Origin of the sequence: Robbsia sp. KACC 23696, from assembly GCF_039852015.1 — a bacterium.
GTDB lineage: Bacteria > Pseudomonadota > Gammaproteobacteria > Burkholderiales > Burkholderiaceae > Robbsia.
This window is the reverse complement of the sequence record NZ_CP156626.1, coordinates 634,210-749,552: the sequence shown is the minus strand read 5'-3', so window position 1 is coordinate 749,552 and position 115,343 is coordinate 634,210. Positions and strand designations below refer to the sequence as shown.

Annotated in this window: 96 protein-coding genes (2 of these 96 only partly in view); 46 read left to right on the top strand and 50 right to left on the bottom strand. The window is 61.5% G+C overall.

The genetic code is table 11. The annotated features are described in order from the left end of the window. The 7 genes from tssG to ABEG21_RS03000 form a co-directional block, all read right to left on the bottom strand. Window positions 1-949, bottom strand: the 5' portion of a protein-coding gene (gene tssG, locus ABEG21_RS03030; protein WP_347555810.1) for a type VI secretion system baseplate subunit TssG. The gene continues 350 nt to the left of window position 1, outside the view; only the first 949 of its 1,299 coding nucleotides appear in the window; its start codon is at window positions 947-949; the stop codon falls past the left edge of the window. Then, window positions 913-2,754 (bottom strand): type VI secretion system baseplate subunit TssF, encoded by a 1,842-nt coding sequence (tssF, locus tag ABEG21_RS03025; RefSeq protein ID WP_347555809.1) that lies wholly within the window; start codon window positions 2,752-2,754, stop codon window positions 913-915. Before tssF ends, tssG begins: the two co-directional genes overlap by 37 nt. 41 nt (window positions 2,755-2,795) lie before the next feature. Next, window positions 2,796-3,290 (bottom strand): type VI secretion system baseplate subunit TssE, encoded by a 495-nt coding sequence (gene tssE, locus ABEG21_RS03020; protein WP_347555808.1) that lies wholly within the window; start codon window positions 3,288-3,290, stop codon window positions 2,796-2,798. 15 nt (window positions 3,291-3,305) lie between these two features. Further along, window positions 3,306-3,851 carry a type VI secretion system tube protein Hcp gene (locus ABEG21_RS03015; protein WP_347555807.1) on the bottom strand — a complete coding sequence of 182 codons (546 nt, stop codon included), beginning with the start codon at window positions 3,849-3,851 and terminating at the stop codon, window positions 3,306-3,308. A 44-nt stretch (window positions 3,852-3,895) separates the two neighbouring features. After that, window positions 3,896-5,392: a type VI secretion system contractile sheath large subunit gene (gene tssC / locus ABEG21_RS03010; RefSeq protein ID WP_347555806.1), complete on the bottom strand. Its 1,497-nt coding sequence runs from the start codon at window positions 5,390-5,392 to the stop codon at window positions 3,896-3,898. 52 nt (window positions 5,393-5,444) lie between these two features. After that, window positions 5,445-5,978: a type VI secretion system contractile sheath small subunit gene (gene tssB / locus ABEG21_RS03005; protein ID WP_347555804.1), complete on the bottom strand. Its 534-nt coding sequence runs from the start codon at window positions 5,976-5,978 to the stop codon at window positions 5,445-5,447. Between the two features lie 66 nt (window positions 5,979-6,044). After that, window positions 6,045-6,698 carry a tetratricopeptide repeat protein gene (locus ABEG21_RS03000; protein ID WP_347555803.1) on the bottom strand — a complete coding sequence of 218 codons (654 nt, stop codon included), beginning with the start codon at window positions 6,696-6,698 and terminating at the stop codon, window positions 6,045-6,047. 633 nt (window positions 6,699-7,331) lie between these two features. Here ABEG21_RS03000 and tssJ point away from each other — a divergent pair. The 8 genes from tssJ (at window position 7,332) to acpA (ending at window position 17,352) form a co-directional block, all read left to right on the top strand. Then, window positions 7,332-7,934, top strand: coding sequence for a type VI secretion system lipoprotein TssJ (gene tssJ / locus ABEG21_RS02995; RefSeq protein ID WP_347556594.1), 603 nt, complete (start codon window positions 7,332-7,334; stop codon window positions 7,932-7,934). Between the two features lie 177 nt (window positions 7,935-8,111). After that, window positions 8,112-9,458, top strand: a complete 1,347-nt coding sequence (gene tssK, locus ABEG21_RS02990) for a type VI secretion system baseplate subunit TssK (RefSeq protein WP_347555802.1) — start codon at window positions 8,112-8,114, stop codon at window positions 9,456-9,458. After that, a complete protein-coding gene (locus ABEG21_RS02985) occupies window positions 9,455-10,234 on the top strand; it encodes a DotU family type IV/VI secretion system protein (protein ID WP_347555801.1) in 780 nt (259 codons plus the stop codon). Before tssK ends, ABEG21_RS02985 begins: the two co-directional genes overlap by 4 nt. A 309-nt stretch (window positions 10,235-10,543) precedes the next feature. Continuing rightward, window positions 10,544-11,515: a ribokinase gene (rbsK, locus tag ABEG21_RS02980; protein ID WP_347555800.1), complete on the top strand. Its 972-nt coding sequence runs from the start codon at window positions 10,544-10,546 to the stop codon at window positions 11,513-11,515. Between the two features lie 249 nt (window positions 11,516-11,764). Then, on the top strand, window positions 11,765-13,054 hold the full coding sequence (locus tag ABEG21_RS02975) for an MFS transporter (protein WP_347556593.1): 1,290 nt from the start codon (window positions 11,765-11,767) through the stop codon (window positions 13,052-13,054). 82 nt (window positions 13,055-13,136) lie between these two features. Then, window positions 13,137-14,096, top strand: coding sequence for a dihydrodipicolinate synthase family protein (locus ABEG21_RS02970; protein ID WP_347555799.1), 960 nt, complete (start codon window positions 13,137-13,139; stop codon window positions 14,094-14,096). Window positions 14,097-14,126: 30 nt separating this feature from the next. Next, complete coding sequence (locus tag ABEG21_RS02965; RefSeq protein WP_347555798.1) at window positions 14,127-15,392, top strand: LacI family DNA-binding transcriptional regulator; 1,266 nt, start codon at window positions 14,127-14,129, stop codon at window positions 15,390-15,392. A gap of 160 nt (window positions 15,393-15,552) precedes the next feature. Next, a complete protein-coding gene (acpA, locus tag ABEG21_RS02960) occupies window positions 15,553-17,352 on the top strand; it encodes an acid phosphatase (RefSeq protein WP_347555797.1) in 1,800 nt (599 codons plus the stop codon). Window positions 17,353-17,432: 80 nt separating this feature from the next. On the opposite strand, the gene ABEG21_RS02955 is transcribed toward acpA, so the two are convergent. Then, window positions 17,433-17,933, bottom strand: a complete 501-nt coding sequence (locus ABEG21_RS02955) for a GNAT family N-acetyltransferase (RefSeq protein WP_347555796.1) — start codon at window positions 17,931-17,933, stop codon at window positions 17,433-17,435. A gap of 171 nt (window positions 17,934-18,104) precedes the next feature. On the opposite strand from ABEG21_RS02955, the gene ABEG21_RS02950 reads away from it, so the two are divergent. Continuing rightward, the gene (locus tag ABEG21_RS02950) at window positions 18,105-19,010 is read left to right on the top strand and encodes a LysR substrate-binding domain-containing protein (protein ID WP_347555795.1); all 906 of its coding nucleotides are present in this window, start codon (window positions 18,105-18,107) and stop codon (window positions 19,008-19,010) included. A gap of 175 nt (window positions 19,011-19,185) precedes the next feature. After that, window positions 19,186-20,862 carry an alpha,alpha-trehalase TreF gene (gene treF / locus ABEG21_RS02945; protein ID WP_347555794.1) on the top strand — a complete coding sequence of 559 codons (1,677 nt, stop codon included), beginning with the start codon at window positions 19,186-19,188 and terminating at the stop codon, window positions 20,860-20,862. Between the two features lie 124 nt (window positions 20,863-20,986). On the opposite strand, the gene zwf is transcribed toward treF, so the two are convergent. Beyond that, on the bottom strand, window positions 20,987-22,549 hold the full coding sequence (zwf, locus tag ABEG21_RS02940; protein WP_347555793.1) for a glucose-6-phosphate dehydrogenase: 1,563 nt from the start codon (window positions 22,547-22,549) through the stop codon (window positions 20,987-20,989). 213 nt (window positions 22,550-22,762) lie between these two features. Here zwf and ABEG21_RS02935 point away from each other — a divergent pair, with 213 nt between their 5' ends. Continuing rightward, window positions 22,763-23,455 (top strand): aspartate/glutamate racemase family protein, encoded by a 693-nt coding sequence (locus ABEG21_RS02935; protein ID WP_347555792.1) that lies wholly within the window; start codon window positions 22,763-22,765, stop codon window positions 23,453-23,455. A 101-nt stretch (window positions 23,456-23,556) separates the two neighbouring features. On the opposite strand, the gene ABEG21_RS02930 is transcribed toward ABEG21_RS02935, so the two are convergent. Then, window positions 23,557-24,558: an SDR family oxidoreductase gene (locus tag ABEG21_RS02930; protein WP_347555791.1), complete on the bottom strand. Its 1,002-nt coding sequence runs from the start codon at window positions 24,556-24,558 to the stop codon at window positions 23,557-23,559. Between the two features lie 111 nt (window positions 24,559-24,669). On the opposite strand from ABEG21_RS02930, the gene ABEG21_RS02925 reads away from it, so the two are divergent. The 3 genes from ABEG21_RS02925 to ABEG21_RS02915 all read left to right on the top strand — a co-directional run bounded on the left by ABEG21_RS02925 (window position 24,670) and on the right by ABEG21_RS02915 (window position 27,690). Continuing rightward, on the top strand, window positions 24,670-25,629 hold the full coding sequence (locus ABEG21_RS02925; protein ID WP_347555790.1) for a LysR family transcriptional regulator: 960 nt from the start codon (window positions 24,670-24,672) through the stop codon (window positions 25,627-25,629). A 235-nt stretch (window positions 25,630-25,864) separates the two neighbouring features. Then, entirely contained in the window at window positions 25,865-26,323 is a 459-nt protein-coding gene (locus ABEG21_RS02920; protein WP_347555789.1) for a hypothetical protein, read from the top strand. Between the two features lie 128 nt (window positions 26,324-26,451). After that, complete coding sequence (locus ABEG21_RS02915; protein WP_347555788.1) at window positions 26,452-27,690, top strand: MFS transporter; 1,239 nt, start codon at window positions 26,452-26,454, stop codon at window positions 27,688-27,690. Window positions 27,691-27,815: 125 nt separating this feature from the next. Here the strand turns inward: ABEG21_RS02915 and ABEG21_RS02910 are convergent, their stop codons facing one another. Then, window positions 27,816-28,919: an OmpA family protein gene (locus tag ABEG21_RS02910; RefSeq protein ID WP_347555787.1), complete on the bottom strand. Its 1,104-nt coding sequence runs from the start codon at window positions 28,917-28,919 to the stop codon at window positions 27,816-27,818. A gap of 277 nt (window positions 28,920-29,196) precedes the next feature. Here ABEG21_RS02910 and ABEG21_RS02905 point away from each other — a divergent pair, with 277 nt between their 5' ends. Beyond that, a complete protein-coding gene (locus ABEG21_RS02905) occupies window positions 29,197-30,435 on the top strand; it encodes an AGE family epimerase/isomerase (protein WP_347555786.1) in 1,239 nt (412 codons plus the stop codon). Here ABEG21_RS02905 and ABEG21_RS02900 read toward each other — a convergent pair. The 6 genes from ABEG21_RS02900 to manD all read right to left on the bottom strand — a co-directional run bounded on the left by ABEG21_RS02900 (window position 30,432) and on the right by manD (window position 38,392). Beyond that, window positions 30,432-31,568: a hypothetical protein gene (locus tag ABEG21_RS02900; RefSeq protein ID WP_347555785.1), complete on the bottom strand. Its 1,137-nt coding sequence runs from the start codon at window positions 31,566-31,568 to the stop codon at window positions 30,432-30,434. The genes ABEG21_RS02905 and ABEG21_RS02900 overlap by 4 nt on opposite strands. Window positions 31,569-31,641: 73 nt before the next feature. Further along, window positions 31,642-33,078 (bottom strand): serine hydrolase, encoded by a 1,437-nt coding sequence (locus ABEG21_RS02895; RefSeq protein WP_347555784.1) that lies wholly within the window; start codon window positions 33,076-33,078, stop codon window positions 31,642-31,644. A 582-nt stretch (window positions 33,079-33,660) separates the two neighbouring features. Continuing rightward, entirely contained in the window at window positions 33,661-34,386 is a 726-nt protein-coding gene (locus ABEG21_RS02890; RefSeq protein WP_347555783.1) for a GntR family transcriptional regulator, read from the bottom strand. A 151-nt stretch (window positions 34,387-34,537) separates the two neighbouring features. Next, window positions 34,538-35,836: an MFS transporter gene (locus ABEG21_RS02885; RefSeq protein ID WP_347555782.1), complete on the bottom strand. Its 1,299-nt coding sequence runs from the start codon at window positions 35,834-35,836 to the stop codon at window positions 34,538-34,540. Window positions 35,837-36,052: 216 nt separating this feature from the next. Next, a complete protein-coding gene (locus ABEG21_RS02880; protein ID WP_347556592.1) occupies window positions 36,053-37,093 on the bottom strand; it encodes an L-idonate 5-dehydrogenase in 1,041 nt (346 codons plus the stop codon). Between the two features lie 90 nt (window positions 37,094-37,183). Then, a complete protein-coding gene (manD, locus tag ABEG21_RS02875) occupies window positions 37,184-38,392 on the bottom strand; it encodes a D-mannonate dehydratase ManD (protein ID WP_347556591.1) in 1,209 nt (402 codons plus the stop codon). 146 nt (window positions 38,393-38,538) lie between these two features. Between manD and ABEG21_RS02870 the strand changes: the two genes are divergently transcribed. Beyond that, entirely contained in the window at window positions 38,539-40,149 is a 1,611-nt protein-coding gene (locus ABEG21_RS02870) for a mannitol dehydrogenase family protein (protein ID WP_347555781.1), read from the top strand. 46 nt (window positions 40,150-40,195) lie between these two features. Here the strand turns inward: ABEG21_RS02870 and ABEG21_RS02865 are convergent, their stop codons facing one another. Both ABEG21_RS02865 and ABEG21_RS02860 read right to left on the bottom strand, forming a co-directional pair. Continuing rightward, window positions 40,196-40,429, bottom strand: a complete 234-nt coding sequence (locus ABEG21_RS02865; protein WP_347555780.1) for a hypothetical protein — start codon at window positions 40,427-40,429, stop codon at window positions 40,196-40,198. Window positions 40,430-40,491: 62 nt separating this feature from the next. Further along, window positions 40,492-40,860, bottom strand: coding sequence for a hypothetical protein (locus ABEG21_RS02860; protein ID WP_347555779.1), 369 nt, complete (start codon window positions 40,858-40,860; stop codon window positions 40,492-40,494). Window positions 40,861-41,515: 655 nt separating this feature from the next. Between ABEG21_RS02860 and ABEG21_RS02855 the strand changes: the two genes are divergently transcribed. After that, entirely contained in the window at window positions 41,516-42,775 is a 1,260-nt protein-coding gene (locus ABEG21_RS02855; protein WP_347555778.1) for an EAL domain-containing protein, read from the top strand. Window positions 42,776-42,906: 131 nt separating this feature from the next. Further along, a complete protein-coding gene (locus ABEG21_RS02850) occupies window positions 42,907-43,557 on the top strand; it encodes a hypothetical protein (protein WP_347555777.1) in 651 nt (216 codons plus the stop codon). Window positions 43,558-43,588: 31 nt separating this feature from the next. On the opposite strand, the gene ABEG21_RS02845 is transcribed toward ABEG21_RS02850, so the two are convergent. Next, on the bottom strand, window positions 43,589-44,695 hold the full coding sequence (locus tag ABEG21_RS02845) for an oxidoreductase (protein WP_347555776.1): 1,107 nt from the start codon (window positions 44,693-44,695) through the stop codon (window positions 43,589-43,591). Window positions 44,696-44,742: 47 nt separating this feature from the next. Continuing rightward, on the bottom strand, window positions 44,743-45,921 hold the full coding sequence (locus ABEG21_RS02840; RefSeq protein WP_347555775.1) for a GGDEF domain-containing protein: 1,179 nt from the start codon (window positions 45,919-45,921) through the stop codon (window positions 44,743-44,745). A gap of 249 nt (window positions 45,922-46,170) precedes the next feature. On the opposite strand from ABEG21_RS02840, the gene ABEG21_RS02835 reads away from it, so the two are divergent. From ABEG21_RS02835 to ABEG21_RS02825, 3 genes are read left to right on the top strand one after another with little or no spacing between them, the layout of a single operon-like run. After that, the gene (locus ABEG21_RS02835; protein WP_347555774.1) at window positions 46,171-46,608 is read left to right on the top strand and encodes a TOBE domain-containing protein; all 438 of its coding nucleotides are present in this window, start codon (window positions 46,171-46,173) and stop codon (window positions 46,606-46,608) included. Beyond that, window positions 46,608-48,809: a hypothetical protein gene (locus ABEG21_RS02830; RefSeq protein WP_347555773.1), complete on the top strand. Its 2,202-nt coding sequence runs from the start codon at window positions 46,608-46,610 to the stop codon at window positions 48,807-48,809. The genes ABEG21_RS02835 and ABEG21_RS02830 overlap by 1 nt, the downstream gene beginning before the upstream one ends. Beyond that, window positions 48,796-50,313, top strand: coding sequence for an NAD(P)/FAD-dependent oxidoreductase (locus tag ABEG21_RS02825; protein ID WP_347555772.1), 1,518 nt, complete (start codon window positions 48,796-48,798; stop codon window positions 50,311-50,313). The genes ABEG21_RS02830 and ABEG21_RS02825 overlap by 14 nt, the downstream gene beginning before the upstream one ends. Window positions 50,314-50,394: 81 nt before the next feature. On the opposite strand, the gene ABEG21_RS02820 is transcribed toward ABEG21_RS02825, so the two are convergent. Beyond that, the gene (locus tag ABEG21_RS02820) at window positions 50,395-51,435 is read right to left on the bottom strand and encodes a porin (RefSeq protein WP_347556590.1); all 1,041 of its coding nucleotides are present in this window, start codon (window positions 51,433-51,435) and stop codon (window positions 50,395-50,397) included. A gap of 174 nt (window positions 51,436-51,609) precedes the next feature. Beyond that, entirely contained in the window at window positions 51,610-54,027 is a 2,418-nt protein-coding gene (locus tag ABEG21_RS02815) for a membrane-bound PQQ-dependent dehydrogenase, glucose/quinate/shikimate family (protein WP_347555771.1), read from the bottom strand. Between the two features lie 1,246 nt (window positions 54,028-55,273). Between ABEG21_RS02815 and ABEG21_RS02810 the strand changes: the two genes are divergently transcribed. After that, window positions 55,274-56,686, top strand: coding sequence for an undecaprenyl-phosphate glucose phosphotransferase (locus tag ABEG21_RS02810; RefSeq protein ID WP_347555770.1), 1,413 nt, complete (start codon window positions 55,274-55,276; stop codon window positions 56,684-56,686). Window positions 56,687-56,869: 183 nt separating this feature from the next. On the opposite strand, the gene ABEG21_RS02805 is transcribed toward ABEG21_RS02810, so the two are convergent. Then, window positions 56,870-57,607 (bottom strand): WecB/TagA/CpsF family glycosyltransferase, encoded by a 738-nt coding sequence (locus ABEG21_RS02805; RefSeq protein WP_347555769.1) that lies wholly within the window; start codon window positions 57,605-57,607, stop codon window positions 56,870-56,872. Window positions 57,608-58,261: 654 nt separating this feature from the next. Between ABEG21_RS02805 and ABEG21_RS02800 the strand changes: the two genes are divergently transcribed. Both ABEG21_RS02800 and ABEG21_RS02795 read left to right on the top strand, forming a co-directional pair. Further along, window positions 58,262-59,986, top strand: a complete 1,725-nt coding sequence (locus tag ABEG21_RS02800; RefSeq protein ID WP_347555768.1) for a GMC family oxidoreductase — start codon at window positions 58,262-58,264, stop codon at window positions 59,984-59,986. Further along, window positions 59,986-60,936, top strand: a complete 951-nt coding sequence (locus tag ABEG21_RS02795; RefSeq protein WP_347555767.1) for an SDR family oxidoreductase — start codon at window positions 59,986-59,988, stop codon at window positions 60,934-60,936. Before ABEG21_RS02800 ends, ABEG21_RS02795 begins: the two co-directional genes overlap by 1 nt. Window positions 60,937-60,970: 34 nt before the next feature. On the opposite strand, the gene ABEG21_RS02790 is transcribed toward ABEG21_RS02795, so the two are convergent. The 4 genes from ABEG21_RS02790 to ABEG21_RS02775 all read right to left on the bottom strand — a co-directional run bounded on the left by ABEG21_RS02790 (window position 60,971) and on the right by ABEG21_RS02775 (window position 66,227). Further along, window positions 60,971-62,365: an oligosaccharide flippase family protein gene (locus tag ABEG21_RS02790; protein ID WP_347555766.1), complete on the bottom strand. Its 1,395-nt coding sequence runs from the start codon at window positions 62,363-62,365 to the stop codon at window positions 60,971-60,973. Window positions 62,366-62,388: 23 nt separating this feature from the next. Further along, window positions 62,389-64,065, bottom strand: coding sequence for a glycoside hydrolase family 44 protein (locus ABEG21_RS02785; protein WP_347555765.1), 1,677 nt, complete (start codon window positions 64,063-64,065; stop codon window positions 62,389-62,391). Beyond that, entirely contained in the window at window positions 64,043-65,362 is a 1,320-nt protein-coding gene (locus ABEG21_RS02780) for a hypothetical protein (RefSeq protein ID WP_347555763.1), read from the bottom strand. The genes ABEG21_RS02785 and ABEG21_RS02780 overlap by 23 nt, the downstream gene beginning before the upstream one ends. A 133-nt stretch (window positions 65,363-65,495) precedes the next feature. Beyond that, entirely contained in the window at window positions 65,496-66,227 is a 732-nt protein-coding gene (locus ABEG21_RS02775; RefSeq protein ID WP_347555762.1) for a polysaccharide biosynthesis/export family protein, read from the bottom strand. A gap of 184 nt (window positions 66,228-66,411) precedes the next feature. Between ABEG21_RS02775 and ABEG21_RS02770 the strand changes: the two genes are divergently transcribed. The 3 genes from ABEG21_RS02770 to ABEG21_RS02760 all read left to right on the top strand — a co-directional run bounded on the left by ABEG21_RS02770 (window position 66,412) and on the right by ABEG21_RS02760 (window position 70,921). Then, window positions 66,412-68,565, top strand: a complete 2,154-nt coding sequence (locus ABEG21_RS02770) for a hypothetical protein (protein ID WP_347555761.1) — start codon at window positions 66,412-66,414, stop codon at window positions 68,563-68,565. A gap of 23 nt (window positions 68,566-68,588) precedes the next feature. Further along, window positions 68,589-69,560 (top strand): DUF6492 family protein, encoded by a 972-nt coding sequence (locus tag ABEG21_RS02765; protein ID WP_347555760.1) that lies wholly within the window; start codon window positions 68,589-68,591, stop codon window positions 69,558-69,560. A 224-nt stretch (window positions 69,561-69,784) separates the two neighbouring features. After that, a complete protein-coding gene (locus ABEG21_RS02760; RefSeq protein ID WP_347555759.1) occupies window positions 69,785-70,921 on the top strand; it encodes an acyltransferase in 1,137 nt (378 codons plus the stop codon). A 26-nt stretch (window positions 70,922-70,947) separates the two neighbouring features. On the opposite strand, the gene ABEG21_RS02755 is transcribed toward ABEG21_RS02760, so the two are convergent. The 6 genes from ABEG21_RS02755 to ABEG21_RS02730 all read right to left on the bottom strand — a co-directional run bounded on the left by ABEG21_RS02755 (window position 70,948) and on the right by ABEG21_RS02730 (window position 76,172). Then, on the bottom strand, window positions 70,948-71,208 hold the full coding sequence (locus tag ABEG21_RS02755) for a DUF1427 family protein (RefSeq protein WP_347555758.1): 261 nt from the start codon (window positions 71,206-71,208) through the stop codon (window positions 70,948-70,950). 72 nt (window positions 71,209-71,280) lie between these two features. Next, on the bottom strand, window positions 71,281-72,576 hold the full coding sequence (locus tag ABEG21_RS02750) for an alginate export family protein (RefSeq protein WP_347556589.1): 1,296 nt from the start codon (window positions 72,574-72,576) through the stop codon (window positions 71,281-71,283). 202 nt (window positions 72,577-72,778) lie between these two features. Beyond that, window positions 72,779-73,729, bottom strand: coding sequence for a glyoxalase (locus ABEG21_RS02745; RefSeq protein WP_347555757.1), 951 nt, complete (start codon window positions 73,727-73,729; stop codon window positions 72,779-72,781). 176 nt (window positions 73,730-73,905) lie between these two features. After that, window positions 73,906-74,592, bottom strand: a complete 687-nt coding sequence (locus tag ABEG21_RS02740) for a hydrolase (protein ID WP_347555756.1) — start codon at window positions 74,590-74,592, stop codon at window positions 73,906-73,908. A 311-nt stretch (window positions 74,593-74,903) separates the two neighbouring features. Continuing rightward, window positions 74,904-75,485, bottom strand: coding sequence for a lipocalin family protein (locus tag ABEG21_RS02735; protein WP_347555755.1), 582 nt, complete (start codon window positions 75,483-75,485; stop codon window positions 74,904-74,906). 228 nt (window positions 75,486-75,713) lie between these two features. Next, window positions 75,714-76,172: a carboxymuconolactone decarboxylase family protein gene (locus ABEG21_RS02730; protein ID WP_347555754.1), complete on the bottom strand. Its 459-nt coding sequence runs from the start codon at window positions 76,170-76,172 to the stop codon at window positions 75,714-75,716. A gap of 147 nt (window positions 76,173-76,319) precedes the next feature. Between ABEG21_RS02730 and ABEG21_RS02725 the strand changes: the two genes are divergently transcribed. Beyond that, window positions 76,320-77,807, top strand: coding sequence for a PLP-dependent aminotransferase family protein (locus tag ABEG21_RS02725; RefSeq protein ID WP_347555753.1), 1,488 nt, complete (start codon window positions 76,320-76,322; stop codon window positions 77,805-77,807). Between the two features lie 84 nt (window positions 77,808-77,891). On the opposite strand, the gene ABEG21_RS02720 is transcribed toward ABEG21_RS02725, so the two are convergent. Together ABEG21_RS02720 and ABEG21_RS02715 are read right to left on the bottom strand one after the other, a co-directional pair. Continuing rightward, on the bottom strand, window positions 77,892-78,665 hold the full coding sequence (locus tag ABEG21_RS02720) for a dienelactone hydrolase family protein (RefSeq protein ID WP_347555752.1): 774 nt from the start codon (window positions 78,663-78,665) through the stop codon (window positions 77,892-77,894). Between the two features lie 265 nt (window positions 78,666-78,930). Then, entirely contained in the window at window positions 78,931-80,205 is a 1,275-nt protein-coding gene (locus ABEG21_RS02715) for an NAD(P)/FAD-dependent oxidoreductase (RefSeq protein ID WP_347555751.1), read from the bottom strand. Window positions 80,206-80,438: 233 nt separating this feature from the next. Between ABEG21_RS02715 and ABEG21_RS02710 the strand changes: the two genes are divergently transcribed. The 4 genes from ABEG21_RS02710 (at window position 80,439) to ABEG21_RS02695 (ending at window position 83,278) form a co-directional block, all read left to right on the top strand. Next, complete coding sequence (locus ABEG21_RS02710; RefSeq protein ID WP_347555750.1) at window positions 80,439-80,888, top strand: TOBE domain-containing protein; 450 nt, start codon at window positions 80,439-80,441, stop codon at window positions 80,886-80,888. A gap of 31 nt (window positions 80,889-80,919) precedes the next feature. After that, a complete protein-coding gene (locus tag ABEG21_RS02705) occupies window positions 80,920-81,396 on the top strand; it encodes a type II 3-dehydroquinate dehydratase (RefSeq protein WP_347555749.1) in 477 nt (158 codons plus the stop codon). 121 nt (window positions 81,397-81,517) lie between these two features. Further along, window positions 81,518-82,192 carry a DUF1028 domain-containing protein gene (locus tag ABEG21_RS02700; protein ID WP_347555748.1) on the top strand — a complete coding sequence of 225 codons (675 nt, stop codon included), beginning with the start codon at window positions 81,518-81,520 and terminating at the stop codon, window positions 82,190-82,192. Between the two features lie 105 nt (window positions 82,193-82,297). Continuing rightward, window positions 82,298-83,278, top strand: coding sequence for a LysR substrate-binding domain-containing protein (locus ABEG21_RS02695; RefSeq protein WP_347555747.1), 981 nt, complete (start codon window positions 82,298-82,300; stop codon window positions 83,276-83,278). 54 nt (window positions 83,279-83,332) lie between these two features. On the opposite strand, the gene ABEG21_RS02690 is transcribed toward ABEG21_RS02695, so the two are convergent. Next, window positions 83,333-84,238, bottom strand: a complete 906-nt coding sequence (locus tag ABEG21_RS02690) for a LysR family transcriptional regulator (protein ID WP_347556588.1) — start codon at window positions 84,236-84,238, stop codon at window positions 83,333-83,335. Between the two features lie 122 nt (window positions 84,239-84,360). Between ABEG21_RS02690 and ABEG21_RS02685 the strand changes: the two genes are divergently transcribed. From ABEG21_RS02685 to ABEG21_RS02675, 3 genes are read left to right on the top strand one after another with little or no spacing between them, the layout of a single operon-like run. Next, window positions 84,361-85,002, top strand: coding sequence for a glutathione S-transferase (locus ABEG21_RS02685; RefSeq protein ID WP_347555745.1), 642 nt, complete (start codon window positions 84,361-84,363; stop codon window positions 85,000-85,002). A gap of 39 nt (window positions 85,003-85,041) precedes the next feature. Then, window positions 85,042-86,028: a pyridoxamine 5'-phosphate oxidase family protein gene (locus ABEG21_RS02680; RefSeq protein ID WP_347555743.1), complete on the top strand. Its 987-nt coding sequence runs from the start codon at window positions 85,042-85,044 to the stop codon at window positions 86,026-86,028. Between the two features lie 55 nt (window positions 86,029-86,083). Then, complete coding sequence (locus ABEG21_RS02675; protein ID WP_347555742.1) at window positions 86,084-87,949, top strand: ATP-binding protein; 1,866 nt, start codon at window positions 86,084-86,086, stop codon at window positions 87,947-87,949. A gap of 5 nt (window positions 87,950-87,954) precedes the next feature. Here ABEG21_RS02675 and ABEG21_RS02670 read toward each other — a convergent pair whose 3' ends face one another. Together ABEG21_RS02670 and ABEG21_RS02665 are read right to left on the bottom strand one after the other, a co-directional pair. Beyond that, on the bottom strand, window positions 87,955-88,722 hold the full coding sequence (locus ABEG21_RS02670; RefSeq protein ID WP_347555741.1) for a response regulator: 768 nt from the start codon (window positions 88,720-88,722) through the stop codon (window positions 87,955-87,957). 163 nt (window positions 88,723-88,885) lie between these two features. Further along, window positions 88,886-90,139: an Nramp family divalent metal transporter gene (locus ABEG21_RS02665; RefSeq protein WP_347555740.1), complete on the bottom strand. Its 1,254-nt coding sequence runs from the start codon at window positions 90,137-90,139 to the stop codon at window positions 88,886-88,888. A 289-nt stretch (window positions 90,140-90,428) separates the two neighbouring features. Here ABEG21_RS02665 and ABEG21_RS02660 point away from each other — a divergent pair, with 289 nt between their 5' ends. The 3 genes from ABEG21_RS02660 to ABEG21_RS02650 all read left to right on the top strand — a co-directional run bounded on the left by ABEG21_RS02660 (window position 90,429) and on the right by ABEG21_RS02650 (window position 92,889). Next, window positions 90,429-91,178 carry an AraC family transcriptional regulator gene (locus ABEG21_RS02660; RefSeq protein WP_347555739.1) on the top strand — a complete coding sequence of 250 codons (750 nt, stop codon included), beginning with the start codon at window positions 90,429-90,431 and terminating at the stop codon, window positions 91,176-91,178. Beyond that, the gene (locus ABEG21_RS02655; RefSeq protein ID WP_347555738.1) at window positions 91,175-91,540 is read left to right on the top strand and encodes a response regulator; all 366 of its coding nucleotides are present in this window, start codon (window positions 91,175-91,177) and stop codon (window positions 91,538-91,540) included. Before ABEG21_RS02660 ends, ABEG21_RS02655 begins: the two co-directional genes overlap by 4 nt. A 92-nt stretch (window positions 91,541-91,632) precedes the next feature. Beyond that, complete coding sequence (locus ABEG21_RS02650) at window positions 91,633-92,889, top strand: cupin domain-containing protein (RefSeq protein WP_347555737.1); 1,257 nt, start codon at window positions 91,633-91,635, stop codon at window positions 92,887-92,889. 64 nt (window positions 92,890-92,953) lie between these two features. Here the strand turns inward: ABEG21_RS02650 and ABEG21_RS02645 are convergent, their stop codons facing one another. The 3 genes from ABEG21_RS02645 to ABEG21_RS02635 all read right to left on the bottom strand — a co-directional run bounded on the left by ABEG21_RS02645 (window position 92,954) and on the right by ABEG21_RS02635 (window position 95,174). Then, on the bottom strand, window positions 92,954-93,685 hold the full coding sequence (locus ABEG21_RS02645) for an SDR family oxidoreductase (protein WP_347555736.1): 732 nt from the start codon (window positions 93,683-93,685) through the stop codon (window positions 92,954-92,956). A gap of 337 nt (window positions 93,686-94,022) precedes the next feature. Further along, a complete protein-coding gene (locus ABEG21_RS02640) occupies window positions 94,023-94,661 on the bottom strand; it encodes an NAD(P)H-dependent oxidoreductase (protein ID WP_347555735.1) in 639 nt (212 codons plus the stop codon). 126 nt (window positions 94,662-94,787) lie between these two features. Beyond that, complete coding sequence (locus tag ABEG21_RS02635; protein ID WP_347555734.1) at window positions 94,788-95,174, bottom strand: helix-turn-helix domain-containing protein; 387 nt, start codon at window positions 95,172-95,174, stop codon at window positions 94,788-94,790. A 101-nt stretch (window positions 95,175-95,275) separates the two neighbouring features. On the opposite strand from ABEG21_RS02635, the gene ABEG21_RS02630 reads away from it, so the two are divergent. Further along, complete coding sequence (locus ABEG21_RS02630) at window positions 95,276-96,238, top strand: NmrA/HSCARG family protein (RefSeq protein WP_347555733.1); 963 nt, start codon at window positions 95,276-95,278, stop codon at window positions 96,236-96,238. A 247-nt stretch (window positions 96,239-96,485) separates the two neighbouring features. Further along, entirely contained in the window at window positions 96,486-97,502 is a 1,017-nt protein-coding gene (locus ABEG21_RS02625) for a 2-hydroxyacid dehydrogenase (protein WP_347555732.1), read from the top strand. A gap of 88 nt (window positions 97,503-97,590) precedes the next feature. On the opposite strand, the gene ABEG21_RS02620 is transcribed toward ABEG21_RS02625, so the two are convergent. Further along, the gene (locus ABEG21_RS02620) at window positions 97,591-98,355 is read right to left on the bottom strand and encodes a YkgJ family cysteine cluster protein (RefSeq protein WP_347555731.1); all 765 of its coding nucleotides are present in this window, start codon (window positions 98,353-98,355) and stop codon (window positions 97,591-97,593) included. Between the two features lie 137 nt (window positions 98,356-98,492). Here ABEG21_RS02620 and ABEG21_RS02615 point away from each other — a divergent pair, with 137 nt between their 5' ends. The 3 genes from ABEG21_RS02615 to ABEG21_RS02605 all read left to right on the top strand — a co-directional run bounded on the left by ABEG21_RS02615 (window position 98,493) and on the right by ABEG21_RS02605 (window position 101,819). Then, entirely contained in the window at window positions 98,493-98,813 is a 321-nt protein-coding gene (locus tag ABEG21_RS02615; protein WP_347555730.1) for a pyrimidine/purine nucleoside phosphorylase, read from the top strand. Between the two features lie 202 nt (window positions 98,814-99,015). Then, complete coding sequence (locus ABEG21_RS02610) at window positions 99,016-100,476, top strand: amidase family protein (protein ID WP_347555729.1); 1,461 nt, start codon at window positions 99,016-99,018, stop codon at window positions 100,474-100,476. A gap of 23 nt (window positions 100,477-100,499) precedes the next feature. Continuing rightward, window positions 100,500-101,819, top strand: coding sequence for a cytosine permease (locus ABEG21_RS02605; RefSeq protein WP_347555728.1), 1,320 nt, complete (start codon window positions 100,500-100,502; stop codon window positions 101,817-101,819). Between the two features lie 29 nt (window positions 101,820-101,848). On the opposite strand, the gene ABEG21_RS02600 is transcribed toward ABEG21_RS02605, so the two are convergent. Both ABEG21_RS02600 and ABEG21_RS02595 read right to left on the bottom strand, forming a co-directional pair. Continuing rightward, a complete protein-coding gene (locus tag ABEG21_RS02600; RefSeq protein WP_347555727.1) occupies window positions 101,849-102,472 on the bottom strand; it encodes an ABC transporter ATP-binding protein in 624 nt (207 codons plus the stop codon). Window positions 102,473-102,679: 207 nt separating this feature from the next. Further along, window positions 102,680-103,633, bottom strand: a complete 954-nt coding sequence (locus ABEG21_RS02595; RefSeq protein WP_347555726.1) for a TauD/TfdA family dioxygenase — start codon at window positions 103,631-103,633, stop codon at window positions 102,680-102,682. Between the two features lie 234 nt (window positions 103,634-103,867). Between ABEG21_RS02595 and ABEG21_RS02590 the strand changes: the two genes are divergently transcribed. Then, window positions 103,868-104,491 (top strand): glutathione S-transferase, encoded by a 624-nt coding sequence (locus ABEG21_RS02590; RefSeq protein WP_347555725.1) that lies wholly within the window; start codon window positions 103,868-103,870, stop codon window positions 104,489-104,491. Window positions 104,492-104,549: 58 nt separating this feature from the next. On the opposite strand, the gene ABEG21_RS02585 is transcribed toward ABEG21_RS02590, so the two are convergent. Then, the gene (locus ABEG21_RS02585; protein ID WP_347555724.1) at window positions 104,550-105,725 is read right to left on the bottom strand and encodes a porin; all 1,176 of its coding nucleotides are present in this window, start codon (window positions 105,723-105,725) and stop codon (window positions 104,550-104,552) included. A gap of 400 nt (window positions 105,726-106,125) precedes the next feature. Between ABEG21_RS02585 and ABEG21_RS02580 the strand changes: the two genes are divergently transcribed. Both ABEG21_RS02580 and ABEG21_RS02575 read left to right on the top strand, forming a co-directional pair. Further along, window positions 106,126-107,655: a methyl-accepting chemotaxis protein gene (locus tag ABEG21_RS02580; RefSeq protein WP_347555723.1), complete on the top strand. Its 1,530-nt coding sequence runs from the start codon at window positions 106,126-106,128 to the stop codon at window positions 107,653-107,655. 187 nt (window positions 107,656-107,842) lie between these two features. After that, window positions 107,843-108,973: a beta-propeller fold lactonase family protein gene (locus ABEG21_RS02575; protein WP_347555722.1), complete on the top strand. Its 1,131-nt coding sequence runs from the start codon at window positions 107,843-107,845 to the stop codon at window positions 108,971-108,973. Between the two features lie 100 nt (window positions 108,974-109,073). Here ABEG21_RS02575 and ABEG21_RS02570 read toward each other — a convergent pair whose 3' ends face one another. The 4 genes from ABEG21_RS02570 to kdpB form a co-directional block, all read right to left on the bottom strand. After that, window positions 109,074-109,781: a response regulator gene (locus ABEG21_RS02570; protein WP_347555721.1), complete on the bottom strand. Its 708-nt coding sequence runs from the start codon at window positions 109,779-109,781 to the stop codon at window positions 109,074-109,076. Further along, window positions 109,774-112,596, bottom strand: a complete 2,823-nt coding sequence (locus ABEG21_RS02565) for a sensor histidine kinase KdpD (RefSeq protein ID WP_347555720.1) — start codon at window positions 112,594-112,596, stop codon at window positions 109,774-109,776. Before ABEG21_RS02565 ends, ABEG21_RS02570 begins: the two co-directional genes overlap by 8 nt. 37 nt (window positions 112,597-112,633) lie before the next feature. Then, on the bottom strand, window positions 112,634-113,215 hold the full coding sequence (gene kdpC, locus ABEG21_RS02560) for a potassium-transporting ATPase subunit KdpC (RefSeq protein WP_347555719.1): 582 nt from the start codon (window positions 113,213-113,215) through the stop codon (window positions 112,634-112,636). 75 nt (window positions 113,216-113,290) lie between these two features. Then, on the bottom strand, window positions 113,291-115,343 hold the 3' portion of the coding sequence (gene kdpB, locus ABEG21_RS02555; protein ID WP_347556587.1) for a potassium-transporting ATPase subunit KdpB. It continues 29 nt past the right edge of the window; only the last 2,053 of its 2,082 coding nucleotides appear in the window; its start codon lies beyond the right edge, outside the window — the gene reads right to left on this strand; its stop codon occupies window positions 113,291-113,293.

Here is a 115,343-nt window from a genome sequence, read left to right as displayed (position 1 = left end):
TCCATTGTTCGGACGGCACCGTGTACCACTTGCCGACGAACTGCACGACGGTCACGGCGACACCGAAGTAATCGCTGAGGACGCGCTGCAGATAGGCGGCCGACATCGGGCGTTGCCGCATCGCCGCCGCATAGCCGGCAATCGCTTCGTCGAAATGCGCGTTGCTGGCATCTTCGTGCGCCACCCCGTCGCGCAACGCCTGCTGCGTGCGCGGGGCAACGCCGCCCAGGGCCAGCAGATAAGGCAGATAGCGTTCGTCGCGGTCTATTTCATAATGCAGCGCAAGGCGGTATTTCTTCCAGGCGCCATAGAACAGCGCGGTGGCGCGGTTCGAAAAGATGTTCAGGTATTCGCGCGCGGCACGATCGCGGCCCAGCGTCTCGCGCTCGGCAATCTGCTCGGTATAGTGCAGCGGCAAAGCGCCCTGCACACCCAGCAAGCCGAAAAACGCCGGCGTCAGCGAGACGTGGTCGAGCCGACCGGATGCAATCGCCGCACGTTGCGCCTCGGGATCCTGCAGCAAGGTGCCGTCGATGTCGTAGGCCTGAAGCTGTTCGATCTCGCTCGGCGGAAACTGCAGCGAGAGCGTCGTGCGAAACGACATCTGCGCGGTCAGCGCACGCCGGCGCATCTCCCTGCTTTCGTGGTCTTTCCGGTCATCGCGCGCGTCTGCCGCGCCGCTTCCCGCTACGCTCCGTGCCGGTCCAGCGGCGCGCGCGAGCGCGCTGGCCTGCGACGGCCGAGGACGTACGGTGCCGGCGTCCGGATGGTCGCGCAAGGACGGGCTGTCCACTTCCCCCGCGGGACGACCGTCGATCAGTCCCTGTTCGGCGCGGTGCAGAAACCATCGTTCGAGCAGACGCACCGCCTGGAAGAAACCAAAGCGGTGCGGCGCTTCGAGCAACTGCCCGATTACACCAGGATTGATTCGCCGCTTCGGGGCTGACATCGCGCAATCTCCTCGCCGGTCCGTTTCGATTTCACCACCAGCAAGGTGAAACTGTTCAAATGCACATAGGTCGCGAAGAACGCATCCATGACGCCGACGAAGGTATGCAGGCTCGTGCCGACGAAGAAGTCCTCGTCGATGGTCACCGTGATCTCGATACCTCGCACGAAGGTGGCGAACGGCTTGCCCGGCATCCAGTGCACGACCGCCTGCTGCGTGACATCGGCAATACCATCGATATGCCGCGCCGACACCGCCGAGCGAGGCAAGTCATACAGGCGTAACATCTCGCGCAACGGTCCCGGGCCGCTCTGCGTCAGCGACACCTGATTCATCGCCAGATGCGAAATCAAACGCCAGTGCGCGGCACGCCCTCGCTCAAAGCTGCGGCTCGGCGTGGCCCGACGCAGCATCGCGATGCGCTGAACGATCGACGTGCCTTCAAGGAAGAGATCCCCCTCGCTTAGCCCGAACGCCAGCATCGACGGCAGATCGCGATTGGTGCACGTGAGTTCCAGGCTCAGCGTATCGGTCTGCGGCACGGCAGGGTCGAAATCGATATCGACGATCGAGATCTCTGTTTCATAACCGGGGTTCTTGTCAGCCACCCATTCGTCGCGACGAGAGAACCAGTAATGCCCCGACTGGTCGCTCGACTCGCCATGCCGCAGCGAATAGAACGGCCGGTATTCGGTCAGCGACTCGCCGCCCGGCGTCTGGCGCACCAGATGCACGGTATCGATCGAATACACCTCGGTCACGGAGGCGCGGCGCGAGTCGCCGATCACCGGATAGCTCAGCGCCGTGTGATTGACGCGAATCGGCTCGCCCCGCTGTTTGAACAGATTGACCACCGGTGTGCAGAACAATTGCAGATGATCGCGAGTCACCGACTCCAGCAATCGTGCCGCATGCGAGTCGCCACGCAGGTCCTTCAACGCCAGATGCAGCGTCAGTTGTTGCGCCCGTCCGCCGCCCTGCGTCAAGGCGCGCATATCGATGTCGATATAGTCGAACTTTTCGGGAAAGGCGAAGTACTCGGTCAACAGCCGATACGCCGGGTGCGAACGGGGCGGCGTCTCGATCAGCGATTCTTCCTCGCGATGCCCGACCTGCGTCAACGGGATGCGCGACAGTTTTTTCCAGCGGTAGTTGCCGTCGGCCTCGACATAGGCGGCCGTGACGTTCAACAACATCGCATCGGCCAAGGCCGACACCATCGATTGCTCGCCCTGCATATGCGCGCGCAAGGTCGGCAGCGGCATGTCGCCGAGGCGGAACGGCACCGATGTGGAACGCAGCGTGATCGAGATCAAGCCGGTCGCATTGGCCGGCAACATCACCGCTGCCGGCGCACTGGCAACTGGCGAATAGCGCACGTTGCTGATCGTCACCGGCGCCAGCGTCACGTCATAGGCGGTGCGGAAGGTGCAAGGCGCGCCACGTACCGGCCGGGTCGACAGGGACGTACCGCGCGGCACGATCAGCGGCGCCGTCAACTGCGTCAACGCCTCTCCGGCATCCATCTGTGCCATCGAGCACGACGGAAACGGCCGCAGGTAATGCGGGTGCATCACCTCCAGCAAGGCCTCGGTAAATTCGGGATAGTCGTCGTCGAGCTTCTTGTTGATCCGCGCGCCCAATAGCGCGAACGACTGAATCATCCGCTCGACGTGCGGGTCTTCGCTATGCTCGCCCGACATGGCGAGCCGCGCCGCGATCTTTGGATAACGTTGCGCGAAGTCCCGTGAATAGCGTCGTAGATACGAGAGTTCCCGCTCGTAGTACGGAAGCAGATCTTCCATGTGGCCCCTTATCTGCGTCCCTGGTCTTGACTGACCGTCGCTTACCGCTGCCGGCTATCGGCGCCGCGCGCGCGACTCACCGAGTAACGCAGCGTGGACGGGTGCAACATGGCATCGAAGCTGACCGGCTCTTCGGCCGGATGTACCACCAGCAATGCCTGAATCCCAAAATACAGGGCGGTGCTCGTCTGTTCTTTGAGTTCCAGCGACACCTTCACCTGCTGCAAGCGCGGTTCGTGCCAGGCAATCGCCTGCTGGATCGACCGACAGATGAACGTGCGATCGTAATAACTCGCCAGGCTCAAGCCGGAGAAATCCTGCAGGCCATAGGTCAGCACCGACTGCTTGCATTCCGGAAGCGTTTCGAGATCGGCCTCGGACAACGGCGTGCGCGTGTTCAGCAACGCTTCCACATCGCGCGCGACAGTGGCCTTCAATTCCTCGACCGAAAGCGTTCGTAAGGCCGATGACGCCGTGGTCCGGCGCGCATCGTCATCGAACAGCTTGTCGAGCAGACTGGGCTCGAAACGCTTCATGCCTCGTCAGCCCGGTTACGCTGCGTAGGTCTTGTCGTTCTTCGTCAGGCTCCACGCGCCTTGCGCGTTACCGCCCTGGCTGCCGCCGATCTTCTGCTGCGTGTACTTCCATTGCGCGGCAGCATACTTCAGCGTGAACGTCTCGCTCGGCAACGTCGTGTCGGCGGTGGACGCGCTGGACGTCGTCGACGACGACTGGGCGCTCGTCACCGACGAAGCGATGCTCGAGATGATGACGTACTTCAGCTTGACTTCGAGGTACTTGACGCGTGCGCCGTCGCCGTCGGCACGCATGAAGTCGATCGTCACTTCGTCGAACGTCGTACCGCCCGATGCGTTCTGATACATCAGCGGGCTGACGACGTCGATGTCCTTCGTGAAGACCATGTCGCCATGCTCGCAACGCTCGGACGTGTGACCGCCCGCCGTCGACGCAACGGCCGAACGCGGTTGCGTGATCGATTGGCTCCACGAGCTGATTTCGATCCAGTTCGCGTGGTCCTTGTCTTGCGACTCGCCCTTCAGCGCCGGGCTGCCGAATTTCAGATAAATGTCCTTCATCTTGTCCGTCCTTAAATAATGGTGAGCGTGATGGGGCGCCGTCGTTAGCCGTTCGACGGCTTCGGCAGGTCAGCGACCAGCCGCAACGAGATCGACAACTCGTCGAGCTGGAAGTGCGGGCGCAGGAACGCGACCGACCGGTAAGATCCCGGCTTGCCCGGGATTTCCGAAACCTGGATCGACGCCTCACGCAGCGGGAATTGCGCTTTCTGCTCTTGCGATGCGTTGTCGTCGAGCAGCACGTATTGCGAGATCCAGCGGTTCAAGAACTGTTCCACGTTTTGCGCGGACGCAAAGCTGCCGATCTTGTCCCGCATCATCGCCTTCAGGTAATGCGCGATGCGTGACACGGAGAAGATGTACTGCAGCTGCGCGGAAAGTACCGCGTTCGCGTTCGCGCTGTCGGTGTTGTATTTCTTTGCCTTCTGCACCGACTGCGCCGCGAAGAAGGCGGCGTAATCGGTGTTCTTGCAATGCACGAGCGGAATGAAGCCCAGATCGCTGAGCTCCTTCTCACGGCGGTCGGTGATCGCGATTTCGGTCGGGCACTTCAGTGCCACTTCGCCGTCATCGGTCTTGAACGTATGCGTCGGCAGGTCCTCGACCAGGCCGCCCCCTTCCACCCCACGAATCGCCGCGCACCAGCCAAAGTCGTCGAATGCCGACGTCAGGCGCGCGCCGAAGGCCCAGGCCGCGTTGCACCACAGATAACGGCTGTGGTCGGTGCCGTCCACTTCTTCAACGAAGTTGAAGGTCTCGGCAACCTCACCGTCCTTGGGATTGAACGGCAGGCGGCCGAGGAAGCGCGGCAGCGTCAGGCCGACGTAGCGCGAGTCTTCCGAATCGCGGAACGACTTCCACTTCGTGTATTCGACGGTGTCGAACACCTTGCCGAGATCGCGCGGCTTGCCGAGGTCCGAGAAGGTTTCGAGACCCAGCAGCTCCGGCGACGCCGAGCCGATGAAGGGCGCATGCGCCGCGGCGGCAACGTGCGACATCTGGTCGATGAAGAACATATCCTCGGGCTGACGCGAAATCTCGAAATCGCCGATCAATGCGCCGAACGGCGCACCGCCGAACGTGCCGAACTCTTCTTCGTAGACCTTCTTGAACAAGGCGCTCTGGTCGAATTCGATCGCGGACTTGAAGTCGCGGACCAGCTCGCGCTTGGTCGCGGACAGCGCCTTGATCTTGATCGTCGAACCGGTATTGCTCTCGTGCACCAGGTAATGCAAGCCGCGCCAGGTACTTTCCAACTTCTGGAACTCGGCCGAATGCATCACCGAGCTCAGTTGCGCGGAGATCAGGCTGTCGAGCTCGGCCACACGGGCGTCGATCGTCGCCGACAGGTTGTCCGAGACGACGACCGTGCCGTCCAGCACCTGGTTCACCAGTTCGCCGATCAGGTCCTTCGCACGCGCATGTTCGGTATCCGATTTCGCGACCTTGCTCTGCGCGACGATCTGGTCGAGCAAGGAGCTTTCGGCCGTTTCGGTCTGGGTGTCGGCGGCCTGCAGGGCCGCTGCGGAAGGTTGATTCATCGGGTCGCTCTGTTGATCGCTTAGGTTTCGATGGGGTGCGGCGGCGCGGACGTCAGGACGTCTCGTCCTTGGGCTTGCCATGGCCATCCGCCGACGGCTGGCGGCCCAGCGACTGCAACTGCTCCGTGTTGTGCAGCACATCGCTCAACAGGTCTTCCAGCTTGTCGTTGCCGGCCATCTTGTTGCGCAGATCGGCCAGCTTCGAACGCGCCTCGATCAGCTTGCGCAACGGATCGATCTGCTGGACGACGGCGTCGGGCGAGAAATCGTCGATCGACTTGAACGTCAGGTCCACGCCGAACTTGCCGCCGGCATCGCTGAGGCGGTTTTCCACCTGGAACGCCGCACGCGGTTCGATCGCCTTCATGACGTCGTCGAAGTTGTCGCGATCGATATTGACGAACTTGCGATCGCGCAGCTTCGGCTGCTCGACCTCGGACTGTCCGGCCAGATCGGCCACGACACCCATCACGAACGGCAGTTCCTTCACCTCGATCGCGTCGCCGCGCTCGACTTCATACGTCAGTTGCACGCGCGGAGGACGGACTTTCTGCAACCGCTTCTGCACGCTTTCTTTCTTTGCCATCGTCTGTTCTCCTTGTTCTGCGTAGTCTGCCGAACCCGGTGCCCCTCGGCACCGGCGCCGACGCCTTTACTTCAGCGCGCCGAACGGATTCCCGGAACCGCCGCCGGCAGCAGCGCCGCCAGTGCTCCCACCCGCTGCGGCACCGGCCGGTGCCGGCGTCGCGCCGTCGGCCGGCGCAGCCTTATGCACCGGAGCGCGACGGCGGACGATCCGCTTCGGCTTCGGCTTGTCGTCCTTCACTTCATCCGGGAACAGCGTCGCTTCACCCAAGGTGTCCCGCAATTGCTGCGCGAGAATCCGCGCATCGGTCGTCGCATCGCCTACCAGCGCGCTGTCCTTGCGCAGCTCTTCCAGCGACTGCGTCGCGACGCGCAGGCCGCTGACGGCCAGGACGCTGCGCGCCTGGCGGTCGCTGTCATCGCGCTGCAGCGCTTCTTGCGCGGCGACGATTGCCTGACCGTAGTGCGCCTGCGAGAACTGAATCTGCGCGATCCGCGACCACGGCTCTTCACGCGTCGGGTCGTCCTTTGCAAGATCCTGGTATAGCGGGATCGCCTTGTCCGTATCACCGGCCTTCCAGACCGCATCCGCGTCGCTCAGCTTTTTGTTATAGGCATCCGCGCTCAACGGCGTCGGCTTCTGCGTGGAGGCGCAGCCGGCCATCAGGGCACAGACGGTCAAGGCGAATGCGGCTTTTTGGAGGGTGCGTTGGATGGTCATGTTCCGATGAAAGAGAGGTTTGTCTCGTACGACTACTGGGTTGACTTCGTGTCGCCCGCTGGAATACTACCGCCACTCAGCCATCGAAAAGCTTCAGACCAACCAGAGCCGTCTAGCCTCGATTTCTGTCGACAGTTTTAAAGCGCGCTTTGTAAAATAACGGCTGTTATAGTACAGGCCATTCTGATCACTGACAACGGGGGATCGAGAACGGAACCGCCCTCCAAGGACAGGAGAAGACTCGCGCAAGCCTTGAATTTTCGTGTATTTTTAGCTTGAGCGTGGGGGTACATCGGTGATTCTCGGAAAGCTGAAGCCTTCTTTACCGAACGATGAATGTTTGATGTCGGAAAGCCTGAAAGACGTCACAAAGCTTTCACAAATATTCCAATGAAAGGTTTTAGAAAGAAAAAGCGGGGCAGTGCCCACGAATAACTATTCCTGGCTGCCATCAGCAATAATGTCGGGCGCTATGCCACGATACTGAACCGTAGTTGCAATACCATTGAACGTCGGATCACGATACGACGGACGTGTCTTAGGGACGCGATGAAGGCGCAACGAGAAGCGAAACGAATGATGGCGATAGACAAGACGGCGCGCGCGGATACGACACGCCGGTGGGGAAAGGGGATGTCGAGCGCGATAGTGAGCGTGGCGGGCGCCCTGCTGCTTGGCGGCTGTGCGGCCGGTGTCGGCCTGATCGGTACGGCAGGATCCGCGGCATTGCAGGCCGTCGGCATCGGCAAACCCCCGGTTCCGGACTCGCAAAAGCCGCCGCGCCAAATCGCGTTGACATTGGATGCCGGGACGAATCTGAATGCCGGCACGACAAAGCGCGGCCTCGCGCTGATCGTTCGAATCTATGCCTTGAAAGATCCGACCAGCTTCCAGCAGGCGCCTTTCGACACTTTTCTCGATCCGAACAAGGAAAAACAGGTTCTTGGACAGGATCTGATGCAGGTTCGCGAAGTGACCTTGATTCCGGGACAGCGTTACACGTCTACTGAAAAGGTCCCTTACGAAGCGGGTGCGCTTGGGATTGTCGCGCTTTTCCGCCAGCCGGCCAGCCAGCGTTGGCGTTTGGTATTCGATCCGAAGCAGTCCGAGAAATCCGGCGTGCTGGTGGGCATGCATGCCTGCGCGATGACGGTTACCGCTGGTACGCCGATCGTGGCCGCGGACAGTGCGGCGCAACAGTCACTCAATATGCTTTCCATGGTGAATTGCCAATAGCGATGGATTATTCGTCGATAAAGGAAAGTCCAAAGACGGTAAAACGGCAACAACGACCGACCCGAGAATACACCAGGGCGAGGATACGTAAAAATGGCCGCTCCTTTCACCTTGCCGCACTGACGCGGCAAGCCGGGTGCAGCAAATGTGAAACGACGCGGCGAGGCGGGGAAACCAATGAGTTATTCGGACAAGGTTTTATGGGGTGAAGGATTGTTCCTGCGCCCACAGCATTTCCAAAAGCAGGACGCGTATCACGAGGCGCGGTTGTTCGAGGCAACCCAGGCACTGCAGCCCTATAACTGGGGCGTGCGGACCTTGCGCATCGACATGGATGCCTTGGGCAGCAACGTCCTCCGATTGTCGCAACTGTCGTTGATCTTCCCCGACGGCGAACTCTATGCGGCGCCGCAAGCCGATGCGCTGCCGCCCTCGGTCGCGCTGGACACGATGGCCGAAGGTAGCGACGAAGTGGTCTTCTATCTGGCCATTCATCCGACGCGTGACGCAGGACGCAACAGCGCCGACGTGGACGAGCAAGGATTTACCGCGCGCTTTGTCTCGGAAACGCAGATGGCCGCCGATCTCTACACCGATGCGGTGGAAGCCGACATCACGGTCTTGAAAAAGGCGGTGCGACTGATCGCACAACATGAACCGCGTGACCAATTCCTGTCGGTGCCGCTGGTGCGCGTACGGCGCACGGCAACATCGGGCTGGGAACTGGATGAGAGTTTCGTGCCGCCGAGCCTCGCAATCGAAGCGTCGCCACTGCTGCTGAACCGCTTGCGCCGATTGATCGATGCGTTGCAGGCGAAAGTGAATGCCTTGTACGGTTTTCATCGCGAGCCGAGCAAGAACATCATCGAATTCCGTTCCGGCGATATCGCGTCGTTCTGGCTGCTGCATACGGCGAATGCGGCCTTTGCCACGCTGGCGCATCTGCACCAGCATCCGTCCCTGCATCCGGAGCGCCTGTTCCAGGAGTTGCTGCGCGTGACGGGGCAGTTGATGACGTTCTCGAAAAACTACACGCTCGCCGATCTGCCGCCGTACAAACACGACGAGCCGGGTCCGGGCTTCGCGCGATTGGATACGATGTTGCGCGAGCTGCTGGATACCGTGATTTCCGAGCGCTATTTCATCATTCCGCTGGAACAGGTTCGGCCGTCGTTCCACCTCGGTCGCATCGACTCCGGCAAGATCGACGAAAAGACGACGTTCTTCCTGGCGGTCTCGGCCGACATGCCGAACGTCGAACTGGTCGAAGCGGTGCCGGCGCGCTTCAAGCTGGGCGCGCCCGACGATGTCGACAAGCTGGTGCAGTCGGCCATGCCGGGTCTGCGCCTGAGCTATACGCCGCAAGTGCCACCGGCCATCCCGGTACGCCCCGGCGTTTGCTATTTCTCGCTGGATACGCGCGGCATGCTGTTCGAGCGCATGTTGCAGGCGCAGTCGCTGACGATCTACGCGCCGGCCGGCATCAACAATCTCCGTCTCGAATTAATCGCCGTCACATCATGAGCCAAGCCCCTTCGCTGTTCGGTGACCACGCACCGCCCCCGTCGCAATCGACCCCGGCGGCGCCGTCCTATGAGGTCAAGTCCTTGCTGGACTTGTTGTACGACGGTTTTTTCATGCTGTTTCTGCTGAAGCGCGGCCGCGAGCCGGAGAACGTCGCCGCCTTCCTCGATCGGATCCAGCAATTTCTGAACGACTTCGAGCGCGGCGCAAAAAAGATGAATGTCGCGGCCGAGGATATCTTTACGTCGAAGTTCGCGTTCTGCGCGGCCATCGACGAATCCGTGCTCGCCTCGACGTTCTCGATCCGCGACGAGTGGGAGCGGCGCCCGCTGCAGTTGCTGCTGTTCGGCGAGCAGTTGGCAGGCGAGAATTTCTTCCGCTATCTGGAGGAATGCCGGGCCCAGGGCGCCGCACGATTGCAGAGCCTGGAAGTCTTCCATATGTGTCTGCTGCTCGGCTTTCAAGGCAAGTACTTGCTCGAAGGCCCGGAAAAACTGGCCTATCTGACGGCGCGTCTCGGCGACGAGATCGCCAATATGAAAGGCAAGCGCGCCGCCTTCGCGCCGCACTGGGCCCTTCCCGACCAGATCGAGCACACGCTGAAGCGCGAGGCACCGTTGTGGAGCTTTGCCGCCGTCTTCCTGCTGATCGGCATCGTCGCCCTGCTCGGCCTGCAGACCTATCTGCGGAATTCGACATTGCAAGCGCTGGCGCCGTATTCGGACCTGGTCAAGGTGGGCCCGCAACAGGCCAGCCTCACTATCACGCTGCCCTAGCGTTTCACCGGCCGGACCGACACAATCCCGGCGTCGCGCTCGCGGCGCCGCCGGGCGGCACGGCAGGCCAGGCCAGGCCACACAAGGCGCATGATATAAGCCGATAGCGACCGATAAGAGCGAACATGGCCGTCGACGCACCTCGATTCCTGGGGTTTACCCCGTTTCCCCATCAAACACTTGCATTTGCAATCGCTTTCAGATGAAAATGTAAGCGCTAACACTTTCATTGGCGCCATCGCGAGTCCGCAAGTGTAAGCGCTAACATCACGGCATTGCCGCCGTGCCAGCAGATGAAGGAGATTGCGCTTGAGCCCCGTCACCCCCTCCGCTCGGAAGAGCCCGTCGATCGTCGTGGTCGGCAGCGCCAATATGGATCTCGTCGTTCGGGCGCCGCGATTGCCGGTTCCTGGAGAAACCTTGGCCGGCACCGGCTTCGAGACGATTCCCGGCGGTAAAGGCGCCAATCAAGCGGTGGCGGCGGCGCGGCTGGGCGCGACGGTGACGATGGTGGGCTGCGTCGGCGACGATGCATTCGGGACCACGCTGCGCGATGGCCTCAAGGCGGACGGGATCGAGACCGGCACCTTGCGCACCGTCCCCGGCAGCAGCGGCATCGCCGTCATCAGCGTCGCCCAGGATGGCGCCAACAGCATCGTCATCGTCGGCGGCGCGAACGACGCGCTGACGCGCGACGATGTCGACGCCGCGTCTGCCGCGATCGGCGCCGCCGATATGGTGATCTGCCAGTTGGAAACGCCGCTCGCGACCGTCGAATACGCGATCGCCACCGCGGTCCGCCAGAATACCGCCGTACTGCTGAATCCCGCGCCGGCACGGCCCTTGCCGGACGCGCTACTGGCCCAGGTCGATTATCTGGTGGTCAACGAGACGGAAGCCGAACTGATGTCGGGCATTCCGGTGCGCGATGCCGAGGACGCCGAGCGCGCCGCCGCGGCACTGCTGGCGCAAGGCGCCGCCTACGTCATCGTCACGCTCGGCGCAAACGGCGTGTTCTGGCAAGCCTCGTCGACGAAGGCAGCCGATTCGAACGGTGGCCCGTCAAAGGGTCATGTCCCCGCACACAAGGTCACGGCCGTGGATACGACCGCTGCCGGCGATACCTTCGCGGGTGGCTTCGCCGCCGCCCGCGCTGCCGGTCAAGCGATGGCCGACGCGATTGCATTCGGTCAACGCGCCGCCGCGCTCAGCGTAACGCGGCACGGTGCGCAAACGTCGATTCCGACACGCGCGGAAGTACTCGCGGACGCCGCCACCTGATCGGTTGCGGCAGTCGCGCCTATCCGGCACGACGCCTTATTTTTGAGTTGCGCCCGGTCCGGGCGCTACGGCCCGACGCAACGGCGCCTGACAGCAGGTCGCGATCGATCCCGATTTCCGCCTCTGTGATGGCGACGGCAAGCGGGCCAGACGACCGATTACCGATACGGAGACTGTTCCATGCATTCAAAATCGAGCGGGGCCGCGCTGGCCCAAGGCGCGCCTGCCGCAGCAGACACGCCGCAGCCGATGCCATCGAGTGGCGCGTTGCCGGTTCCGGCACGCATCCGCCGCACGCAGGTGATCGCACTGACCTTGCTGATGATCAGCGGCATCATCAACTACCTCGATCGCGGCGTGTTGTCGGTGGCGAACTCGCTGATCCGCGACGACATGCATTTGTCGCTGGCGCAAATGGGCTTTCTGCTGTCGGCGTTCTCGTGGACCTATGCCATCTTCCAATTGCCGGTAGGCTGGCTCGTCGATCGGATCGGCGCGCGTAAGCTGCTGGGCTTCGGCCTGATCGTCTGGTCGCTCGCTCAGGCCGCCGGCGGTATCGTCGGTACCTTCGGCTGGTTTATCGTCGCGCGGATCGTGCTCGGCATCGGCGAGGCGCCGCAATTCCCGTCGGCCGCCCGCGTGGTCAGCGACTGGTTCCCGCTGCGCTCGCGCGGCAAGCCGACCGGCATCTTCAACTCGGCATCGCCGCTCGGCTCCGCGCTGGCGCCGCTGCTGCTGTCGATCCTGCTGACCTCGTTTCACTGGCGCTGGGCCTTCATCATCACCGGCGCGGCCGGGCTGGTAGCGGCGCTGGTCTGGCTCGCGGTCTATCGCAACCCGAACAAGGCGCGGATGACGGCGGAAGAGGTTGCCTATCTGGAGCAGGGTCTTGATGCCCATGCCCCCGCCTCACGCCCGACGATGACGCTGAACGACTGGCTGGGACTGTTCCGCCACGCCACCACCTGGGGCATGTTGATCGGCTATTTCGGCTCCGTCTATCTGAACTGGGTCTACCTGACCTGGCTGCCCGGTTATCTGACGGCAGAGCGGCATATGAGCCTGGCTCGGACCGGTGTCGCGGCATCGGTGCCGTTCTTTTGCGGCTTTTTGGGATCGCTCGCCGCCGGCTGGTTCTCGGATCTGGTGACGAGCAAGACCGCACAGCCGGTGATCGCGCGTCGGAATGCCGTCGTGTTCGCCATGCTCGGCATGGTGTGCTTCACGATCCCGGCCGCCCTGGTGCAAAGCAATACGATCGCGCTGGCCTGCATCTCCGTGGTGATCTTCCTCGCCAACGCCGCCTCGGCCAGTTCATGGGCACTGGCCACCGCCGCCGCACCGCCGAGCCGCATCGCGTCGCTGGGATCGCTGCAGAATTTCGGCGGTTTCCTGGGCGGTGCCTTGGCACCGATCCTGACGGGCATCATCGCCGAGAAATGGTCCTTCGTGCCGGCCTTGCTGACGGCCGCGGCGATCGCCTTCGTCGGTGCGATGAGTTATCTGATTCTGGTGCGCAAGCCGATCGTCGAAGGCTGATCCGCCGCGCGCTTCTTTTTCACGCGCGTCTTCATGCGCGTCTACACGCTTATGTTGCAAGCTTAAAAACAAGGTGCTATCGATGTCCTCCCTCTCCGCTTCCGCCGCGCAAGCCACCGTTGTAAAGGGCATCGTGCCCGTGATGCTGACGCCGTTCCACGATGATGGCACGATCGACTATCCGGGCCTCGACCGCCTTATCGAGTGGTATCTCGCCAATGGCTCCGACGCCTTGTTCGCCGTTTGCCAATCCAGCGAGATGTTGAAGCTCACGCTGGAGGAGCGCGGCGCACTGGGCAAGCACGTCGTCGACAAGGTCGCCGGCCGCGTGCCGGTGGTGGTGTCGGGCCATATCAGCAATGATTTGGACAAGCAGGTGGAGGAATTGCTCGTCGCCGCGAAGACCGGCGCCGACGGCATCGTGCTGGTGACGAACCGTCTCGACCCGGAACAGCAAGGCAGCGACGCGTTCCGATCGAACCTGCAATATCTGCTGGATCGTCTGCCGGCCGATATGCCGCTCGGCCTGTACGAGTGCCCAGCGCCGTATCGTCGCCTGCTGAGCGACGACGAACTGCGCTTCTGCATCGACACCGGCCGCTTCATCATGCTGAAAGACGTGAGCTGCGATCTGGAAGTCGTCAAGCGCCGCGTGAAACTGGCGGAAGGCTCGAAACTGCAGATCCTGAACGCCAACGCGGCCATCGCACGCGATGCGATGCTTGCCGGCTCGGGCGGCTTCAACGGCGTCTTCACGAACTTTCATCCGGATCTGTACAACTGGCTGCGCAATCACGCCGACGAAGATCCTGCACTGGCCGACGAACTGGCGACTTTCCTGGTTCTGTGCGCCGTGTCGGAATCCCTCGGTTATCCGGCGCTCGCGAAGATGTACCATCAGCGTATCGGCACCTTCGCGTCGATCCGCTGCCGCGTGATCGACTATGATGTGCGCGAACGTTTCTGGGCGTTGGATGCGGTTCTCGACAAGATCGTCGATGGCACCGAACACTTCCGCGCCCGGATCGCCAAGCGGGCCTGATCCGCACCCGTTCCCCGCTTCATCCGATCGATGCCCGAATCCGACGTCCCGACGCCCCCCCGCTCCAAGCCCAGCCGCACGGGCGGCACGGCGCGCGCGCGCCGGGGCAACGGTCGCAGCGTGCTGGAAGACGTCGCGCGCCAGGCCGGCGTCTCCACGGCGACCGTCTCACGTGTCTACAACGATCCGGGGAAGGTGTCCGCCGCGGTCAGGACGCGCGTCGAGGAAGCGGCGCGGGCATTGAATTGGATTCCGCACGCCGCCGGACGCGCGCTGGCCTCCACGCGCACGCATATCGCCGGCATCATCATCCCGACGCTGGATGATCAGGTCTTCGCCTCGCAGGTCAGCGGCATGCAGGCCACGTTCGCCGAACATGGCATCACCTTGTTCCTCGGTTGCTCGAACTACGCGCCTGCGCAGGCATTGACGCAAGTGCAGGCGATGCTCGCGCGCGGGGTCGAAGCGCTGGCGCTGGTCGGCGAAGCGCACCCGCCGGAGGTATTCGACGCGTTGCAGCGTTATCGCGTCCCCTACGTGGTCACCTACGCCTATCGGGACGACAGCCCGCACGTGTGCGTTGGCTTCGACAATGCCGCCGCCTATGAACAGATCGTCGAACGGCTGGTGGCATTGGGCCACCGCAGCTTCGGCGCCGTGTTCCAGCCGGCAGCGGACAACGATCGCGTGCAGGCGCGCCAAGCCGGCCTGCATCGCGCGTTGCAACGGCATGGCCTTTTTATCCGCCCGGAGCATCAACGCGAAGGCCCGGCGACACTGGCCTTCGGCCGGGAAAGCCTGCGGGCGATCATGGATCTCGATCGACCGAGGGTGACAGCATCGGAACGCAGCATCGACCCAGCGCAGCCGCCGAAAGCGCTGCGTGCGCCGGAAATCTGCCCGCCAACCGCCATCGTCTGCGGCAACGACATGCTGGCGCTGGGGGTCCTCCGCGAAGCCGCGGCACGCGGCATCGCCGTCCCCACGGCCCTGTCGGTCACCGGCTTCGACGACCTCGCACTGGCCGCCGAGGCGCATCCCCCCTTGACCACGATGCGGGTGGATACGCATCGCATCGGACGGCAGGCAGCCGAGCGCTTGCTGACGATGATGCAGACGGCCGCGACGACAGGCGCCCACGCTGCGACCGGCACCCACGCGAGCAATGCCGTCTCTGTCACCACCGCTGCTGCCGTCACCGCCGCATCGGACCGGCGCGACCTGCAGACAGCGGGAAATCGCTTCGCGCCCGAGTGGCTGGAGCGGGGCTCCACGGCCGCGCCACCACTGCGCTGAAACCGTCCGTCTCCCGCGAGAATAGCGGCGCACCCGGTTGTGACCGGTTTATGACGTCATCAAACTGTCATCTAACGCCCCGATCATAGGCGCAGTGTGGCCCATCGCGCGTCGCAAGCACGCCGCATTCATCGCTCCCCCTCCACGAAGGAATCGTCTCATGTCGAAGTCCGTACCGCCGTCGTCGCCCAAAGAAGATCCGACCGCGTCCTCCGCTTCCGCCGAACCGTCCGCCGCATCGACGCCCGGCAGCGCGGCGGGTACGCCGAAAGAGGGGCGTCGCCGCTTCCTGGGCGGCCTGACCGCCATGGGCCTCGGCGGCGTGCTGGCGAGCGGGGAATCCGCTGCGGCACCGCGCGACGGCACGCATCATGCGGCCCCTTTGCCCGCCCATGCCGTCGACAAGCTGCTACGCGAGCGCGTCAAGCATGTGGTGGTGATCTATGCGGAAAACCGCAGCTTCAATAATCTGTTTGCCGATTTCCCCGGTCTCCAATCGCCGCTGTCGTCGGTCCCGCCCTCGGCATTCCAGCAACTCGACCGCGATGGCGTCACGGTCCTGCCATCGCTGCCGAGCGTGCCCGACGGCTGGGTGCCGAAGGATCAAGACGCGGACGGCGTGACGTACAAGGCCGGCGAGCAATATCAAACGAATCTGCCGAATGCGCCCTTCCCGCTGCGCGGCCCCGGTGGCGAGTCCTTGCCCTTGTCGATCATCACGCATGATCTATGGCATGTGTTCTATCAGAACCAGATGCAGATCAACGGCGGCAAGAACAATATGTTCGTCGCCTGGGCCGATTCGGGTGGCTTCCCGATGGGCTATTACACGAATACCAGCTATAGCCTGCAATTGTGGAATCTGGCGACCGAGTTCGTGCTCTGCGACAACTTCTTCCAAGGCGCCTTCGGCGGCTCCTTCCTGAATCACCAATATCTGATTGCCGCCGCGGCACCGCGCTATCCGAATGCGGCCTCCAGTATCGGCAAGTCCGTGATCGCGACCACTGTCAGCGGCGATCCACACGACCCCAATCTGAAGCCGCTGGCCGATTCACCGGCGAGCGCCATGCAGGGCATCCCGAAATTCGGTCCGAGCGCGTTGACGCCCGAAGAAACGCTGCCCGATGGCACGCGCCTGAGCTATGGCGTGAACACGATGTTGCCGCCGTATATTCCGACGCCGCCGAAGGTCAAACTGGATGCCAATGGCGTGGCGGATATGACGAATCCGGAAAACGCGATGGTCTGTCCGCCGCAGCGGCACGAACATATCGGCGACAAGCTCGACAAGAAAGGCGTGTCGTGGGCCTGGTATTCGGGCGCCTTCCAGCAAGCGATCGATGCGCAGGGCAAGAACATCACCAATGGCACGCCGCCGATCCCTAATTTCCAGTGGCACCATCAACCGCTGAATTATTTCGAGAATCTCGGGCCGACGACCGCGTCGCGGCGCGAGCATCTGCGCGATGGCGGGCTGGGCGACGAGACGTCGACGAACCATTTCCTCGCCGATGCGCAAGCGGGTAAATTGCCGGCCGTCACGTTCTATAAGCCGCAAGGCAATCTCAATCTGCATGCCGGTTACGCGGATGTGTCCTCCGGCGACCGCCATATCGCGCACATCGTCAACGTGCTGCGCAACAGCCCGCAATGGAACGACATGGTGATCCTGATCACCGTCGACGAAAATGGCGGCTGGTGGGATCACGTCGCGCCGCCGAAGGGCGACCGCTGGGGTCCGGGCACGCGGATTCCCGCGCTGCTGGTGTCGCCCATGGCCAAGCGCGGCTTTGTCGATCACACGCAGTACGATACCGGCTCCTTCCTCCGGCTGATCACGCGCACGTTCGGACTCGAGGTGTTGGACGGCCTGAAACAGCGCGACGATGCCTTACGCGCCAACGGCTTCCCCGTCATGGGCGATATGACGAATGCGTTGGATCTGGCAAAACGCTAAGTCGATCGGTAGGCCTCCTGTGTGCCCAGGGTTCACGGGGGGGAGTGCGCCGTTGCTGTGACATGGTCGGTGGATGCGCCTCAGGCCAGCGCCAGCCGATAGAAGCGGCTATCCACGGCCATCCTCGGAAAGCGATCCGGCAACGCGTCCGCGGATATCGGCGAGAAGCCCTGTTTTTCGTAGAAGCGGTGCGCGGCGAGAAACTTGTCGGTGGTGCCCAGCCATATCTCGCGCACCCCCGCTGCACGCGCATCCGTCAGCAGGCGCGCCAGTAGCGCATGCGCGACGCCATGCTCCCGTCCGCGATAGGACGCGGCCACGAACATCTTCCGCAAGGCCGCTTGTCCTGCGCCGATATCTTTCAAGCCAATCGTTCCCACGACCTGCCCCGCTACCTCCGCCACCCAGAAGTTGCCGCAGCCCTGCTGATAGAAATCCGGTATCGCACGCAGGTCGGGCTGGTCGTCGGCGGTGATCGCCACGCCGAACTCTTCGCGCTGGATCGGCAGGATGACATCGACGACCGCTTCTTCGTCGGCGACCGTAAAGGGACGGATGTGCAGCGTGGGCGAAGTCGACATGCGGGTACGGAGCTCCTGAGAAAAAATCGACGCCAATGGGGGCGGTCGTGGCGCGCACACCACCCGCGGCTATACGCTATTTTATGGCTCCTATAACCTCTCGTCATCCTCCGGTTTCACGCACCGCCCGATCACCCTCCCCGCGCCACGCCGCCATAGCCCCGCCCCTCGATGCAGATCAATTTGCGACAAGTCGAAGTATTCCGCGCCATCATGGTGACCGGCTCGGTCAGCGGCGCGGCAAAACTGCTCTGCGTCTCTCAGCCGGGCGTCAGCCGCATGATCGCCCACACGGAAAGGCGCCTGGGATTGAAGCTGTTCGAGCGCATCAAAGGGAGGCTGTATCCCACGCCGGAAGCACGGCGTCTGTTCGCCGAAGTGAAGACGGTGTATCAGGGCATCCAGCGCATCAACGAGGTCGCGAACGATCTGATCGAGAAAACCACCGGCGCCATTCAATTGGTCGTAAGTCCGAGCCTGGGCGAAACCTTGATCCCCATTGCCTTGGCGCGCTTTCGCCGTCGCTACCCGCAAGTCCGCGTGAACCTGGTTACGGAAACCGCCGCGGCACTGGTTCAGTCGCTGCTGACACAGCAGGCCGAGGTGGGCGTCGCCATGTTCTCGCTCGATCATCCCAATATCCTGCAGCGGCCGATCTTCGAGGATCGGCTGGTCGTGGTCCTGCCCGAATCTCATCCGCTCGCGCGCCTGGAACAGATCGAGGTGCAGGCGCTCGATCAAGACAGCCTGATCGGCTATGCGCCCGATACGCCGATGGGCGCGCTGACGCAGCAGTTGTTCGACAGCGCGAACCTCGATGTACGGCCCGCGATCGAAGTCCGGCTGACGCATATCGCCTGCTCTCTGGTGCAGGCGGGATTGGGCATCGCCATCGCCGATGAGATCGCCGTCTTCGGCCAGGTCTGGCCCGGTGTCGTGACGCGACCGTTGACGCCGCGCGTGCCGATGGCCGTCAACCTGATGTATTCGCGTTACGAACCGTTATCTCAAATTGCAAAGGATTTCGTCGACGCGTTGACCTCGATCGACGATCCCGCGCTGACAGCGATCACTTGATCGCTTGAATGACGGGGCTGGGACGCAACGACGTTTCATGCAACTGTCGGCCAACCTTCACTTCGCTTACCAAGGAAATCATCCTTGCGACAAGGACTTACGCTGCGCCCTCCGCGAACGCGATGCATCTCTGCTAGAGTGAATCGAGGTGCTTCACATGGAAGGAGGCAGCACGATGACGCAACATTCAGCAAAGGCGCTCGCCCAAGGCGGCAAAGCGCCTGGTGTCGAACATGTCGCAGCGTCGGACGTCCTGACACCGGCAGACCGGTATCAGGAGATGTTCGTCGCCATCCAGGAGTCCCGCGTTTTCCCCGACAGCAAGACCTTCGTCGATTGCCAGCCATTGCGCGATCCGGAGGCGATCATCGCGCGCTATCGTGCCGATCATGCGCTACCCGGATTCGATCTGCGCGCCTTCGTCGCCGATCATTTCACGACGGAGCAGGTGCACAATAGTCACTACGTCTCGGACCCTTCGCAATCGATCATCGCGCATATCGACTCGTTGTGGGACGTGCTGAGCCGCACGCCTGACTCCCACCCGGCCAATGGATCGCTGTTGCCGGTGCCTTTCGATTATGTGGTGCCAGGCGGCCGCTTCGGCGAGATGTATTACTGGGACTCATACTTCACGATGCTGGGCCTGGCGGAAAGCGGCCGCCTGAATTTGTTGCGCAATATGGCCGATAATTTCGCATTCCTGATCGATACGTACGGCCATATTCCGAACGGGAATCGCAGCTACTATATCAGCCGTTCGCAGCCACCGGTCTTCGCGCTGATGGTGGACCTGTTCGAGCAGCACGGTTTGAAACGCGCCGTTCATTTCCTGCCCCAATTGCTGCGCGAATATGCATTCTGGATGGAGGGTGCCGAGGATACGAAGCGCGGCGACGCCTATCGTCATGTCGTCCGGATGGAAGACGGCGCCCTGTTGAATCGTTATTGGGATGAACGCGACACGCCGCGCGACGAGGGCTTTCTGGAGGACGTCGAAGCCGGCCGCCTGGCCGGCGTGATTCAGCCGGGCATTCAGGGCGCCGATGGCAGCGTGAAACCCGACGCCTACAAGTCCGAGCTGTTCCGGGATTTCCGCGCCGGCGCCGCTTCGGGCTGGGATTACAGCTCGCGTTGGCTGGCCGATCCGACCGATCTCTCCACGATTCGCACGACCGCCATCCTGCCGGTCGATTTGAACAGCTTCCTCTACAAGCTCGAAACGCAGATCTCGCGTTTGAGCGGCGCGAGCGGCGACATGGCAGGCCAGACGCGTTTTCGCGATTTGGCCGAAGCGCGCCGCATCGCCATCGATCGCTATCTGTGGAGCGAGAAGGACGGCGCCTACGTCGATTACGACTGGCGACTCGGTCGACGTCGCGAGGAAGTCACCGCCGCAGCCGCCACGCCGCTCTACGTCGGACTCGCGACGCAGGAGCAGGCCCATCAGGTCGCGCAGGCGATAAGCGGCCGCCTGCTCGCGCCGGGCGGTTTGGTGACCACCGAAATCGACAGCCCGCAGCAATGGGATAAGGCGAACGGCTGGGCGCCGTTGCAATGGATCGCGGTGAAAGGACTGCGTCGCTACAACCAGCGCGGCCTCGCGCAGGACATTGCCCACCGCTGGCTCGACACCGTGGGTGCCATCTATCAGCGCGAAAGCAAGCTGGTGGAAAAATACGCATTGCACGTCAACAACGCGCCGGATGCGGCAGATGCGGTGGCGGGCGGAGGCGGCGGCGAATATCCGTTGCAGGATGGCTTCGGATGGACCAATGGGGTAACGCGCAAGCTGCTGGAAGAACATCCCGCCCATCGTACGCATCATGTCCGCGCTGGAGTGAAGACATAGGGAACTGCAGCGTCTTCCTGCAGCGAGCCACATAGCAAAGGGGCCAGCGCATTTCTGCCTGGCCCCTTTTTTCCATCCGGCGCGCTCGCATCGACATCGTTCCGAAAGCGCGTCGGATCGGCCCTTACTTGACCGGGCGCTTCAACGACGCCCAGCTATGCCCTTCGCGCGCCAGCAAGGCGTCGGACGCCTCGGGACCCTCCGAGCCGGCGGCATACAGTTGCGGTCCGCCCGCATCGGCCGCCCACGCCTTCAACGCGGGATCGACGACCCGCCATGCCGCCTCGATATTATCGGCACGTTGGAACAAGGTGGCATCCCCGCACAGACAGTCGTACAGCAAGGTCTCGTAGCCGACATTCGGCGTCTGGCTGAAGGCATCCTCGTAGCGGAACTTCATCTCGACGCCCGACAAATCCATCTTCTGGCCAGGAACCTTCGCGCTGATATTTAAGGTCAATCCCTGAACCGGTTGGATATTCAGCACGAGATCGTTCGGCGTCAGCGCGTCCACCGGTTCGTCCTTGAACATCGCGTACGGCGCGGGCTTGAAGCGCACCACCACTTCGGTGCGTCGACCCAACATCGATTTACCGGTGCGCATGTAGAAGGGCACGCCGGACCAGCGCCAATTGTCGATTTCCAACTTGAGCGCGACATAGGTTTCGGTATTGCTGTCGGGCGCCACGCCCGGGCTTTCTCGATAAGCGGTGACGGGGCGTCCGTCGACGCTGCCCGAGCTGTACTGTCCCCGCACCGCGTTCTCGGGGGTTACCGGCCGAATCGCTTCGAACAACTGTTCCTTCGCCGTGCGCACCGTTTCCGCGGAAAAGGAATTCGGTGGTTCCATCGCCACCATGGCCAGCAATTGGAACAGATGGTTCGGCACCATGTCGCGCAAGGCGCCGGTGGGCTCGTAGAACGCGCCTCGCCCCTCCACGCCGACCGTTTCCGCCGCGGTGATCTGAATATGATCGATGTATTGCCCGCGCCAGAGCGGCTCGAACATGCCATTGGCAAAGCGCAGTGCGAGAATGTTCTGCACTGTCTCCTTGCCGAGGAAGTGGTCGATGCGATATACCTGATGCTCATCGAGCACGCTCAGGATCTTCGTGTTCAATTCACGCGCGCTGGCCAGATCCGATCCGAAAGGCTTTTCGATGACGACACGGCGGAAGTTGCCGTCCTTCTCCTGCGTCAGGCCGACCTTGCCAAGGTTTTCAACCACCGTTGCAAAGAATCGCGACGCTACGGCAAGGTAGAACACCGCGTTGCCGGTGATCTGCTCCTGCAATTTCTGCAATGCCTGCAGATCGGTGAAATCGGCCTGCAAGTAATGCAGCCGACCCGACAGGTCATCCCATATTTGCGCATCGATCTGCGGCGTATAGAACTCCGCGTTCGGATCCTGCGTGAAGGTTTGCATCGTTTGACCAAGCTCGTCACGCCAAGAGGCGTCGCTGCCCGGAACACGATCCACACCAATGATCTGAAACCCCTTGTCCAGCGCCTTGCTGCCGATCAAGTTATACAACGCGGGCGTCAAGAGCCGCTTCGTCAGATCGCCATGGGCGCCGAAGATGACCAATGTGCAAGGCGGTGCTGGTTCCAATGCCGGCGGAGCGGGTGGGGCGGAAGGACTGCCATCGCGCTGCGGCGACGTTACTTTACCGATCGGATCCATCATGGGCTCTCCTCCTTGGAAAACATGATTGCCAGGACGGTGCTGCAATTCAGAGACACTTTTTCAGCATACTGCAGGCGATCGGTGTTGGCGGACTGTAGGGAAGCCGGTAGCATCGCTGCGATCGGGCGCACGGCAGGCCCATGGCACGCGTACACGGCCTCTCCGGGCAACACGAGTCCGTCGCACGCTTTTTCATTTTTTTTATTACACGCTATGTCATCGGCACCGCTCGGCATCCTGATGCTCGACACGCAGTTCCCCCGCCCCGTCGGCGACGTCGGCAATCCGCACAGCTATCGCTATCCCGTGGTATTGCGACGCGTACCGCAAGCTACCCCGACGCGGGTCGTACATGAACGCGCCGCCGGCCTCGTCGATGATTTTTGCGACGCCGCGCGGGCGCTTCAGGATGCGGGCTGTCGTGCCATCATCACCAGCTGCGGCTTCCTCGCCCTGCACCAGCAGCGGATGGCCGACGCCGTCGACATCCCAATGGGCACGTCCGCCTTGTTGCTGATCCCCTTGCTGCGAACGCTATTAGGGTCACGGGCGACCGTCGGTGTGCTCACGGCGTCGTCGGCGTCTCTGAGCGACGATCATCTTCGGGCGGTAGACGCGGATCCCGCCACGCCGGTCCAGGGTATGCCACCGGACAGCGCATTTGCCCGGGTCATCATCGGCAATCAAGCCGTCGGCGATATGGCGCAAGTCGGTCAGGATGTGGTCGACGGCGCGCTGGCGCTGGTGCGAAACGCACCGCATATCGGCGCGATCCTGTTGGAGTGTACGAATATGGGGCCCTACCGCGAGCGCATCGCCGCGTTGTGCGGGCGTCCGGTTTTCGACTTGATCGATTTGGCGAATTTGCTGATGCAGTCCACGCCGAGCTTGTCGGCGCAGCGCTGAATCGGCGTACGCCGACCGTGCAGCGGCGTCGGCGCGACGCAATCGCCAATGCGACGGCAAAGCGGGCGTGCCTTCCATTTCGAGACGTGCCGCCCTCCGGCTCAGCTATCGACTTCCGTCGATAGCGCGATGTCGCGTTGCGCGTCGAGCGCAGCGATGCGCTCGACGAGGGCCGCGCGGACGCGATCGTACGAGGCGGCGCCCACGAGCAGGCGGCGGGGTGCGGGCGTGCCGGTTGCCGATCCGGCCGCAACAGCACCCTGCCCGGCCGCGGCCGCCTTATCGGATGCCGTCCCGCGCGGTCGGCGATGTCGATCCACGAGCGCCACCATTTCACGCGCGACCTTCGTCGGGTCGCCGGTCAGCGGAAAGGCGCGATCCTGGAAAGCACGACGCACGTCGCCGGCTGGGGTGTCGTCATACACCGCCATCGGCGGCGGGCTATCGAGGCCGGTACCGAAACGCGTGCGTGTCGGGCCCGGCTCGATCAGCGTGATCTCGATGCCGAACGGCAGCACTTCCTGCGCCGTGGCTTCGACAAAGCCCTCGATGCCCCATTTGGTCGCGTGATACAGGCTGAAATTGGGATAGGCGATCTGACCGCCTTCGGACGATACCTGCAGAATATGGCCGCCGCCCTGCGCGCGCAGATGCGGCAATACCGCGCGAATCAGCTGGATCGAGCCGACGAGATTGGTGTCGATCTGCCGCCGTATCTGCGTATCGCTGACTTCTTCCGCCGCCCCGAAAAGGCCATAGGCGGCATTGCTGACCACCACGTCGATGGCGCCGTGCGCCTGGAACGCTGCGTCCACGACGCGTCGAACGGCCTCCGTGTCCGTAAGGTCCAGTATCAATACGTGCAAATGCGCCGGATAGTCACGCTGCAAATCGGTGAGCGCGTCCGCCCGTCGTACCGTCGCCAGTACCGTGTCGCCCCGGGCCACTGCGGCGTGGGCAAGGGACAGGCCGATGCCGCTCGAACAGCCGGTGATCAACCACGTTGCCGGCGTGGCGGGGGAAGGCTTCGCCGCGGGATAGTGAGATGATGCGGGCGCGTCTGCGCCAGCTTGGGAAAGCGCGGAATGCGATGTCGATGTCATGTCGATGTCCTCGGTCTTGAACGAAAAGTCTCGAAGAGACACTTTTAAGATACGCGCTCGAGACTGCTGTTACTATCGATACAATCCGATATGTGGCAGTGAAAATTCCCCATGAATCGCACGCCGGCTTTGCAAGAGTTGACCGCCTTCGCCGCCATTGCGACGCACGGGAGTTTCCGCAAGGCGGCCGACGAGCTGGGCGTATCACCGTCGACGCTCAGCCATCTGATGCGCACGATGGAAGCATCGCTGGGAGCACGGCTGCTGCACCGGACCACTCGCAGCGTGGCGCCGACGGAAGTCGGCACGCGGCTGCTCCTGCGATTGCAGCCCTTGCTGTGCGATCTCGACACCGCCCTGCGTGACGTTGCGCCAAGCGGGCCGCCCAGCGGCACGGTGCGAATCAATGCGAGCAATGTCGCGGCGCGCGTGATGCTTCAGTCCTTTTTGCCCGACTTTCTGGCGCGCCATCCCACCATTCAGGTGGACCTTGTCACCGAAGGGCGGCTCGTCGATATCGTCGCCGACGGTTTCGACGCGGGCGTGCGATTGGCGGAAGCCGTTCCGGCCGATATGATCGCCGTCCCGCTTGGCCCGCAGGCACGCTTTATCGTCGTGGCCACACCGGCCTATCTCGATGCGCATCCCGAGGGCCGTCCAGAGATGCCTCAGGATCTGATGCGGCATCGGTGCATCCGTTTTCGGATGCCAAGCGGAAAACGGTATCGCTGGGAGTTCGCCCGGCATGGCACGACGCATGCGCTCGACGTGCCAGGTGCATTGACGCTCGACGACCCTGAATTGATGGTGCAGGCAGCCTGCGCCGGCGTGGGGATTGCCTATGTCTCCTTCCAAAGCGCGGCGGATGCCGTTGCGCGCGGCGAGCTGGTCACGTTGCTGGATGCGTGGTGCCCCTGGATTCCGGGACTCTGCCTGTATTACCCCGGACATCGCCACATTCCCCCCGCGCTGCGCGCGCTGATCGATTGCGTCAAACAATCGTCACGTCCCGCGCACGACGATCGACATTCGCGCGATCCCGAAAGTCGCACTGATCAAAATCGCAGCTGATCGCAGCCGATTAATCAATGCGACGGATCGGTTCGCATTTCGGGTTAACCCTTAAATCGGTCTACGTCGGAAACGAGACAGATTGACCGCATCGCCGCCGTCGCAGAAAGTCCCGACGATGACAAGCGGCATCGTCGTCCATCGATTGTGATTACACGCCACACATTCGACAATTTCCTGTTGCGAATCAATTCTCATGGCGGTAGTCTACTTTTTTAGGCGTGTGGGAAGCGAGATGAACCTGCAATTAGCAAGTGCGTGGCTGCAATACACAAAAGTCCATTTTTCCGATATTCACGAATTCGCGGCACGTTGCCGAATTGGTGCGCGTGAAGCGGGCCGCGAATCCGCGGCATTGTTACTGCTGGCTGCAAAAGCAGAAACGTTCACCGATCGCTACGCGGGCATTCCGGCATCGGACGCGGTCGTGGACGCCTTTGCCGCGTCGCTGCTGCACGACGCCGGCGCGATGCGCGACGCCAGTCTGTCGAGCGACCAAGCCTTGATCGACGCGATGTCGATGGTGGCTGCCGGCGACGGCGACCGGCTCGACGACCTCATGTTGGGTCACTCGGACCGTCATGCCGCACCGTTGACCTGTGCTGAAACGCTCGCCGTGCGCGAGGCGATGTCGGCGCACCACGGACGCAGCCATTTCCTCGACGTCGATCAAATCGATCACGTATCGATGTAATGTCACGCGGGTGCAACGCCCCTGACCGTCACGCGCGGACTGCGAGCCGCTCGTGAACGGCCACGCTCGACAGCGTTTTCTGAGACGGGTATCGTTCGGCTCGTCGCATCCTCCTGTCGAACTTCCCCATGAATGCTTTATCCGACACGCCCGCCGATGGCGCGGTGACCCCCTACGCTCGCCGTGCATTGATCGGCGCGGCCGCCGGGTACGCGATGGACGGCTTCGATCTGCTGATTCTGGGCTTCATGCTGCCGGCCATCGGTGCGGCCTTGCATCTGACGCCCGGCGAAACGGGCGCGATCGTCACGTGGACCCTGATCGGCTCCGTCGTCGGGGGCGTGGTATTCGGCGCGCTCAGCGACCGTTTCGGCCGCGCCCGCGTGCTCACCTGGACCATCTTCCTCTTCGCGATCTTCACCGGCTTGTGTGCCTTTGCGCAGAGCTATCGCGCACTGCTCGTCTATCGCACGATCGCCGGTCTCGGCCTGGGCGGTGAATTCGGCATCGGCATGGCGCTGGTCGCCGAATGCTGGCCCGCCGCCAAACGGGCACGGGCTTCCGCCTATGTCGGCCTGGGTTGGCAGGTCGGCGTGCTCGCCGCCGCGATGTTGACGCCGATCCTGCTGCCGATGATCGGCTGGCGCGGCATGTTCGTCGTCGGCGTGCTACCCGCACTGGCGGCGTGGTTCATGCGCAAGACCTTGCATGAACCCGAGGTCTTTATCGAGGCCAAACGCGAGCGCGAAGCCAAGCCGGGCTGGGGTGCCAAGCTCGCCTTGCTGTTCGCCGACGCCCGCACCACCAAGCTGAGCCTGGGCTGTCTGGTGCTCTGCTCGGTGCAGAACTTCGGTTATTACGGGATATCGATCTGGCTGCCGAGCTATCTGTCGAAGACGCTCGGGCTGTCGCTGATGAAGTCCGGTCTGTGGACGTCGGCCACCGTCCTCGGCATGATGGTCGGCATTTATATCTTCGGACAGCTGGCGGATCGTATCGGCCGACGTCCCAGCTTCCTGCTGTTTCAAGCCGGCGCGGCGATCATGGTCTGCGTGTACGCCACATTAAGCGCACCGATGGCGATCCTGTGTGCCGGTATCGTGATGGGCGCCTTCGTCAACGGCATGCTCGGCGGTTACGGTACCCTGATGTCGGAGGGTTATCCCACCGCGGCGCGTGCCACCGCGCAGAATGTGCTGTGGAATGCGGGCCGTGCCGTCGGCGGCTTCGGACCCTTGGTGATCGGCTCGATTGCCAGCGCCTACTCGTTCCAGACCGCCATTGCGATGCTGGCGGCTATCTATGTGCTCGATATGGTCGCGACGTGGTTCCTGGTCCCGGAAATGAAGGGCCAGACCCTGCATTGAAAAAGCCGGCGCAATGCCGGCTCCAGGACCGCGATTCGCCCGTGCCGCGTCGCGCGCGGATGTCACGCGACACCCCACCCCCGTGTGGCACAGGATCAAGGCGCGCTCAGCGCGCTTGGCCGCTCTCAGCGGAAGATGACATCGACGCGACGGTCGCTGTCGTCGGCCAGCGCGACATCCTTCGCCACGCCGACTTCGCTGCGAACCGTCAGTTGCGAGGCGACGACACCGCGTCCCAGCAGATGCTTTCGAACCGCTTCGGCCCGTTTGCGGGCAAGCGTGCGGTTATATCCGACCGCGCCGTGACTGTCCGCGCGCCCGGAAAGAATCGCATGGCGGGCGGGATCGCGTAGCAGTTCCGCCACGACGGGCTCCAGGGCCTTCGCATGCGCCGGCGCCATCGTACTGGCGTTGAATGCGAAAGGAATCGCTACCGTTGCCAGCACAGGCTGACCTGCCGCGGCGCTTGCTGGCGCATTGCCGCTCACGATGCGGCCGTCGCGGACCGTCGTCTCGACGTCGGCCGCGCGATGCTTCGCGAGCGCCTCTCTGGCGATGGCGTCGGCCGGCACGGTCGCATCGGCTTGCGTGACCTCGCGCTTCGCCGCGTCGAGCTGCGTGACGTCGCCCTTGGCCAGATCGTGCACTGCCGCGTCGGTCTTCGCGGCCGCGAGCTTCACCGCATCGGATTTCACCGCCGCCGTGTCCGCCTCGCGCTTCGCAACATGCGATGCTGCTACGCCGGCCTTCGCCGGTCCGGGCTTTGCAGCACCAGTCCCACCCTCTGTCTTGCCGTCAGACTTCCGCGCCACGCCGCGTGCATCCTCATCGCGCAGCCGCACGCCGAGACGCCCCAACAGCGCGCTACCGCCTTCCGCCAGCGACGCCACGCCCTTCGCCGTCTGATCGAGGATCGCGGTACCGCGATCCCCAATCGCATTCAGACCGACGGGATCCGACTCCGCGACCGCAGCGCCAACCGCGGCGGTCTCCGCCTTGACGTCGGCCGCGGCCGACGAGGCCGCACCCTTGGCATCCGACACGGCGGCCGCTGCCGCCCCCTTCGCGTCCGAGGCCGCCGCGTTGGCGGCGTCGCGCGCATCGGAAGCCTTTTCGGCAACGCGCGCGCTATCGGTCGAAACGCTATCGCCGCAGGCTGACAGCGCAAGCGCGACGCCGAACATCAGCGTCGCGACCGACAGGTGACATAGATTCCTGGCCTTCGTCATTTCGCATTCCTTATTCATCGAAATTGAAGCGGCAAAATCGGCCCGCCCCGGACTGGCGCAACCAGCGTTGCCTCCCTTGGCCCAGGCATCGAGAACGGATACCCTAGGGCGGGCAACATTGTTTCGGCAATCGTGGGGTAAGCGCGCTCCGCCACCGACAGAGGGCATGGTGCACCCGGAATCGGCTCGCGGTCGCGCCGCCCGACGCGCAATTTCGGGTCATGCAATAATGTTTCGGAGAAGCGGCGAACAACCGCCTGATCAGGAGACGACCCGCATGCCGGATTTTCGCGCCCCGCCCTTCCTCCGTGCCCATATCCGGGACACGCTCGCGTTTTACGCACCGCACGGCTTCGATTCGACCGGGGGCTTTTATCACGCCTATCGGGACGACGGCACCGTTTTCGACCCGCTGATCCGACACCTCGTCAGCAGTTGCCGCTTCGTTTTCAACTACGCCACGGCGTACCGCGCCTTCGGCGACCGGGCGGATCAGACCCGCACCGCGCATGCACTGCGCTTCGTTCGCGACGTGCATCGCGACCCGGTCCGCGGCGGCTATGATTGGACGCTGAAATGGCGCCACGGCGCGGGCGGTGCGCCATCGATGAAGATCGACGTCGACGCGACGCGCCATGCCTACGGTCATGCGTTTGTTTTACTCGCTTATGCGCACGCCACCCTCGCCGGCCTCGAAGAGGCACGTCCGCTGATCGGCGAAACGTTCGCGCTGATCGAGCGACATTTCTGGGATGCAGCGGGGCAGCTCTACGCGGACGAAGCAGGCGGCGATTGGACGCTACGCGCATACCGGGGGCAGAATGCCAATATGCACATGACGGAAGCGCTATTGGCTGCCTACGATGCGACAAAAGAGATCCCCTATCTGCAACGCGCCATCACCGTCGCGGAAAACATTACGGTGCGGCAGGCGGCGCTGACCCACGACTTGATCTGGGAACATTTCGATACGCAGTGGCAAGTAGATTGGGATTACAACAAGGACGATCCGAGCAACCTGTTCCGGCCCTGGGGATTTCAATTAGGCCACCAGATCGAATGGGCGAAGCTGCTCTTGCAACTGGAGCGACGCGTGAATGCCGTTCCTCAATTGGCGGCGCAAGCATCATGGATGTTGCCGCGCGCACGCGCGCTGTACGACGCCGGCATGGGCCCCGGCTGGGACGCGCAATATGGCGGCGTTCTTTTCGGCATGGCGCCGGACGGCACCATTTGCGATAGCGACAAATACTTCTGGGTCCAGGCGGAAGCCATCGCCGCCGCCGCCCGTCTCGCACGGCGCACCGGAGAATCGCGTTACTGGGATGACTACGACCGGCTATGGACCTATTGCTGGGCGCATTTCATCGATCATACCCATGGCGCCTGGTATCGGATCTTGCGTCGGGACAACAGCAAGATCGACGCGCTGAAGAGTCCGCCCGGCAAGACCGATTACCATACGATGGGTGCCTGCCACGATGTCCTGACTGCCTTGGACGAAGTGAAGCGCTAGCCGGCCGGGACCGTCACCACGGGCGGAGCAGTATTCTGATCGGCCTGCGCCAACGCGACGATTTCCTGCACGATGCCGAGCGCGTATTTCGAGTCGAAATCGTCGGCATCGACCCAATAGGCGTGCCCGCGATACTGGATGGCGACAAAGGCTTCCTTCGGCGCTTTCGGCCCGCTATGCACGATCACGGTCGGACGGCTCTCGCCGCCGACCAGGCCGATCGTCGGCTTGGTCGCGCCACTGACGATGTCCTGGTCGGGTACGTTCACCTGCGCGCCGAGATCGCCGAGGATACCGAGCACGGATCGCGTCACCATCGGGATCTGGTCGGTGTTCGAGGCCGATTGTCCATACACCACCGGATAGGTGTGCGTCTTTTCCGACAGGTGCAATAAGCGACGCACCAGTTGCAAGTCCGCGCGCGTCTGCGCCGACTCGCCGCCCGCCGTCGCGCTCAGGATCAGGGACACGACCGCCGGCGTATTCGCGGCGCTCTGATTCGCTTCCGGCGTCGCGTGCGGTGCTTTCTTGCCATCGGCATCGGTCGCCTGCGCCGTATAGCCGACCGTCAATTCGCCGGCCTGCTGCAAGCGGCGTAGCGCCTGGATTAATTGAAAGAAGCCGGAGGAGCCATCGCTGTTCGGGCCACCCAGCAACGACGCATTCTGCAAGCCGGCTATCGACTGCACGGTCAGGCGCAGCAGCAGATCGATCGGCACCCCGCTCTCGGCGAGCGGCAGCAGCAGCGTTGCGGGGAGCGGATGGATATAGGCCGTCGCGAGCGCCTCGCCGGTCGTCGGCGTGAAGGTGAAAGTCGGATGGTTCGAATAGGAAGCGGTAGCCGTGCCGATCAACGGCGAGTAGCTTTGCACGCCCGGCCCCGCATTCACGGTCGCACCGCTGCCGGCATCGAATTGATAGGCAGCAATGATCTGCGTGACGCTGAGGAAACCGGGCGGATCGGCATAGCGGAGGCCCACGACCTCGGACAGAATTTCGCGTTTCTTCGCGTCGCCCAGCGCGCGCGCGTAATCCACTTGGTCCGCCCGAAGCCGCTTGGCGCCGAACGACGCGCAACCGCTGCTTACGGCGCAGATACAGAATAAGGCGGTCAGGAGAACAGTTTTTCGCATCGGCGGCACATCGACAAGGTCAGCTTTTATGCTACCCCAGGGCGCAAGGACCTGCAGACGCCGCTCGCCATACTCATGGCCGTAAGCCGGAAGGATCTATGACCGATACGATCCGTGCAGCTGCGGCGACTCGCGCCTCGATCGGCACATTCTTGTTGAACAGCATGACCACGCCTATGCGACGTTGCGGGATAAAAACCAGGTAAGTGCCGAAGCCGTTGGTCGAACCGGTCTTGTTGATCCAGACGATTGGGGATGCCGCGGCGTCGGATGCGTCGGGCACATTGGCACCCTTGCCTTTCCGCGTCAGCAGCGTCGCCGGCAGCGTCTTCAGTGCAGCGCCATTTCCGTTGCCGGCCTGCAGCGCGGCCAGCGAGACCGGATAAACGTACTGCTCCCACATCAGGTCCTGCGTGATCGTGCCCGCCTGCAGCCAGGGGCGCTGCGTGGCCGCGAAGGCGGCGAGCCACGCGGCCCGGCGCGAAGGCGCCGTGACAGACACGGGCACGGGCACCTTCGTCTCCGCCTCCGCCGGCGCCGTACCGCGCGTCTGCGTATCGGGGAGGCGCCCTGCCTCGATCTGTAGATCGAGATAGCGCACCAAGTCGGCGGCACTCGATTTCACGCCATAGGCCTCGTCCGCCAGCAAGTCGGGATGCAGCCGTATCGGTCGATCGTCGCGTGTATAGCCTTGGGCATAATCGAGCATCCGATTTCGCGAAACGGTCAGAAACGTGTCGCGCATGCCCAGAGCCGGCAGCATGTCGGCTTGCATGATATCGGCATACGGCCGTCCGACGCGTTGCGCCGCCGCCCACCCCAGCACCCCGATGCCGACATTCGAGTAACGTCGCTGCAAGCCTGCGGCGGCGTTTGCGGGCCCCCTCTCCTGCGGTGGCGTCCAGTGCTGCAGATAGGCGAGCAAATGCGCCTCGTCGCCGACACCGTCCGGCAAATTCATCGGCAGGCCGGCGCTGTGCGTGCCCAACTGCCACATCCGAATCTCGTCGAATGCACTACCCCGCAGCGTCGGTACCACGTTACTGACAGTGTCCTGCCACCGAAACAAACCGCGCGCTCGCGCCTCCGCTGCGACCGCCGCCGCAAAGGTCTTGCTGGCGGAACCGATCTCGAACAAGGTGCGCCGGCTCACCGGCCGCTTCGACTCGCGCGATGCCTGGCCGTAGTTGAAAAAGTGATGCCGCCCGTCGATCGTTACGCCGACGGCGATACCCGCCACGCCGTACTGCGCGCGGATCGACGCCATGACGGCGTCGACAGTCGGCGCGAGGTCCGATATCGGGGCCGCCGGCGGGGCTAGCGCATCGGCAGCGGTCGGCGCGATCGTCGGGGGCCGGGTCGGGGTCGGCGGCGTCCGCGCCAGCGCCGCTGACGCCCATCCCGCGACACTTGCCACATAGCCGACGATGACCACCGACAGCAGAGAATGGCGTATCGACGCCTGCGTTCGTTTTCCTGCCATCGTCGCCATGCCCGTCGTCTCCGTCATTAATGATCGTTGCAACAGCAACCGCGGCAACATCATGTCGTTGCCGCATCGTCCCTGTCATCTGGCGACGATTATCATCAATCGATCGGAAAGCGTCCAAGCAATCTTATCGGCAGGCGGTGATACGCGGCAGAGTCTCATCGCGCAGCGGGCCGATGCGTCAGGGAGCGTCAGGGCTGGTGGTGAAGGTGGCGATGTAAAGGGCTGGCGTGGGACTGACGCCGCCGCCGATGTTCGCGCGGCAGATGCAATCCGGCACGCTGATTGGACCATTCGAGACCGAAATCGATGCCGGAAGCAAACGACTCACCCACGCCGAAACGCGCGGAGAGCGCGACGAAACGGCAGCGGTGCAGTTTTTTTAGGACGGGATCATTGCGCAGTCGACGACGGGCGCGTGACCCTCCTGACAAGATTTCTAGCGGGCGACGACGCATCGCGGTGGTTCTCCAGGCAGTAATGACACTGCCTGCGCCATCGCAAAACACATGCCAGAGCATCCGGATTTTCCCGAGGCGCCGAGAAAGTCCGCTCCTGGCGCAGGCTCGTTCTGTGCCTATCCGATGCAAACGGCCTTTCGTGTCAGTGCGTCTCGAACCAGTCGGGATGCCGTTGCGCGACCGGGCCCAGCGTCGAGAGGATTTCACGCAAATGACTGCTCATCGCCGCATCCGCTGCGGCGGCGTCATGCCGCTTCAACGCCGCCAGGATCGCCGAGTGCTGCTTGATCAGCGAGTCCAGTGGCGAATCGTCGGGCAAAGTGAGATAGCGCACGCGATCCATCTGCGCCTTCAAATCCTGAATCGCATCCCACGCCGAAGGGCAGTCGATCGACTCCGCCAGCAATTGATGAAAGCGCTCGTCGAGCGCGAGAAACGCGGCCGTATCGCTTGCCTTCGCCGCAACCCGCTGCGCCTTGATATTGACCGCGAGTTCGGCCAGATGCGCATCGCTGATGCTGACGGCGGCCTGCGCCACCACGGCACGCTCGATGGCTTCGCGAATGAAGCGCCCGTCGCGCACCTGCTTCACCGAGATTTTTCGGACAAATGTACCGCGCTGCGGCAACACTTGCAGCACCCCGGCTTCCGCAAGTTTGATGAAAGCCTCGCGAACCGGTTGCCGGGAGACCTGAAACATCTGCGAAACGTCTTTCTCGGACAGCGGCGTTCCCGGCGTCATCGTGCCGGTGAAGATCGCATGCCGCAGCGCACGATAGATCTGCCGATTGATCGGTTCATGCGATTCCGGCGACAGATGCGCCGTCAGATCGGGCAGCGCGGCCGAGATCGGCAACGACGCGTTCACGACGCGTTCCGAGTCGGCATCCGCGGCGCGCTTGCCGACCCGCGACGCATCGCGCGAGGACGCGCGGGACGGGGACTGGCGAGGGCTCCCAGCGGGAGACGAAGGCGGCGTGGGAGTGGACGGCACGGCATCGGGACGGTCATTTCTGGCGTCACGATAGTACCACGCCCTTTTTGGCCACCTTGTGGCTGGCGTCCGGGCGGATGAACAGCCATGAACACACCGCTCCGATCAAGGCAATCACACCCGCGAGCACGAAGGCGCTGACATAGCTGCCATTCATCCACTGGACGATAAAGCCGGTCAGCGCCGGCCCGATGACGCCCGCGAGATTCGCCAGCAAGTGGATGAAGCCCCCTACCCCGCCGACGTTCTCGCGCCGGACCACATCGTGAATGACGCCCCAATACACAGCGCCGGTCACGTAGAGGAAGAAAATCGAGACGGACATCAAGGCAACCGCCCCGGTGGTGCTGTCGACCCGACCGGCAAAGCCGACGCACAGCGCCGACATGCCGAGGCAAATCGCCAGGACCCAACGGCGCGACTGCAAGGGATCGCCGGTGACGCGCAGGATCATATCCGTCAGAAAGCCGCCCGCCGCCAAACCGATGCTGCCGAGCAGCCAGGGAATCACCGTCACCAGGCTCATCTGTTTCAACGGCAGATGGTGCACCTCGGTTAGATAAGTCGGGAACCAGGACAGAAAGAAAAACAGCACGTAGTTATAGGAAAAGAAAGCGATTGCAGTGGCGAGCACGATTGGCTGCTTCAGGTAGAAGCCGAGGCCGGCATGCCGCCCCGCGTCGCCACCGAGTACCGTGTCGGCCTGCGCACGACCTTCCTCGATCAAGGCCAGTTCTTCGGCGGTGATTCGCTTGTTGTCACGCGGCAGTTCGGTCGTGGTGGCGACCCAGAAAACCAGCCAGATCAGACCCAGCACCATCGTGCCGACAAACGCCCAGCGCCATCCCCATTGCAGCACGAACAGACCAATGACGGGGCCGGCGATCGCGCCGCCCAACGGCGTGCCCGAACTGATCACGCCGACGGCACTGGTGGCTTCGCGATGCGGAAACCAGTTGTTGACCATCTTGTTATTCGACGAGCTGAACGGTCCTTCACCCATCCCGAAAAGCACGCGCAGCACCAGTAGCGAACCCAGTCCCGTCGCCAGTGCAGTGGCACCGCAGAACAACGACCAGACGCCCATTGCGGCGCCGAAGACACGCTTCGCGCCGATGCGATCGGACAGCACGCCGCCGACAAAGTTGAACAAGGCATAACCGACAAAGAAGCTGCTGAACACGATGCCCATCTCGGCATGCGTGAAATGCAGATCCTTTTGGATCAGCGGCGCGGTGATCGACAGCGCCGACCGATCCAGATAATTGATCACCCCGGCAATGAACAACATACCGACCACATACCAGCGTTGACTGCGAAACATGTCGCCTCCTATCCGATCATCTTGCTTACCGGTCCGGCATCGATCACGGGCATGGACAGGATCGTTCGCACGATGACGCCGTTCCTGACCCTACGCCCTTCACGCTGCCGCCCTGGTTGCCGTGATTCTGTTGTGGTGTATCGTGCCGTCACGCCGATCCCGCGCTGCCGCCCGATGGGCAAAAAGGACGGCATCGTGACGGCGTCCGCAGGCACGTCAGTCGAACGCCAGGTGTACCTTCATCGACTGGCCGCGATCCAACGCCACTTCGAAGGCCTGGTTGACGTCGGCCATCTCGAAACGATGCGTCATCAGCGGCCGCGGATCGATCTTGCCGGTGGCGAGTTCCTCGACCGCCACCGCATACTCCTCGTTCGTGAACCGGAAGGAGCCCTGATAGCGTAGTTCCTTTGCCATGATCAGGTTCGCTGCCACCGGCGACTGCCCGGCCGGCAGATTCCCTACCTGCACGACCACGCCGCCGGCGCGCGCCGCACGCAGCGCCGTATCCAGCCCGGCGGACGAACCGGAGGCCTCGATCACGACATCGAACGTGCCGCGCTGTTGCGCCCAGGTATCGATGCGCGCGGTGTCGTTCGCCAGCGCCGTTTCATCGGCTCCCACCTCGGATGCCATCTTCAATGCTTTTTCCGCGAGATCGATCGCCACCACGCGATGCGCGCCCGCGCGCTTTGCCACGCTCAGCAGCAGGCATCCGATCGGACCGCATCCGACCAGCAGCACGCTCGCGCCGAGCATCGTTCCGGCCTGGCGCACCGCATGCAGCGCGACCGACAGCGGCTCCGCCATCGACGCCGTCGCGAAGTCGAAGGTATCGGGTACCGGGAAGCACTGTGTCGCATTGGCCAGCAAGTACTGGCGGAACATGCCCTGCGTATGCGGGAAGGTCGAGGCACTGCCCATGAAACGCATACTGAGGCAATGATTCGGCATGCCCTTGACGCAGAAGCGGCACTGTCCGCAATTGACGCCAGGGTTCACGGCAACACGCTGCCCCACTTTCAGCGACGTCACGCCGACGCCCAGGGCGCTGATTTCCCCCGCGACTTCGTGCCCGAGCACGAACGGTTCCTTTACGGCGAAATCGCCGCTCTTACCCTTGAAATAGTACGAGAGATCGGAGCCGCAGATCCCTCCGGCGCGCACCCGCACGGCCACCTGCCCCGCGCCGGGCTCCGGTTTATCCCATTGATCGATGCGCACATCCTTGGGCGCATGCATCACCGCTGCAAACATGGTCATTCTCCGCGTCGTCGCTTGTTGATCGTTTGCCGCGCCGCCCTGCCGCCGAGGGCCATCGGGCGCGTCATTGCAAAGGGTCTTCGATTACCAATTCCAAAGCGTGCCGTCGTCGAGGCGCGCAACCGGCAGATAGGCCGGATCGTAGGGATAGCGCGCCGCCAGCTTCTCGTCGATCTCCACGCCGTGGCCCGGCGCCTCGCCCGGATGCATGAGGCCGCCGTCTTTGGTCCAGGCATGCGGGAAGACTTCCAACGCCTCCTCCGGATAGCCCATGTATTCCTGCACACCGAAATTCGGGATAGCCAGGTCGAAGTGCAAAGCCGCGCCCATGCAGACGGGCGACAGGTCCGATGCACCGTGACAGCCGGTGCGCACTTGATAAAGCGATGCGAGGTCGGCGATGCGCTTCAGATGCGTGATGCCGCCGGCGTGGGTCAACGTCGCGCGGATGTAATCGATCAGTTGCTCTTCGATCAACTGCTTACAGTCCCAGATCGAATTGAAGATTTCACCGACGGCGATCGGCGTCACCGTGTGCTGCCGGATCAAGCGGAACGCTGCCTGATTTTCCGCTGGCGTCGGATCCTCGATCCAGAACAGACGATAAGGCTCGACCGCTTTGCCGAGCCGTGCGGCCTCGATCGGCGTCAGACGATGATGCGCATCGTGCAGCAGGTGATGATCGAAACCAAAGCGTTCGCGTACCGCTTCGAACAGCTTCGGCGCGAAATCGAGATACTTTTCCGTCGACCAATATTGCTCGTCGACACGGCCCTTCGTCGCCGGCTCATAGGTGCCCCCGCCCTTCGAAACACCATAGACGGAACGCATGTTCGGCACGCCGCTTTGAATGCGGATCGCCTGATATCCGGCCTCGGCATAGCGCGCGAATTCGTCGAGTGCCTCGGGGATATCGCGCCCGGTCGCGTGACCATAGACCATCACGCCGGTACGGGAGGCGCCCCCCAACAGCTTGTACAGGGGCATACCGGTCGACTTGCCGAGGATGTCCCATAACGCCATATCCACCGCGCCGATCGCCGACATCGTGACCGGCCCGCGGCGCCAATACGCGCCTTTGTACAGCAGTTGCCAGGTGTCCTCGATGCGACTCGCATCGCGTCCGATCAACATCGGACAGACGTGATCGCGCAGATAGGAGGCGACGGCAAGCTCGCGCCCGTTCAACGTCGCGTCGCCGAGCCCATGTACCCCGTCCTCGGTGCGGATTTTCAAGGTGACGAAGTTCCGTCCCGGACAGGTGATGATCACTTCGGCGCTGACGATCTTCATGCCGCTCATTGCAAGTCTCCCGTATTGCCCGATCGCTCGGCCGCTCGCGCTCCCTTCCAGGGACCGCCAGGCAGACCGCGATGTAAGCGCATTCAAAACCAATAAAGGAATGCTACCATACAAGTATTAAAGACAAGGATCAGCGTATGCCCGCATCTTCTGTAGCCGGTCAGCCCCTGCCCCCATCGGGCGACGCCGCGACATCGCGCCCGGACGAATGCGCGGCCGCGGTGCCCCCCACGGCCCATCCGGCGCCGAACTTGAACCACGCGACGCTGGCGGCGTTACCAGCCGCGCATTTGCGCGGGCCGGGTGCGCAATGGCGGGAACCGGAAATCGGCATCGTACATTTGGGATTGGGCAACTTTCATCGCGCTCACCAGGCGCTTTACACCGAGGACGCAATGCTTGCGGCGGGCGGCGACTGGGGAATCTGCGGCGTCTCCTTGACCGGCAATGTGGAAAAGCGCGACGCCTTCCGCGCGCAAGACGGCCTCTACAGCCTCGTCCAGCGGGGCCCCGACGGCGTCGAGGTACAGGTGATACGGTCGCTACGCGAGGTGCTGACCTGTCCGGACGACGCCGCGCGCTTGATGACGCGGCTCTGCGCGCCGGCATGCCGCATCGTGTCGCTGACGGTGACCGAGAAGGGGTATTGCCGCGACGCCGACGGTGAAGTCGATACGCATCACCCTGACATCGCCGCCGACCTCGCGCACTTCCCGACGGTACGCACGGTGCCCGGCTGGCTGGTCGGGGCGCTGGCCCGTCGCCGCGCCGCGGGCATGGCGCCATTCACGGTAATGTCATGCGATAACCTATCGCACAACGGCGCCGCCTTGAAACGTGTGGTCGTCGGTTTTGCCGCGGCCTTGGACAAAGCGTTAGCCGACTGGATTGCACGCGAAGTCGCTTTCCCATCGACGATGGTCGATCGCATCGTGCCGGCCAGCACCGCCGACGACCTGACGGAAGCCGCGCATGCGCTCGGCTGCCGCGATGCCTTGGCCGTGCCGTGCGAGCCATTCCGGCAGTGGGTCATCGAGGATCGTTTTAGCGCCGGACGACCGGCATGGGAGCACGTCGGTGCCACGCTGGTGGACGATGTCGCGCCCTATGAGCTTGCAAAGTTGCGCATGTTGAACGCGGCACACTCGACGCTCGCTTATTGGTCGCTGCTGCTGGATATCGAGACGATCGACCGCGCGGTGGCGACGGCGCCCCTGCAGCGCTACGTTCATGCGCTATTGACCGACGAAATCATGCCGGTACTTGGCGCAAACGCCGGTATCGCGACATCCGATATCGACTTGGCGACCTATCGGGATGCATTGCTGACGCGCTTCGCCAATCCGGCCTTGAAACATCGCAGCGCACAGATCGCGATGGATGGCAGTCTGAAGCTTCCCTTGCGATGGGTGCCGTCATTGATGGAGGCGCGCGCACTCGGTATCGCGGCGCCGCGCCTGACGTCGAGCATTGCCGCGTGGATCGTGTTTCTGTCGGGGCGATCGGTCTCCGATCGACGCTTTCCGATCCAGGACCCGATGGCACCGGCCTTGCGGGACGCGATCGGGGCAGACGATGCGAGCGACGGCGACGATGCGGCGCGCGTGTCGGCGCTACTGTCCATACCGGCCATCTTCCCGCCGGAACTCGCCGCCGACGTCGCCTTTCATCGCAGCTTGACCGATGCGGTCAAGGCGATCCGCGCCGATCCGGCCGCGGCGTTACAAGCCGCGGTCAGCCCGACCTAAGCAGGCCGGTCACGCCGCGCAACGCGCCATGTCGCCGACCATCGCATCAGTTCGGCTGCCAATGCCCCGGGATCCATGCCCACTCGTTCCGTTGGCGTTCCCAACGATAATGTCCACGGACCCAGTGATAGGCGGGCGCTGGTGCCATAGGCACCACCTCGACGCGTGGCGCCGGCTGAGGCGGGCGCGGCGGTGCCACGATACACGCCGCCAACGACGACGAAAGAACGGCGGCGGCCGCCACGGTGAGAAGCGAGCGATAGTTTGTTTTGATCTGCATGACGCGCGTGCTCCGTTGGTGAAATCAGTCGATACCGCCGACGATCTGCCGGCGTGCGCGCTTTACCAGTGACCTGGGGTCCAACGCCATTGCGGGCCAGCCTCCGTCCAATGACCCGGCGTCCATCGGCCGTCTCCGCGTACCGGCTGCCAGTGACCGCGACGCCAGTGATAGGCACCACGCCGCCACTCCCAGTGTCCTTGGTCCCAGACATAGCCGCGACGTGGCGGTGGTGGCGGCTCCATGCGCGGCGCGGGCGGAGGCCCAGGCGCGATGATCACCGTCTGCGCCGCCGCCGACGTCGACCAGACTGTCGCACCCAAACCGCCGCCAAGCGCGAGCGCCACCGGCAGAACGATATGCGCAACGCGTCGACTAAACGCGATCCCAGCGGCGATACTGCCTTGGTCACTCAACCACATCTGCTTCATGGTGCCATCTCCTTTTTCGTGTTGGCCATTGCTTAACGCAAGGCAGACCCTGCAAGTTGACGCAGCGTCGGTAACGATGTTTTATAAAGTGCAAGCAAATCGCACAGCGCCGTGCCGCGGGATTCGTGAGAGTATGGTCATACACGGTGCCGCGTCGCGGGTCGCGTTTGCAGCAACGCAAAACGTCGCGATTCGCAAAGGGAATAATTTACGGCTTTGTCGTATCCGGCCATTTTTCCCGAGAAAGAAATACCGTCTTTTTAGGAAAATTCGCATGAAATCCGAATCCGTCTCGTTTATTTAAAATTTTTTGGCATTCAGGCCTAAAGATCGCGAAACCAGGCGCCGTATACGGACATATGCATCAACACATGAGCCCAAAAAACGCGTTGGAAAGAGGATTTTTCAGGTGCGCATGTGTGGTTGAAAAATAACGAGACAAGACGCTGCTGGAAAGGCGCGGACGTTTCAACCTTATTGGCTTGGCTTACCTTTCAGGAGATCGGGGGAATCTGATTCACGATAGGCCGACGGATGCCGCGTCATGCTGCCTCAGATCGAACGCGCCCCCTGGCGGCGATTCCGTGTCTGGCAGAGCGCGCGACGCGCCGGCTACCCTCGGTTATCGTGAAAGTACGCCTCTATCCGCTTCACCATGCCCGACGACACCGTAACCGCAACGCATGACGCACTCCACTCGGCGTTGCTGGGCCGTCAGCCCATCATCGATCGCACTGGCGCCATCGCAGGATTCGAATTGCTGTTCCGCGGCGGCGAAGGCAATTACGCGGTCATCACCGACGATCATGCCGCAACGCAACGCGTTATCCTCAATGTCGTCAGTGAATTCGGCGTCAATGAAGTACTGGGCAAACACCGTGGCTATATCAATGTCGGCCGGGAATCCATTTCCGCGGACGCATTGCAGATGCTCGACCCACAGCGCTTCACATTGGAAATACTCGAAACGGTGTGTTTCGATGCCGAAATCGCGCAACGCGCACGGTCCCTGCGGCACGCAGGATTCCATATCGCGCTCGACGACATTACCGACGTATCACAACTGCCCACCGATGGGCTGCACCAGATCGATGTCCTAAAAATCGATATGATGCAGACGCAGCCCTGCGCACTGCCGGCCTTGATCGAAGCCGCGAAGCGCGCGCACTGTCTCGTGCTCGCCGAAAAAGTGGAAACGCGCGAGTCGTACGAGCAGCTGCTGGCAATGGGCGTGGACTTGTTCCAGGGCTATTTTTTCGCGCGACCACAAGTGCTGAAGCAGCAACGCGCCTCCGTTTCCACGCTCGCCCTGTTGCAGTTGCTGAACAAACTGGCCGGCGAGCCGAGTGCCGCCGAACTCGAAGAAGCCGTCAAGCGTAGTCCGCTGCTGTTGAAGCAGTTGATGACGCTGGCGAGTTCGGCGGGTGCCCGCGGACATACGCCGGGCACGGTCCGTCAGGCGATCATGCGCGTAGGGACGCGTCGCTTGGCCCGATGGGCGCAGTTGCTGTTGTACGGGGAAGGCAGTTCCGTTTCGCCGCAGGACAACCCGCTGGTGCAAACCGTCAGCGCGCGCGCGCGATTCATGGAACTGGCCGCGCAGGAACTGGATCCCTTCGATGATGTGTTTTCCGATAACGCCTATCAGGTCGGGCTGTTTTCCCTGATGCACATCGTCACCGGACAAACGAGTACGCAACTGATGGCGCAATTGTCATTGGCACGGCCGGTTCAGGAAGCGATCCTGCACCGCAAGGGCCAGCTCGGCGATCTGCTGCAACTGGCGGAAGCACTGGAGGGATTCCCTGGCATCGATACCGAGGGCAATCCCGTGCGCGCCTTGCTGCCGGATACCACGGTCATGTCGCTTTACCGCAGCGCGATCGCCTATTCGAACGAAAGCCTGCAGGATTGAGATCGGATCCGCTTCGCGGTCCGCTTTGCAGTCCGCTTCGCGGTCGGGTCAGCGCCTGAAACGGCGCGCTGCGGCAAGGTGCGCCGCGGCGTATCATGCTCCGTGACCCTCAGCCTGCCAACGGAGTCCCTATGCCACCGATTCGATCCGCATCTCGCAAAACCAACCTGGCGCTTTCCCGCGCCCTTCCCTTACTGGGCGCCGCCCTCTTGGCGACGGCGATCGGCGTTCATGCGCAGACGCCCGCCAAGACGCAACGTCTGCGCGGCGAAATCACAGCCGTGTCGGCGACCAGCATCACCGTACACCGCAATAGCGGCGAAAGCGTCACTGTCGATGTGCCGCAGGACGTGAAAATCGGCGCGGTGAAGAAAATGTCCCTCGCCGACATCAAGCCCGGCTCCTTTATCGGTACAGCGGCAATGACTGGCGTCGACGGCAAGATGACCGCCACCGAAGTCCATGTCTTCGAGCCATCGGCACGCGGTACCGGTGAAGGACATCGTCCCTACGACCTCGGCCCGCAAAGCACGATGACCAATGCGAACGTGGACTCGGTCGTGAAATCGAAGAACGGCAATACGCTGGAGCTGTCTTATAAAGGCGGCACCAATACGATCACCGTGCCCGCGAACGTCCCGGTCGTCGGCTTCATCGATGCCGCGCGATCGGATCTGCAAGCGGGCCGAAAAGTCGTCGTGACGGCAACGTCCACTGGCAGCGATCACTACAGCGCGCAACGTATTCTGGTCGAGAAGAATGGCGTGCCGCCGCCGATGTGACGCTGCGGCAAAGACGCGGGGAGGCCAGCGGTCAGCGGCACGGATCGGAATACGGCATCTCGACACGCTTGGCGGCGCTTTCCCGTCCTAAGTCCAGCACCGCCATTACCCGCAGCGCATCGTCCAGGGCGACCGCGCTCTCCGGCGGCCGCTTCCCGGCGGTCTCCGCGTTAGCGGCCTGGCGATGCAGCAGCAAGGCGTCCCGAACCGATGCGTAAAACGCCGGATAGTTGCCGGGAGGCGTGGGATAAACGGACTCCCTGCCATCGGCATGCAACCGCACGGTGCCATCGCGCGAATCGATACCCCAATCCGAGGTCTTGGCATCGGGCAACTGGCCCGCTTTCAGCGCGTCCTCCTGCCCGTCGATACCGTATTTGATATAACTGCCGGCGCTGCCTTGTACCAGAAAGCGCGGCGGCGCGAGCCCGGCGCTGGCGTTGGTGCTCAGCAAGACGCGCTTATCCGCATAGCGCAAGGTCGCGCGGAAATAATCGTCGGTCTGACCGCCATCTCGAAATGACGCGCTATCGAGATAGATGCCGAGCGGCGCCCCGAACAGCTGCAATGCCTGGTCCACCATATGCGGGCCCAGATCGTTCCACACGCCCCCCCCGGTATTGGCCTGCTCGCGCCAGCGGTCGCGCACGATCGGTCGGTAGTAATGCATCGTCGATTGAAACTCGACGATGCGGCCGAGCGTGCCCGCGCCCAGCAAGGCGCGCACCGCGAGAAAGTCGGCATCCCAGCGACGATTGTGAAAGACGGTCAACAGTCGCCCCGCTTCACGCGCGGTCTGAGCCAGATGCTGTGCCTCGTCCAGCGTCAGCGTAAAAGGCTTGTCGACCACGACGTGCTTGCCCGCGCGCAGCGCCGCCAGCGCCAGCGGGTAATGCGTCGCATTGGGTGTCGGCAGGACGACGAGATCGATGTCGCCGCTGGCGATCAGTCGATGATGATCATCGACGATACGAACATCGGCGGACGTGCTGGCGGGAAAGTCCGCGCGTACTTTCGCGGCATCGCTGCTGGAGATGGCCGTCAGCGCCAGACCCGGAGTCGTGCGGATCAACGGCAGATGAAATATCTTGCTAGCGGCGCCATAGCTGACAACGCCTACGCGGATTGCTGCGGTCATTTCGTCTCCCTCAAGTGCGTTCGGTCCGACGCCTTCGTGGGGCGTCCCTATACCGATGATAGCGCCGATGCGGAAGACGTTTCGGCAACCACGCGATTGCGGCCGGCGTGCTTGGCCTGATACAAGGCTTTGTCGGCACGCGCGAGGACGTCCGCGAACGCTTCATCGACGCCGGCCAGCGCGATCCCGAAACTCACGGTGACCTGGTCATTGCCGACGATGCTGCCGATCGCGCCCGGCACCCCTTGGCGGAGTCGCTCGATACGCTGCATCGCGTCCGCCCGTGCGAGGCCCGGCATCAGGATCACGAATTCCTCGCCGCCCATGCGGCCGGCCAGATCGACGGTCCGAAGCTGTCGGCGCAAATGCTGCGCGAAGCGACGCAACACTTTGTCGCCTACCGCATGCCCGAAGCGATCGTTGATGTTCTTGAAATGATCGAGATCGGCCACGACGACCGCGACCGATTGCGGTTGCGCCCGCTGTGACTCCCTCGTCAACATCGTTTGCGCCTCGTCGTCGATGGCACGGCGGTTGTACAAGCCGGTCAGCGGATCCGTCCGCGCCTGATTGCGCAGCGTGCGCGTCAGATCCGCGGCGACGATCAGCATCGTCAGCACACCGGTTCCGATCATGCCTGCCGGCGTGCCGATCGACAGAATCACCACGAACATCCGCTCCGATATGTCGCCGCCGGGGCGCGCGAGCCAGGCGGCCAGGCCGACCGTCAGGACATACAGCGCATAGAGGTAGAACGCCCAGCGTGCCACGACGCCGGCGCCACGGGCGCGCCGCAGCGAATGGACAATGGCCAGCAGCATCGAGAAGTCGGCGAGCGACGTGACGATGCGTGACCCCATGCGCCATGCCGGACCGCCGCTGGTCCACAAGACCATCAATGCGGCGGCCGCGATCAGCCACACGATCCAGATGATACGGGTGCCGCGCACGGCGCGTTGACGGAAACCGATCGCCAGGAAGGCAAAGCTGGCAACCGAGACGTGGCACGCCAGCATGGCGAGAAACGCCGCATCCTGCGGCACCATGATGCCCGTCACGCGCATGCCGTGCCCGACCGATGCCAGCAAGAAAGACATGGCCCAGGAGGCGGCATGCCGCTGCATATCGAACTGCCACCACGCCACAAGCAGGCCGAGACCGAACAACACGCTGATGAAGACGATACTCGCTGACGAGACGACGGTGGAAAGCAGTGCGCTGCCCATGAATGAAACCGATGAAAAATAGAGCGAATGTGGGTTGCCGGTCGTCTCAGAGGTGGGGGTCAGCCAAGCGCGCGAGCCGAAGCATTCTATCATTGCACGTGGACGATTCATGTGTGCGACCTGGCGTCCGGACGGCGCGAAAGCCTGGCTTGGTGGGGCGGAAACAACGATTGCACGGGCCGCGTCTGTTATGCTTTTTTTACGACATCGAACCCAAGAGATGCCGGCAGGTCCGGCACATCATTCCCAATGAAAACCAGCGCAAGAAATTGTTTCGCCGGCGTGATCAGCCAAATCGTCACGGGCGCCGTCAATGACGAAGTATCGATTCGCATCGGGCCACAGGACGGCGGCGCGTCGTGGACCGTCGTCGCGGTCATTACGCGCGGCAGCACCGCCGCGCTGGGCCTGGCGGACGGTGTCGCTGCCTACGCACTGATCAAGGCATCCAGTGTCATCGTCATGGTGGACGTCGATCCCGCCAAGATCTCCACGCGCAATGTGTTCACCGGCGTCATCAGCCACCTGACGCCGGGCGCGGTCAATACCGAGGTCGTGATCACCGCGCATGGCGTGGACGTCGCCGCCATCGTGACAAACGACAGCGCGACGCGCCTGGGATTGCGGGTGGGCGGCACCGCCAGCGCCGCCGTGAAGGCGTCCAGCGTCATCGTCGCCGTGGACTGATGTTGCGCCGCCCGCGCACGCAGCAGGTCGCGATCGACGCATCCGCGCAACCACGCACGACGGCCAAGCGCGTTTTCAGTACGCGTCCGACGTGGCGCCCTTGGCGCTTCAAAATCGATGGCGCCGCACTCGACGCGGTAAAAACGCGCCGCTGGCTGGCTTTCGGAGTCGGGCTGCTGTTCATTGCCCTGTTTATGCTGGAGCGTCCTTATCAGGGCATTCGTCACGACGCCATTCTGTACACCGTGCAGGCGCTGCATGACCTGACTCCCGGCAACTACCGGCACGATCTCTTTTTCGCGTTCGGCTCGCAGGATCAATGGACGCTGTACGGCAAGCTGTACGCCCGGCTGATCGCGGCGATCGGTATCCGGGACGCCAATCTGCTCGGCCTCGCCGTCTCGCAAATCCTCTGGTGGAGCGGCGCATGGCGACTGATACATCGCCTGCTGCCCGCGCCATGGCACTGGATCGCCGTCCTGTTCGTGATCGGCATGCCGGCCGATTACGCCGATAAATTGGCGTTTTTCTATGCCGAACCGTATCTGACCGCCCGCGTTCCGGCGGAGGGCATATGCCTGTGGGCGCTCTCCTTCGCCATGGAGCGCCGGCTCGTTCTGGCGTTCGCGCTGTCCCTCGCATCGATGACGCTCCATCCATTGAATGGCGCGGTCGGTTTTGCCGCGGTGCTGCTGGTGGCGGCCACGCGTTTTCCGTGGTGGCGCCTGTTCACCGGATTGCTGCTCGTATTCGCACTGCTCCAATACGGCACGCCGGCCGGTTTCGCCGTCCATCCGCTCGATGCGGCCTGGCGCGGTGCGCTCGAAGCGGAAATCGACTATCTCTTCCCTTCGCTATGGACGTTGTTTGCGTGGAGCAAGGCGTGCTGGGTCATCGCCCTCCCTTTGCTGCTCCATGCCGACGCACGGACAACGACGCTCTCCCGCACGCCGGACCGCCTCTGGGGCCGCCTGGCGTTGATCGGCCTGTCCGGCATGGTCTGTGCGACGCTCGCCGACATCGGCGGCCATGACGCACTCTGGCTGCAACTACAGACATGGCGCGTACTTTGGCTCCTCTCCGTGCTGCAATGGCCGGCCCTGATCGTCCTGCTGCGGCGGGAATGGGAGAAGCGACCCGCGCTGCTATGGTGGCTGGCGCTCTGCTGGCTGACGCTCGAAGTCGGTGGCGGCATCGTCGCGCTGGGCATTGCCGTGCTGTTGAACGCGGCGACGCTGATGCCTCGCGCCGGTCTGGCGCACGTCGCCCGCTTCGGCGGCGACAGCCCCAGCGAGCGTTATAAGGCCGGATTGGTGGCGCTGAGTGTCCCCGCCGTGGCGACGTGGGCCATATGTCAGATCGGGTATGGGCTTGGCTATGTGCGCTCGCACGGCGTCTCCTCGGCGACGGACGCGATCTGGCTCGACGTACTGCTCCACTCCCGCTTCATGGCGGCCCTCGTCGCACTGTTATGCGGCTTATTGCTGCTGGGTGGGCGCAAGGCCGCTACGGCATTCGCCCTGATCCTGGCAGGCCTGCTAAGCTACGGCGCGATCAATTTCGATCAGCGATCAAAGCCGATGACGATCATGGAGTCCCGCCTGGATGATCCGTCACGCGCGCCCTTCGCCGCGCAGGTCGCGCCGGGCCGGATGGTTTATTGGGATGGCCCTTGGGACGAACTGGTGTATCCCTGGCTGTTGATGCGCACCGCCAGCTATTTCTCTCCGGGGCAGACAAGCGGCATCGTCTTTCATCGCGAGACGACGTTCGAGGCTTTACGGCGTGCCGAGCGCATCGGTGATCCGGGCACCGACGCCGCATCAACGGATGTGACGCAAATCGATCGCACCGCTTCCCCGAGCGATGCGGACATCAAGGCAAGCGAGGATCTTTTGCTGGCACGACGTGAAAACCATTTCGCACCGTTGAGCGCCAACGGTGTCCGCCGCGCCTGCGCGCGAACGGCGCATGACGCCACACCGATCGACTTTGTCGTATCGCCCGAACACTATGCGGCACTGATGCCTGAAGCGCGGTGGGATGCCTCCGCGGCGCAGCAGTTCTGGCTTTACGACTGCGGCAAGGTCGACACGCTTTCGTCGTCGTCGAGCACACCGCTGCGGCTGTCGACGCGCCATCGCACGGATCTCGTCACGGAGCCGGGACATCGCCATGGGGGACGCCATGCAATCGGTTGACGTATTGATCATCGGCGCGGGCCCGGCAGGTCTGACGGCCGGCTATCTGCTGACAAAACAATCGACACTGTCGGTCGCCATGATCGAGAAGGATCCGCACTACGTGGGCGGCATCAGCCGCACCGAAGTGTTCGACGGGCATTATTTCGATATCGGCGGTCACCGCTTTTTTTCCAAATCGGCGGAGGTTGTCGCCTTGTGGCGCGAACTGCTGCCCGACGATTTCATCGAACGGCCCCGCAGTTCCCGGATCTTCTATCAGGGCAAATACTTTCGCTATCCCCTGGATGGGATGGAGGCATTGAAGAACCTGGGACTCGTCGAAAGTCTGCGCTGCGTGCTGTCCTATCTCACAGCGCGCCTGTTCCCGCATAAGCACCCCACGACGTTTCATCAATGGGTGGCGAATCAATTCGGCGAGCGGCTGTTCTCGATCTTTTTCAAGACATATACCGAAAAAGTCTGGGGCATGTCGTGCGACGACATTTCCGCCGATTGGGCGGCACAGCGGATCAAGGGCCTGAGCCTGTCGACCGCCATCGTCAGAGCGATACGGCAATCGCTCGGCATGCGCCCGGCTGCGGCAGGTGCGGGCGGCGCGGTGAAAACGCTGATCGAGTCCTTCCACTATCCGCGCCAGGGGCCGGGCATGCTGTGGGAAGCGGCGGCGGCCAAGTATCGGAAGCAAGGCGGGCACTTATCGATAGGGGCGTCGCTCAGCGGGCTGACGTACGACGCGGCAGCAGGACGATGGATCGCCGACAGTACCGCGCTCGACGGCACGGTAATGCGCTTCAGCGCGCGTCATATCGTCTGCACGGCACCGCTGCGCGAAACCATGACGATGATCCAGCCGACGCCTGCCTCGGCGGCTGCCGCGCGGTCGCTGCAGTACCGCGACTTCATCACCGTCGCCTTGATGATCGATCGCCCCGCCAGCTTCGCCGACAACTGGATCTATATCCACGACCCATCAGTCAAAGTAGGTCGCATCCAGAACTTCGCCTCCTGGTCACCGGATATGGTGCCCGATGCCGATCGCGCCGGCTGCCTGGGGCTGGAGTATTTCTGCTTCGATGGCGATGCCTTGTGGGAAAGCAGCGACGCCGCATTGACGGCGCTGGCGATCTCCGAGCTTGAAAAGATCGGCCTCGTCCCGCGCGATCAGGTGAAGGGCTCGCGCGTGGTACGCCAAGCAAAGGCCTATCCCGTGTACGACGATCAATATCGCGCTATCGTCGAATCGATCAAGGACGATATCGCCGCGCACTATCCGAACCTGCATCTGGTGGGGCGCAACGGCATGCACAAGTACAACAATCAGGATCACGCCATGATGACGGCGATGTTGGCCGTGCAGAACATCATCGCGGAGAAGCCGCTCTACGATGTCTGGGCCGTGAACGAGGATGCCGAATATCACGAAGGCGGTGACGCACAGGGAAGCGGCGCCTCCGGGATCCGGGACGTGCCGTCGCGTGTCTCGGGCGCGCAGCGTACGTAAAAACCCGATCGGTCTGCGATCCCGCCTCTCGACCAGACCTGCCCCTTCCGCGGAGACTCGCCGACCGCGCGTGCCGATCGATCAGAAGCGATCGATGATGCCGATCTGCACGCCGCGCACCGGCGCGCCGGCATACGCAGGGGTCAGGCCGGTCACATTGACGCCGCGCAATGTCAGCGTTGCCTTGCCGTGATTGCGAAGCCACCCGGCGCTCGCATAGACCGTCAGCTGTTTCGACAAATCGTACTCGCTGGCCAAGCTGAATTGATCGGCGTTATTGCCGTTGCCCGATTGATCGCGCATATAGGCATAGCCGAGCGATGCACGCCATTGATGCGTGAACGCATAACGGCCCGAGATCGACACGCCCGCATGGTGATAACGCGGCGTTCCCCCGTCACCGTTGAAGAACGACAGGAAACCGGTCGACTTACCCATCACGTAGGAAACGCCGCCCAAATTCGATCTCAGCGCGCCGGTGCCGGTGGTCTGCTGGTGCGCGTACAGCACCTTCAAGGGCCCGAGCTTGTACGCCAGTGTCTCGTAATTGCCGCCCAATCCGTTGCCCGCGCCGGCATCCCGCAATGCGAGCATGACGGTGCCGGTCAAACCGTACAGATTCGGCGAGATATAGGTAAATGCGTTATTCGAATACGGCGTGATCTTCGACAGGTTATTCAAACCCGATGCGATCGTTCCGGCACCGAAGGCATCCAGTTGTCCCTTGAACGGAATATAGATCGGCGAGTACTGACGACCCACGCGAACCTGCCCCCACTTGCCGCTCGCACCAATCCACGCCTGACGGTTGAACATCGACCCTGCAGTAGCGAAAGACCCATCGGCCGAGCTGAAACCATTTTCCAATGTGAAGAGGATCTGCGTCCCGCCCCCGATATCCTCGGAACCCCGGATGCCGAAACGAGAGCCTCGATAAGCGCCCGAATCCATACGTGGCGTCCACGACGACCCTGGATTCGTCACTTCAATACTGGTGTCGATCACGCCGTACAGTGATACCGAGCTTTGTGCATAGACGGGCGCTACGCCAGCGCACAGGGTCGCCGCAAGCGCGATGCACCGCGCGCGGGGCCGACCGCGTGGCGGCTGATCCGCTTGCATCGCGCGGCGATTATTCTGGGAAACTGCAAACATGAAGAAAGACCGGATGAAAAAATAAACCCATGCGGCCCGGGGACCGGAGCGCATGGGAAGGTGGCGGCAAGACGTGATCGGCTTACCGAGGCGATATTACGAGATTCGACCTCGCTCGATCACCGCGCTTTGACGCCCGCTTCATTTGGGTAAAGCATACGCGATAATGTAGTCACCACGCTTCGGCGATTGCCGCGCGCCACCGGCATTGATCAGCACATATTGCTTGCCGGTCTTCGGCGACACATAGGTGATCGGCCCCGACTGGCTTCCCACCGGAAGTCGCGACTTCCACACTTCCTTGCCCGTCGCGCCGTCGAACGCACGCAGATAGAAATCCTGCGTCCCGGCGAAGAACACCAGACCCGACTGCGTTGCGAGCGACGGTCCCAGCGTCGGCATGCCGATCGGGATGCCCAGACCCAACGGAATCCCCAACGGGCCGGTATCCTTCACCGTACCCACCGGCACCTGCCACACGATCTTGCGCGTCTTCAAGTCGATCGCGCTCATCGTGCCGAACGGCGGCGCCTGGCAAGGAATACCCAACGGCGACAGGAAACGCTGGCGCATCGCGCCGTATGGCGTCAAGGCCATCGGTACCGCACCCATCTCGATCCCGTTGGCGTTCTTCGGCATCTTGTCGCGCGGGATCTGGTAATTGGCCAGCCCCAGGCGCATGTCGTTGACGAACATATAGCTGTTCGTCTTGTCGATCGACACGGAACCCCAGTTCATGCCGCCCAGCGAACCCGGCATCTGCAATGCATGGTCCAGACCCGGCGGCGTGTACACGCCTTCGTGACGCATTCCCTTGAACTGGATGCGGCACAGCAACTGATCGAACGGCGTCGCGCCCCACATATCCGATTCTTTCAGCGTCTGGTTGCCGATCGACGGCATGCCGACGGAGAACGGCTGTGTCGGCGAATAACGCTCGCCCGGCAGCTTGCCTTGCGGCACCGGCAGTTCCCTGACCTCCGACAACGGCGCGCCCGTTGCGCGGTTCAGCACAAAAATCTCGCCCTGCTTCGTGACCTGCACCAACGCCGGATCGGTACCGCCCTTGGCGTTCGGCACGTCATACAACAAGGGCTGTGCGGGCAAATCGAAATCCCACAAATCGTGGTGCGTGGTTTGGAAGTGCCAGCGAACTTCGCCGGTCTTCGCGTCTACCGCCACGATCGACGAGCTGTACTTCTCTTCTTCCGGCGTCCGGTGCGCGCCCCAGAAATCCGGCGTCGCGTTTCCGGTCGGCAGATAGACCAGATTCAACTTCGGATCGTAGGACATGGCGGCCCAGACGTTCGGCGAACCGCGCGTATACGTCTGGCCTTCCGGCGGCAGCTTTTTGATATTCGGATTGCCCGAATCCCAGGCCCACACGAGGGCACCGGTGTGCACGTCGAATGCACGGACCACACCCGACGGTTCGTCGACCGACCAATTGTCCGCAACGCGCCCGCCCACCACCACGACATCGCCCGCCACCAAGGGCGTGGACGTTTGCTGATACCAACCGAATTCGATCTTGCCCATGCCTGCCGACAGATCGACGATACCGTCCTTGCCGAAGTCCGCGCAGGGTTGACCATTGTCCGCGTCCAACGCGATCAAGCGCGCATCCACCGTCGGCAGGTAAAGACGACGTCGGCACGCGGCGCTTTGCGCGGGGACGGCAGCGGTGTCCGCCGTCGACGACGTCGCCGTCACGCCACCGGTCTTTGCCGGGACGGCTGCGTCTTCGTAATAGCCCAGGCCGCGGCAACGCTGCCAGCTGGGTGCCTTGCCTTGTGCGTCATAGCGCCACTTTTCCTTGCCGCTATCCACATCCAGGGCGATGACCTTCGAATACGGCGTACAGACGTAGATCGAATCGCCGATTTGCAAAGGCGTGTTCTGATCTTCGGCACCGGCGCCGTTACTCACGGGGATATCGCCGGTATGCGCCGTCCAGGCAACCTGCAGATCCTTGACGTTGCCCTTGGTGATCTGGTCCAGTGCCGCAAAGCGGTCACCGGCGCGCGATCCGCCCCAATACTTCCAATCCTGCTGTTCCTGGCCCTTCGCCACGGCCTGCACCGGCGGCGCAGCCTCGGTTTGTGCAATCGTCGGCGTGGGGACGAAGGCGTAACCGCCGGCGACGACGATGCCAAGCAACAGAATCGCAGCGACCGCCTTCGAGGCGACGCCCGGCTCCTCGACACCCGCCGCGCGTGCGATACGCGGATAGATCAACGCCAGCAGAAAGCTCAAAACGGCAAACGCGAACAGGCGCGAAACCAGCGGCCAGAACGACAGACCCGCATCCCATACGGCCCAGACAACCGTCAATGCCATCACCGCGGCGAACACGGTGACGCCCGACAGGCGCTTACGCGAAATCAACCAGACCGACAGGAGCAGGCCAATCCCGGCCAGCAGGAAATACCAGCTTCCGCCCAGATAAGCGAGATGCGCGCCCTCTATCCCAAAAAACAGACCGAACAGCCCGATCAACGCGCCGACACCCCACCAGGGCCAGCCAAGTCCGCGCTTCGGACGCACGTCTTCCGTCATTTCACTTTCCTCTTTTTAAAACAATCACGGCACCGCGCCGGCGAATGCTACCGCCGATCGGCCCGCCCTCGTTAAATAGCACTACGAATCAGTAAGTTGTTACGGTGCCCCACCCGTTGAGACGGTCACACGGCGCGATGAAAAGCATCCGCATGCAAATCTTGCCTCGGCAGTGACGCCGTCCCGCGATCGGCACTATTTACCCAATTTCGTGCGCCCGCGCGTAGTCGCGCGGATCGTATGGACGGCATGAAGCCGACACAGGCGATGTCGCGTTTCTATAGGGGGCCTTCAGTGTGGGGTAAAGCAGATTGGCCGACGTGGGATCGACTCTACATCGACGTCGTTGGCAAGGCGCGAGCGCTTAGGGCGGCAGGCACCCTTTCAGCGACCTTGCATAGCCTTAATGTACCATATAGTACAAACTGAAAGCTAGCTTTCGTTATGAAAATAAACGTTTGTCAATCGGTGTATTGCCGCATCAGTCCTGACTGTCGATCCCGTCGTTGGCACACCTCGCCTGCAACGCGCGCGTGACTGGCGCAAGCATCGGCATCTTTGCCCCTTCGCCGGCCATCGCACCGCCCCCCAATAAAGAAACGTCGCGACGTGAATGGGCAGCCAGAAGACGGCGTCGACTTCTATCGATACAGTCGTCGAACGCGTGCGTTGTTTCATTACCTCAAAGACAGTTGTTAAAAGACACAGGCGAAAAAGGTGAAACCGTTTTCCCCTCCTTTTTTCGGAAAAAATGACGAATACGAAAGGGTTCCATACCCTTTCGCTTTCGATTGCAATCAAAGAAAAGGTCAATAATTCCCGATTGACGCGCGACGATATTTAATTTGGGAACAAACGCGACCGATCCAAATCGGTAGTGGTAACATACGTTTGTATTAATTTGGGATGGCTGCTTGCGCCCCGGAATCACGTCCGAATCTAGACCACTCGGAACGCCGGAGCGTGCGGGCTTGCCATCAGGCCGTTGGGGAACGGCCTTCTGCCGCACACGCTGCACGTTGCGCTCAATCTTTACAACAGCGCGCGATGTGTAATGCATTCATTTTCGTGGCTTGTCGACCGCGGAGTGTGTTCTGCCGACAACTCGTCCACCACTGCCTTCGTCCTTGTGACTAGCGCGGCGGATTCCCTTATTGCATTCAGCGGAGCCCGGGCCGCGTGCTTGATTACCGGGTTTTATGATTGCCGTAGAGTTTGTTGTCCTAACTTACCAGCGGAACCACTCATGCACCCTCAGTCGATCCACCATCACCGGCTATTTATGGCCTTGGTCGGCTTTGTCAGCGCCGCGATCAATACGGGTGTGTTTGTCGCACTCATGTCATTCGGCGGACAAGCCGGCGATACGCCGTACGCGCGCGCCTTGACTGGCGCCCTGGCAGTTGCCTCATTCGTCATATTCGCGCGCTTCTATCTGGTTGCCAGTGCGCGCAACCTGCGATGGATGCTGGGCCGCGGTGCCATGCATTGGTGCCGATTGGCGATCGTACTGATGGTGCTGCTCTTCGTCACGCATCGCAACGGCGGCGATATGCGCGTGCTGCTGGCGCAATGGGCCGTGCTTGCCCTGCCGTTGCAGCTGCTCGGCCTGGCGATCTTGCGTGCCGCCGCCCACAGCATCAACAATGCGCCGGGCAATCAGCGTCAGGCAGTGTTTTTTGGTTTGGGCAGTGAAGCGCGAACATTGAGTTTGCGCTTGCATCGTTCGCCCATCCTTGGCATCAAGGTGGCGGGCTACTATAACGATGCGCCGGTCGAAGCGGCCGCCAACGAAGTGCTGCCCCCCTACCTCGGTCGCTATGAAGATGCGGTTGGCCGGATTCAAGCCAACGACTTCGAAATCGTTTTTGTCGGCATGGGGCAAGTCCGCGGCGATGACTTTACCAATGACATTCTGAACCGCCTGTACGATTCGACGGCCTCGATTTATCTGGTGCCCGAGTTGCGCGTGATCGAAGACCGCGCCATCAATGGCACCGACCTCGCCGGTATTCCGCTGTTCGCCGTGCACGATGTCCCTATCCTCGGTCTATCGCGGGTGGCGAAGCGCATCGTCGATGTCGCCGGTGCCGCGGTAATGCTCTTGCTGCTGTCGCCGGTTATGCTGGCTTGTGCGATCGCCGTACGTGTCAATTCTCCAGGCCCGATCCTGTTCCGCCAGATCCGCTACGGCGAACGCGGTGAAACGATTTACGTACACAAGTTCCGTTCGATGTACGTCACGATGCCCGTCGACGAAGAAAAGTCGGACATCGGATTACGTCAGGCCTATGTTGGTGATCGTCGCATTACACCGGTCGGGGGCTTCCTGCGCCGTACATCGCTCGATGAGTTACCGCAGTTTTTCGACGTGCTGGCAGGCGGGATGAGTCTGGTGGGACCGCGTCCGCACGCTGCGGAACATAACGAAGTGTATCGACGCATGATTCCGGGATACATGCTGCGTCACAGCGTAAAGCCGGGTATTACGGGATGGGCGCAGATCAATGGGCTGCGCGGTTTGACCGACACGCCGGACAAGATGTTGCGTCGCGTTGAATTCGATCACTACTACATCAAGAATTGGTCGTTGTGGCTGGATATTCAAATTCTGATCAAGACGATTCCGTCGATCATCATGGGCCGCAACGCAATCTAATAACACGCTGAAAGAAGAACCCCGGGGTAGCGCACCCGGTTTCAAAGCCCGACTTCGGTCGAGCTTTTTTATTGCTCGACGCGCCTTCGACATCGCAATGCCGCGCAAACAAAAAACGGCATGAAGACACTGCATCTGTCGTCATGCCGTTTTTGATTCCGAGCGATGCCTTGGCGCGGCTTCTTATACTGTCCGCGTCGGCCGATTCGATCGCGAATCGCGCCAGTAACGCCAGCAAATCGAGAGGAAGCGCGTATCCTCGAGAAGGTATCGGCGCCAGAGTCGACCTGGATCCTGCATCAATCGCCAACTCCATTCCAGACCGCTACGTTGCATCCATCGCGGCGCGCGCTTTTTCAGGCCCGCCGCAAATTCCATTGCAGCGCCGGCGCACAGAACGAGGCCGCCAGGAAAAGTCTCGGCATAATGAAATGCCCATCGCTCCTGCTTCGGCATTCCAAGACAAACGAACACGATGTCCGGCGCGACTTCGCGCACGCGATTCGCGGCCGCTTCGCCTTCAGCGCCTGTGGGATCGAACGACATCGACGGCGTAATGACCTCGAAATCGAGACCGGGATAATGCGCGGCAATCCCTTCGATCAGCGACGCTTCCTGACCCGGTAATCCGCCGATCACGATCACGCGCAAACCTGTTTCCCGCGCACGCTCGCACAATGCCGGCGCTAGATCGGCACCGGTCACGCGCTCAGGCAAAGGCGTACCGAAGGCCCGACTGGCCCACACCACCGGCATACCATCTGCAAAGATGTAATCGGCGGTGCCGTAAAGACGCTTGAAAGAAGGCTGTGAATCGAGTCGCACCAAATGATCGACATTCGGCGTCACCGCGATATGTGCTCGCCCATCCCGCCGCGACGCGGCGTCGGCAAGAATATCGAGCGCTTTTGTAAAAGCCACCGCGGTGATATCCAATCCGAAAAGCGGAACGGTAGGTTCGATCACCGGTTCGGCTTTAGGCCCCGGCGCTGTTGACAAGCAAGGAACGCTGCTCATTTTTACTTGTAGCCCCGACGCCTCGGCAGGACGCTGGTCATGCACTCGAACTCATTAAGCAAGTTGAAGTACTGCCTCGTCGCGCGTCGAACGTGTTGTTATTTTGGTCTCTTGGCAACGCACCAAGACGCTCAAGACTTCAGACATAATTTTACCAGTACGATCGTTTGATCATAGTGTTTTTTTAAACATCGCGTGATGCGTAAACGTTAAAAGTGCGCAGCACCATGTCACAATCGTATCCGCGCGTGGGAGCCACGCAACGCGCATTCAGATCGGCTGGCATCGCGGCGCCACAAGCGGAGACTCCTCATTGCAAGCAGCATTTAATCGGCTTGAATCGTTAGCGCGGCGTCCTATTTCGACGCGTGGCATTCAGTTCATTCAGCAAGATCACAACGCGTTCGCGTATCCCGCATGTGGCGGCGCGGCAACGTCGCTGCCGAATATCGCATCGGCCGCAGGCGCCATTCGCGCGACGTACGCTTCTCCAGTGCCATTCATGGCGCGGGCCCGCCCTGCGTTTTTCTTCGACGGCCTTCCCGCCGCATACCTACGATGATTCTCGACGCGCATCAGATTCCCAGCGGCACGCTGCTTCACGCGGACCTCTGCATCGTTGGCGCCGGCGCAGCCGGCATTGCGCTCGCGCTTGCACTGGAAGACAGTGGACTCGACGTCATTCTGCTCGAGAGCGGAGGGGACACGGCCGAGCCCGCGAACCAACAACTCTACGAAGGCACCGTGGCAGATGCAAAACTGCATCCGCCTGCGGACAGCTATCGCGTTCGAAACTTTGGTGGCGCAACCGCGATCTGGGGCGGCCGATGCATGCCGCTAGATCCGGTGGATTTTGAGACGCGCGACTATATCGCGCATAGCGGCTGGCCCATCGGTCTTGCCGATCTGCAGCCGTACTATCCGGAAGCAAACGCTATTTGCGAAGCGGGTGACTTCGCCTACACCGCGGAAGCGGCTTTCCGCAAACCGCTGCAACCGATGATCGGGGGCTTCGCGAGCGAGGTCTTTCAATCGAATACGCTGGAACGCTTCAGCTGCCCGACGCATTTTGGCGCACGATATCGCACGCGCCTTGCAAAAGGTCGCGTGCGTGTCATCCAACACGCCAACCTCTATCAACTGCCGATGCAGGACGGCGAAGATCGTCGCGTATCGATTGCTGAAATCCGTACTCGCTCAGGGTCGGCTTTCTCGGTGTCTGCGAGCACTTATATTCTCGCGGCGGGCGGACTCGAAATTCCGCGCTTGTTGTTGAGCAGTCCAGGACCGAGCGGGCGCGGCCTCGGCAATACGCATGATGTCGTCGGCCGCTATTACATGAGCCATCTGGCCGGAACCATCGGCACGCTCGATCTCTCCTCGGCCTCGTCGGTATGGCACGATTACGATATCTCGGAAGAAGGGATCTACTGCCGACGGCGTCTGGCATTACGTGAAGAGGCGCAACATGCCTTGCATGCCGGCAACTTCGTTGCACGCCTCCATCACCCGCGCATTCCGGACGCCGGGCACGGCAACGGCATTCTTTCCGCCTTGTATCTGGCGCGGCCCATCGTTCCATACGAATATGCGAAGCGCCTCTACGGTGACGCACCAGAAGGAAAAAACGGCGCGACACTGTCTCATCTCAAAAATGTGATTACCGGCGCACCGGGCACGGCGCGTTTCCTCAAGAACTGGCTATTGCGCAGGACGCTAGCGACGCGCAAATTCCCCTCCGTTATCGTGCGGCCGGACAATCTGCGCTTCAGCCTTGATTTCCACGCCGAACAGGAACCGAATCCGGAAAGCCGCATCACCCTGGGCGATGAACGCGACGCGATCGGCATGCGCCGCATTCACATCGACTGGCGCTACACACGGCAGGACGTCGATACTGTCAGTCGCGCACTTGCCGCGCTCGCAAGCGAAATCGAACGCAGTGGCGTGGGCGCATTTTCATACGATCCCGAGCAAGTGGAAGCCGAAATGACACGCTACGGCGCCTACGGTGGCCATCACATCGGAACCGCCAGAATGGGATCGGATCCGCGCAGCAGCGTCGTCGATGCGAATTGCCGTTTGCATGAAGTGGACAATGTCTATATCGCCAGCGCCGCCGTTTTCCCGACATCGGGTCAGGCGAATCCCACGCTGAGCATCGTTGCCATGGCGCTTCGGCTCGCAAGCCATCTCAAGGAGACGATGGCGACGCGCGACACCCCGACGCAAGCCAGTGTGTCTCCCCTTTCTCCGTCAGTCACGAATTTCGAACCCGCGTAATGAAGAATCGTATTCTCGTTTTAGGCGCCACCGGTTTTGTGGGACGACTCGTGGTCAAAGCGCTCGCCGCCAGTGACTGGGCCGAGCCGGTCGCCGCATCGCGTCGCGCGGGAAATGGCGTCGAACGCGTCGACGGCGCCGATGCGGTGTCGCTCGGTGCGGCGCTTGCCAAGGTGGACGGCCTGATCAATTGCGTTGCCGGCTCGCCGGAGACGATTTCCGCCAACGCTCGTGCGCTGAGGTCGGCACTGGAAGCACAGAACGCCACACGCGCATCGCCGTTACCCGTGGTTTATTTAAGCTCGATGGCGGTGTATGGCACGGCGGAAGGCCGCATCGACGAAGATGCCCCATTGGCGGGCGCCAGTCCTTATGGACTTGCCAAGGTCGAGGCGGAACAGCTTCTCGGGACATTGCCGCGCGTCACGCTGTTGCGCCCTGGCTGCATCTATGGCCGCGGCAGCCCGCAGTGGTCCGTGCGTATCGCGGACTTGCTGAAAGCGAAGCGCATCGGCGACCTCGGTGCGGCAGGCGATGGCCATAGCAATCTCGTGCACGTCGATGATGTCGTGCAGGCCGCGCTGCTGGCATTGCAAACGCCCGCGGCCGGCGGGCGCGCCTACAACCTCGCAATGCCGGACTCGCCACGATGGAATGCCTATTTCATCGCCTATGGTCGCGCGCTGGGCGCAACGCCGGTACCCCGCATCGGGGCACGACGGATGAAGGTCGAAACGAAACTGTTGGCGCCCGCATTGAAGATCGCCGAGATCCTCGGTCGAAAGGCAGGAGTGCATCATCTGCCGCCAGCCCTCGCCCCTTCGCTGGCGCGACTTTGGCAGCAGGACATTCGACTCGACGTGCGACGCGTGGAACAGGAACTCGGACTAAAGTGGACCGCGCTGCCTGGCGCCTTGCAGCAAGAGGCCGCCGCAAAGACGACGGCCTGACACTGCCCGCGCCTGCTGCCGGCATCATTGCCTGCTACTGGCGCTTTCGCATCCGCTTTTGCCACAGCGTGGCGATGGGCGAGACACCCAGCAGACGATGTGCGGCCCACGCGGCCAGCATGCCGTTGGCCCCCACCGCCAGCGACGCCGCCGCGGCGGCGCCCCAACTGCCGCCCCACGGCGCCAGCACCGCCAAGCCGATCAACAGAATCGCGACGGAAACGATATTGATCCGGGATAGCACGCGCGCATGCACGGTCATGCCGAGCAGTTCCGGCATCGCGGTGAAACACGCCGCGGCGAGTTGCCCCAAGGCGAGAATACGCAATGCCGTGGCACCGGCACCATAGCCCTTGCCAAACAAGGCCAGCAGATGTTCCGGGAATAGCAGCATGCAAGCAGTGACGGGAATGGCCATTGTCAGCACCAGCCCGACTGCCTGCGCGGCGCTCTCGCGCAATCCTTCCTTATCCTTGTGCGCGTACAGGCTCGCGAACTTCGGCGCCGCCATCCCCGTCACACCGCTGATCAACAGATTCACCACCAGCGCAGCGCGCCACGCCAGCGCGAACAAACCGGTTTCGCGCGACGATGCCACCATGCCGAGAACGATGGCCGGCATCGACGTGATCAACAACTTCGTCAGTTCGAGGGAAAAAAGAGATAAGCCCGTTCTGAGAAACGGCGCTGGCTTCGCATCGCCCGCTCCGGTCCGCGGCACCTCGGCCAGGAAGCGATAAAGCAAAAAAGCTCCCACCGTCGCCGCTACCGCGAAACTGGCCGCCATCAGAATCAGCGCGCTACTGACCGTCATCGTGTGCGTCAGCAGCATCGGAATTGCTACGACGCAGAAGATCGCCGGCCATAGCCAGGAGTACACCATCTGGCTATAACCGACGCGCTGCAATCCCGACAGCGCACCGGCAAGCGCCGCTCCCAAATTTTGCGGTATCAGCGACAGCGCGCCGAATACCAGTGGCCAGGCCAGCGCAGGCTTTTTCAAGACGGAATCGGCAAACACGAACGCACCTGCGACCAGCACGATCGAGATGATCGCCGACGCCAGCGCGACGGTACCGAGGGCGCGACGAATCGTCGGACGGACGGCGGCGGAACGGCCTGCCGCCACATCGATGGCGATCTGCCGCGTCAGCGCCTGATCGATTCCAAGACGCCCAAACCCGGCCAACACGACCAAGGTACTGAAAACGATGTAGAAGTTCCCCATCTCGACGACGCCAAGGGCCGCCGCGACGAGCAAGTGGAATCCGTAACGACTGGGAAGATCGAGAAGGCGGACTCCCAGACTGATCAACGCACCGCGGACCATCGAGCCATTGCGCGGCGGCGACCCGGCCTCCGACGCGGCGTCGCCGCGCGTCGCATCCGTGCTGCCTGCCGGCCTTGCCGCGGTGTTGCTTTCGATCACGCCGCTTCCCCTAAATGAAGCTTTTATTGTACGGCGTTATGCAGCACGAACAGTGTTACGCTTTGTTGCGGCAAGGTCGCGGTCAACTGGCCATTGGCGTAGCTCACATCGCTCAAATGCGTAATGGCATTGTTTGCAAGTTGCCACACTTCCGCCGTCCCGCTCGCGGCCATATTGCTGAGCCCGATGGTGACCGTCGACTGCAAACTCAGCTGCTTGTTCACGGCCATCACTGTCACGGCATTATCCGAACGGATCGCGGCAAACGCGGAGACATTGTCCGGGTTGGTGACCGTCGTCGAAATACTCGTCGAACCGAATGCCGATCCTGCGCTATCGTAATTCCGGTACATCTTGATGGCCTTGTACACCGGCATCGACGCATCGATCGTCCCCCAGCGCGTTGCCATGTCCAGGCCTTCCCTACCGAAAATCCCCAGGATATCGGCCTGGGCGGTAGCACCGTTCATCAACGTATCGCCGCCCCAGTTGTATTCGGTGATGGCGATCGGCGTCCCGGCGTAGTAATACGTATTTACCCAGTTCCGCATCGTCGGGATCAACGCGATCACGCTGTTGATGTAGGTCGGATCCGTGTAGCTCTGATCCCACAAATCGCGCGTCGATACGTTGCGCTTCAACATGATGGCCTGCGAGCCCGTGGTGTCCTGGTACTCGTTACTTTGCGGATAAAAATGCAGGCTGAACACGTCGATCGGATGCCCGGCGGCCTTCCATTCCGAAAGTAGCCAAGGCACGTAGGCCATGCCGCCGGTTTCGTTCGTCCGGTCCGGCGCATTCGCATACCCGTGCAAGATCGAGTACTGCTGATCGTAGCCACTGTATTGGTAACCGGTCCAGCCCCACTCTTCCGGTGCCAACACCTGCGCGCCCGAATCCGCCGCCTTCACCGCCTGTGAATAAGCGATCACTTTCGCGGCGATATCGCTCGCATGCGCACCGGTGGGCTGCACGTCGAAGTGGATTAATTGCCAGAGGCTGGGCTCGTTATCCATCGCGTAATAACGAACACCGCCGGCACTGGCCGCGCCGAACGTCGTAACCAAGGCGGCCACGCGCGCCTGTTCATTGGTCGTGCTGTCCGCCGTGGTGGCATCGTCCACGTCGTTGCCCGTGATCTGAGTACCCCCGACCAGCACACCGTTCCCAGCGTCCGAAAAGCCATTGACGTCATAGCTCACCTGCGCGCCGTACTTCGCAATCGAGAAGCTGGAGAGCGTGGCGTTGCTGGGACCCAACTTCGCGATGCGCCCGATCATCGGAATCGTCACGATGGGCGTCGCGCCGGCAGCCTGCGTCGCCGTGACAAAACGCGAGCCGTATTGAATCGTGTCTGCCGCCGTGATGTAGGTACTCTCAAAATACCAGTCACGTCCCGCATTTCGTGCTTCGATCTGCCAGTTGTACAGCGTCGCACTATCACCGCCGGAGCGGTTCAGCGGTACGTGCAAATCACTCAGCGTCTGCGTGCTGCCGAAGTTGATGCCATAAATCATCGGATTGATGGCACGACGGTTGGCGGACGCGTCCACCGCGATCGTGGCCGTCGTCGTGGCGCCTGTGCTGCTTCCGGCACCCGTCCCGTTATTCGTTGATGAGCCGCCGGAGCAACCCGCCAAAACCGACAGCACCATCTTGATACCGATCGTCGCGAACCTACGACGCTTCAAGCCGCGCATGCACACCCCCGACATTCATTCCCCCGACCGCGCCGTACGGCGCCGCGCGCCCGCCCCACTCCTCCAGTTCGCCCGCCCGCCAGATGTAGACGAAGATCGCAAGAATTACCGCAGTCTCGCCCGGCACCAGCGTCGGCGGATAGAAAAAGGAAATGAACAATATGTAGATCAAGTAGTCGCATAGCGCCCCGAGGAAATCATCCTCGACCTTCGCTTGCAAGCGCCGGTAGAGAAGGAGGCCGCGGACCTGAAAAAGAACAATGATAAACGCACCGATAAGGCCATATTCAAAAACAATCCCCAGCCAGGTGATGTCCGCCAGAAAGAAGAAGTGATGGAAATAGTCCATCAACGACTGTTTGCTGGTAGGGCTGATTGTGCCGACGCCGAAGATCCAGCGCAGCGGGTCTTTTCCGAGAAACTGACTTGCCAACTCGATCGTCACGCGCCGCGTATCGAAGCCGCTTGCGGCATCGGTACTGAAGGCGGTCGCCAGATAGCCGGTGGAGAACATCCCGACCAGCGCGAACGGCGCGCACACCATCAAGGCGATGCGATGCGACATGCGCGCCCACCGAAAGGAGTTCAGCAGAATGACGGCGGTGATGCCGATGATCCCCGATCGGGCCTTGACGATCAGCAGCGCGACGCAAAAGACGATGACGGTGCCCACCAGATAGCGGAAGCTGCGCTCGAAAAATGTGCGTCGGTAGCAGAAGAACAACAACACCATCGGGAAATACATCGGCATCCGGATCCGATGCCCCCGGCCGTCGTCCGAAAAGAAATCGGCCTGCCCGACGACGTACTTCGTGCTGTACCAGCTATTCGGCACGACGATGGACATCAGGATCAACGCCGCTACCACGATGATGCCGCAGAGCAGAAAGCTTTTTTCCAGTTCCGCGAGGGTCGGCTTGAGCGTGAACAAGACCGCCAGAAACGAGAAGAAATAGAGAATGGGCAGCAGCTTGACCTGCGCCGTGAGGCTCGTGAAAAAGCTCTCGTTGAAATAGAAGATCGCGGCAAAGCTGGGGAACAGCACGAGCCACGTCAGGCTGATCAAGATTTGCCGTGTCACAGGCAGGCGTACGTGGCCGCGCAACAACAAGACCAAGGGCAGCGACAGCACCGGGAAAGCCTTCGACAAGGCCCAAAGCGGCAACAAGGCAGTGAGATAGTGGAAGGTCTGGCCGAACATCGGCAACAGCGCGATCAGCCACCACTTGACTTTGGATCGTACGGGCGCGGCCGAGAAGACGGCGGGAACTCCGTCCGTCGAAGAGGCTGTTTCCATCTCGTGTAATGTCCCTGCCTGGCGGCGGAAGCCAGACGTCTTCCGCGAAAGCGCTACTGTAGGTGTGAAAGCGGACAGCCGATCGCCCGCGCCCTAATCCATTTCCATCCGGACGTCGGCGCGCGGCGCTATATTACCGGACGACGCCAGGGTTGTTGGTGATCGAATAGCTGAAGCCCTTGCTGAACGGGATCGCTTGATTCAAATTCTGATCGACCCACTGATCCACCTCGGCGATCGACGACTTGGGCACAAAAATAGTGTCGGTTGGCCGCAACACGATATCCTGCCGCGGATCGCCGCGGTGCGTCAGCGCATCGAGGTCGACCGTCCGGATCATCGGTCGACCATCGGGGCTCCGACGTATCACGACCACCTCGTGGCTGCGCGCGGTATCCAACAATCCCTGCGCCGCCATGATCGCCTGCATGACGCTCATGCCGGCTTCGAGCGTGATCTGGCCCGGCTGCTTGACCTGCCCGCCCACATACACGCGCGCTGCCGTTTGCGCGATTCCTACGGCAGCATGCGCGTTTGCCGTGACGCCACTGGTCGCGAGCGCTTTATTGATATTATCGGCGAGCTGCGCTGTTGTTAATCCGCCAGCCTCGATCGTGCCCGCGAAAGGCATCGCGAACGTGCCGTCCGGCGCAACGGGGCCGCGGTAATTCAATTCGGCATTAAACGGCAGATTGATCGCCAACTCATCGCCGGGCTGAATTTGGTACGCCGTCGCCGGTGTATCCGACCAGGTCGCAAATCCTTGCGGCTTCTGGTATTCCGACTGCACCCAGGTGTGCGAACACGCTCCCAGCATTGTCATCACCAAAGCGAAGACGGGAACAATCGGACGGAAGGTTTTCATCGAGCGCGGCGCAAAAGGCGATGGATTTCACTCTTTGTGCGTGCGCGATTGCATAAAAGCTTGCCGCGGCACAGTGGATCCAACGCTAAATTTTAGGAAACTCAGTCTACCATGACCATTTATATCTTTTCGCACGTATTATAGGCGGCTGGTGTCTCAAATGTTGGCCTAAAACTGAACAGATATGGCTATTACGACTAGAACAAGGCCTGAACGCAAGGCTGCTGACGTCGAAGTGTCGATTCGCGACTATTTCAATACTTTCTTTTATTACCGGAAGATCGCAGCATCGGTTTTTTTTGGCATAGTCGCGCTCGGGGTGATCGTCGCGTTAGCCGTCCCGATGCCCTTTCGGGCACAGGCGACATTGCTGGTACTTCTTGCTGGCTACTACGATCAATCGAATAGCCCGAATGGCAACGTGCCGATTCAACCTGCCGTCGGCCAGTTGAACAGCGTCGAAGCGCAGATCCTGGGCAGCCCGGAACTGCATCGTGACGTGATCGTCGCCAAGCTCGGTCCGGCCGCAACGGAAGCAGAGATCAATCAGCAATTGCAGGCGTTTGAAGGTCGTTTGCATATCGAGCAAAATGATCTTGCCAACACGATCAAGTTGTCGTACTCCGATCCGAATGCGAATGCGGCGGCGGATGCCTTGTCTCGCCTCCTCGATCAGTATTTCAAACGACGGGCGGCAATATTTACCTCGGGCCGATTGGGTTTTCTGACCACCCAAAGAGATCAGGCCGCGGCAGCATTGCAAAATGCCAACACCAGCCTCCTCGCGTTCCAGACTAAATATGGCATCGCCAATATCGACGATCAAATTACGCGCGCCGTCCAGCTCGAAAGTAATTTGGTATCGCGTAAGCTCGACAATGACACAAAACTGACGCAAGACCATGCCGAGCTGAAATCGCTTCTCGAATCTTCAAAGAGCGTCAAGGAAACGATACCGATCTTTACTGACGACACCGAAGCATCGCGCGCACTCGCTACGATGCAAGTGTCCCTGATGCAATTGGAAACGCGTCGCGCGGATTTGGCATCGCGTTACATGCCGACCTCGCCGTTCGTCGCGCAAATCGATCAACAGATCGCCGACACGCGCAAGGCCATGGCACAGCAGAAGTCACAGCTGCCGAACTCGACACGTCTCGGTCACAATACGTACTACGACACGATCCAGGCGCGCCTCTCGGCGCTAAGTTCGGGCATCGCAGGCGAGACGGCCCTAGGCCAGGCGTTGCAAAGCCAGATCAAGGACGCACGCGCACGCATGCAGCAGTTGAACGATATATCGAGCCAACTGCGTCAGCTTCAGTCGAATCGCGACATCCTGGCCGACAGCTATCGGGATCGCGCCAGACAAGTTGAAACAGCGTCGGTTCAGCAAGGGCAGGCAAGTCAGGCAAACAGTACAAACGTACGTGTTGTTCAAGCCCCTTATCCGCCGTCGCAGCGCAGCGTTTCGCGCGGCTTGATTATCGAAGCGAGCATCGTCGCCGCGCTTGTATTGGCGGCCCTGGCGGTCCTGATCACGGCAAGCCTGCGCGAGACCTTCCTGAGTCCTGAGCAAGTCGAGCGCGCACTGTCTCTGCCTGTCCTGAACGCGCCCGTCGTCATGGGTGGGAACGGCATTCCGGTCGAGGGCGACGGTGCATTGCGACCGTTACACAAAGCCTATGGCCGCATGATTGCGGCCATCAACGGCAGCTCCGACAATGCGTCCAAAGTGCTTATGGCATTGTCGTTCGGACCGGCCGACGGTCTGCTTTCGATCATTCGCGGTCTTGCGATCGAGTTGGAGCCGCGCACAACCAAGCCGATCTTGATTCTCGATCTGGCTTCGGCGGCGGGCGCACCGCTGTATGGCAAGCCTGGCACGCGCGGCACGCTGACGTGGACCGAGCCGACCGTGGAAGGCAATGGCGCCGTCAATGGCAAGGAAGCAGGACAAGGGAGCACGCCCGCGATCAATGTCGATGCCAATGGCATGTCGGTTGAAAAAGTCGACCGCCACAACATCATGGTAGCGCGACCGGAAAGCGGTAACTTCCCATCGTCCTGGCAGCAAACGTCCGAGCTGTTCGATTCACTGCGCACCCATCACGACTACATCATCGTGCATGCACCGCCGGCGAATCAGTCCTTCAGCGGCATTGAAAATGCCGCGCTGGCAGACGCCTCGATCATCGTCGTACGTGCGGAAGCCACGCGCAAGCCGGTCGTGTTGAGCCTGAAGGAACAGATTCAAGATGCGGGCGGCCGCCTGATCGGCGTGGCGCTGACACACCGCCGCGGTTATATCCCGAACTTCGTCTATCGCTTCTTTTAACGTCTCGTAAGGGTTGGAGCAACATGTCTCAAATAAGCGCTATCTTGCCGATCAAGACCCGCGGCCGACATTACGCAGACAATATTGGTCGCTGTGACATCCTGTTCTCTTCGCTGCGTCATTTCGCAGCCCCGGGAACGTTTCATCGCTTTGTGCTCGTCGTGCCGCACGAAGAAGTGGAAGAGGTAAAAGGCTATGCGAAGGCATGGTCGGATTTTCCGATCGAGGTCGTCGATGAATCGTTGCATATGGGGATCTTCAGCGAGTTCTCGCAGCGCCACCAGATCCGCAACTGGCATCGCCAGCAGATCATCAAGCTGTATGCGCCGGCATTGATCGAGACGGAATACTTTCTCGTATTCGATCCCGATTGCTTTGCAACCCATCATTTCAACGTCGACTCGCTGATCATCGACGGCAAGGCACTGACGCATCTGCAACCGCGCAACGTCGAACCGTATTATTGGGAGGCTTCGGCAAAGCTGCTCGAGGTGGACCCGCACCTCGATCGCGACGGCGTCTGGTGGACCCCCACGATCCTCTCGCGCACGCTGTGTCTCAAAATGCAGGAACGCCTGGAAGCCGTGCATGGCACCGATTGGCGCCGCACGCTGCTCGCCAACTATGCCGTCGATTGGACCGAGTACACACTGTATTGGTTGAACGCCGAACGCGAAGGGTTATTGGACAGCTATCACACGGCACCGCAAGCAGGTCAGCGCGCCTTGCATGCCGACGAGAGCGTCTGGTTTGCCGAAAAAATGGATGAATGGGATCCGGCCCACCATTTCGCCGAAGAGAGCAATGGTATGTTCGCCGTTGTTCAAAGCAATACGCATATCTCGCCGCAACGTGTACAGGAAAAGTTCGCACCCTTTTTCCCGATTACGATACAGCCGTACGAGCGGCATATCGACCCGGCATTGAAGCGTGCGGAGTTGTACTCGGCCGTCGTGCGGCGCGGACTGAAGTTCCTGAAGAAGATGCGCGCCTGATCGATGTCTGGATGGACGGCCTATCTACCGAGGCACGTCCATGCAACACGTTCGAGAAAGCCCCCATGCCGTTTCCAGGGGCCTTGCTGCCATCACCGTCGAAACATTTTGCGAGATAAAATGCGTCGACGCCTACCTCTCGCGGCCGATAGGCAGACCGACCCGATTCATCGCCGCGCTGCTATTCAAACAACGACCTTTGCAGTGTGGAGCGACACCCGGGCATGAAACAGAAATTAGTCGGCATAGAAATATTGCGCTTCTTGAGTGCGTTCGCCGTGCTCATTTGGCACTTTCAACATTTTTATTTCGATACGGCCTCGGCGAAAATCGTCGTGGTGCACAGCGAAGAGCCGCTGTATGCCCTATTTCGGCCGTTCTATGATTTCGGCTGGCTCGGCGTCAATTTCTTCTGGACGATTTCCGGCTTTGTGTTCTATAGCCAATACCTGAAAAAAGTCTCGTCCGGCGACGTTACGGGACCGGCCTTCTTCGTGCGGCGTTTCTCCAGACTCTATCCCTTGCATCTCGTGACACTGCTGATCGTCGCGGCCTTGCAGCTGGTCTATTTCGCGAATCATAGCGATTATTTTGTTTTCCCTTATAACTCCCCGTACGACTTCTTCGTGCATTTGATTTTTGCATCGGGCTGGCTAACCCCTTACACGGACTCCTTCAATGGGCCGGTCTGGAGCGTCTCGACCGAACTGGTCATCTATCTCGTTTTCTTTCTCGCGGCACGCTATCTTCGGATTCGTTTGGTGGCGACGCTGGCGCTCGTCGTGTTTTCCGCCATTGTCGGCATCGTCATGATTCGCCACCAAGTGAAGGGCAGCGAATCGAACCTGTTTTTCTGCGCGTTTTATTTCTTCATGGGCGGGGCGGTGCATCTGATCGTCGAACGGATGCACGGCGTGATCGAGCGACGTCGCAAGGCCTTGATCGGTCTGTGCGCGCTGGTCTATATCGCGCTCATCGCCTTTTGTGCGCTCTTCGGTGGAACGAAATACCTGGCCGCCACGATCGGCGCACCCGTTTCGATTTTCCTGCTGCTCATCATCGAGCCCTATATTCCGAGCCGCAGTGCGCGATTCATCGTCGCGCTAGGCAATACGACCTATTCGAGCTACTTGATTCATTTCCCGATTCAGCTCGGCATCGTGCTCGTATTGGGCCACTTCGGTATCGCAAGCGCTGCGGTCGCGCAAAGCCCGCTTTTCCTTGCCGCCTACATGTTGCTGGTCTTCTCGCTGGCGCGCCTGGTGTACATCGCGTTCGAAGCACCGGCGCAGCGAATTCTCCGACGTCGCCTGGCCTGGGTATCGTCGGATACGCCGACAACGAGAATCGGGGCCGAATAACCATCGCAACCGGTATGCCGGCGGCGTCAGACCTGCCGCTCGGTGCGCGCTTTCTTGAATTTCTCCTTGCACAGCAGTCGCACCGGATGCGCGGACGTGGCGCCGACCTTCGTTTCAACGGCGACAGGGAAGAAATGCGCCTTGACGATGGGTATCGCGTGTTCTCCTACCACCATGCCGAGCAGGCCGGTCAGCGCAATCAACGGCGGCGCCGGCGACTGAACCTTGAACAGCCAGTAGAGAAAACCGACGCCGAGCCCTGCTGCAAGGGATATGAGATATGACACGTTTCGCTCCTCGATAAGATGCACGCGCGCCGCGCTACACAGCGATTCGCGGCGCATGAAATGGTCGATCGCCTACCAGGCAAACTTCGTTTCGATGCCGACATAATCCGCGTTGCGCGCGCCCAGCTGTCGGAGCGAACTGCCCACCTGGAAATGCACGGCCTCCACCGCCGCCGTCACATTCGCATCGACGACCCAGTCGGCGCGCAGCTGCGCATAAAACCCGGTCCATCCGCTGCCCCTCCCCGCCGTCCCCGGCACCGCTGCCGCGCCTTGTTGATACACCGCGTCCGCGGTCGTCTCCCGCCATTGCAAACCGACCGCGCTCAACAAGGTCAGATGACTGTTCGGCTTTAACGTGATCGATGGCTTGATATGGATCACGTTGGCATACCCGGTATAGCCTGCCATCGTAAAATAATAGCCATTCGGGAAGAGCGCATTGAATGTCTCGATTCGTCCGTCGCCGGGATGACGATCTCCGGATGCAGCATCCACCTGGATGCCGAATCGAGGCGTCCACGGCACCCCCGTCAGCGTATAACCGGCCAGCGAGCCCATCGCCCAGGCGGCAATGGTTTTCGTGCCGACGTGTCCCGACTGAACCATTCCTTCGATATCCCAGTCGATACGATCGACCTTGCCGGCATAGCGCATATCGAACACATCGCGATGCTCGTTGCCGCTTGCATCGAGAAACGATCCATTGCGGCGGTTATAGCGAGAATAATAAGCCGACAAGTCTCCTGGACCCACCGCTTGGCGCTCGACACGAACACCGCTGAAAGTGAGATCGCGATTGGACACATCGTCGAGATCCCCGCCGTCCCGATATTGCACAGGCTGAGAGGCATAGGCGATCCATCGCCACGGTCCGGTTTCATAATCGAGCCATACCGCATCGAAGGCCTGGCGCACATTGGGGCCATCACGGACAGAGATAAAGCGCTGCAGGTCGAACGCCATTTCCTGCCGCCCGACACGGGCCTTCAACGTTCCCGGCCCCAGTGGCTCCGTCACCGCGATAAACGCCTGGCGCAGATCGAGCGGATTTTTATCCACCGGCGTCACGCGGTCCTTGCCGAAAGGCTGCGCATCTTCCCATTGCGTGAAGAACTGCACGTGGGCGTTCAATCGAATATCGGCGTGCACCTCCAGGCGCTGCAGGCCGTAAGTGTCCGGCCGCCCCGTGCCGATGCCGAACAAAGGCGCGTCGTTGATCTCAAGGCGTTCCCGCAGCACCATGCCCAATGACACATAGGCGTCGGGATTCCCGAATAACGGAATGTATTTCAGCGCATCGAAGGGCCTTTTCGGTACGCAGTCATTCGCCAATGCCGACCAATTCTCCTGCCAGCGGTTGAACATCACCGCCGGCCGATCACACGCGACGGTGTCCGCCTCCTCCGTCGCCCAAGCAGACAACGGCACCGCCGTCGAACACGCCGCGATGATCGACCACGCCGTCACGGTACGCAACCGGATCGCTTTGCCGGGCATGGACGGTATCGGCCAGCGCCGCCGCGCGTCGGTCCGAACGTCACCCTTCGACACAGCGCCGGCCTTTACCTCACGCGCCATCATGGACTTCGGCGATATATCCACCGGGGAATTGCAGCATCGCCGTTGCACCTGCCCCGATAGCGACCGGCTCCGAAATGACTTTCACCCCTGCACTCTGCGCCCGCACCAACGTGGCAGCCAGGTCGTCGACTTTATATCCGGTGGTTTCACGTCCATACGGGAAAGGCAATTTGCCGTCCGTGGCGAAGACGACCATATTGCCGAAACCCGAATGAAGCTTGATTACACGAATCGTATCGCCCGGTCTACCGATCACGGCGGCGTCCGCCTGTCGCTGATCCGAGACGATCACGCCATGCGAAAAGCGCAGCCACTTAGCAACGAAGGGGTCGGCCGCGTCACGCGATACATAGACGCGATTGTCCGGCACGCTCTGCAACGGTGCGTATTGCGGCGCCTTGGTATGCCAATACAACTGCATCGTCAAACCGCCGGGCCATTGCACGATGGCGTCTTTGCCGATAGGGTCGTCGAACGAATCGACGATGACATCGGCACCGGCGGCGCGCGCTGCCGCCACGGCATGATCGATATTGCTGACCAGATAGCCGGTACGCTCATTACCGAACGGATAGGGGATCGGCGTCTCGAATCCAAACACCGATAGCATGCCGACCGGCGTCTGCACATATTGCGAGATAGTTTTACTCGGCGTGGGCGTCACGGTAAAGACGCCGCGTGGCGACGCCTTTCCGCCAAACGTTGCGATGAAACTGTTGACGAAGGCATCGAGGTCTGTGGGCGCCACATAGACGTGGGTCGTGTCGTATTGCGCACCGAGCGATACGTCGCCATGCGTCTCTTTCGCACGATGCACGTGCTGCGAGGACGTCGACGACTCGGCCGCGACACACATAGCGGGCGCCGCAGTCAAACCGCCACATAGAGCGGCGGAAAGGAGCGCGACAGGAAGAAGTCGATAGAGCGGTTTATGCATATGAATACTCTGGGGGTGTCGCTAGCTGCGCGATCGGCATGGGTAACATGACCGGCCGAACGTAAAGGGAAGGTACCGGCACAGTGAGTCTTCAGACCCGGCATCCTTTCTTTTCATCATTTAGCATGACGAATTTTTCTATTCGGTGCCATCGTGCCGGTCGTGAAGTGTGAGGTTTATTTTGCGGAAACAGGCGCGACGATATCGTACGGCTGTTGGACGCGTTGCGCCGCTTTATGCACCATCGTGCTGGCGTAATCGACCCCCATTCCATACGCACCCGAATGCGTTTTCACGATCGACATGACGGCATCGTAGGTTTCCTTGCGCGCCCAGTCACGCTGCCATTCGAGCAGAACTTGCTGCCAGGTCACCGGCACGACGCCCGCCTGGATCATCCGTTGCATCGCGTAATCATGGGCCTCTTTCGACGTGCCGCCGGACGCATCGGCAACCATATAGATTTCATAGTCGCCTTCGGCCATCGCGCACAGGGAGAACGCGTTATTGCATACCTCGGTCCAGAGCCCGGAAACGACCACCTTCTTGCGGCCGTTTTGCGCGAGCGCATCGCGAACTTTCTGGTCGTCCCAAGAATTCATCGAGGTGCGTTCCAGCACTTTCTGTCCAGGGAAGACATCCAGCAATTCAGGATAGGAATACCCGGAAAAACTTTCCGACTCCACGGAGGTGATCGTCGTGGGAATATCGAAAACCTTGGCTGCCTTCGCCAGCGCGACCACGTTGTTCTTCAATACCTGCCGATCGATCGATTGCACACCGAACGCCATCTGCGGCTGCTGATCGATGAAGATGATTTGGCAGTTCGTCGGCGTCAGGACTTCGAGTTTGGCTTGCGTCATGATGGGCGTGATCCTTGAAAACATAAGGTGAACGTTGGGGAATCGACTGCGTCCCGCTCCTGCTTCAAGCAGACTCGGCGCTTGGAAGAAGTCTATCGACTGGTTTCTTTCAAGTCCTTATCCGCGACCTTAAGCTTTCTTAATCCTTGTCAAACTAGCTTGCGACCGTGCGCCCGCACCGTCCGTGCCATACCGGAGTGAGGCACGCGAAAGCCGCCGTATAGGCGGCAGCTGGCGAGCGGGTCTGGGTGGAAGATGTCGTCGTCGAAGGCGCACTGCCCGCGACATCGCGAGACCGAGAATCCGTTGCTTCAGTCGTGTGATCCCGGCGACGCGAAACCCGGCTGACCGATTTGATCGGGTTTTTGTGGGATGCGGCGGAACTGCGACGTGTCATACCCCATCGCATGGAAACGGGCGAGCAACGCGCGGTACGTGGCGTCATCCATATCGGGTTCGCGCGAAAAAATCCAGCCAAGCGATTTATCGGGATAGCCGATCAGCGTGTAGCGATAGTCGGGATCGACGTACAACGTCAACTGCGACACATAGATCGGCCAAAACAGCCGCACCCGCCACGCCCCGCCACCGCTGCCCTCCTTCACGCGATCCAGGAACTGATAGCGTTTTTCCGGCCCGTCGAAACCGCCTTTCCGCCCGACGAATGCGTCATCGATTCGGCCATCGCTGCGCAGTTTCCATTCGGCACGACTTCCGACAAATCCGCGCTCGGCGAAATACGGGATATTGGCGATTACATACCACCGCCCCATATAGCGCGGCAAATCCACCGCTACCGTCGACAGCGGCACTGCCGCACGGGGATTGGGATTCGCTGGCTGGCTCGTGCAGCCGGCGAAGCCGAGGCATACCGCGGCGGCAATCAAAGACATCGCCAGCCTGCGCCGTCGTCGCGCGTTCTCTCGCTGGACGACACTCACGCATGTGTCAACAGATGAGGCCATAAGGGCTCCCGGGGACCGTTTTCTGTCCTTTATACGGCCGTGGGCGCCTAATGGATTACTCTGGGCCACCATTGCGCGACCTAGCGTCGCTTGTCGGCCCAGCCCGCTTCCGGACGACGCGGGAATGTGAGTCCGCGCGAGTGAAGATTCCCAATGCTATTCAATCGGTTTGTCCGCGACGGGCACATGCATGCCGATCGCCATGCGGTTCCAGGCGTTGATGCTGGCAATCACCCAGCTCAAGTCGACGATCTCCTGCGCATCGAAGCACGCTTGCAGCGTCTCGAATTCCGCCTTGCGATCGTCATAGCCGTCGGGCAAACGGGTCAACGATTCCGCCCACGCCAAAGCCGCCGTTTCACGCGCGGAAAAGATCGACGTCTCGCGCCAGACGGACAGCAGATTGATGCGATTCCATGGCTCGCCTGCCTGACGCAGGTCCCGCACATGCATATCGACGCAGAACGCGCAGCCGTTGATTTGCGAGACGCGCGTCTGCACCAGTTCCACCAGCCGCCTGCCGAGCGTCGAATGCGTCAGCGACTCGGTGATCGAGCGGAGCGACGCATACTGCTGCGGCGCGAGGGTGGTCCAAGGAAGGCGTGGCGTGTGCATAAGATGCTCCAGAGAGGGTGCGAGACCGGGCGCCGCGGGGGCTGCATTCGTTTTCATGATGCGCGGCAAGGTCGCTTCGGTTAGGCTGCAGTATCGACGATCGATGGCCCAAGGAACAGGCACATATCGTTCACTTTCGACTAGACCATGACCGCGATGACAACGCCGGCCGCGACGCGCACCCCGCCTATCCACCAGCAGCTCTATACCCGCTTGCGGGATATGATCGAGCAGGGACAGTTGCGCCCGGGAGAACGCCTGTCGTCACTACGCGCGATGGCGGAGGAACTCGGCGTGGCACGCGGGACGGTGCAGCTCGCCTATGACCGCCTGCTGGGCGAGGGCTATCTCGTCGCGCGCGGCCCGGCCGGCACCTTCGTGGCGAACGATGCGGGTCGCCCCGAGCCGCCGCGTCGCGCACGAAAGGAAACACCCGCTTCAGCGGCGGCGCCAAGGACCGAACGCCTGCTTGCGCTCCCTGCCGATGAGATCCTCCTCGAATCCGGCAGCAGCGACGCCCCACGGATGCTGCAATTGGGCGTTCCGGCATTCGACGCGTTTCCGCGAAAGCTATGGACACGGCTGATGGCACGTCAGGTACGGCTGGCGCATTCCCTGGGCAAGCCCCCTGCCGTCGGCCATGAACCGTTGCGTGAAGCACTCGCCAGTTATCTCTATCGATCACGCGGGATCACATCGACGGCAGCGCAACTCTTCATCGTCCCGTCGTACGCGGCGGGCCTCGCATTAACCGTCGATGCGCTCGGGTGCGCCGAGCCATCGGGCAGTCTTCGCGGCAGCAAAGCCTGGGTCGAATGCCCCGGCTTTCCGCCCACCGCGCAGTTGCTCGCGCACGTGGGACTTCGCCCGCATTACGTGCCGGTGGATGCCTCCGGCATCGACGTCGAGCAAGGGTGCCAGCAATGCGGCGACGCCAAGATCGCCGTGGTCACGCCCTCGCATCAGAGTCCGACCGGCATCGCACTGACGCTGGCGCGACGCATGGCGCTGCTGGCGTGGGCATCGTCGCGCGATGCGTGGATCGTCGAGGACGACTACGATGGCGAATATCGATATCGCGGTCATCCCCTTCCCGCGCTGAAAAGCCTAGACAGCGATGAACGCGTGATCTATTGCGGCACGCTCAGCAAGGTGATGTTTCCAGGACTACGGCTCGCCTACGTGTTGGTGCCGCCGGGACTCGTCGCTATTTTCGCGATGGCTGCGGCGCGTGCCGTCCATGGCGGCTGCCCGGAACTGGCGCAGGCCACGCTGGCCGAATTCATTGCTGCGGGGCATTTTTCTCGTCACATCAAGCAAATGCGTACGCTGTACGCGCGACGACGCACCTTGCTGGCAAACGCATTGCGACCTTATGAGAAGAGGGGATTTGTTGTACGGCTGGAAGACGGGGGAATGCATCTGCTGCTCGACGTTCCCGCCGATGCGGATGATATTGCCATGGCGCTACGTGCGCGGGCAGCGGGTTTCGGCATTCACGCGCTGACGGCGTGGCGGCGTGGCGAAGCGGGACGCCGTGCCTTGATGCTCGGCTTTACCAATCTTGCCACGATCAGCGACGCTGAGCATCAGGTCACGCGACTGATGGCGGCACTGGACACGCCGGCAGGCTGACTGCGCGAGCGCCCTACGCCCGCCCGAAGCGAGGAACGAGCGGACGTAGGGATCGTACTGCGGGGGAAAGCCCCCGTTGCGACATTAACCCAGCGTACGGGCGTACAGCGCGAACAGCTCGTTCCAACCGCGTTCCGCTGCCGGCGCATCGAACACCGGCATATCCGGCTTCATCCAGCCGTGCTTCTTGCCCGTGTAGATTTCGCTCTTGTGCTTCACGCCGGCTTCGACCAGCGCAGCTTCGAAGCGTGCCGCCATTTCGGGCGGATAGCTATGATCTTCGTCGGCGCCCGCCACCAGGACTTCCGCCTTGACCTTCGGCAATTGCAGATGCGGGCTGGTCGGCAGGTCCGTGGCCAGATTGCCGCCGTGGAAGCTGCCCGCGGCCGCGACGCGATCCGGGTAGAACGCCGCAGCGGTCAAGGCCATGCCGCCGCCCATGCAGAAGCCGACGGTGCCGACCTTGCTACCCTTCACATCGCCACGGCTGTCCAGATAAGCCAGCAGCGCAGCGGTATCTTCCGCCGCCTTATGGTTATCGGTGCTTGCCATCATCGGACCGACGGTGGCGCGGAAATCGCCTGCCAGCACGACCTTCGGGTCCAAGGGACCGTAGGCGCCGAAGCGATAAAACAGGTCCGGCAGCAAGACGATATAGCCGTGCTTCGCCACATGGCTGGCCATCTCGAGCATGCCCGGGCGAATGCCGAAGGCATCCATGTAGAAGATCACGCCCGGCCAGCTGCCTTCGCCTTCAGGCTTCAGCACCCAAACCTTACAAGAACCGTCTTTTGCCTGAACGGTGATCTGTTCCTGACTGACGCCGTGAGCGTTTACTGATGCATTGGAATTGGACATCGAAAGGATCCTGGTCATGAAAATGTAAGCAAAAGCCCATTGAAAAGCGGCTTTTTGTCGGCCAGATGACACGTGCGACGAAAATCACCTACTACGTCGACGGCGACACTGCGCGGCTGATCACCGTAGTTGAGGCAATTCTAGCAGTATTGGCCTAGGCTGACTTTTCGTCACAAATGGCAGATTCTCCCGCGTCCTTTCTCTTACAAATGTCGCGCTCGGCGCGTCTCGCAATCCGATTTGCGATCGCGTTTATCGCCCTGGTTTATCGGTCGCCAGGCGACATTGCGAGACGGTTCTCATAGGCCACATAGTTGCGTTGAATCGCAATGTGATCGGCGATGTATTTGGCATCGTGCCAGCATCCGTAAATAAAAGACGATGCCCGATTCGTCAGATCCGGCAGTCCCAAAAAATAGATGCCGCTTTCCGCGGAAATGCCGCGCTTATGAAAAGGTTGCCCTTGCGCGTCGAAAGCATCGACTGCCAACCAACTAAAGTCGAATCGAAATCCGGTTGCCCATACGATCGACTTAACGCCGGCTTGCGCGAGGTCCAGCGCAAGGATCGGCTGCGTCATGCATTCCGGATCCGCGAGCAAGTCCCACGCTTCAGGCTCAGCCGGAAGATCGAGGCCATTGCGTTCGATGTAGGCATCCGCCTCTCTGAGCACATCGAAATAGGCTGCATCTCCCGCCGCGACGTTGTGTGCCAGATCGTCCGCGATACGAAGCACGCCGTCCTCATAGCTTTTGGTCAGGCCGAGCACGGTGATACCCGCATGCGCAAGACGTCGAAAGTCGATCGTCTTGCCGCCGTCATAGCCGCTGACCGCAAACGCGACATGCTTCTTCTTCGGGGTGATCTTGATTTCGTCCCATTTCCCAAGCACGCCCAGCCACCATACATAGTCGCGATTCCGATAGGTGCGCGGCGGCCGGTAATGCTCGCCGATCGACAGGTACACCGTCTTGCCCGCCGCGCGCAGTTCCTCGGCAATCTGCGAGCCCGATGCCCCGCCGCCCACTACCAGGACTGCACCGTCGCCCAACTGCGCCGGATTTTTATAGGCGGACGAATGCCATTGCCGGATGCCCGCCGTCGACGGGACGATATCGGGATAATGCGGCACCTGGAAGGGGCCGGTCGCGGCGACGACGCGCTTTGCCTCGATCATGCCGTCCGATGTTGTGACAATAAAACCGGGGCGGTTCTCGCACCGGCTCACGCGCGTCACCGCCACGCCCGTTCGCACCGGGGCGGCAATCTTTGCCGCGTAGTCCTCGAAATAGCGAGCCATGCGCTCTTTGGGCGGAAACACGTCGGGGTCGACGTCGTCGAAGGCGAGGCCGGGGAAGCGGTCGTGCCATGCGGGACCATTTGCAACGAGCGAATCCCACCGCTCGGAACGCCAGCGCTCCGCAATGCGCTTACGCTCCAATACGATATGCGGCACGCCCATCGCGCTCAGGTGCTCGCTCATCGCAATGCCGGACTGACCCGCGCCGATGACCAGCGTATCGATTTCTTCGACTGACATTTTCTATCCTGATAAAGACGCGGCATGTTTTTAATGCCCTCATCATCCCGCGATCGCGTGACCACAGGGCATCTGTTTTTCCGACGCCAACCATCAAGAAACGCAAAGATCGACAACATTCTTTTCTCGTATCCTTCAATCCGAGAACCCCGCTCAGGCTGGGGCCGTGCCGAACGGAGCCGCTGTACGGCCGACTCCCTTGTCGAGATAGCCGTTGTGCAACGCAAACCTCCATGAGCGATGAAAACACCCGACGCTCGCCCGTCGCGTCTGTCGGCGCCGTTCCGGACGACGTCAATATCCTGCCGGCATATTTTCACGGCGAAGATGCCACCCAATTGCATCTACGCGTCAGCGCCGGCTTGGTCAGCATCGATCGTGAATGCCTGGTCGGCGGCTCGCACGGCGGCGGCCGCGTGGATATTCACGTGCGGCCCGAGCACCTTCGCTTCGCGCCGCTGACGGCCGATTCGGCGCTGACCGGCACGGTAGTCGATCATGTCCGGCAAGGTGCGTACGTCGATACCTACGTCGATGTCAATTTCGCGTCCGGTGCCGGCCAGCGGGTGATCGTACGTTCGACCGGCGCGGATGCCATCGAGCGGTTCCCGATCGGCAGTATCACCGCCTTGGCACTGCCGTCGCAGGATATGACGCTGGTGCCAAAGCCGATCGCGTCTTGAAGCCCTCCTTTCGCATCGCGAGTCCACGCCCATGTCTATCACGTCCGAAGCCGCCACCTCGCCTCCCGTCGCGCCGACCGTCTGGTTCCTGAACGGGCCGAATGCGAACCTGTATGGACTCGACGGCAACAACGTCTACGGCAGCGATAGTTTCCCGACGCTACAGGCACGGTGCGAAGCCAAGGCGCGCGCGCTTGGCCTGTCGCTGCATTTCGTGCAATCGAACTGGGAAGGCCAACTGGTCGATTGGATTCAGGAGGCGCGCGGCACGGCCGCGGGCATCATCATCAACGCGGCGGGGCTGACCTATACATCGGTGCCGATTCTCGACGCGCTACTGTCGTTCCCAGGCAGGATCATCGAAGTGCATATGAGCAATATCTGGCGCCGCGAAAGCTTTCGCCACCACTCCTATATCTCGAAAGCGGCCGACGGCGTGATCGCGGGTCTGGGCGGCGACGGCTATGAATTCGCCATCGAAGCCGTCGCACGATTGATCCGTGTCTGATCCGTGTCTGATTCCTAGATGGGATAACACGAGCGCGCACGGCCCCTCGCCGCCACCAAAACGGTATAGGGTGAGGTCAGACCGCGCTTCCGATGGATGCTTTACCGACAGGTAGATTCTCATGACGTTTTCAATCATTGCCCGATGCCGGAAAACGGGGCAATTCGGCGCTGCCGTCGCCTCGTCGTCGCCCGCCGTCGCGGCACGCTGCATTCGCGCGCGTGCCGGCATCGGGGCGGCGGCAAGCCAGAACATCACCGATCCTGCCCTCGGCCCCCAGGCCTTGGACTTGATGGCGGCCGGACAGGCACCGGACCAGGCACTCGCCATGCTGCAGCAGAAGCCTTTCAGCGCATACCGACAGCTGATGGCGATCGATGCCGACCATCCCCCGGCGATCTTTACCGGCGACAGCGCGCTCGGCACGCTGGCGAGCGTGACGGGCGAACATGCCGCCTGCGCCGGCAATATGCTGGCCAACCGCGATGTCCCGGCAGCCATGTTGGCGGCATTCGAGCGCAGCGAGGGCGCGGCGCTCGCCGACCGCCTGATGCAAGCGCTACTTGCCGGTCAGGCGGCCGGTGGCGAGGAAGGGCCCGTCCATTCGGCGGGACTGTTGGTGGTCGACACGCTGGACTGGCCGATCGTCGACCTGCGTCTGGACTGGGTGGAGAACGGCCCGGTGGAAGCGCTGGACGCGGCCTGGCAGGTTTTCGCGCCGCAGGTGAACGACTACATCACACGCGCCCGCGATCCGCGCGCGGCACCCAGCTTTGGCGTACCGGGCAACCTGTGATCCGCCGGTCGGATTTCACGACGCGCCCGGCACTTTGTGCGAAGATAATCGCCGATGTTCGAAGTGCCGTCCGCGGCTCGCCATGCGTTCCCTCTCAGCTTGCTCATGCTCAATCGCATTTCCCTGCGTCAAATGGAGTATTTCCTGGCCGCGGCGAAGTACGGCAGTATCGCCATCGCCTCCAGCCATATCCATATTTCCGCCCCGTCGATTTCCGCCGCGATCGCGCATATGGAAACCGAGCTTGGCATTCAGCTCTTTATCCGACACCCGTCGAAGGGCATGACGCTGACACCGGTCGGCACGCAAGTCATGCAGGAATGCGAGCACCTGCTCGAACGCGCTTCGAAGCTCTACGATATCGCGTCGGACTCGAGCGAGGCCATGCAGGGCGTGCTGCGCGTAGGCTGTTTTCAGTCGTTGGCACCGATGATCGCACCGGAAGTCATCTACGGTTTCAAGCGGGCGTTCAGCAAAATCGACCTGCAAGTCGTCGAAGGCGATCAACATGAACTGATGACCAAACTGCACAACGCCGAAATCGATATTGCCATCACTTACGATCTGCAACTGACCGAGGATGTGCAATTCGAGGTCTTGTGCCAGTTGCCGCCGCATGTGCTGGTCAGTGAGCTGCATCCGCTGGCCGAGCAGACTGCCGTCACGCTCGCCGAATTGGCGCCGCAGCCGATGGTACTGCTGGACCTGCCGCTGAGTCGCGATTACTTCATGTCCTTGTTCACGCAGGTCGGCGTCGAGCCGCATATCGTGGCGCGCTCCCGGTCCGAAGACGTCGTCCGGTCTCTCGTGACGAACGGCATCGGCTATACGCTATTCAATGTCCGGCCGAAGTCCAAGCAATCGCTCGACGGCAAGCGCTTCACGCGTCTGCGCCTGTCCGGCACGCACCGCCCGATGCTGCTCGGCCTCGCGACGTATGCGCCGGCGAAACAGCCGCGACTCGCGCAAGTCTTCATGCAACGTTGTCGCGCCTATATCTCCGACCAATATATTCCCGGCATGAGCGCGGCCAGTTATTTCGATCCGCATCTCAATCCGGGCAGCGAGGACGCGGGCGCCGCATAATGCCTGCAGGCATCGTCGGCAGGTGCGCCGCGCGTCGAAGACGCATTTCCCGTTTTATGCCGCGCCGATCTGTGTTCGCAAAGCGTCGATAAAGGCACGGACTTTAGGGCTGGGATGCGTGGTGGGTGGATACACTGCATGAATACCGGCCGGCACGCTCGACCAGTCCGGAAACAACCTGACCAGTCGGCCGCTCGCCAGATCCTCGGCCGTGGAAAAATCCGTCAACAGCGCGAAGCCGCCCCCGGCCAGTGTCGCGGCACGGGTGGCGTCCGCGGTACTGACGCGCATCGCATCGGCACATCTCAGATTCCGCACGCTGCCATCCCGATGCCGCAGATGCAATGACATCGGATTTGGCAACACCGATAAAGCCACCATCGGCAGGGCCACCAACGCGTCGAGCGTGCGCGGCTTTCCCACGCGTGCCAGCCAGGCGGGCGTGGCGACCAAAAATTTCGACAGCGTGCCCAACTTTGCCGCGCGGTAATTCGAATCGTGCAGCGCTCCCAAGCGCACCGCGACATCGATGCCTTCCGCGATGAGGTCGACGGTCATGTCGTTGCAGATCAGCTCGACCTGCAAAGCCGGATGCGCCTCGCGCAACGCAACCAAGGCGGGCGCAACGACGCGTGCACCGTAGTCGCCCGGCGCACTGACACGGAGCGTTCCGCCAACCGGCGCCTTGTCGCCGGCGACGGCCGTCAAGGCCTCCTCGGTGGCCTGCAGAATTCTGACGCTTGCCGCATGGAATGTCCGCCCCGTCTCGGTCACGCTGAGCTGTCGCGTTGTCCGCGTGACCAGGCTCGCCCCCACTTCCTGCTCCAGGCGTTGCAGATGGGCACTGACCATCGTTTTCGTCAGTCCGAGCCGTTTCGCCGCGCCCGTCAAGGAGCCCGCGTCCACGACGGCAACGAACACCGCCAGACGGTTCAGATTCACATCGCGCACATCGGCCATCGTCGATTGTCCACTCAAAGCTGATAATGAATCCGAGTGTAGCAGGCTTATCGCAGCGACGAGGAGCGCGTAAGCTGACGGAATCGCGTGTCCTCACGCCTTTTCAAATACGAAAAGAAGCCATGTCAAAGCCATTGCCGGTACATCCCATCAAGCTGCACACCACCCTGCTCTCCGGTCATGGACATCGGGTAAAGCTCTTTCTGAGCCTGCTTGGCTTGCCATTCGAAGTCATCCCACTGTCCATGCAGGATGGCGACAACCGTCGTCCCGACTATCTGCGCCTCAATCCTTTCGGGCAGGTGCCGACGATCGAAGACGGCACGTTCGTGCTGTTCGATTCGAACGCAATTCTGGTCTATCTGGCGAAGCGCTATGGCGACGCGTCCTGGCTCCCGGAGGATCCGGTCGGTGCCGCGGCCGTGCAGCGTTGGTTATCGCTCGCAGCCGGACAGATTGCCTATGGGCCCTGCGCCGCGCGCCTGGTCACCGTATTCAAGGCGCCATTGAATCTTGAAAATGCGCAGAACATTGCCAATACGCTGTTTCCGATACTGGAAGCCGAATTGCAGGATAAGCCTTTTGCAGCCGGCCAGCAGGTGACGATCGCCGACATCGCCGCGCACACGTATATCGCGCATGCCCCGGAAGGCGGCGTGTCGCTCGAGCCCTTCCCGACCATCCGCGCCTGGCTGAAACGCATCGAGGCGTTGCCCGGCTTTATCGCCATGCCGACCACCAAGGCAGGATTGCTTGCGGAATAGTTTTTAGACAGAGGCTGCCCTAGCCACTGGAGTATCGCCATGCCCGACATCTCGCTGCCCTTCTCCGGCGACACGCCATTGGCGTCACCATCGCCCTTTCATGCCGGCGAAACTGCCGTGCAACAGCGCGCGAACGTCCAAGCGCTCGCCGAAACAATCGGCCGGCGTGCAATACGAGACGCGATGCCCGAGCAACACCGGCTCTTTTTCGAGGCGCAGCCGTTGATGATCTTCGGCGGAATGGATGCCGATGCCCAACCGTGGGCAACCGTGCGTATCGGTGCGCCGGGCTTCGTTCGCGCACCGGACATGCACACGCTAAGCATTCGCGGCGGCGCGCTGCCTGACGATCCCCTGCGCGACGCGTGGAAGGTGGGCGCCCCGATTGGCGGCTTGGGTATTCAACCGCACACCCGTCGACGCAATCGTGTGAACGGCGTGATCACGTCAGTCGATGGCGATACCGTGACACTGCAAGTGCTACAAAGCTTTGGTAACTGTCCCCGCTATATTCAGGCGCGTGCACCGGAATCGATCGATGCGGATAGCCGGGCAACATCGGTGCTTACGCGGCGCAAAACGCTGAGCAGCGAGGATCGCGCCTTGATCTCGCGGTCCGACACGTTTTTCATCGCAAGCGCGAACACCTCGGCGGACGCCGGCATGGCCGGCGGCGTGGATGTATCGCATCGGGGGGGACTGCCGGGCTTCGTGCATATCGACGACGACAGCACCCTGACCGCGCCGGACTACGCCGGCAATAAATTCTTCAACACGCTCGGCAACCTGGCACAGAATCCGCGCGCGGGACTGTTGTTCATCGACTTCACCTCAGGCGATCTGCTTTATCTCGCAACCCGCGCCGACATACTCTGGGATGCACCGGAACAGGATCGTTTTCCGCTGGCCGAGCGGCTGGTGCGTTTTACACTCCTCGACGTTCGACGCAGCAATGGCGCGCTTCCGTTCAGGTGGACCGCTGCGACCTATGCGCGAGAATTGGCGCCTCCGGTTGCGGCGCTTTGACAGAGACTATTATTTGAGGCATGTTGAGAGGCGAGACATCCTATAAAAAAAACGCATGCGCTTCTCCTTCTTTGCCGAGCAGCAATGGCCGCCGCCGCCCGCTTCGTCGCGGGTATTAATTGGCGCGGCGGCCGTCATCGCGGTCATCATCTTTTGCATCGATGCACTGACCACGTTGGATATCGCCATATCTGTGCTCTATGTCATCGTCATTTCTCTGGTTGCGTTGACAGGCAACCGACTCTTGACGTTGTACGCGGGGCTGCTCTGCATCGTATTGACGATCGTCGGCTATGTCGTCCCGCACAGCGCTTTCTACGATCCGGAAGCAACGGCCCGCAGTATTGTCGGCTTGACCGCCATCGGCACCTCGCTGTTTTTATCGCTGCAAGGTTTGTCCGGTACCGAAATGCTGATCGAAAAGATGCGTCTGCTGGAACTCAGTCATGACGCGATCATCGTGCATGGTCTAGACGGTCGAATCTCGTCATGGAATCGCGGCGCGCAAGCGCTCTATGGCATCAGCGAATCCGATGCGAAGGGTAAATCGATGCATGCCCTACTGACCACCACGGGCACGACGCGGCTGGACACGCTTCATATGGCCTTGCTGGAGACCGGGCAGTGGGAAGGCCAGTTGATCCAATACCGCGCGGACGGGCGACGCGTCATCGTGACGAGTCGCTGCGTTCTATTTCGGGATGGATACGGACGCCCCCTGTCGATCATTGCCACCAACAACGACATCACCGCACGCGTCGATGCCGAACAACGCTTGGCACGCAGCGAGGCATTCCACGCCGAAGCGCAATACCTCAGTCATACCGGCAGCGTCGCTATTCAATTCCCCTATCGCAAGATAGCCTGCTCGGTGGAAGCAAGCCGCATCCTCGGCGCGCCCGATCGCGATGTCTTGACGATGGAAATGCTGTATTCGGTGATTCATCCGGCAGATCGACGTCGCCTGATTTCCGACTATCTCGCGCTGCACGAAGGCGCATCGATGGTCGACACCGAATGCCGTTTGTGCATGGCCGACGGCACGGAGAAACATATTCGTATCGTCGCGCATCGGCTCACCGGCAACCCCGACAGTCTCCTCGACACGGGCGACGATCGCGTCGGCGCGTATGTGAGCGAATATGTCGGCGCCTTGATGGACGTGACCGAATCGCGACGCACGCAGGAAGCACTTCACCGGTCGCTGCAAGATTTGAATCATGTCGCGCGTTTGTCGACCTTGGGAGAACTTGCCGCCTCGATCGCGCACGAGGTGAGTCAACCGATTGCCGCCGTCGTGACGCACGGCGATGCCGCCTTGCGTTGGCTGCGGCGGGCGACCCCCGATCACGCGGAGACAGGACAGGCCATCGAAAACATGATCCGGGATGCGAAGCGCGCTTCCGACGTGGTGCAACGGGTCAGAGCGATGGCGCAAAAACGCGATAGGGATGTGCAAACGCTCGATATGAATGCGCTGATCCGAGAATCGCTCGCACTGCTGCAGCAAGACGTCAATGCGCAAGCGGTGCGGCTATCGGTCGACCTGCTCGGCGACTTGCCGCCCGTGGTCGCCGACCGAATTCACATTCAGCAAGTCGTCGTGAACTTGTTGTTGAATGCGATACAGGCATTGAAAGGCGTCGCACCGCACGGTCGTTATTTACGCGTGACGACGCGCACCGACGCAGCAAGACGCGTCGTGATATCGATCGACGACCGAGGTAGCGGCCTGACGGCGGAGAGTGCGAACCACCTCTTTACACCGTTCTTCTCGACGAAATCCGATGGGCTCGGCATTGGCCTCGTCATCGCACGCTCGATCATCGAATCCTATGGCGGCGACATCGGCATTACCGCGCGTGAAGGCGGGGGCGCCTCCGCGGTTTTTTCCTTGCCGAGCCACGACGCGCGGCACTGATGTATTTACATGGGGCGGGCAGCTTCGTCCGTTCCTGGCGCCTCCAACGCACGCAACGCATCGACGACGCGTACCAGCTCTGCCACCGAACCCACTTCCATCTTGCGCATGGCGCGGCCACGATGGATCTTCACGGTGATTTCACTGAGGTGCAACGCAGCGGCGATCTGTTTGTTCAACTTGCCGAGCAACACGTGCTGCACCACGTCGTTCTCGCGCGGCGTCAGCTGTTCGTAACGTGCACGCGCCTGCCGTAATGCGAGATGTCGGGTCAGCCGCACGCGATCGAATGCAAGCGTGCGCGCAACGGCGTCGAGCATGTCCTGATCGCGAAACGGCTTGACGAGAAAATCCATCGCCCCCGCCTTCATCGCACGCACGGACATCTCGACATCGCCGTGCGCCGTAATGAAAATGATCGGCACGGACAAGCCCTCCTTGGCGAGGGTCTCCTGCAAGGAGAAGCCGCTGGCGCCATGCAGCCGTACATCCAGTACCAGGCAACCGGGAATGTCGTCGCGCCGCAAACGCAGAAACGCCTCGGGCGACGCAAACGTTTCCGCCTCGAATCCGGCAGAGCGCAGCAACGACGACAGGGCATCGCGCATCGACGCATCGTCGTCGACCACGTAGACAATGCCGGGACTGGCGGCGTGCTCCTGTCCGGCGTGCCGACTATCGCCCGTGCGGCCATGCGCTTTATCGACGCCGCCTGCCGCGGTCATGTTCCGCGACATCACGGACGAAGGTGCAAAAGATGCCAACGACGTCATTGCTACGTTCCCTTTCGAAAACCTGACATGCAGCAAGCCGTGACATCACTGCTGCGATGCAGTCGCACGAAGCGCGACAGAATGACGCATCTTATCGCTGCTCGGCTATTCGCGCATCCGAAATTTCCGTAGCTCTCTGCACCTCCTCGATCAGCGTTTTCCCTTAGCGCACCGCCTGAATCAGCAAATAGACGTTCAGTATCAGGATCAATACGGTCGCGCCATACGCGGCGATCCGAGACATCCTTCCGGAGACGAACGCGCCCATTACCGCCGGTCGACGGGACAGCACAAGCAACGCAATCATCGGCAAAGGCAGAACCAGACTCAACACCACCTGACTTAGGATCATCAAGCGCGAGACATCGCAGCCGAGCGCGACGATGACGAAGGCGGGCGCTGCAGTGATGACCCGGCGGAGTAACACGGGGATCGTGAAGTTGACAAAGCCCTGCATGATGATCTGGCCGGCCATCGTCCCGACGACGGAGCTGGAGACACCGGACGATAGCAAGGCGATCAGGAACAGCCCCGCAGCAGAGCCCCCCAGGACATTGCGCAATAGCGTATAGGCTTGACCGATGTCGGCCGTCTGCGGTGCTTGCAGATGAAAGCCGGCGCTGGCGCTCGCCAGCATCGCCATGTTCACCAGGCCCGCGAAGCCTAGCGCGAGCACGACTTCGCGATTCGAGAAACGGATCAAGCTTTGCTTGTCGCGGATGCTGCCAATCGGTGCGCGGTTCTGCATCAAGCCCGAATGCAGATACAAGGTGTGCGGCATGATCGTCGCGCCGATGATGCCCACCGCGATCGTCACGGCCCCGCTGTCGCCGATATAGGGCGTCAACGTTCCTTGCAGAATCCCGTGCCAATCTTGCGGCAGAACCCAGAACTCCGCCAGCAGGCTGATACCGATGACGGTAACCAGCATGCCGATAACCAGCTCGATCGTACGAAAACCCCTTTTTTGTAGCATCAAAATGGCATAGGTCATCAGACCCGTGAGCACCATGCCGGTCATCAACGACAGATGCAGCAATAGCGAAAATGCCAACGCGCCGCCGAGAAACTCCGCGAGGTCTGTCGCCATTGCCGCGAGCTCGGACGCCAGCCACATCCCTATTACCGTGGAGCGCGCGAAATGTTGGCGGCAGAGCTCCGGCAGATTGCGATTGGTCACGATGCCGATCTTTGCCGACATCGCCTGGAACAACATCGCGATCACATTCGCCACGACCACGACCCAGAGAAGCCGATAGCCATAGCTCGCCCCCGCTTGCAGGTTGGTCGCGAAATTGCCCGGATCGAGATAGCCCACCGATGCGATGACCGCCGGGCCGGTACAGGAAGCGGACGCCGACAGGAAAGCAGAAATACTACGTGCCTTTTGCGGTAACGCGCCGGGAAGAGAGGACATGGCGATCGCATCGATAGGGAAAACGGTCTGGGGGCGCTTGTCGAACCTTTCGTCGAGGCCGGACAGCGTGACATCGCACTGTAGCGCCCGTCACCGATGCAGCTTTTCAAGATCCGCAGGAAAGCTAGCGAAAGCGCACGATCTTCCGCAGCGGTATCGGTGAATCGATACGAAGGTATGACATGCCTGTCTCTTGGTTGCGTAACGGGCAACTCTATGTAGGCTGGTTCGATAAGGTTCCCCTGCCTATTCTCGAACGGTTTCCCACACCACGACGAGGATTCCCATCATGCAGGCCAGCGACAGGCACTCCCCTACTTTCGCAGCACTCGCGTCCGCGCCGTCGTCCTGGCATGCATCCGCACCGCCGGCGTGGCCACCTTCGCAACGCGCTACATTCGACGACACCGCCGCCACGGCAACGTTGGCAAATGCGGTCGAAGCCTTGGCCGAGGCTTTCGAACAGGAAATCAGGCATCGGCAGCTCACCTCACTCTGCGGCGACAAGGTGACGGGCCTGGTCGCCGCCCTCGTGAATGCGGCCGAACGATGCGGCGTGCTAGCGCATGCCGAAGCGGAGGGCATGGTGCAGGCGCTAATCGGGCGTTTGCGCACACCTATGCGCATCGCAGCGGACAAGCATGAAAACGGCCTGGCAGGACCTACGTCGCATACGCGAAAGCACGATACCAAGCCGTTGATCGCCTGGCGCCTGAAGCGGACGGTCGAGTATATCGAGACACATTTGGAGGCACCGCTGTTGCTGCAGGATCTGGCATCGACAGCAGGACTGTCACCGATGTATTTCGCGGCCCAGTTTCGCGCGGCGACCGGTCTCCGGCCTCACGAATATGTGCTCCGTCGTCGTATCGCCGCCGCCCAGACATTGCTGTCCGACAAACGTAATCGCCCCCTCGATGTCGCCATGCTGACGGGGTTTCAATCTCAGGCGCATTTCACGATGGTATTCAAACGGCTCACCGGAACCACGCCGGCGCGGTGGAAGGCCACGGCGATCGTCGATGCGATGCCCGCATGAACGCGGCACTGGTCAGCATCGTCGACGACGACGCGTCGATACGCGAAGCCGTGACCGATCTCCTACGATCCATGGGTTGCAACGTGCGGTGTTTCCCTTCCGCGAAAGCGTTTCTCGAATCGGACTCGCGTATGCATACGTCGCTGATCATCTCGGACATTGCGATGCCTGCCATGGATGGATTCGAGATGTGCGAGAAACTGCGCCTGCTTGGCCCGCCGCCGCCCACCGTTTTCATGACGGCACTGGCGCTCGATACGATCGAAAACCAGATACAGCGCAGCGGTGCCATCGCATTGCTGGGAAAGCCGGTGGATGCCACGCGGCTTTCGCAAATCATCGATGCGCATTTATCAAAATAGTCGGGATACCGAAGACGATCGTGCGTTTCTGGAAGATGTGCCGAATGCCCCGAATTACAGTGGCGCATCTCCACCCGAAACAGAAGACGATCATGGTTGATTTATCCCGTAGAAAAATCATGCTGGAAGCGGCGGGCGCTGCCGCTGCAGTGGGCGTGGCGGCCAGTGCGCAAGCGGCATCGTTCGGTAATCCGGATCGGCCGGCGGAGGGCGCGATCAATGCGAAGACCGCATCGGCGACCAGCAATCCCGGACCGCAGAGCAGCGCGATGGCCGATCAGTTTCCCAACTTTCAAAATCCGCCGGCAACCGATGTCAATGGCATGCCTTTGTTCTGGGCATCCTTTAATAATGCGCACAAGCGGCAACAGAGTGGCGGCTGGGCACGCGAAGTCACGCAGGATGACTTTGCAATCTCGGAAACCATTTCCGGCGTCAATATGCGGCTATCGGCAGGCGGTATTCGAGAAATGCACTGGCACCAGCAAGCCGAGTGGGCCTATATGGCCACCGGCCGCTGCCGCATCACGGTGCTCGATACCGAGGGCCGCCCCTCGGTGCAGGATGTCAAAGCGGGCGATCTCTGGTACTTCCCGCCCGGACTGCCGCACTCCTTGCAAGGGCTCGGACCGGACGGTGCGGAATTCGTCCTGGCGTTCGATAACGGCAAGGCATCCGAATTCAACACCTTGCTGTTGACGGATTGGATCGCACACACGCCACCCGACGTCCTGGCAGCTAACTTCGGCGTCCCGGCCGATGCGTTCAAGAATATTCCCGTCGATAATCTGTGGATCTTCCAAGGCGACGAACCACCGCCTCTGGCGGCGGCACAGGCGGCCGCCGCATCGTCGGCGGGAACGCCGCCCTTCCCCTTCGTGTTCTCGATGGGCGACATGGTGCCTCTGATCAAGACGCGCGGCGGTCAAGTGCAGATTGCCGACAGCAGGAATTTCAAGATGTCGTCCAACATCGCCGCCGCGCTGGTGACGGTAAAGCCGGGCGGCATGCGCGAATTGCACTGGCATCCGAATGCCGACGAATGGCAATACTACATCTCAGGCAAGGCGCGGATGACCGTTTTCGATACCGGCCCGAAAGCGGTAACGGCCGATTTCAATCCCGGTGACGTGGGCTATGTGAAAAAGAGTCTGGGCCACTACGTTCAGAACACCGGCAATACCGAACTGAAGTTCCTGGAGATCTTCCGTTCCGATCATTATGCGGAAATCTCCCTGTCCGAATGGCTGGCCCATACCCCGCCGGAATTGGTGATCCAGCATCTCAATATCACCAAGCAAACCTGGGATCAATTCCCGAAGCGACGCCTGGACGTGTTGCCTGGCTAGGATGACGACAAGCTCACGCGCGGCGGTCGCACGACGGGGCGCATCGGGGCGGCAGACATGCCGCTTACCATGCGGCCTCGCCATCGGCGTCCACGAACTTCCCCGACACGGCATCCGTTCCGAGCAGTGCGTAACGGACCGGTACGATCGCCGCTTGCTCCGGCGTCAGAAACCCCTTTCCGCCAGTGAGATCTGTTTTCACATATCCCGGGCTGACCGAATTCACCACATGGGGCGTCCCGCGAAGCTCTTCGCCGAGTTGCACAGTTAGCATATTCATCGCCGCTTTCGATGCGTTATAACCGATCAATTGCGCAGCGTAATACGGCGACGACGGATCGCCGTTCATCGTCAACGATCCCAAGGCGCTGGACAGGTTGACGATGCGCGCCGCAGTGGATTTCAACAGTAACGGCAGCATCGCCTGCGTCACGGCTAACGTACCAAAGAAGTTCACCTCCATCACCCGGCGTACGGCCGTCAATGAAGCGCGACTCGGCACGCCATCATCCCAATCGACGATACCGGCATTATTGACCAGAATATCGAGATGACCATGCGCTTGCGACAGCGTGTCGGCAGCCGCCGCAAGACTCGATTCGTCATCCAGATCGAGCGCTATCGCACGCGATTTCAAGCCTTGCGCAGCAAGATCTTCGACAGCGGCATTGCCACGTGCGACATCCCTGGCGCCGATAAAAACGGTGACACCGGCCTCGGCCAGTTGCCGCGCGATTTCCAGACCGATTCCTTTGTTTGCGCCCGTGACCAAGGCGATGCGATTGCGGTGTTCCATACGGCTCCCTAGCGTGAGTGAATAAGGTAGCGCCAGTATAGGGTTCGCTTTTTCGCACGTGAATTCGCATTCGGGCGCGGCGGTGTCGTGTCGGTTAGCGCCCCGTAAACCCTGGCTTCTGGCCGAAGCGAGCAGGACAATAAGCGTGTTTTCGGGGGAACGATTCAGGTTTTGCGCGATGGGGGCGCGTATCATGAGCACGCGCGGCGCAGCGCGGCGTCGCGTCGCGCGATCCGGCGTATCGATCTGCCGCCGTGTTCCTCTTTCCCGAACAGGGAGTGGGACCATCAGCCGATGGCGTTTTCCGAAAGACCATCGAAAAACGCCGTCCTGAAACTTATTTCACTTCGGTGACGAAGTTCTCGCGGCTGCGGCGGACTTTCTTCAAATTTACCAACCAGTCGCCTTCCGTCGCGCGATAGCCCAGCGGCAACATGACCACGCTGCGCAGATGCTTCGCGTTCAAGCCGAGGATTTCATCCACCGCCGCCGGATCGAAGCCTTCCATCGGCGTCGCGTCCACTTCCTCGAAGGCCGCGGAAATCAACGCCGCGCCAAGGCCGATATAGGCTTGACGTGCCGCCGCTTGATAATTGGCTTCGGTGCCGCGGTCGGCAACGATGCCGAGCAACATCTGCCGATAGTTTTCCCAGCCTTCGTTCTTGAAGCCACGCACGTCGTTCGTCAGATCGAACATCATATTGACGCGATCCGCCGTGATGTCGTCCCATGCGGCGAATACCAACAGGTGCGAGCAATCGGTGACCTGTGCTTGATCCCATGCAACGGTGCGAATCTTGGCACGGATGTCGGGGTTCGTGACGATCAACAATTCGAAAGGCTGCAGGCCGCTCGACGTCGGCGCCAGGCGCACCGCCTCGACGATACGTTCGAGCGTTTCAGCCGGCACTTTCTTCGTCGCATCGAACTTCTTCGTTGCGTAGCGCCATGCCAGTCGTTCATTCAGGGTGGTCATCTCGTTTTCCTTCTACGGTGAAGATTCAAAATGGGCGGTGACGATGTTTTCGCGAAACGGCACGACGCGCACGCGCTGCCGCGCCGACGGTCATCGCTGTTACCAAGCACCGCCCGGTTTATCTCATTAAGCCAGCGCCGCATCGATCGTTTCGCTCGGGCCGTGCACGGCAAACGCACGCTGCGCGGCGCGAATTTCCGCGCGATGGTCGTCCGCCCATTGAAGCAAGGCCCGCAAATGCGGCTCCAGAGAACGGCCGAGTGGCGATACTTCATACATGACCGCTACCGGCGCCGTGCATACTACCGTGCGCTTGATAAAGCCGCTTGCTTCCATGCGGCGCAAACATTGCGTCAGCGCACGCTGGGTGATGCCTTCATTGGCCCTGCGCAGCGCATTGAAACGCATCGGGCCGCTGCAGAGATGTCCAAGGATCAATAACGACCATTTGCTGGTGATCTCTTCGAGCACCATACGGTTCAATTCGAGTGCTTCCTGGGAGGATGCGGACATCGGGGAGGATACTCCGTGATACCTGGTTGTCTTCAGGTGCCTAATTGCATTCAAGTATAGATTCTATACCATGAGCTTCCATCATTCAGTGGAGAGCCAGCATGTCAGTTCAAACGCAACAAATCACTACGCCGCAGTCGAATACACCGCTGGGGAAAACGGTCCTCGTGATCGGCGCTACCGGACAGCAAGGGGGCGCCGTCGCGTCGGCGCTGCGGCAAGCGGGATGGCCGGTCCGTGCGCTGGTCCGCGACCCGCACAGCGCAAAGGCGGAAGCACTCGCAGCGTCGGGGGTCGCGTTGGTGCAGGGCGATCTGTCCGACAATGCATCGCTGCGGCGGGCGATGGTCGGGGCGCATGGCGTTTTCAGCGTGCAACCCAGCTCGGGACAGGGCGCGGCGTATGGCGTATCCGACGAGGACGAGATCCGCTATGGCAAAGCGGTTGCCGACATCGCATTGGAGAGCGGCGTGCGGCACCTCGTCTACACCTCGGTCAATGCTGCGGGTCCCGAAAAAACCGGCATGGGCCACTTCGATAGCAAATCGGAGATCGAAGCGTATATCCGCACCCTTGCGATCGACAGTACGATCGTCCGCCCTGCCGGTTTCATGGAGCTGCTGATGCTCCCCGGAATGGGTCTCGATCAAGGCATTTACACGTCTTTTCTGGGATGGGATCAGAAAGGCCAGTTTATCGCGGCGCACGACATCGGCAAGATCGTCGCGACAATTTTCCGCAATGCGGACGCTTTCATCGGCCAGACGATCGAGATTGCCGGAGACGAAACCACGGGCCGGAAGCTCCAGGAAAGTTTGAGCCGGGCCGCCGGCAAAACAATCCACTATCACCGCTTTCCGGACGCCCTTCTGCAGGAAAACCGCTTTCTCGGAAGGCTGGTCGAACTGATCGACGATGGCAGGCTTGCGGGCAATGCCGATATCGACGCGCTCAAAGAGACGTTCGGTCCCCTGCTAAGCTTCGATGCGTGGCTCGCTGGACCCGGGAAGCCGCTGTTCGAGGCCGCGCTCAACAGCGCGGACGCGCCCTTGGCGCTGCGATAACAGACGGACCCATGGCCCGAGCGCTCAAGGTATGCGATCGACGTCGCTTTTGGGCCTATCCTGGGTCTGCGGGGATCGCGCGGCGTCACGCCGTGCGATGGTCGCCATCAGGGTAAGACCCAATTAGTCGTATTAGATTATTTTTGATACGGTGCTTTTTTCGATCGGCAATTTCTGAAAAAAACGCCTAAATTAGTATGATTACATTACTAGTTAGGGTTTATATACCTTTGCCAGGGGGACCAGGATGCGAGCGATAAAAATCGTCATGATCGGCGAGGCGGCCCACCATCAAGATGACCTTGCTGCGGTATTGGACACACCGGCCGCCATCGTCGAGCTACCTGCCGCTGCCGCCGCAGACGCGTCCTACGACGCCCAAATCGAAGGCGCCGACGTCGTGGTCGCCATGCGCTTCGAGCGTCCCAAGGGCCAAGCGCCGAACGTTCCGCTGCTGCACGTACCGGGCGCCGGCCTGGATCGCATCGCATTTGACGCCTTGCATGCCGACACCGTCGTATGCAACGCCTTCGAACATGAAATACCGATCGCGGAATATACCTTGCTGGCCATGTTGCAACACGAGATACGCCTCGACGAGATGCGCGCCTCTTTTGACAACCACCGTTGGTCGGACCGCTATCGCGAGCGCGTCCCGCACGGCGAACTGCATGGCAAGACGCTCGGCATCATCGGGTTCGGGCGTATCGGGCAAACCATCGCGACACGGGCGCGGGCATTCGGCATGCACGTGGTCGCGTTGAGTGGCCGCACGGAACGCGGCGCGGTGGCCTTGCCTGCCGACCAGTTGATTCCCCGCAACGAGAAGGATCGACTCTATCGCCAGTCGGACTATCTGGTGCTCGCCTGTCCTTTGGACGCGTCCACGCGTGGCATGATCGACCGAGACGCCTTGGCGCAGATGAAGCGCGACGCCGTGTTGATCAATGTCTCGCGCGCGCCCATCGTCGACGAGGATGCGCTCTATGAAGCGCTGTTATCGAGACAGCTCGGTGCCGCCTATCTGGACGTCTGGTATCAGTACCCGCTCGGTACGGACGATGTGGTCGCCCCGTCACGGCATCGCTTCGATCAGTTGCCGAATGCGATCTGTACGCCCCATGCCTCGGCCTGGACGGCAGGTTTATTCAAGCGGCGCTACGGTTTCATCGGTCAGAACATCAATCGTCTGCGACGCGGCGAGGACTTGCTGAATGTCGTCCATGGCGATGCATCGGCTTTGCGCCGACGCTTGAATGCGTGAAGTGGCCTTGTCGATGTCTCGCAGTTCGATTGATTTGGCGGGAAGGGATGGACTGTACCGTCATGCAAGGAACCGACCCGTACCAATGTCACTTGAACGAAAGATAGGCAACCGGCAGGTCCGGGCGCGCCTGACTCGGAATCGCGTGGGCACCCACGGCGTTCAATGCATCGACCGACTCAGCGCGTTCGCTTAAGAACGTCCACGCGATGCCGGCGGTTTCCGCGACCGCATCATCGCGCACGGCAGACGCAAGCGCCGCCAGCAGTGACGCCCCCTCTACTTTGTGAGACACGAATCCTTCATTCCAAACGGCGCCGAACGCGAAACCGAGCACGGCACATAGGCGTTCCTTCGCGCGAACGTCTGCGACATCGCTGTGCCGACGCACCACGATATCCCGCCTGAGCGTCGCATCGATCACATTGCCATTGCGCAGCAGTGGCGGTCCACTGGCATCCCATGCCTCGTCCGGGCACGCTTTCGCCGGTTTGTGCAGCATCACAAAAGGATTGGCTTCCGCCGGATAGATACGACACACCGACGGTCGTTCGGCGTAGATGCCGCACTCGCCATTCGACAAAAGATTGGGACAGGCACCGACATGCCTAGCCGCAAGGACCACGCCAATCCGCACTGGCAGCGTGCCCGATATCGCGGCAAAAGTACGCTGCAACTTTGCCGCGACCTCGGGATGATCGAGGTCCTGTCCGTCAGGCCAAGGCACGATTTCACACAAAACCTCGACGGTGTCGCCACGTGACAACCAGGCGACTGCCTCGGGCACCGTCAACGGCAGACGCAGGTCATGGCAGCATTTTGCACACTTCGTGCAATGGAAGTCGATGTTCATCCGACTATTATTGCCCGGACCTGCCCTTTCCGCCGAAGTTGTATCAAAATAGCGCCCTGCCGCGCGATCGGATAGCGCTGTCGGCAAATGAGAAAACGGCCAGGCTCGGCCCCAACACGGATGAGGAGATTGTCGTCGTGACGACCCATACAGATTTCGAGAACGTACGCGTGGTAAAGCGCGCCAATGTCTATTTCGACGGAAAATGCGTCTCCCACACGGTGATTTTCGCCGATGGCAGCAAGAAGACGCTCGGCGTGATCTTGCCCGCGACACTGAACTTCGGCACCGATGCGCCAGAACTGATGGAGGTTCAAGCCGGACGCTGCCGCATCCGCCTCGACGGCAGCGACGCGTGGCAGACCTACGGCGAAGGCCAATCGTTTTCCGTGCCTGGCAACAGTCGTTTCGATATCGAAGTGCTGGAAACGCTCGACTACGTCTGCAGCTATCTCTAAACCCGCGTCCCGCGCCGCGATCGGCCGACGCGCGCATGTCGCCTTTGCGTCGCGGCGCGGGACAGCAGAAAGCGGTATCTCCGTCGGCAAACCGTAAGGCGTTTGCCGCCACCATTTGACCACCTGCAGCGTCATTTTTTTTTCGTTAGTCTCTATCCAATCAGTTTGATCCAACTATCAGTGCATGGAAAAGAGGGACGCCATGAACGACGTTGAATTGTTGGATATGGACGCGACATCGCTCGCACGCGCCATACGATCGAAGGACGTGTCAGCGGTAGCGGTGGCGCACGCTGCCATCGGCCGCATGGAAGCGCTTCAACCCACGCTGCATGCATTCTGCACGCCAACGGCGGCGCTGGCGCTCGAACAGGCCCGAGCGATCGAGGCAAAGATTCTTGCCGGCCACGCGGTCGGGCCGCTCGCCGGCGTGCCCTTGGCGGTGAAAGACCTCATTTGCACGGCGGGCATCAAGACCGTGTCGGGCTCCGTGGCCTATCGCGCGTTCGTCCCTGAAGAAGACGACGTCGTCGTCGAACGGCTTGGCGCGGCCGATACCGTTATGCTGGGCAAGACGAACGTACCCGAATTCGGCTATAGCGCCGTCGGGCACAACCCCGTTTTTGAGACCACACGGAATCCATGGAACCCCGACATGACGCCGGGAGGTTCGAGTGCGGGATCGGGCGTCGCCGTCGCCACAAAAATGTGCCCGATCGCGCTGGGCAGCGATGGCGGCGGATCAATCCGTATTCCCGCGGCACACTGCGGCATTTTCGGCATGAAGGCGTCGATGGGGCGCGTGCCGCTCTACCCCGGCGCGCGCGATGAACGCTACCCGGGCGTATCGAGCTGGGAATCGCTGGAACATATCGGTCCGATGACGCGCACCGTACGGGATGCTGCATTGATGCTATCCGTCATTGCCGGTCCCGATCCACGAGATCGGCATTCCATCCCTGCCGGCGATGTGGATTGGATCGCCAGCGTCGAACGTCCCGAAGGAAGTCTGAAGGGCCTGCGCGTCGCCTACAGCGCGGATTGGGGTTATGCACCGGTCGACCCGGAGGTGCGCGCCATTGTCGGCGCGGCCGTCGCGGTTTTCGAGAAAGAATTGGGCTGTGTGGTGGAAGAGGCGGACCCGGGCTTCGCCGATTCGCGAGACGCCTTCGCCGCGCTGGTGGCGATGGAAAGCGACCTGACCGGCATGCGCCGCATGCTGGATGAATATGGCGATAAGATCTCGCCGCATCTCGCTGCGATGCTGCGCCAGCCGTGGCGTGCCGAGACCTTTACCGACGCAAACATCGCGCGCAAGGCGCTCGTCAACAAGATGTGGCGCTTCATGGGTCGCTATGACCTGCTCTTGACGCCGACGCTCGCGGTACCCCCCTTTCCGGTTCATATGCAAGGTCCCGAGATCATCGAGGGACGGATGGTATCGCCCGCGCAGTGGCTCGCCTTTACGTTTCCGATGAACCTCACCGGTCAGCCTGCGGCATCGGTGCCGGCCGGTTTCACGAAGCACGGTTTGCCCGTGGGCCTGCAGATCGTCGGCCGCCATCTCGCCGACGCGTCCGTCATGCGCGCCAGCGCCGCCTTCGAGGAGGCAAGACCATGGCATGACAAGGTTCCCGACATCGTGCGAACGATGCGGGCCTAACCCTTCCCCCGGAGAGATCGACCATGACCAGTGAATTGGCAGCGCGCGCGAAGGTAAAGCCGAGCGACGACGATCAGGGTGTACTCGAATCCGAATTCGAGCGCGAGGCGGTTCCCCTTTCCCATCGACACAGCACGGCGTCGGTGGCAGCGGTCTGGTTCGGCTTTCCGATGGTGCTGACCAATGCCGTCTTCGGCGGCATCATCGCTTACCACCTCGGCTTCTGGAAAGCGATCCTTGCTGCCTTGCTCGGCAACGCCGCGCTTTTCGCTTACGTGGGAGCGCTCAGCTATATCGCCGGGGAGTCGGGCCTGAACTTCGCACTGCAGGCGCGCAAGACATTCGGCACGCGCGGATACACGGTCGCATCGCTGTTTCTATCGACGATCGTCGTGGGCTGGTACGCCTTCCAGGTCGGCCTGACCGGTGCGACGCTGCATGACACCTATGGCTGGAACGTCTCCCTGATCGTCGTCATTGCGACGGTGCTCTATACCGCCGTGACGTTTCTGGGCGTCAAGGCGCTATCCGTCGTCGGTACGATCGCTGCCCCGCTATTCGTCGTGCTAGGCGGTGTCGCTTTGTATTTCATTGGCAGCAAAGGCGCGCTCTCGCACGTCACCGCGTTCACCGGCACGGGCACCGGCATGTCGCTCGGCGTTGCAATGACCATGGTCATTGCAGGCTTCGCCGATTCCGGAACGATGACATCGGACTTTACCCGGTGGGCAAAGTCGGGGCGCCATGGCTTGATCGCCTCCTTCTCCGCTTTCCCGATCGCGAACTTCGTGTCGCTGATGTTCGGGATCGTCATCGTGTCGGCCGGCGCCGCGGTGGATCCGTCGAAATCAGGAGGCGATTTCATGCCGCTGCTGAAGGATCATGGAGGCTTGATGACCCTGCTGGCGATCGCCTTTGTCTTTGTCAACTTGGGATCGGTCTGCACGCACTGCCTCTATAACGGTGCAGTGGGATATAGCCACATCTTTGGCAGCAAGATGCGTGTGCTGACGATTATTTTGGGAATTGTCGGTGGCGTACTGGCCTTCGCCGGCATCTGGGGACTGTTTCTCGCATGGCTCAGCCTGCTGGGCGTTGTCGTACCGCCTATCGGCGCAGTGATCATTGCCGATCAGTTGATTCTGGGACGGGTGCGTCACCCGCACGCGACGACGCATTATCGCGGCACCGCGTTTGCGGCATGGGCACTCGGCGCCATCGCGGCCGTTATCGCGCATGTCTGGGCGCCGGGTGTGTGCGAGGCTTTGGTGGGAATGATAGCGGGCGGCGCGGCTTATCTCGTCGTCGATCGGCAGCGGATGCCACAGGGTAAAACGGTGTAAGGCGAGGCGCCTGGCGACGAAAGGGAACGCTATCCGGGCGTGCGCAGATCGGCAAAACTGATCTGCCGGGCTTCACAGCTTTGCACGATGGCCAGATCATGGCTCGAGAAGAACACCAGTCTCTCTTTCGCGAGTGTCTTGAAAAAGGCGATCAACGTGTCTCGTGAGGGCTTGTCGAGGCCATTCGTCGGCTCGTCGGCGAAAAGGACGGCTGACTCGCCGATTGTCGCCGCGGTCAGGAAGCATTTCCGACGGGTACCGAGCGACATCTGTTCGAAGCGTTTATCCAGATGCGGTGCGAGCCCGAAACGCTCCGCCCATGCCCAGGTGTTGTCATCGATGACTGCGTGCTTCGTTGCCGCAACCCGCTCGAGCAGCGCTCTACCGGTTTCCGATGGCGAAACCATGCAATCGTCCGGCACATAAGCCAGCGCCGACTTGGCCTTGTCTGCCTCGGTACGCAGCGAATACGCGCCGATCCACACATCGCCTTGATCCAGATCGAGTTCGCCCGCGAGCACGTTCAACAACGTCGATTTGCCGCTCCCGTTCTCATCGCACAGCGCGACACAGCCGGGGCCGAATTGGCCGGTCAAATTCTGGAAGAGCACATGTGGCCCAAACCGCTTGGCAAGATTCTCGATTCGAAGCATGAAAGGGATTTCTCATAATAGGCCGTCAACACGCGGCGCATCAGCCACTTATGCGAAAGCGGCGCGCATGCGCAACCGCATGCGCAATGGCGCGACTGCTTAGGGATACGCGTATCACGCGATCGCCGAGCGCGTGGCGCAACATCCGCATCATACCAAGCAGTGGAAGGCCGGACATTGACGCCGCGTGGTGATAATCGTGCCTCCCTAAGCCGCGCGTTGCGCCTCGGGCGTCGCATCGCGCGCATGCTGTCCGTCAACCGATACGGCGGGCACGCCCTGTACCGCCACGCGGCGCACCAGTCGCGGCTGCGAACCATAGTCGTTCACCGCATAGTGTTGCGTTGCCCGGTTATCCCATATAGCGACATCGTCCTGCTGCCATTGCCAGCGGACCGTGTTTTCCGGCCGGATGACGCGGCTTTGAAACAGTTCGAACAGACGGGCCGACTCCGTTGTCGAAAGACCGAGGATCCGTTTGATGAAGTGCCCGAGCAACAAGGCCTTTTCGCCAGAAACCGGATGCACATGGACCAACGGCTGCTCTGCTTCGTGAAGCCGCGAGACGAAAACCTGCTGATGATGGGACAGACGTTGCCGGGACGTCGACGCATCGGCATCCTCCAGCCGCTCCGCGCCGTAATCGTAGTCATTGGAATGCAAGGCCCACAAGCGCTCCGCAAGTTGCTTCAGGTGATCGGGAAGCCGCTCATAGGCAAGCGCCGTATTTGCCCAGACCGTATCCCCACCAAATGCCGGAATGGTCACGGCCCGCAAAATGCAGAGCTTCGGGAACGCCGGCACAAAGGTCACATCCGTGTGCCAGGAGTCGGCTCGCCCGCCTCCCTTCTCCGCGTTGAGCTCGAAGAGCTTCGTGCCCTCTGGCGAGGGGACCGTAGGGTGCGCGACGACCTCGCCGAATAGCGCGCCAAGCGCTTGATGCGCCCCATCGTCAAGATGGCCTTGTCGGCGGAAGAACAAGACCTTGTGTCTGACCAGCGCAGCATGAAGCACTTCCACCGCGTCTGCCTTCAGATCCGGGCTCAATCTGAAGTCGAGTACTTCTCCTCCGATATGGCCCGCTACGCGCCGAATGCGTAGTCCAGAAAATCCGACATCGATGGCGGAATCGGGTGACGCGGTTGCGGCGACTTGAGACATGCTCGACTCCTCGAGAGTGTGTGTATCGAAGCGCCACCAGTCTTATCCATTTGAACGGCTAACGGAACTGACAAATTGAGATAAGCATGGAAGGAAGACGTGAGATGGGCCCATCGACGTCTGTGCTGCTTTCTCATAAAAAGGTGTATGGTCGCGATTACGCTGGTCGGGTTCGACGCGTTCGATCCGCTACCACCGTCGCCCCGATAACGTTCTATCAAGCCGTGTCGACCCATGCTCAAGATCCTCGGAAAGGCCTCCTCGATCAATGTTCGAAAAGTGCTTTGGGCGTGCGAAGCCCTGCAGCTTCCCTACGAGCGGGAGGATTGGGGCTCGGGATTTCGCCCGACCGATACGGCGGAATTCCTTACTTTGAACCCGAATGCGCTCGTGCCGGTCATCCGGGACGGTGACTTCGTGCTGTGGGAATCGAACACGATCATCCGTTATCTGGCATCGCGATACGGCGACCAGTCGCTTTATCCCCTGGCGCCCGAAGCACGCGCCCGGGTCGATCAATGGATCGATTGGCAGGCGAGCGACTTGAATCGCGCCTGGAGTTACGCATTTCTCGGACTGGTGCGGCAATCCCCGGCGCATACGGCGGCCGATCAAATCGCCGCCTCCATCGCCAGTTGGACGCACTTCATGGGAATTCTTGAAAAACAGCTGGTACAAACGCGCGGCTTCGTCGCCGGCAGCGCGTTCAGCCTCGCCGATATTCCGATCGGCTTGTCGGTGAACCGCTGGTTCGGCACGCCATTCGACCGTCCGGCCCTGCCAGCCGTATCGGACTATTTCGCGCGCCTGGCCGAGTCCCCGGGATTTGCGGCGCATTGCAAAAACGGTCTACCGTAAAAGCGCGGCATGGCGCGCTCATCCAAGGCGTCGTACGCCCCGCCGGCACGTCGGCGCATCAGAACCGCGTGCGCATGCCGATCGATACGATCGCCTGACGGTTCGAGTTCGACGGGGTGAAGTGATAGATCGACGCCTCACCCAGCAGGCCGCTCGCACTGCTCACATGCTGGTAGGTGCCTTCCAGATAAACGTCCGTACGCTGGCTCAACGCATAGTCGACCTGCACCGTCCCCTGTACCCACTTCGGATGCTGGGATTGCCCCGGTTGGACATAGTGGCCTTGCGTGTAATCCACGGCCCCGCCGAGCGATAACGCCGGCGTCAGTGCATACCGTCCATTCAGCTCGTAGTTGTAGAGCGTCATGAAGTTTCCGGTGAACGCCGCATAGCTGCCGCCCGAATTGATCTCGGTCGGTCCGTCGATCGACGTCCGGCTGGCAACGAAACCGATCTTTGCCTTCTCGAACGCGTACGCAATTCCACCTGCGTAGATACGTTGCCGCTGCCCCAGCAACGGCGCATCGACATCGCTGCTGCTGAGCGCGCCGGACGTATTCCCGGAAGCGAGGCCGCCCGGCTGGTTCGCCTGAAAGAACGCCGCGGCAACGGACAGCCCGGCATAAACGTATTGGCCCCCGAACGTAAAGGCGTTGTTCTGACGGAAGCCCGACGCGGTATTGCTGAACGCATAGCCGCCACCGAACTGGAATCCATGGAAGTCGGCGGATCGCAGCATCACGGCATTATTCATCCGCGTGCTGCTCGCCATATTGTCGGAGTCGAACGGGTGGGAGGCCAGATTGCCCGCGAAGCTTCCAGCTGCCGACATCGGTGCGACAAAAGTCGATACCGCATCATATTGACGGCCTAGCGTAACCTGACCGAAGCGCTCGCTGCGCAATCCCACAAAAGCCTGCCGCCCGAATTCGTCGCTGCCGTTGGAAAATTGCCCGGTACCGACATTGAAGCCATTTTCCAACGTGAAAATGGCCGACAACCCGTCGCCGAGATCCTCGCTGCCGCGCAGACCCCATCGGCTGGGATTGATATTGCCGCTTTGCAAGAAAAAGGAGCGCCCGCCGGATCCGCCCGCGGTGGTGCGCTCATCGCTTGAATAATCGAGGCCGACGTCGATTAATCCATACAGCGTCACGCTGCTTTGCGCCTGTGCCATTCCCGAAAATGTCGCTGCCGAGACGGCCAGGGCCGCCATCAAACCGGTTCTTTTCACGCAGTTTCCTCCTTGAATTAGGCGATCCCTGCTGCACGATGCAAGCGCGCACGGCATGTCGCCGGCATACGCATAACTGGGAATAAACACAGGCTCGCGTCTGCCATGCAAAAAGCTTGTCACACCAATATCACGGCGTCATGACGCTCCAGCGGAAGACCATCGCCCTGTCGCGGATCTTTTTGCGATAAATCAGTATCTTGAAAATATTCCCCTGGCAAACGATCACCACTTATCCGCGCGACGAATGATGATATGCCTCCTGATGCTATTTAAATCCCAAGGCAAAAACCGCGAGGTAGCCGGATTATTAAAATCTTCCTTACAAAAACATTCAGTAATGGATTTCGATGCCGTTAACTTGTCAGTCCATTCACTTTAGTGAGGTAGTGAAATCCGCATGAAAGTATCCACGCGTCTAATCATTCTCGTCACCGCGGCCCTCGTGGCATTGTTCGCGGTCGGCGGCTACGGCCTCTTCAGCCTCCGTCAGGCCATGTATGGCGAGCGTAAAGCGCAGATTGCAAATCTCCTTCAGATGGCAGAGCATCTCGCGAGCGATTATCACGAGCAGGAAGTTGCCGGCAAGCTCACTCGCGAGCAGGCACAAGATGCGACAAAGACCGCGCTGGGCAAGCTGAATTATTCGGCCAAGAGCTTCTTCTGGGCACGTACCCCAGAGGGCATCACGCTGATCCACTGGAATCAGGCCATCATCGGAAAGAACAATGCCGGCAAGGCCTTGGACGGGCGCCCCGATGGCGATGTTTTCCGCGAACAGCTGGCGCATGATCACATGCCGATCACGCTGGTGCTGGCCAAGGACCCCGGCACCGGTCAGTTGGTCGGCAAGTTGAACGGCCTGGTTGCCTTCGCGCCGTGGGATTGGTGGATCGGGACGGGCATCTTCGTCGGAGACATCGATGCCACCTTCTGGCGCACCGCCTGGCTGTTGATCGGCTTGATCACCATTGCCACCGTCGTCATCGGCGCAATGTCGTGGCAGATCATTCGCAACGTCGTCGGTACGCTGGGCGGTGAACCCGCGTATGCCGCCGCGGTGACGCGACGCATCGCGACCGGCGATCTGACCGAGAAGATCGTGCTGCGCGATCGCGACGACTCGAGCCTGGTGGCCTCAATCGCCGTGATGCAGGCATCGCTGGTCGACATCATCACTCGCATCCGCACCGGTTCCGAAGCGGTAACGGCAGGCACCACGCAGATTGCCGCCGGCAATGCCGATTTGTCTTCCCGTACCGAGGAGCAAGCGGCATCGTTGCAGGAAACCGCTGCCAGCATGGAGCAATTGACGGCCACGGTAAAACAGAATTCCGAGAATGCGCAGAAGGCCAGCACCCTCGCCGCCAACGCATCGTCCACCGCCGAAAGCGGCGGCGTTGCGGTCGCGCGCGTGGTGGACACGATGAGCGCGATTTCGGCGAGCTCCGACCGGATGACGGAGATCACCGGCACAATCGAAAGCATTGCCTTCCAGACCAACATCCTCGCCCTCAATGCGGCGGTGGAAGCGGCGCGTGCCGGGGAAGAAGGTCGGGGCTTTGCCGTCGTCGCATCGGAAGTGCGTTCGCTGGCGCAACGAAGCTCGAGCGCCGCGAAGGAAATCAAGACATTGATCGCCGCGTCGGTGTCGCAGGTGCGTGATGGATCGCAACAGGTCAGCGCCGCTGGCGAGACGATGAGCAATATCGTCAAGGCGGTAGGTCATGTGACGGAGATCATGTCGGGCATCTCCGCTGCCTCGCAGGAACAACATGCGGGCATCGAGCAGGTCAATCAGGCCGTGACGCAGATGGACCAGGTGACGCAGCAGAATGCAGCACTGGTCGAAGAAGCTGCCGCGGCCGCCGGCTCGCTTGCGGATCAAGCAGAACGGTTGTCGGTGACGGTCTCGGCATTCAAGGTATAACGGCTCTTCACCGCCTCCGCTCGGACGCGTATCGAGCGCATGCGTCCTTATGCGTCTACACTCTGACTTGCTCGCGCACGCCAGAGTGCAGCCCGCAAACATGCGTGCACATTCTTGGCAAAGACGGGAATGGGAATACGTCTAGGGGATGCCCTAGTTTCTTTTCTATATAAATTATCCAGACCTTATGAAAAATACACGCTTCACGGGCCTTGCAAAAGCCTGCGCCACCGCCAGCCTGGGATTCGCGGCCCTCTTCGCTGCCTCTTCGCATGCGGCACTGGCCTCCACTTACGTGTATGTCTCGAATGAAGATAGCCACGATGTGTCCGTCTTCGCATTGAACGAAAAGAGCGGCGTATTGACGTCCATCGAAACGCAGACGGTCGGCGGCGTCGCCATGCCGATGGCCGTTTCGCCGGACAAGTCGCGTCTCTACGTGGGTGTGCGAAGCGTCCCCTACCGTGTCGCCACGTTCGCCATCGATCCGGCTAACGGGAAGTTGAGCGATCTCGGCACCGCACCGCTGGCCGCAAGCATGGCTTACCTGTCGACGGACGTAACCGGAAAATTCCTTTTCTCGGCGTCGTACGGCGGCAATCAATTCAGCGTCAACCCCATTGGCCGAGGCGGCCTGGTGGGCGCCCCCCAGCAAAGCATCCCGACTGGCCCGATGGCGCACTCGATCGTGCCGTCGCCGGACAATCGCTATGTATTCGGTGCGGTGCTGGGCGAGGATAAGTGGAAGCGCTTCAGCTTCGATCCGACCAACGGCACTTTGGGCAACGAAACGGACGCCTTCGCCGGCGTGCCGAAATCGGGCCCCCGTTTCTTCCGCTTCTCGCCCGATCATCGCTTCGTCTACGTGATCGACGAGTTGGACGCAAAGGTGCATGTGCTGGCGTATGACGCGGAACAAGGCAGCGTCAGCGAAATTCAAACCGTCTCCGCGCTGCCGGCTGATTTTGGTACGCAGGTGCCATGGGGCAGCGATCTGCATCTGACGCCTGATGGCCGCTATCTGTACACCTCGGAGCGCCGCAGCAGCACGCTCGGCGGATTCCGTGTCGACAAGAAGACGGGCAAGCTGACGCGCATCGGTACCTGGGCGACGGAAACGCAGACGCGTGGGTTCAACATCGATCCGTCGGGCAAGTTCCTGTTGTCGGCGGGTGAGAAGTCGGGGCATGTCAGCACGTACCGCATTCAACCCAGCGGTCAACTGACGAAGGTCGGACGCTATGCAACCGGCGACGGTCCGAACTGGATCGAAGTCGTGCATTACTCGGACGCAGCGTCAACCACCGACGCAAAGTAAGTGCGCTCCCGCCACGGACGTACGGGTCGACATCGACGCCGTCCGTGGTGGTGAGCCGCGGCGCGATACGCCACGGGCGGCCTTCCACGGCCACCGCCCCCTATTCGCGCGGCTGCAATCCGACGAGCCGGTAACCGACCCCGGTCTCGGTCACGAAATGGATCGGCTGTGCAGGATCGCGTTCCAGCTTGTGCCGCAAATTCCCCATATAGACACGGAGGTATTGCGTGTCTCGCGCATGGGATGGCCCCCAGACCTCGGTCAGCAACTGCTGATGCGTCAAGACCCGGCCCGCATTCCGAATCAGCATCGCAAGCAATCTGAATTCGACCGGCGTCAAACGAACGGGTTCGTCCGCCAAGGTGACGCGTCGATCGTTCAAATCGACGCGGATATCACCGAAACGGACCTCGTTCGTGCGCGCTTCGGCGTGACGATGCGTGCGCCAAAGCAACGCGTGAATGCGGGCGATCAGTTCGCCGGTACCGAACGGCTTGGTCAGGTAGTCATCGGCGCCGGCTTCGAACGCCGCTATTTTTTCGTCTTCCCGACTACGCGCGGAGAGAACGATCAACGGCATATCGCTCCACGCACGCACCTGACGGATGACATCGAGGCCGTCCATATCGGGCAGCCCGAGATCGACGATCAACAGATCCGGACGACGTGTTTGCGCGGCGATGAGTCCTTCCTTGCCCGTACCGGCCTCATGCACGCTCATGTCGCGCGACTCCAGCTCCGTACGAACAAAACGGCGAATGTGCTTCTCATCCTCGATCAGCAGGATGGAAAGAGTCAGTTTATTCACTGTCGATTCCTTCTTCCGGCAGGCGCGGTGGCGTGTCGTTGGCAAGCAGATCGAACCAGAAGCTCGCGCCCACCGTCACGCCATTCGCGTCCTTTCGATTTCGTGCCCCGATACGCCCGCCATGGGCCGCGATGATCGCCCGACAAATCGCCAGGCCCAAGCCCACCCCAGGCGTAGCCGATTCCGTCGTCCCCCGGGTGAACTTCTCAAAAATCTTGTCCTCGCTACCTTCCGGCAGGCCAGGGCCGATATCGTTGAGGGAGACCCGAATACGTCGCTGCGCCGTGTCGTGAATGGCGGCTGCGACGATCGACAGCGGTGTGTCGGCCCGCGCGTATTTGCATGCGTTCTCCACCAGGTTGACGAGAACACGTTCCATCAACACCGCATCGAAGCGCACCATCGGCAGATCGCTTGGGATCGATACATCGACGCTCCGTCCGGCCAGTCCGCTTCGGCACGCGGCCAAGGCCCCTCCCACCGCTTCTTCGATCATGCCCCATTGCAGATCGAGCGTCACGCCGCCCCCCTGCAAGCGCGCCATATCGAGAAGGTTATTAACGAGACGGACCATGTGCTCGGCCTCGATATGAATGCCCCGCGCCAGCGCATACGCGTCGACATGCGGCACTGCGCGAGTGGGAACCGTCTCCGAGCATGCAGCGGCCAATGCCGGCGTTGGCATAGACGTCGGCGTTTGCAACAGCCGATCCGTCAGCACGGCGGCCGATCCCACGATGGCCGTCAATGGCGTTCGTAGATCATGCGAGATCGTCGCCAGCAGTGAATTGCGCAGTCGCTCGGATTCCATCGACACCAAGGCATCCTGTGCGATATCGACGTAGTGGACACGCTCGATGGCCAGCGCGATCTGCGCGGCAAAGGTTTCGAGCAGACGAAGTTGATCGGGGGCGGCGAATTCACCGGGACGCTCGCTCAAGACGGCGATGGCACCGCGCGTACGCATCGGCGCTTTCAACGGCAGATAATAGGCCGCGCTCGACGGCAAGGTATTCGTCCCCGCACCCGCCGCCTGCTGTCGATCGTAGACCCATTGCGCAACGTCGATATCGAGCTTGTCGTCGGGAATCGTCGTGGCCGGATCCGGCGCGCTGACTTTCTGCCGCATTTTTTCATCGCTGTCCGGCAGCAGGATCGCGATCCGCGAGCCGAATACCTCGTTCACGTGGCGTGTTGCGATCTCGATGATCTGCGCCTCCGTCAAGGCCGCGCCCAATTCCCGCGTCATCGCATACATCACCGCCGTGCGACGCTCGCGCAACGATGCGGCCCGCGCCTGCCGACGCAGATTGGACGTCAGGTTGCTGACCGTCAGGGAGGTGGCCAACATCACGGCAAACGTCAGCAGATACTGCGTATCGGCAATCGCGAAGGAGAAGCGCGGTTGCACGAAGAAGAAGTCGAAAGCGACGACACTGAGGCACGACAGATAGGCACCCGGACCGCGCCCGAGTCGCACGGCGGCAAAGACGACGCCCAACAGATACAACATCACCAGGTTCGCGAGGTCGATCTGCGACGACACCGTGAAGATCAAGGCGGTAATGACCGCCGCGATACCGCTGGCCTTGCCATAGGCGGCCAACGAGGATCGTGGCGCATCGGCGGTGTGACTGCCCAGCAGCATCGCACGCCAGTCGCGGGGATAGCGCGACGCCGTGGCATGCGGCGCCAGCAAGGTAAGCTCGATCTGCGGCGCCGCCTCCGCCAATCGATCCACGAAGCTCGGCGCCAGGAAACGGCGCCACCGCCCGCGCTGCGACTTCCCCGCGAGCAATTTCGAGACATTGCGCATCGTGGCGTACGCCGCCAAGGTCGTCACCGCGTCGCTGCCGTCCAAGGTCACCGTCTCGGCGCCCAGTTCGGCGGCGAGACGCAACGTATCGAAGGTCTGCTTGCGAATGGCATCGGATTGCCGCCGCAATGTCGGCGTGTCGACATGCACCGCGAGCCAGTCTGCCTTCAGGCTGGCCGCCAGGCGCGCCGCCGTCCGTACCAGCGCCCCGTTGCCACCGCCCGCGCCCACGCAGACGATCAGCCGCTCCCGTGCCCGCCACAGCCGCTCGATGGACTGGTCCGCGCGATACTCGCGCATCTGCGCGTCCACACGGTCGGCCGTGCGGCGCAACGACAGCTCGCGCAGCGCAATCAGATTGCCCTTGCGAAAGAAGTGCTTGATCGCGCGCTCGGCTTGTTGCGGCAGATAGATCTTCCCTTCGCGCAAGCGGTCCAACAATTCCTCGGGCGGCAAATCGACCAAGGTCACTTCATCGGCGAGATCGAAGATGCGATCCGGCACCGTCTCCCAGACGCGGATGCCGGTAATCTGGCCGACAATGTCGTTCAGACTTTCGAGATGCTGCACGTTGACGGTCGTATAGACGTCGATGCCGGCGTCCAGCAGCTCCTGAACGTCCTGCCAGCGCTTGGCGTGCCGCGCCCCCGCAACGTTCGAGTGTGCAAGTTCATCGACGAGCAGCAAGGCCGGCCCACGCGCCAGCGCACCGTCCAGATCGAACTCGGGCAGGCGCTTGCCGCGCTGCGTGAACGTGGTGGGCGGCAAGCGCTCCAAGTCCTCCAGCAAGGCCAGAGTTTCCTGCCGCCCGTGTGTCTCGACGACGCCCACCACGGTGTCGACGCCCTCCTCGCGACGCCGATGGGCGGCCAGCAGCATTGCGTAGGTCTTGCCGACGCCGGCCGAGGCGCCGAAGAAAATCTTCAGGCGACCTCGTTGGCGACGGCTTTCCTCTCGCTGAATGCGGCTCAACAACGCGTCGGGATCGGGACGCTCCATCACTTTTCCTGGCCTATGAAAGATCGATTGTCACGCGTCATGGATGGGTCGCCGCCGCGTCGAGCGCCAGATTCAGGCGCAGGACGTTCACCCGCGGTTCGCCGAGAAATCCGAATTGCCGACCAGACGTATATTGGACGATTTTTTGACGCACCGCATCCGGCGATAAGCCACGGGCCTTCGCTACCCGATCCATCTGATAATACGCCGCCGCCGGGCTGATTTCTGGATCGAGACCGCTGCCCGAGGACGTGACGAGGTCGACCGGCAACGGCGCCGTGTTACTCGGATCGGCCTGCCGCAATGCATCGATACGGCCCTTTACCTCATCGAGCAGCGCGGGATTCGTCGGTCCGAGATTCGAGCCGGACGATGCGGTGGCGTTATACGGATTCGGCGTGGTGGCGGAAAGCCGCGACCAGAAATATTGGGGCGCGTCGAATTGCTGGCCGATCAAGGCGGACCCGACCGGCTTGCCGTCGCGTTCGAGCAGACTGCCGTTGGCGCGATACGGAAACACCGCCTGCGCGATTCCGGTCACGAGCGCCGGATAGGCGGCGCCGGTCATCACCGTGAAAGCGGCAAACAAAACGATAGCGGGTCGAAAAATAGTATTCATGGTGCACTCCTTACGCAATGAGAGCGTGTGTGCCATCGCCGCTCGACGCGGCACACATCGGTCCTGAGAGCCCGTTCAAGCCCATCCCAAAAGGGCGAGAATCATGTCGATGACCTTGATGCAGGGAAAGGGCAGCAACAAACCGCCAAGCCCATAAATCAACAGGTTCCGTCGCAGCAGCGTGGCGGCACCCAGCGGCCGGTATCGAATGCCGCGCAGCGCCAACGGAATCAGGAAAACGATGATCAAGGCGTTGAAGATCACCGCCGACAGGATGGCAGACGTCGGCGACGTCAAATGCATGACGTCGAGGATGCGCAACTGCGGATAGGTCGTGGCGAACGCCGCCGGGATAATCGCAAAATACTTCGCCACGTCGTTCGCGATGGAAAACGTCGTCAACGCCCCGCGCGTCATCAGCATCTGCTTGCCGATCTCGACGATCTCGATCAACTTCGTTGGGTTGGAGTCGAGATCGACCATATTGCCGGACTCCTTGGCCGCCTGGGTTCCGGTGTTCATTGCGACGGCGACGTCGGCCTGCGCGAGCGCCGGCGCATCGTTTGTTCCATCGCCCGTCATCGCGACAAGACGACCTTCCGCCTGATGCGAGCGGATCATCGCCAGCTTGGCTTCCGGCGTGGCTTCGGCGAGGAAGTCGTCCACGCCGGCTTCCGCTGCGATCGCACTGGCGGTCAAGCGGTTGTCGCCGGTGATCATGACGGTCTTGATGCCCATCTGGCGCAATTCCGCGAATCGCTCCTTGATGCCGCCCTTGACGATATCCTTGAGTTCGACCACGCCGACCACTTCAGCGCCCACCTCGACGCCGCCAGAAACGCGCACCTTCTGCGCCACGACGAGCGGCGTGCTCCCGCGCCGGGAAATATCGTCCACCGACGCCTGCAATGCCGCGGGGAAATCACCGCCGCTCTCCTCCACCCATTTCCGTATCGCGGACGCGGCACCTTTGCGTAATTCCCGCTCCGGCAGATCGACCCCACTCATCCGCGTTTGCGCGCTGAAAGGAATGAAGGTCGCGCGCAGCGCCGCGAGGTCGCGTTCGCGTAAATTGAAACGCTGTTTCGCCAGGACGACGATACTCCGTCCCTCGGGCGTTTCATCGGCGAGCGACGCCAATTGCGCCGCATCGGCCAGTGCTGATTCGGTGCGATTCGGCGCCGGCACGAAGGCCGAGGCCTGACGGTTCCCCAGCGTGATCGTGCCGGTCTTGTCGAGCAGCAGCACGTCCACATCGCCGGCCGCTTCCACCGCGCGGCCCGACGTCGCGATCACATTGGCCTGCAACATGCGGCTCATTCCCGCCACGCCGATCGCCGACATCAAGCCACCGATCGTCGTCGGAATCAGGCACACCAGCAAGGCCACCAGCGCGGTCAGCGATACCACTTGCCCCGCCTTCATCACCGACACCGAGAATATCGAGAAAGGCAGCAGCGTGGCGCAGGCGAAGAGCAGTACCAACGTCAGCGCGACCAGCAGAATCGTCAAGGCGATCTCGTTCGGCGTCTTCTGCCTTTTGGCGCCTTCGACCATGGCGATCATCCGGTCGAGAAACGCTTCGCCCGGATTGACCGAAACCCGCACGACGATCCAGTCGGACAGCACGCGCGTGCCGCCTGTCACCGAACTGAAGTCGCCACCGGACTCACGGATGACCGGCGCCGACTCGCCAGTGATCGCCGACTCGTCGACCGACGCCACACCGTCGACGACCTCGCCATCGGCCGGCACAGTGTCGCCGGCTTTAATAAGGACGAAATCGTCCTTACGCAGCGAGGAGGCTTGTACCAAGGCGACATCGCCATCGACCTTCGGTTGCGCGAGCTTGCGCGCCGTCACGTCGCGCTTGGCCTCCCGCAGCGACGCCGCCTGCGCCTTCGATCGCCCCTCGGCAAGCGCTTCGGCGAAATTGGCAAACAAGACGGTGAACCACAACCACAGCGTCACGGCGAGGATGAAACCGGACGATTCCGGCGACGTGGGATGGCCCAGCACCGCGGCAATCCACAGCACGGTAGTCAGCAGGCTGCCGACATAGACACAAAACATCACCGGGTTTCGCAACTGCGTGCGCGGCGAAAGCTTGCGGAAGGCATCGATCAGC

Excerpts from the sequence above, each read along its gene's own strand:
- tssF (WP_347555809.1), bottom strand. The coding sequence starts at position 2,754 with ATGGAAGATCTGCTTCCGTACTACGAGCGGGAACTCTCGTATCTACGA.
- tssE (WP_347555808.1), bottom strand. The coding sequence starts at position 3,290 with ATGAAGCGTTTCGAGCCCAGTCTGCTCGACAAGCTGTTCGATGACGAT.
- ABEG21_RS03015 (WP_347555807.1), bottom strand. The coding sequence starts at position 3,851 with ATGAAGGACATTTATCTGAAATTCGGCAGCCCGGCGCTGAAGGGCGAG.
- tssC (WP_347555806.1), bottom strand. The coding sequence starts at position 5,392 with ATGAATCAACCTTCCGCAGCGGCCCTGCAGGCCGCCGACACCCAGACC.
- tssB (WP_347555804.1), bottom strand. The coding sequence starts at position 5,978 with ATGGCAAAGAAAGAAAGCGTGCAGAAGCGGTTGCAGAAAGTCCGTCCT.
- ABEG21_RS03000 (WP_347555803.1), bottom strand. The coding sequence starts at position 6,698 with ATGACCATCCAACGCACCCTCCAAAAAGCCGCATTCGCCTTGACCGTC.
- tssJ (WP_347556594.1), top strand. The coding sequence starts at position 7,332 with ATGTCGAGCGCGATAGTGAGCGTGGCGGGCGCCCTGCTGCTTGGCGGC.
- tssK (WP_347555802.1), top strand. The coding sequence starts at position 8,112 with ATGAGTTATTCGGACAAGGTTTTATGGGGTGAAGGATTGTTCCTGCGC.
- ABEG21_RS02985 (WP_347555801.1), top strand. The coding sequence starts at position 9,455 with ATGAGCCAAGCCCCTTCGCTGTTCGGTGACCACGCACCGCCCCCGTCG.
- ABEG21_RS02975 (WP_347556593.1), top strand. The coding sequence starts at position 11,765 with ATGCCATCGAGTGGCGCGTTGCCGGTTCCGGCACGCATCCGCCGCACG.
- ABEG21_RS02970 (WP_347555799.1), top strand. The coding sequence starts at position 13,137 with ATGTCCTCCCTCTCCGCTTCCGCCGCGCAAGCCACCGTTGTAAAGGGC.
- ABEG21_RS02965 (WP_347555798.1), top strand. The coding sequence starts at position 14,127 with ATGCCCGAATCCGACGTCCCGACGCCCCCCCGCTCCAAGCCCAGCCGC.
- acpA (WP_347555797.1), top strand. The coding sequence starts at position 15,553 with ATGTCGAAGTCCGTACCGCCGTCGTCGCCCAAAGAAGATCCGACCGCG.
- ABEG21_RS02955 (WP_347555796.1), bottom strand. The coding sequence starts at position 17,933 with ATGTCGACTTCGCCCACGCTGCACATCCGTCCCTTTACGGTCGCCGAC.
- ABEG21_RS02950 (WP_347555795.1), top strand. The coding sequence starts at position 18,105 with ATGCAGATCAATTTGCGACAAGTCGAAGTATTCCGCGCCATCATGGTG.
- treF (WP_347555794.1), top strand. The coding sequence starts at position 19,186 with ATGACGCAACATTCAGCAAAGGCGCTCGCCCAAGGCGGCAAAGCGCCT.
- zwf (WP_347555793.1), bottom strand. The coding sequence starts at position 22,549 with ATGATGGATCCGATCGGTAAAGTAACGTCGCCGCAGCGCGATGGCAGT.
- ABEG21_RS02935 (WP_347555792.1), top strand. The coding sequence starts at position 22,763 with ATGTCATCGGCACCGCTCGGCATCCTGATGCTCGACACGCAGTTCCCC.
- ABEG21_RS02930 (WP_347555791.1), bottom strand. The coding sequence starts at position 24,558 with ATGACATCGACATCGCATTCCGCGCTTTCCCAAGCTGGCGCAGACGCG.
- ABEG21_RS02925 (WP_347555790.1), top strand. The coding sequence starts at position 24,670 with ATGAATCGCACGCCGGCTTTGCAAGAGTTGACCGCCTTCGCCGCCATT.
- ABEG21_RS02920 (WP_347555789.1), top strand. The coding sequence starts at position 25,865 with ATGAACCTGCAATTAGCAAGTGCGTGGCTGCAATACACAAAAGTCCAT.
- ABEG21_RS02915 (WP_347555788.1), top strand. The coding sequence starts at position 26,452 with ATGAATGCTTTATCCGACACGCCCGCCGATGGCGCGGTGACCCCCTAC.
- ABEG21_RS02910 (WP_347555787.1), bottom strand. The coding sequence starts at position 28,919 with ATGACGAAGGCCAGGAATCTATGTCACCTGTCGGTCGCGACGCTGATG.
- ABEG21_RS02905 (WP_347555786.1), top strand. The coding sequence starts at position 29,197 with ATGCCGGATTTTCGCGCCCCGCCCTTCCTCCGTGCCCATATCCGGGAC.
- ABEG21_RS02900 (WP_347555785.1), bottom strand. The coding sequence starts at position 31,568 with ATGCGAAAAACTGTTCTCCTGACCGCCTTATTCTGTATCTGCGCCGTA.
- ABEG21_RS02895 (WP_347555784.1), bottom strand. The coding sequence starts at position 33,078 with ATGACGGAGACGACGGGCATGGCGACGATGGCAGGAAAACGAACGCAG.
- ABEG21_RS02885 (WP_347555782.1), bottom strand. The coding sequence starts at position 35,836 with ATGTTTCGCAGTCAACGCTGGTATGTGGTCGGTATGTTGTTCATTGCC.
- ABEG21_RS02880 (WP_347556592.1), bottom strand. The coding sequence starts at position 37,093 with ATGTTTGCAGCGGTGATGCATGCGCCCAAGGATGTGCGCATCGATCAA.
- manD (WP_347556591.1), bottom strand. The coding sequence starts at position 38,392 with ATGAAGATCGTCAGCGCCGAAGTGATCATCACCTGTCCGGGACGGAAC.
- ABEG21_RS02870 (WP_347555781.1), top strand. The coding sequence starts at position 38,539 with ATGCCCGCATCTTCTGTAGCCGGTCAGCCCCTGCCCCCATCGGGCGAC.
- ABEG21_RS02865 (WP_347555780.1), bottom strand. The coding sequence starts at position 40,429 with ATGCAGATCAAAACAAACTATCGCTCGCTTCTCACCGTGGCGGCCGCC.
- ABEG21_RS02860 (WP_347555779.1), bottom strand. The coding sequence starts at position 40,860 with ATGAAGCAGATGTGGTTGAGTGACCAAGGCAGTATCGCCGCTGGGATC.
- ABEG21_RS02855 (WP_347555778.1), top strand. The coding sequence starts at position 41,516 with ATGCCCGACGACACCGTAACCGCAACGCATGACGCACTCCACTCGGCG.
- ABEG21_RS02850 (WP_347555777.1), top strand. The coding sequence starts at position 42,907 with ATGCCACCGATTCGATCCGCATCTCGCAAAACCAACCTGGCGCTTTCC.
- ABEG21_RS02845 (WP_347555776.1), bottom strand. The coding sequence starts at position 44,695 with ATGACCGCAGCAATCCGCGTAGGCGTTGTCAGCTATGGCGCCGCTAGC.
- ABEG21_RS02840 (WP_347555775.1), bottom strand. The coding sequence starts at position 45,921 with ATGGGCAGCGCACTGCTTTCCACCGTCGTCTCGTCAGCGAGTATCGTC.
- ABEG21_RS02835 (WP_347555774.1), top strand. The coding sequence starts at position 46,171 with ATGAAAACCAGCGCAAGAAATTGTTTCGCCGGCGTGATCAGCCAAATC.
- ABEG21_RS02830 (WP_347555773.1), top strand. The coding sequence starts at position 46,608 with ATGTTGCGCCGCCCGCGCACGCAGCAGGTCGCGATCGACGCATCCGCG.
- ABEG21_RS02825 (WP_347555772.1), top strand. The coding sequence starts at position 48,796 with ATGCAATCGGTTGACGTATTGATCATCGGCGCGGGCCCGGCAGGTCTG.
- ABEG21_RS02820 (WP_347556590.1), bottom strand. The coding sequence starts at position 51,435 with ATGCAAGCGGATCAGCCGCCACGCGGTCGGCCCCGCGCGCGGTGCATC.
- ABEG21_RS02815 (WP_347555771.1), bottom strand. The coding sequence starts at position 54,027 with ATGACGGAAGACGTGCGTCCGAAGCGCGGACTTGGCTGGCCCTGGTGG.
- ABEG21_RS02810 (WP_347555770.1), top strand. The coding sequence starts at position 55,274 with ATGCACCCTCAGTCGATCCACCATCACCGGCTATTTATGGCCTTGGTC.
- ABEG21_RS02800 (WP_347555768.1), top strand. The coding sequence starts at position 58,262 with ATGATTCTCGACGCGCATCAGATTCCCAGCGGCACGCTGCTTCACGCG.
- ABEG21_RS02795 (WP_347555767.1), top strand. The coding sequence starts at position 59,986 with ATGAAGAATCGTATTCTCGTTTTAGGCGCCACCGGTTTTGTGGGACGA.
- ABEG21_RS02785 (WP_347555765.1), bottom strand. The coding sequence starts at position 64,065 with ATGCGCGGCTTGAAGCGTCGTAGGTTCGCGACGATCGGTATCAAGATG.
- ABEG21_RS02780 (WP_347555763.1), bottom strand. The coding sequence starts at position 65,362 with ATGGAAACAGCCTCTTCGACGGACGGAGTTCCCGCCGTCTTCTCGGCC.
- ABEG21_RS02775 (WP_347555762.1), bottom strand. The coding sequence starts at position 66,227 with ATGAAAACCTTCCGTCCGATTGTTCCCGTCTTCGCTTTGGTGATGACA.
- ABEG21_RS02770 (WP_347555761.1), top strand. The coding sequence starts at position 66,412 with ATGGCTATTACGACTAGAACAAGGCCTGAACGCAAGGCTGCTGACGTC.
- ABEG21_RS02765 (WP_347555760.1), top strand. The coding sequence starts at position 68,589 with ATGTCTCAAATAAGCGCTATCTTGCCGATCAAGACCCGCGGCCGACAT.
- ABEG21_RS02760 (WP_347555759.1), top strand. The coding sequence starts at position 69,785 with ATGAAACAGAAATTAGTCGGCATAGAAATATTGCGCTTCTTGAGTGCG.
- ABEG21_RS02750 (WP_347556589.1), bottom strand. The coding sequence starts at position 72,576 with ATGTTCAACCGCTGGCAGGAGAATTGGTCGGCATTGGCGAATGACTGC.
- ABEG21_RS02745 (WP_347555757.1), bottom strand. The coding sequence starts at position 73,729 with ATGCATAAACCGCTCTATCGACTTCTTCCTGTCGCGCTCCTTTCCGCC.
- ABEG21_RS02740 (WP_347555756.1), bottom strand. The coding sequence starts at position 74,592 with ATGACGCAAGCCAAACTCGAAGTCCTGACGCCGACGAACTGCCAAATC.
- ABEG21_RS02735 (WP_347555755.1), bottom strand. The coding sequence starts at position 75,485 with ATGTCTTTGATTGCCGCCGCGGTATGCCTCGGCTTCGCCGGCTGCACG.
- ABEG21_RS02730 (WP_347555754.1), bottom strand. The coding sequence starts at position 76,172 with ATGCACACGCCACGCCTTCCTTGGACCACCCTCGCGCCGCAGCAGTAT.
- ABEG21_RS02725 (WP_347555753.1), top strand. The coding sequence starts at position 76,320 with ATGACCGCGATGACAACGCCGGCCGCGACGCGCACCCCGCCTATCCAC.
- ABEG21_RS02720 (WP_347555752.1), bottom strand. The coding sequence starts at position 78,665 with ATGTCCAATTCCAATGCATCAGTAAACGCTCACGGCGTCAGTCAGGAA.
- ABEG21_RS02715 (WP_347555751.1), bottom strand. The coding sequence starts at position 80,205 with ATGTCAGTCGAAGAAATCGATACGCTGGTCATCGGCGCGGGTCAGTCC.
- ABEG21_RS02710 (WP_347555750.1), top strand. The coding sequence starts at position 80,439 with ATGAGCGATGAAAACACCCGACGCTCGCCCGTCGCGTCTGTCGGCGCC.
- ABEG21_RS02705 (WP_347555749.1), top strand. The coding sequence starts at position 80,920 with ATGTCTATCACGTCCGAAGCCGCCACCTCGCCTCCCGTCGCGCCGACC.
- ABEG21_RS02700 (WP_347555748.1), top strand. The coding sequence starts at position 81,518 with ATGACGTTTTCAATCATTGCCCGATGCCGGAAAACGGGGCAATTCGGC.
- ABEG21_RS02695 (WP_347555747.1), top strand. The coding sequence starts at position 82,298 with ATGCTCAATCGCATTTCCCTGCGTCAAATGGAGTATTTCCTGGCCGCG.
- ABEG21_RS02690 (WP_347556588.1), bottom strand. The coding sequence starts at position 84,238 with ATGGCCGATGTGCGCGATGTGAATCTGAACCGTCTGGCGGTGTTCGTT.
- ABEG21_RS02685 (WP_347555745.1), top strand. The coding sequence starts at position 84,361 with ATGTCAAAGCCATTGCCGGTACATCCCATCAAGCTGCACACCACCCTG.
- ABEG21_RS02680 (WP_347555743.1), top strand. The coding sequence starts at position 85,042 with ATGCCCGACATCTCGCTGCCCTTCTCCGGCGACACGCCATTGGCGTCA.
- ABEG21_RS02675 (WP_347555742.1), top strand. The coding sequence starts at position 86,084 with ATGCGCTTCTCCTTCTTTGCCGAGCAGCAATGGCCGCCGCCGCCCGCT.
- ABEG21_RS02670 (WP_347555741.1), bottom strand. The coding sequence starts at position 88,722 with ATGACGTCGTTGGCATCTTTTGCACCTTCGTCCGTGATGTCGCGGAAC.
- ABEG21_RS02665 (WP_347555740.1), bottom strand. The coding sequence starts at position 90,139 with ATGTCCTCTCTTCCCGGCGCGTTACCGCAAAAGGCACGTAGTATTTCT.
- ABEG21_RS02660 (WP_347555739.1), top strand. The coding sequence starts at position 90,429 with ATGCAGGCCAGCGACAGGCACTCCCCTACTTTCGCAGCACTCGCGTCC.
- ABEG21_RS02655 (WP_347555738.1), top strand. The coding sequence starts at position 91,175 with ATGAACGCGGCACTGGTCAGCATCGTCGACGACGACGCGTCGATACGC.
- ABEG21_RS02650 (WP_347555737.1), top strand. The coding sequence starts at position 91,633 with ATGGTTGATTTATCCCGTAGAAAAATCATGCTGGAAGCGGCGGGCGCT.
- ABEG21_RS02645 (WP_347555736.1), bottom strand. The coding sequence starts at position 93,685 with ATGGAACACCGCAATCGCATCGCCTTGGTCACGGGCGCAAACAAAGGA.
- ABEG21_RS02640 (WP_347555735.1), bottom strand. The coding sequence starts at position 94,661 with ATGACCACCCTGAATGAACGACTGGCATGGCGCTACGCAACGAAGAAG.
- ABEG21_RS02635 (WP_347555734.1), bottom strand. The coding sequence starts at position 95,174 with ATGTCCGCATCCTCCCAGGAAGCACTCGAATTGAACCGTATGGTGCTC.
- ABEG21_RS02630 (WP_347555733.1), top strand. The coding sequence starts at position 95,276 with ATGTCAGTTCAAACGCAACAAATCACTACGCCGCAGTCGAATACACCG.
- ABEG21_RS02625 (WP_347555732.1), top strand. The coding sequence starts at position 96,486 with ATGCGAGCGATAAAAATCGTCATGATCGGCGAGGCGGCCCACCATCAA.
- ABEG21_RS02620 (WP_347555731.1), bottom strand. The coding sequence starts at position 98,355 with ATGAACATCGACTTCCATTGCACGAAGTGTGCAAAATGCTGCCATGAC.
- ABEG21_RS02610 (WP_347555729.1), top strand. The coding sequence starts at position 99,016 with ATGAACGACGTTGAATTGTTGGATATGGACGCGACATCGCTCGCACGC.
- ABEG21_RS02605 (WP_347555728.1), top strand. The coding sequence starts at position 100,500 with ATGACCAGTGAATTGGCAGCGCGCGCGAAGGTAAAGCCGAGCGACGAC.
- ABEG21_RS02600 (WP_347555727.1), bottom strand. The coding sequence starts at position 102,472 with ATGCTTCGAATCGAGAATCTTGCCAAGCGGTTTGGGCCACATGTGCTC.
- ABEG21_RS02595 (WP_347555726.1), bottom strand. The coding sequence starts at position 103,633 with ATGTCTCAAGTCGCCGCAACCGCGTCACCCGATTCCGCCATCGATGTC.
- ABEG21_RS02590 (WP_347555725.1), top strand. The coding sequence starts at position 103,868 with ATGCTCAAGATCCTCGGAAAGGCCTCCTCGATCAATGTTCGAAAAGTG.
- ABEG21_RS02580 (WP_347555723.1), top strand. The coding sequence starts at position 106,126 with ATGAAAGTATCCACGCGTCTAATCATTCTCGTCACCGCGGCCCTCGTG.
- ABEG21_RS02575 (WP_347555722.1), top strand. The coding sequence starts at position 107,843 with ATGAAAAATACACGCTTCACGGGCCTTGCAAAAGCCTGCGCCACCGCC.
- ABEG21_RS02565 (WP_347555720.1), bottom strand. The coding sequence starts at position 112,596 with ATGGAGCGTCCCGATCCCGACGCGTTGTTGAGCCGCATTCAGCGAGAG.
- kdpC (WP_347555719.1), bottom strand. The coding sequence starts at position 113,215 with ATGAATACTATTTTTCGACCCGCTATCGTTTTGTTTGCCGCTTTCACG.